The sequence below is a fragment of the Pirellulaceae bacterium genome, assembly GCA_019636385.1.
In the GTDB taxonomy this organism is placed as follows: Bacteria; Planctomycetota; Planctomycetia; order Pirellulales; family Pirellulaceae; genus Aureliella.
Genome location: JAHBXT010000002.1, coordinates 749,731 through 865,073, shown reverse-complemented (window position 1 = coordinate 865,073; position 115,343 = coordinate 749,731). Strand labels below are relative to the sequence as shown.

General features: G+C 54.3%; 85 protein-coding genes (2 of these 85 only partly in view). 54 read left to right on the top strand and 31 right to left on the bottom strand.

All coding sequences use genetic code 11. The features are described from left to right. The 3 genes in view from KF752_08920 to KF752_08910 are tightly spaced (at most 41 nt apart) and all read left to right on the top strand, a layout consistent with a single transcriptional unit that may run on beyond the window. Positions 1-77 carry the 3' end of an HlyD family efflux transporter periplasmic adaptor subunit gene (locus KF752_08920; GenBank protein MBX3421664.1) on the top strand. The gene continues 1,837 nt to the left of window position 1, outside the view, so the window shows 77 of its 1,914 coding nt (coding positions 1,838-1,914); its start codon lies off the left edge, out of view; the stop codon is at positions 75-77. Next, positions 68-1,036: an efflux RND transporter periplasmic adaptor subunit gene (locus KF752_08915; protein ID MBX3421663.1), complete on the top strand. Its 969-nt coding sequence runs from the start codon at positions 68-70 to the stop codon at positions 1,034-1,036. Before KF752_08920 ends, KF752_08915 begins: the two co-directional genes overlap by 10 nt. 41 nt (positions 1,037-1,077) lie before the next feature. Beyond that, a complete protein-coding gene (locus KF752_08910; GenBank protein ID MBX3421662.1) occupies positions 1,078-3,261 on the top strand; it encodes a hypothetical protein in 2,184 nt (727 codons plus the stop codon). Positions 3,262-3,277: 16 nt separating this feature from the next. Here KF752_08910 and tssH read toward each other — a convergent pair whose 3' ends face one another. The 11 genes from tssH to KF752_08855 all read right to left on the bottom strand — a co-directional run bounded on the left by tssH (position 3,278) and on the right by KF752_08855 (position 16,536). Then, complete coding sequence (gene tssH, locus KF752_08905) at positions 3,278-5,959, bottom strand: type VI secretion system ATPase TssH (protein MBX3421661.1); 2,682 nt, start codon at positions 5,957-5,959, stop codon at positions 3,278-3,280. 72 nt (positions 5,960-6,031) lie between these two features. Next, complete coding sequence (gene tssG / locus KF752_08900) at positions 6,032-7,120, bottom strand: type VI secretion system baseplate subunit TssG (GenBank protein MBX3421660.1); 1,089 nt, start codon at positions 7,118-7,120, stop codon at positions 6,032-6,034. Next, entirely contained in the window at positions 7,084-8,925 is a 1,842-nt protein-coding gene (gene tssF, locus KF752_08895; GenBank protein ID MBX3421659.1) for a type VI secretion system baseplate subunit TssF, read from the bottom strand. Before tssF ends, tssG begins: the two co-directional genes overlap by 37 nt. A 3-nt stretch (positions 8,926-8,928) precedes the next feature. Beyond that, positions 8,929-9,408 (bottom strand): type VI secretion system baseplate subunit TssE, encoded by a 480-nt coding sequence (gene tssE, locus KF752_08890; GenBank protein MBX3421658.1) that lies wholly within the window; start codon positions 9,406-9,408, stop codon positions 8,929-8,931. Between the two features lie 6 nt (positions 9,409-9,414). Next, positions 9,415-10,203 (bottom strand): hypothetical protein, encoded by a 789-nt coding sequence (locus KF752_08885; GenBank protein MBX3421657.1) that lies wholly within the window; start codon positions 10,201-10,203, stop codon positions 9,415-9,417. Positions 10,204-10,287: 84 nt separating this feature from the next. Continuing rightward, positions 10,288-11,859 carry a type VI secretion system contractile sheath large subunit gene (gene tssC / locus KF752_08880; GenBank protein MBX3421656.1) on the bottom strand — a complete coding sequence of 524 codons (1,572 nt, stop codon included), beginning with the start codon at positions 11,857-11,859 and terminating at the stop codon, positions 10,288-10,290. Positions 11,860-12,090: 231 nt separating this feature from the next. Next, complete coding sequence (gene tssC, locus KF752_08875) at positions 12,091-13,584, bottom strand: type VI secretion system contractile sheath large subunit (protein MBX3421655.1); 1,494 nt, start codon at positions 13,582-13,584, stop codon at positions 12,091-12,093. A 54-nt stretch (positions 13,585-13,638) separates the two neighbouring features. Continuing rightward, positions 13,639-14,136 carry a type VI secretion system contractile sheath small subunit gene (gene tssB, locus KF752_08870; protein MBX3421654.1) on the bottom strand — a complete coding sequence of 166 codons (498 nt, stop codon included), beginning with the start codon at positions 14,134-14,136 and terminating at the stop codon, positions 13,639-13,641. Positions 14,137-14,256: 120 nt separating this feature from the next. Further along, positions 14,257-15,384 carry a type VI secretion system ImpA family N-terminal domain-containing protein gene (locus KF752_08865; protein MBX3421653.1) on the bottom strand — a complete coding sequence of 376 codons (1,128 nt, stop codon included), beginning with the start codon at positions 15,382-15,384 and terminating at the stop codon, positions 14,257-14,259. A gap of 89 nt (positions 15,385-15,473) precedes the next feature. Beyond that, entirely contained in the window at positions 15,474-16,190 is a 717-nt protein-coding gene (locus KF752_08860; GenBank protein MBX3421652.1) for a sigma-70 family RNA polymerase sigma factor, read from the bottom strand. Beyond that, positions 16,171-16,536: a hypothetical protein gene (locus KF752_08855; protein MBX3421651.1), complete on the bottom strand. Its 366-nt coding sequence runs from the start codon at positions 16,534-16,536 to the stop codon at positions 16,171-16,173. Before KF752_08855 ends, KF752_08860 begins: the two co-directional genes overlap by 20 nt. Before the next feature lie 359 nt (positions 16,537-16,895). Between KF752_08855 and KF752_08850 the strand changes: the two genes are divergently transcribed. Continuing rightward, positions 16,896-17,723: a glycerophosphodiester phosphodiesterase family protein gene (locus KF752_08850; GenBank protein ID MBX3421650.1), complete on the top strand. Its 828-nt coding sequence runs from the start codon at positions 16,896-16,898 to the stop codon at positions 17,721-17,723. 886 nt (positions 17,724-18,609) lie between these two features. Here the strand turns inward: KF752_08850 and KF752_08845 are convergent. From KF752_08845 to KF752_08835, 3 genes are all read right to left on the bottom strand, one after another. After that, positions 18,610-19,011, bottom strand: a complete 402-nt coding sequence (locus KF752_08845) for a hypothetical protein (protein ID MBX3421649.1) — start codon at positions 19,009-19,011, stop codon at positions 18,610-18,612. Positions 19,012-19,100: 89 nt separating this feature from the next. Next, on the bottom strand, positions 19,101-19,685 hold the full coding sequence (locus KF752_08840; GenBank protein MBX3421648.1) for an HNH endonuclease: 585 nt from the start codon (positions 19,683-19,685) through the stop codon (positions 19,101-19,103). Further along, positions 19,672-20,520 carry a site-specific DNA-methyltransferase gene (locus tag KF752_08835; protein MBX3421647.1) on the bottom strand — a complete coding sequence of 283 codons (849 nt, stop codon included), beginning with the start codon at positions 20,518-20,520 and terminating at the stop codon, positions 19,672-19,674. The genes KF752_08840 and KF752_08835 overlap by 14 nt, the downstream gene beginning before the upstream one ends. 548 nt (positions 20,521-21,068) lie before the next feature. Between KF752_08835 and KF752_08830 the strand changes: the two genes are divergently transcribed. Together KF752_08830 and KF752_08825 are read left to right on the top strand one after the other, a co-directional pair. Then, positions 21,069-22,514, top strand: a complete 1,446-nt coding sequence (locus KF752_08830; protein ID MBX3421646.1) for a GntP family permease — start codon at positions 21,069-21,071, stop codon at positions 22,512-22,514. A gap of 32 nt (positions 22,515-22,546) precedes the next feature. Beyond that, positions 22,547-23,020: a hypothetical protein gene (locus KF752_08825; protein ID MBX3421645.1), complete on the top strand. Its 474-nt coding sequence runs from the start codon at positions 22,547-22,549 to the stop codon at positions 23,018-23,020. Between the two features lie 78 nt (positions 23,021-23,098). Here KF752_08825 and KF752_08820 read toward each other — a convergent pair whose 3' ends face one another. The 4 genes from KF752_08820 to floA all read right to left on the bottom strand — a co-directional run bounded on the left by KF752_08820 (position 23,099) and on the right by floA (position 27,407). Further along, positions 23,099-24,313, bottom strand: coding sequence for a hypothetical protein (locus KF752_08820; protein MBX3421644.1), 1,215 nt, complete (start codon positions 24,311-24,313; stop codon positions 23,099-23,101). Continuing rightward, complete coding sequence (locus tag KF752_08815; GenBank protein MBX3421643.1) at positions 24,306-25,664, bottom strand: flavin monoamine oxidase family protein; 1,359 nt, start codon at positions 25,662-25,664, stop codon at positions 24,306-24,308. The genes KF752_08820 and KF752_08815 overlap by 8 nt, the downstream gene beginning before the upstream one ends. Positions 25,665-25,688: 24 nt before the next feature. After that, on the bottom strand, positions 25,689-26,219 hold the full coding sequence (locus KF752_08810; GenBank protein ID MBX3421642.1) for a hypothetical protein: 531 nt from the start codon (positions 26,217-26,219) through the stop codon (positions 25,689-25,691). A gap of 78 nt (positions 26,220-26,297) precedes the next feature. Further along, positions 26,298-27,407: a flotillin-like protein FloA gene (floA, locus tag KF752_08805; GenBank protein MBX3421641.1), complete on the bottom strand. Its 1,110-nt coding sequence runs from the start codon at positions 27,405-27,407 to the stop codon at positions 26,298-26,300. Positions 27,408-28,020: 613 nt separating this feature from the next. On the opposite strand from floA, the gene glmS reads away from it, so the two are divergent. From glmS to dgt, 7 genes are all read left to right on the top strand, one after another. Continuing rightward, the gene (glmS, locus tag KF752_08800; GenBank protein ID MBX3421640.1) at positions 28,021-29,883 is read left to right on the top strand and encodes a glutamine--fructose-6-phosphate transaminase (isomerizing); all 1,863 of its coding nucleotides are present in this window, start codon (positions 28,021-28,023) and stop codon (positions 29,881-29,883) included. Positions 29,884-29,948: 65 nt separating this feature from the next. Next, positions 29,949-30,167 (top strand): hypothetical protein, encoded by a 219-nt coding sequence (locus KF752_08795; GenBank protein MBX3421639.1) that lies wholly within the window; start codon positions 29,949-29,951, stop codon positions 30,165-30,167. A gap of 484 nt (positions 30,168-30,651) precedes the next feature. Next, entirely contained in the window at positions 30,652-32,088 is a 1,437-nt protein-coding gene (locus tag KF752_08790; protein ID MBX3421638.1) for an NAD(P)/FAD-dependent oxidoreductase, read from the top strand. A 74-nt stretch (positions 32,089-32,162) separates the two neighbouring features. Further along, a complete protein-coding gene (locus tag KF752_08785; protein ID MBX3421637.1) occupies positions 32,163-32,603 on the top strand; it encodes a beta-hydroxyacyl-ACP dehydratase in 441 nt (146 codons plus the stop codon). A gap of 77 nt (positions 32,604-32,680) precedes the next feature. Next, the gene (locus tag KF752_08780) at positions 32,681-33,517 is read left to right on the top strand and encodes an SDR family oxidoreductase (GenBank protein ID MBX3421636.1); all 837 of its coding nucleotides are present in this window, start codon (positions 32,681-32,683) and stop codon (positions 33,515-33,517) included. Between the two features lie 221 nt (positions 33,518-33,738). Beyond that, positions 33,739-34,878, top strand: coding sequence for an N-acetyltransferase (locus KF752_08775; protein MBX3421635.1), 1,140 nt, complete (start codon positions 33,739-33,741; stop codon positions 34,876-34,878). A 556-nt stretch (positions 34,879-35,434) separates the two neighbouring features. Next, positions 35,435-36,619 (top strand): dNTP triphosphohydrolase, encoded by a 1,185-nt coding sequence (dgt, locus tag KF752_08770; GenBank protein ID MBX3421634.1) that lies wholly within the window; start codon positions 35,435-35,437, stop codon positions 36,617-36,619. Positions 36,620-36,814: 195 nt separating this feature from the next. Here dgt and KF752_08765 read toward each other — a convergent pair whose 3' ends face one another. Beyond that, on the bottom strand, positions 36,815-37,747 hold the full coding sequence (locus KF752_08765; GenBank protein MBX3421633.1) for a hypothetical protein: 933 nt from the start codon (positions 37,745-37,747) through the stop codon (positions 36,815-36,817). Between the two features lie 245 nt (positions 37,748-37,992). On the opposite strand from KF752_08765, the gene pilM reads away from it, so the two are divergent. From pilM to KF752_08710, 11 genes are all read left to right on the top strand, one after another. Then, positions 37,993-40,314, top strand: coding sequence for a type IV pilus assembly protein PilM (gene pilM / locus KF752_08760; protein ID MBX3421632.1), 2,322 nt, complete (start codon positions 37,993-37,995; stop codon positions 40,312-40,314). Between the two features lie 43 nt (positions 40,315-40,357). Then, positions 40,358-42,115 (top strand): hypothetical protein, encoded by a 1,758-nt coding sequence (locus KF752_08755; protein ID MBX3421631.1) that lies wholly within the window; start codon positions 40,358-40,360, stop codon positions 42,113-42,115. A 25-nt stretch (positions 42,116-42,140) separates the two neighbouring features. Then, positions 42,141-44,375, top strand: a complete 2,235-nt coding sequence (locus KF752_08750) for a hypothetical protein (protein ID MBX3421630.1) — start codon at positions 42,141-42,143, stop codon at positions 44,373-44,375. Between the two features lie 197 nt (positions 44,376-44,572). Continuing rightward, positions 44,573-45,052 carry a tRNA (cytidine(34)-2'-O)-methyltransferase gene (locus KF752_08745; GenBank protein MBX3421629.1) on the top strand — a complete coding sequence of 160 codons (480 nt, stop codon included), beginning with the start codon at positions 44,573-44,575 and terminating at the stop codon, positions 45,050-45,052. Between the two features lie 204 nt (positions 45,053-45,256). Further along, complete coding sequence (locus tag KF752_08740; protein MBX3421628.1) at positions 45,257-46,027, top strand: SDR family oxidoreductase; 771 nt, start codon at positions 45,257-45,259, stop codon at positions 46,025-46,027. Continuing rightward, entirely contained in the window at positions 46,024-48,246 is a 2,223-nt protein-coding gene (locus tag KF752_08735) for a tetratricopeptide repeat protein (GenBank protein ID MBX3421627.1), read from the top strand. Before KF752_08740 ends, KF752_08735 begins: the two co-directional genes overlap by 4 nt. Positions 48,247-48,517: 271 nt before the next feature. Continuing rightward, on the top strand, positions 48,518-51,583 hold the full coding sequence (locus tag KF752_08730) for a VWA domain-containing protein (protein ID MBX3421626.1): 3,066 nt from the start codon (positions 48,518-48,520) through the stop codon (positions 51,581-51,583). A 67-nt stretch (positions 51,584-51,650) separates the two neighbouring features. After that, positions 51,651-52,658 (top strand): MoxR family ATPase, encoded by a 1,008-nt coding sequence (locus KF752_08725; GenBank protein MBX3421625.1) that lies wholly within the window; start codon positions 51,651-51,653, stop codon positions 52,656-52,658. A gap of 87 nt (positions 52,659-52,745) precedes the next feature. Beyond that, on the top strand, positions 52,746-54,242 hold the full coding sequence (locus KF752_08720) for a bifunctional folylpolyglutamate synthase/dihydrofolate synthase (GenBank protein ID MBX3421624.1): 1,497 nt from the start codon (positions 52,746-52,748) through the stop codon (positions 54,240-54,242). A 255-nt stretch (positions 54,243-54,497) separates the two neighbouring features. Then, complete coding sequence (locus KF752_08715; GenBank protein MBX3421623.1) at positions 54,498-56,906, top strand: PSD1 domain-containing protein; 2,409 nt, start codon at positions 54,498-54,500, stop codon at positions 56,904-56,906. Between the two features lie 47 nt (positions 56,907-56,953). Continuing rightward, the gene (locus KF752_08710) at positions 56,954-58,432 is read left to right on the top strand and encodes a DUF1501 domain-containing protein (GenBank protein MBX3421622.1); all 1,479 of its coding nucleotides are present in this window, start codon (positions 56,954-56,956) and stop codon (positions 58,430-58,432) included. Between the two features lie 274 nt (positions 58,433-58,706). Here the strand turns inward: KF752_08710 and KF752_08705 are convergent, their stop codons facing one another. Continuing rightward, positions 58,707-61,631 (bottom strand): c-type cytochrome, encoded by a 2,925-nt coding sequence (locus KF752_08705; protein MBX3421621.1) that lies wholly within the window; start codon positions 61,629-61,631, stop codon positions 58,707-58,709. A 781-nt stretch (positions 61,632-62,412) separates the two neighbouring features. On the opposite strand from KF752_08705, the gene KF752_08700 reads away from it, so the two are divergent. Next, positions 62,413-64,458 carry a DUF2339 domain-containing protein gene (locus KF752_08700; GenBank protein MBX3421620.1) on the top strand — a complete coding sequence of 682 codons (2,046 nt, stop codon included), beginning with the start codon at positions 62,413-62,415 and terminating at the stop codon, positions 64,456-64,458. A 22-nt stretch (positions 64,459-64,480) separates the two neighbouring features. Further along, the gene (locus KF752_08695; GenBank protein ID MBX3421619.1) at positions 64,481-65,896 is read left to right on the top strand and encodes a DUF3999 family protein; all 1,416 of its coding nucleotides are present in this window, start codon (positions 64,481-64,483) and stop codon (positions 65,894-65,896) included. A 208-nt stretch (positions 65,897-66,104) separates the two neighbouring features. Here KF752_08695 and KF752_08690 read toward each other — a convergent pair whose 3' ends face one another. Beyond that, a complete protein-coding gene (locus tag KF752_08690) occupies positions 66,105-66,452 on the bottom strand; it encodes a four helix bundle protein (GenBank protein ID MBX3421618.1) in 348 nt (115 codons plus the stop codon). Between the two features lie 637 nt (positions 66,453-67,089). Here KF752_08690 and ltrA point away from each other — a divergent pair. The 11 genes from ltrA (at position 67,090) to KF752_08635 (ending at position 81,455) form a co-directional block, all read left to right on the top strand. After that, the gene (gene ltrA / locus KF752_08685; protein MBX3421617.1) at positions 67,090-68,523 is read left to right on the top strand and encodes a group II intron reverse transcriptase/maturase; all 1,434 of its coding nucleotides are present in this window, start codon (positions 67,090-67,092) and stop codon (positions 68,521-68,523) included. Between the two features lie 187 nt (positions 68,524-68,710). Continuing rightward, a complete protein-coding gene (locus KF752_08680; GenBank protein MBX3421616.1) occupies positions 68,711-69,214 on the top strand; it encodes a hypothetical protein in 504 nt (167 codons plus the stop codon). Between the two features lie 24 nt (positions 69,215-69,238). Next, a complete protein-coding gene (locus tag KF752_08675) occupies positions 69,239-69,658 on the top strand; it encodes a hypothetical protein (GenBank protein ID MBX3421615.1) in 420 nt (139 codons plus the stop codon). A 385-nt stretch (positions 69,659-70,043) separates the two neighbouring features. Continuing rightward, positions 70,044-70,916 (top strand): integron integrase, encoded by an 873-nt coding sequence (locus KF752_08670; protein MBX3421614.1) that lies wholly within the window; start codon positions 70,044-70,046, stop codon positions 70,914-70,916. A 169-nt stretch (positions 70,917-71,085) separates the two neighbouring features. Beyond that, positions 71,086-71,241, top strand: coding sequence for a hypothetical protein (locus tag KF752_08665; protein ID MBX3421613.1), 156 nt, complete (start codon positions 71,086-71,088; stop codon positions 71,239-71,241). 259 nt (positions 71,242-71,500) lie between these two features. Further along, positions 71,501-73,042, top strand: a complete 1,542-nt coding sequence (locus KF752_08660; GenBank protein ID MBX3421612.1) for a hypothetical protein — start codon at positions 71,501-71,503, stop codon at positions 73,040-73,042. Between the two features lie 380 nt (positions 73,043-73,422). Beyond that, the gene (locus KF752_08655; GenBank protein MBX3421611.1) at positions 73,423-75,687 is read left to right on the top strand and encodes a YXWGXW repeat-containing protein; all 2,265 of its coding nucleotides are present in this window, start codon (positions 73,423-73,425) and stop codon (positions 75,685-75,687) included. A 370-nt stretch (positions 75,688-76,057) separates the two neighbouring features. Further along, positions 76,058-77,569 carry an SLC13/DASS family transporter gene (locus KF752_08650; GenBank protein MBX3421610.1) on the top strand — a complete coding sequence of 504 codons (1,512 nt, stop codon included), beginning with the start codon at positions 76,058-76,060 and terminating at the stop codon, positions 77,567-77,569. Between the two features lie 144 nt (positions 77,570-77,713). Further along, complete coding sequence (locus KF752_08645; GenBank protein MBX3421609.1) at positions 77,714-78,400, top strand: class II aldolase/adducin family protein; 687 nt, start codon at positions 77,714-77,716, stop codon at positions 78,398-78,400. Continuing rightward, on the top strand, positions 78,400-79,860 hold the full coding sequence (locus tag KF752_08640; GenBank protein ID MBX3421608.1) for an aminotransferase class III-fold pyridoxal phosphate-dependent enzyme: 1,461 nt from the start codon (positions 78,400-78,402) through the stop codon (positions 79,858-79,860). Before KF752_08645 ends, KF752_08640 begins: the two co-directional genes overlap by 1 nt. Beyond that, positions 79,857-81,455: an FGGY-family carbohydrate kinase gene (locus KF752_08635; protein MBX3421607.1), complete on the top strand. Its 1,599-nt coding sequence runs from the start codon at positions 79,857-79,859 to the stop codon at positions 81,453-81,455. The genes KF752_08640 and KF752_08635 overlap by 4 nt, the downstream gene beginning before the upstream one ends. Before the next feature lie 44 nt (positions 81,456-81,499). Here the strand turns inward: KF752_08635 and KF752_08630 are convergent, their stop codons facing one another. The 8 genes from KF752_08630 to KF752_08595 form a co-directional block, all read right to left on the bottom strand. Then, on the bottom strand, positions 81,500-83,065 hold the full coding sequence (locus KF752_08630) for a sodium:solute symporter family protein (protein ID MBX3421606.1): 1,566 nt from the start codon (positions 83,063-83,065) through the stop codon (positions 81,500-81,502). A 108-nt stretch (positions 83,066-83,173) separates the two neighbouring features. After that, on the bottom strand, positions 83,174-83,401 hold the full coding sequence (locus KF752_08625; GenBank protein MBX3421605.1) for a DUF3311 domain-containing protein: 228 nt from the start codon (positions 83,399-83,401) through the stop codon (positions 83,174-83,176). A gap of 135 nt (positions 83,402-83,536) precedes the next feature. Then, positions 83,537-84,244, bottom strand: a complete 708-nt coding sequence (locus KF752_08620) for a hypothetical protein (GenBank protein ID MBX3421604.1) — start codon at positions 84,242-84,244, stop codon at positions 83,537-83,539. 210 nt (positions 84,245-84,454) lie between these two features. Continuing rightward, entirely contained in the window at positions 84,455-84,616 is a 162-nt protein-coding gene (locus KF752_08615; GenBank protein MBX3421603.1) for a hypothetical protein, read from the bottom strand. Between the two features lie 212 nt (positions 84,617-84,828). Then, a complete protein-coding gene (locus tag KF752_08610; GenBank protein MBX3421602.1) occupies positions 84,829-87,003 on the bottom strand; it encodes a penicillin acylase family protein in 2,175 nt (724 codons plus the stop codon). Between the two features lie 64 nt (positions 87,004-87,067). After that, positions 87,068-87,805 carry a bifunctional demethylmenaquinone methyltransferase/2-methoxy-6-polyprenyl-1,4-benzoquinol methylase UbiE gene (ubiE, locus tag KF752_08605; protein MBX3421601.1) on the bottom strand — a complete coding sequence of 246 codons (738 nt, stop codon included), beginning with the start codon at positions 87,803-87,805 and terminating at the stop codon, positions 87,068-87,070. Between the two features lie 52 nt (positions 87,806-87,857). After that, entirely contained in the window at positions 87,858-88,445 is a 588-nt protein-coding gene (locus KF752_08600) for an LUD domain-containing protein (protein MBX3421600.1), read from the bottom strand. A gap of 28 nt (positions 88,446-88,473) precedes the next feature. Then, positions 88,474-89,511, bottom strand: coding sequence for a bile acid:sodium symporter family protein (locus tag KF752_08595; protein MBX3421599.1), 1,038 nt, complete (start codon positions 89,509-89,511; stop codon positions 88,474-88,476). A 201-nt stretch (positions 89,512-89,712) separates the two neighbouring features. On the opposite strand from KF752_08595, the gene KF752_08590 reads away from it, so the two are divergent. Both KF752_08590 and KF752_08585 read left to right on the top strand, forming a co-directional pair. Beyond that, positions 89,713-91,866: a serine/threonine protein kinase gene (locus KF752_08590; protein ID MBX3421598.1), complete on the top strand. Its 2,154-nt coding sequence runs from the start codon at positions 89,713-89,715 to the stop codon at positions 91,864-91,866. A 186-nt stretch (positions 91,867-92,052) separates the two neighbouring features. After that, positions 92,053-92,925, top strand: a complete 873-nt coding sequence (locus KF752_08585; GenBank protein ID MBX3421597.1) for a DUF1570 domain-containing protein — start codon at positions 92,053-92,055, stop codon at positions 92,923-92,925. A gap of 24 nt (positions 92,926-92,949) precedes the next feature. On the opposite strand, the gene KF752_08580 is transcribed toward KF752_08585, so the two are convergent. Then, positions 92,950-94,086, bottom strand: coding sequence for a Sua5/YciO/YrdC/YwlC family protein (locus tag KF752_08580; protein ID MBX3421596.1), 1,137 nt, complete (start codon positions 94,084-94,086; stop codon positions 92,950-92,952). 245 nt (positions 94,087-94,331) lie between these two features. Here KF752_08580 and KF752_08575 point away from each other — a divergent pair, with 245 nt between their 5' ends. From KF752_08575 to KF752_08555, 5 genes are all read left to right on the top strand, one after another. Then, entirely contained in the window at positions 94,332-95,324 is a 993-nt protein-coding gene (locus KF752_08575; GenBank protein ID MBX3421595.1) for a hypothetical protein, read from the top strand. Between the two features lie 290 nt (positions 95,325-95,614). Beyond that, a complete protein-coding gene (locus tag KF752_08570) occupies positions 95,615-96,172 on the top strand; it encodes a hypothetical protein (GenBank protein ID MBX3421594.1) in 558 nt (185 codons plus the stop codon). Positions 96,173-96,211: 39 nt separating this feature from the next. Further along, complete coding sequence (locus KF752_08565) at positions 96,212-96,997, top strand: Nif3-like dinuclear metal center hexameric protein (protein ID MBX3421593.1); 786 nt, start codon at positions 96,212-96,214, stop codon at positions 96,995-96,997. A gap of 123 nt (positions 96,998-97,120) precedes the next feature. Further along, on the top strand, positions 97,121-97,870 hold the full coding sequence (locus tag KF752_08560) for a glycosyltransferase family 2 protein (protein ID MBX3421592.1): 750 nt from the start codon (positions 97,121-97,123) through the stop codon (positions 97,868-97,870). Further along, on the top strand, positions 97,867-99,507 hold the full coding sequence (locus KF752_08555; protein MBX3421591.1) for a hypothetical protein: 1,641 nt from the start codon (positions 97,867-97,869) through the stop codon (positions 99,505-99,507). Before KF752_08560 ends, KF752_08555 begins: the two co-directional genes overlap by 4 nt. Positions 99,508-99,574: 67 nt before the next feature. On the opposite strand, the gene KF752_08550 is transcribed toward KF752_08555, so the two are convergent. Then, the gene (locus tag KF752_08550; GenBank protein ID MBX3421590.1) at positions 99,575-100,036 is read right to left on the bottom strand and encodes a RidA family protein; all 462 of its coding nucleotides are present in this window, start codon (positions 100,034-100,036) and stop codon (positions 99,575-99,577) included. Between the two features lie 268 nt (positions 100,037-100,304). Between KF752_08550 and KF752_08545 the strand changes: the two genes are divergently transcribed. The 10 genes from KF752_08545 to KF752_08500 form a co-directional block, all read left to right on the top strand. Then, on the top strand, positions 100,305-101,114 hold the full coding sequence (locus tag KF752_08545; protein ID MBX3421589.1) for an SDR family oxidoreductase: 810 nt from the start codon (positions 100,305-100,307) through the stop codon (positions 101,112-101,114). 196 nt (positions 101,115-101,310) lie between these two features. Then, on the top strand, positions 101,311-102,390 hold the full coding sequence (locus tag KF752_08540) for a sugar kinase (protein MBX3421588.1): 1,080 nt from the start codon (positions 101,311-101,313) through the stop codon (positions 102,388-102,390). Between the two features lie 258 nt (positions 102,391-102,648). Continuing rightward, the gene (locus tag KF752_08535) at positions 102,649-102,999 is read left to right on the top strand and encodes a hypothetical protein (GenBank protein MBX3421587.1); all 351 of its coding nucleotides are present in this window, start codon (positions 102,649-102,651) and stop codon (positions 102,997-102,999) included. Between the two features lie 96 nt (positions 103,000-103,095). Further along, positions 103,096-103,911, top strand: coding sequence for a pyrroline-5-carboxylate reductase (gene proC / locus KF752_08530; GenBank protein ID MBX3421586.1), 816 nt, complete (start codon positions 103,096-103,098; stop codon positions 103,909-103,911). Positions 103,912-103,939: 28 nt separating this feature from the next. Then, positions 103,940-104,935 (top strand): hypothetical protein, encoded by a 996-nt coding sequence (locus tag KF752_08525; GenBank protein ID MBX3421585.1) that lies wholly within the window; start codon positions 103,940-103,942, stop codon positions 104,933-104,935. Positions 104,936-105,285: 350 nt separating this feature from the next. After that, positions 105,286-107,259 (top strand): hypothetical protein, encoded by a 1,974-nt coding sequence (locus KF752_08520; protein ID MBX3421584.1) that lies wholly within the window; start codon positions 105,286-105,288, stop codon positions 107,257-107,259. A gap of 67 nt (positions 107,260-107,326) precedes the next feature. Next, entirely contained in the window at positions 107,327-109,396 is a 2,070-nt protein-coding gene (locus KF752_08515) for a hypothetical protein (GenBank protein ID MBX3421583.1), read from the top strand. Between the two features lie 133 nt (positions 109,397-109,529). Then, complete coding sequence (locus KF752_08510) at positions 109,530-111,587, top strand: hypothetical protein (protein ID MBX3421582.1); 2,058 nt, start codon at positions 109,530-109,532, stop codon at positions 111,585-111,587. Positions 111,588-111,896: 309 nt separating this feature from the next. Further along, a complete protein-coding gene (locus tag KF752_08505) occupies positions 111,897-113,852 on the top strand; it encodes a tetratricopeptide repeat protein (protein MBX3421581.1) in 1,956 nt (651 codons plus the stop codon). 207 nt (positions 113,853-114,059) lie between these two features. After that, positions 114,060-115,343 carry the 5' portion of a hypothetical protein gene (locus KF752_08500; protein ID MBX3421580.1) on the top strand. It continues 507 nt past the right edge of the window, so only the first 1,284 of its 1,791 coding nucleotides appear in the window; its start codon is at positions 114,060-114,062; the stop codon falls past the right edge of the window.

Genomic DNA, 115,343 nt, shown 5'->3' with positions numbered 1-115,343 from the left:
CGTGTGGCCAGCGACAAACATGGTTTGTACTTTCCAGACCTTTGGTGGAGGCGATTCAAAGAAAACTATGGTTCTAGTACCAAACGCCCTCAAACTGAGCATCACCTGCTATTTTCAGCCTGGCTGGCTGCGATTTCTTGTCAGCTCGCTAGTGTGCAGCGCAACTTGGCTATGGCTTGTCGGGCCGAGTCGTGGAGAGCAGACTGCCGATTTGTCAGCGCAGTTTGACTTGCCGGGTGCCACGACGGTCGAGAACGCACTGCTGAAGTCCAAGGATCCTACTCGAGTTTGCTCTGAAGCCAGCGGAATAGTGCAGATGGTCGCGGTGCGCGAAGGAGAGCATGTTACCGTCGGCCAGAATGTGGCTATGATCGACGACAAGCTGGCCAAACGACAATTGGCCCAAGCCATAATCATTGCCAGCGTAGCTCGAATCAAATTCGAAAGCGAAATTGATGCGCAACTGGCCGAAAACCGCTCCCGCGTTGCCAAGAACGAGCTTGACCGGGCCATCGCCGCCAATGCGAAAATACGTGATGCATATCCACTGAAGGAAATCGATCGCTTAAACCTGGTATTTGAAACCACTCAGCTCGAAATTCAACGCGCTGTACATGATCGAAAGCTCAGCGAATTGGAATTCCAAAAAGCCCTGAATGAACAAGCCAACGCAGAAGAACTTGTTGCGCGTCACCGAGTCACGGCACCGGCCGGCGGAGTGGTCATTTCGGTCGGTAAACGACCAGGAGAGTGGGTCGAGTCAGGTGCCGAATTATGTCAAGTTATGCAGTTAGATCACCTGATTGTCGAGGGGTTTGTGCAAGCGGCTACGCCGTCTAAGCTGGTTGGCCGCCAAGCGGTCGTCGGAGTGCGACTGGGTGAGCAAGAACTGTTCATACCCGCGCACGTGACGTGTGCATTTCCTGAAGTCAATCCACTTACCAACCACATGAGAATCCAACTGGAAATTGTAAACCTTGAAGGCGCGCTCGTTCCAGGTTTGAGAGTACGCGCTGCACTTGTTCCTGTGCCATGACACCGCCAGCAGCCATCCGTTCAGCTCAATTAGAGATTGTGATGAAGCTGAGACCCGACTTGGAATGGTCCGAGTACGGCCGCGTTTGTAAAACACGCTGGGTTGCCAGGGATCCCGTTTCGCTGGAACACTTCTACTTCAGCGATCTCGAAAAGGCCGTCTTGCAACAGCTCAATGGGGCACGAACTTTGGCAGATGTCTTGGCAAACGGCTTGTCAATGCAGATCAATGCCGAATGGTTACTGTCACTGGTTTCGCGAGTGGCTGCGGCTGGATTGCTGCTGTCTCATCAACCATCCAAATCCGCCAGGTCGTTATGGACTAAGCGGCAACAAGTCGATTCGGGTCGGCTTCTCCAATGGCTCATTAATCCACTGGCAATACGCATCCCGCTGTTTGACCCCACGCGACTCTTGACGGCACTGTCGCCGCTAGCCACTGTCCTATTCAGTAAGACTCTGCTGTTATGCGTTGCCATAGCCAGTCCGCTGTTGATCTTTCTGGTATGGTTACAGTTCTTGCGCCATGACGCTTGGCAGACAATTCAGTTGGCTTTGGCCCAAACGACTGCTGAGCAAGTAGTCACTTGGTTGGCAATCTACGTTTGCCTTAAGTCGATGCACGAATTGGGACATGCACTGGCGTGCAGGAAATGGGGAGCCGAATGCCACGAAATTGGCATTATGTTCTTGGTTCTCATGCCGGTTTTGTATTGTAACACCACGGATAGCTGGAAGATCCCCAGTCATTGGCGCCGCGCAAGCATCGCAGCCGCCGGGGTGTATGTTGAACTATTGATTGCTGTGGGTGCGGCCTGCGTGTGGTTGACTACATTGCCGTCCAGTTGGCTGCATGATATCGCAGCTTACACCATGTTTGTTAGTGCGCTTAGTACCGTAGTGATCAATGCCAATCCTTTATTACGCTATGACGGGTACTATGTATTGAGTGATCTGATTGGGATCCCAAATCTCTCCGAACAAAGTCGCGAGCTATTCCAGCGTCTGACCACCAGCTTTCTGACGGGAAGTCGATTGCAACTTCGTCACACGGATGGCCCCGATTGGTTTTTGTTGATTTACGGGATCGCGTCTCTCCTTTTTAGAACGATGTTGTTGATTACGATACTGGGAATCGTGTGGGTTGGGCTGGACCGCGTCGGCTTGAGACTGGTAGCCATCGGCATTTGCGGTGTGTGCCTCGGACGAATTGCTTTTGGCGGATTTTGGACAGCAGTCCAGCGGGTCAAGCAAATTCAGGGAGTTGGTCGCGTACTGTGGTCGCGGATCGTTGTCATGTTGGGGATGCTGCTAACTGCTAGTTGGCTGGTATTCAGTTTTCAGTGGACCACCTTCGCTACCGCCCGAGCTGTTTCTAGCTTTGCGAATCTTAGTCCACTTTACGCGCAGCAAGCCGGTGAAGTCGTCAGCCTGCAGCAGCCTGGCGTTGACATCGCTCAAGGCCAAGCAGTAATTCGATTGCGATCGCACGAGCTGGAAATGGAGCAATTAGCTGCTGAAGGCAAACAACGGCTCATGGAGCAACGGCTCGCACACTTGCGGTTATCTCAGGCCAACGATGAATCGAGTGTCTTCGAGATGGCCGATGTCATCGAGCAACTGGCTGCCCACGAGGTTCAGACACAACTTCTGAGTCAGCAAGTCGAGTTGCTTACCGTGCGTGCGCCGCAGGCAGGCCATTTTGTTGAAAGCGGCTTGCAAGCGTCGCGGAGCATTACGGAGCCGGTCAATGCTGTGCAGTGGAATCCGCTCCACCGGCCTGCAAACTTGGGAGCGTATGTCGAGCGTGGTAGCCTACTGGGGTGGGTGGCACACTCCGAACAGATGCAACTGACGGCTATAGTGCCGGAACACACCGCGCGCTTGATTCAACCGGGGATGGAAGTTCGTTGCCGCTGGGACTGCGACGTGACGCGACTGCATGAAGGCCAAGTGCGGCAGGTTTCCGTAGAACCGGTGCACGTGACCCCCGAATCACTTGTGGGCGATCGTACGTTTCAGTCAAAACTGGCCACCGGAGGTCGACTAGAACCGAAAGGAAACCAATTCGAGGTGTTGATTGAACTCCGCAGTTGGCCGCCCGGCGTCTCCCATCAGTCGCTGGCCACGGTACACGTCGTCACCGGTCGCGGAACAGTCTGGGACGTAGCTAAGCGCTATTACTCACTGAACATTCGACCTCAATTGGTCAATCGAAATCGCTAGGCGGCTGGCGAGTCAGTTAGCGAAGGGAATAGGTAAAGCCTTGACCATCGGCGTCGACGACGACTTGGCTAAATGGTGTGGAATTGGCCATAAAGGTCAAAAACTCACGCGACAGTTCGGGCAGCAATGTTCGATTGAGGATTTTGTCAACATTGCGCGCACCCGTGTCGACCTCCGTGCACCGCGAGACGATGGAATCCACAACCGCATCGGTATATTCAAGTACGGCCTTGTAGTTTTCGACCACGCGACGCTGCACTTTGCCGAGTTTGAGTCGTATGATTTGCCGCATGATGCCGTCGTCCAGCGGGAAATACGGAATCACCGTCAATCGCCCCAAGAACGCAGGCTTAAATGTTTTTAGCAATTCCTCGTGCAGCGCCTCGGTCAATCCTTCCGCCGAAGGTCGCGTTTCAGGGTCAGAACACAGGCTCATGATTAGATTTGTGCCAGCGTTGGAAGTCATGATAATCAGAGTATTCTTGAAGTCGATGTCGCGCCCTTCGCCATCTTTCATGTGCCCCTTGTCGAACACTTGATAGAAGACGTCTTGAACTCCGGGATGCGCTTTTTCCATTTCATCCAGCAGCAGCACACTGTACGGCTTGCGACGAATTGCCTCCGTTAGAATGCCGCCCTCACCATAGCCCACGTATCCCGGGGGCGACCCCATTAACAGCGATACCTTATGCTCTTCCTTGAATTCCGACATGTTGATGACGGTCACATTTTGCTCGCCACCGTAAAGAAGTTCAGCCAATGTAAGAGCGGTCTCAGTCTTGCCGACACCACTCGTGCCTGCCAGCAGGAACACGCCAATAGGTCGGCTAGGGTCGGTCAGCCGCGCCCGTGATACCTGAATGCTACGTGCGATCTGTGCCAGCGCGTGTGACTGACCTACGACGGATTGCTCCATGGCATTCTGAAGATTCATAACGGTCTTAATCTCGTTGGATATCATCCGTCCCACGGGAATGCCCGTCCAGGCAGCCACTGTAGCGGCGATGGCGGTACCATCGCAATTCGCAAATACCAATGGCGATTCACCTTGGACGGCAACCAGCTCTGCTTGCAGGCGTACTAAATCGTCACGCAGTTCATCCACCGACTGAGCGGCTGGCTCCGCAGCATTGGCCTGTGCAGCTTTGTCCGACTGCTGCGAGACTTCTTGGTTCATCAATTGAGCTGATAGAGAGTTAATCTGGCTGACTAAATTCAGCTCCCGCTGCCAACGCTCGTCCAGTGCCAAACGTTCGCGTTCGACCTCTTCTTGCTGCAGTCTCAGTTCAGCCATGGCTGCCTGGTGATCGGAACCTGTCTGCTGCTCGCGTTCTAGAATTCCGATAGAAGTAGAAACGTGCTGGAGACGCCGATGACAATTCTCGAGCGCGGGAGGGATCGAATTTTGACTCAGGCTAATGCGTGCACAGGTCGTGTCCAACAAACTGATGGCTTTATCGGGCAATTGACGTCCTGAGATATAGCGATTGGATAGTTTGACAGCTTCGGTAACCGCTTCACTTTGGATTCGAATCTTATGGTGCTTCTCCAAAACCGCCACCAATCCTTGCACCATAGCAATTGCGGATGCTTCGTTAGGCTCGGCAACATTCACAACTTGAAACCGTCTAGCTAACGCGGCATCTCGCTCGAAGTACTTTTTGTACTCAGCCCAGGTCGTGGCCGCAATCGTTCGTAGTTCGCCTCGGGCCAAGGCTGGTTTGAGTAGGTTCGCGGCATCGCCCTGTCCGGCCTGCCCACCAGCACCAATTAAGGTGTGGGCTTCGTCAATGAACAGAATAATTGGCGTGGGCGAGGACTTCACTTCCTCAATAACCGACTTAAGCCGATTTTCAAATTCCCCCTTCACGCCCGCACCGGCTTGTAACAAGGCCAAATCCAAGACTCTCAGAGTCACGTTTTGGAGTGCTGGCGGCACTTCGCCTTTGGCGATCTGCAGGGCAAAGCCTTCGGCCACCGCCGTCTTGCCTACTCCAGGTTCGCCAGTCAAGATCGGGTTGTTCTGCCGCCTGCGACACAGCACATCAATGACTTGCCGAATTTCATCATCTCGTCCGAGTACCGGATCGATATGGCCGCGACGCGCACGATCCGTCAGGTCAACGGTGTATTGGTCCAGCGCTGGAGTCTTTGATGGAACGTGCCCCTTGCCGGGGGCACCGGCAGTGGCCGATGGAGCCGTGGTGGCCTGAGCTTCGTCGGAGTCTTGGCAAATCTCATGAAACTCTCGCTTGAGCGACTCATAGGATATTTTTTCCAACTGCGAGGCAACTCCTCCCAATGCAGCCCGATTGAGGCCTTCCATACCCAAGATTGCCAAGACAAGATACCCGCTCCGTACTTGGTGATCGGCGAACTCAATGGAACCGATCAACCACGCATCACGAATCAAATCCACGATGGTGGGACTGAGTGCCGGCGGGCGCCCATTACCGGTCTTAAAGCGATCAATGGCATGTTGCAATTCAGTACGCAGTTGGGAATCATTGATTTCGTAACTGCGACAGATTAATTGCAAATCGGTATTGGCACGATCCAGCAATTTCATCAGCCAATGCTCGACCTCGACATTGTAGTTGGTCAGCGACAGGCACAGTCCGGCAGCAGCTTCTAGCGCCTGCCGACAGTCGGTGTTTAGCTTGGCGGCCAGAGATTTAAGATTCAACACTGCCATCATACGCTCCGTAGTTCTATATAAAGAAAACTATTTGCTAGCGACCTAGACTCGTGATGGGTATTTCAGGAATGATTAGTTGGTAAAGTGCGCGTTGCTTTCGCCAAAGACCGCGTCCGTTTTGTTGGCAGTCGGCGGCCGACTGATCAGCCAAGCGTTCAGACCCAGCCTTGAGTCGGCACCGTTAAGCTTCAATTGTGGCACCTCATCGGCCCTGATTTCCAGTTGAATATCGAAATCCAAACTTACATCGATATACAGTCGAACCATCTGCATGGCCATTGTCAAGTTCTTCGACCCTGGCAGGAAGGCCTGAAAAGTTTGGCGATCCACCGGTCCGATACGGACGCGAAACTTCCGTTGTATTTCCCAAACCCGCTCGCCGAGCACCAGACTCCTACCCAATTGACAATGTTGTCCGGCGGGCAGTGCGCGGTGCGGCATTATCGACCGGCTGTGGGGTGTGTGGCTGAGCCACCTACCCTGCCAGGGCAGAATGCTAACTCGTATTCCAAATACCGATTCCAGCATTCGTGCCAAACTAGATGCATTCTTGGGGCCCTGGCCAAAATATTGACAATACTTGATGACTAGCTCATCGGAGAAACACAATCGCTTTTGCAACTGGGAAAATCCCAAGCCCGCAACCGACAGCAGGACTCGCGTGGTCAACTCGAGGTCCGACTTGGTATGTCGCACGTGCCTGTCGTAGGCGAAAGGTAGTCGATACTTGGTTGATGCGCGATAGAACAGCGACAGGATGCGATGATGAAATAAATCCAGCAGCTCTTTCTCGACGTTGGCTTTTCCACCGCGGTTGATAATGCGCTGATTGTCATGTTGTGGTAATACGCCGCTGGGTCCATACAATCCCATGAAAGTCGTAGTGACCACGGGGCGCTGCGGTGTGACAGCCGCCAATGGCGCCTCTATGCCCGCGACTGCGGCGACTTCTGCAGGCGCAAAGCTACGTCCCAACGAACCTAGAATCCGCAGGCACTCCTGCTCTGGGTGTACCGCATATCCAACAGGTTGGCTGGGATAGCCCTGGTGCGCACGAATGTGCTCGATGATGCGCACCACTTGCACAAACGCAAAGTGATAGGCTTCGGCAGACAACCGGTCGCCTACAGTACGTGCTGAGTTCCGCCGCGGGCTGGCCATTGATGTACATTACCTTGTCTGCGATTGGATACGGCGACCAACCGAACGAAAGAATTGATGCTGCAATATGCCGTCAAAAAATGCTCCAGTACGCTGGCAAACAGGAACAGGTTGCCGGATGTGTACTTGTCTTCGTCGAATTCGATCGTTACTTCTCGACCTCTGCAAATGGCTCCAGAATAATCACCTGGCAGGCGGCCAATACAGGCCCGGCTATGTACCTGACGCAAGCCGGCAATCGAATTGCTGCCTACGGGGTCGACGCCAAAATCATAGAGCGTCAATAGCTCTCGCAAGGCCGCTGCGCTGGAGCTATCGCTACGGCTATCGACCAGCGATAAATAATTCAGTGACAGATGCGACACAACTCGCCATCTCAGACCCGCCGGGAACGCGGGGCGCTGCGGGCTGGTGGGTTTCAGCAGACATTGCACCCGCTCAATGGCGCCTGCACCTTCCAGAAATAGCCTGGGATGATCACCCCCGAACGGCATGCGGGCAGGCAGATTGCGATTGCTGCATAAAGTGTCAATTTCAATGGTCCAGTCGATAGCTTTCAACGGATTGAACTCAGGATCGACGAACGCGATATCAACATCTGTGCCACGCGTCAATTCATCGCCTTCGGACTGGCTGCGTGTGCCGTGCCAATAGGCGGGTCTAGCGGAATCATCATTGGCATGATCTAGCGAATAGAAAGGTTCGAAAACTCGGATGGTACCAGAGTTGGAGCGGCCGCGCACCGATTGAATGCTATAGACCTCGAATGCTTGACGCCGTCGCGCATCGGGATCGACGCGATAGGTGGCGCTGGTATGCGACAAGCGAATCGGCTCCGCTTGCTTCGGAAATAAATTGACGATCGGCGTGCAGCCCAGCTGCAAGCTAGTTTGGTCAATATATCCCTCCAGATCTTTCCAACGACGATTCAGATACAAGTACAACTCCAGGGACGCACCTTGCATGCCGGCCAATGCGCCGTCGAACTGAATATCAAAAAACAAGAATTTTTCACGAAACGCGAAATACTCGGTCAATAGCCGATAACCAAGGAAGGACTGGGTGGGATACTCAATTAATCCCTCGTCCTCTGCAAAGCCGACTGCCCGCAGCGCATCGAGCGGCAACACTTGCACGGCTGGATCTTTGGGAGATCTGGCTATCGCCAGCCCCGTTACGCTTTGAAACAGCAACTCATACAACTGGTAACAAAACGGCGCTGGCAAGTGAATGTAGAACCGCAATGACTGGCAGGAAAATGCAGAAAACGGAATTTCGGAATCTAACGTCTGTAGCCGAATCTTCAACAAACCGTGATGTGGTTCGCTCTGCCCTACCAATGCAGGCGCTTCAAAGGGTACGCCACGTAATGCAATGTCTGTTATTTGAAACGGCCAGCAAGTCACCGGATAGCAACTGCGAAATCTACAAGGCTCGCCATCAATGGGCTCTGTTTCAATATTGGCCTGCGCCGCAACCTGGTAACCCTTTAATTGATCGGCTTGCGACTTGTCCAATCGAAACTGAACAATCGAACACGAGGGAATAAACCGCTGATAATGCGGTACGATGACATCCAACAAACTACTGACGATCTCCGGGAACTCGTCATCCAATTTCAACCGCGTGCGCGCATTTAGGTAGGCAAAAGCTTGAACCAAACGCCCCACATACGGATCATCATGGCCTTCTGAATTCAACTGCAGATGAGCCGCCAACTCTTTGTTAGCCCTGCCAAATTCATCGGCCTGTCGCCGTAAATATTGCAGTTCCTGGTTGTAGTATCGAAGCAGTTCGTCGCTCATAAATTAGTGATTCAAGGCTATGCGAATCTTGTGTGACATGGGATCAATCTGAGAATCAAAAGTCACCTCTGCCGGGTCTGGCGAGGCACGCACTTCAACCTCGATTCGAAAACGCAAATTGCGATCTGCACTGTCCGCTGTATCCTGGAAAACAACCCGCACATCCATGATTCTCCGGTCGTGTAACAGAATCATTTTCTCGACTATCTCGCAGAACAACTGACGATCTCCGGGTGACGACATATTGGCTCCCGTAAAATCAGGAATGCCAAAATTGACCAAAGAATCATCCAGCTCGTCCAATCCTGGAGGCCACTGGGAGACTCGCCACCGCGTATTCAATAAATTCTGCAAGTTGGTGTGGATAGAAGCTACGAATTCATCCAAAGTTTGTCGCCCAGCAAATCGCCCCACTCTGGACAATCCATCCAGGCGATCCAAGAGCGAAGCTCGCAGCGGTTCATCTTCTAGCGGTTTGACCATCCTCGACTAACGCCTAAACTGAAGCTCATTGATTTCCATGATCCCGAGATCTTGATCGCCAATCATGAACATCCGCTGGCCCATTCCGGTAGTCGGCCGACCCGCTTCCTCTAACCAGTTCGTGGTCCTGCCTAAGAGAGCTTGCGGATCTTCCGTCGTCGTATGGATATAGATGGCGGGGACATACACCACGCCATCAGGTCCATCGACCACCTGCATGTGACATTCTCGCCACAACAAATCCCTAGGCCCAGTGGGAGGGCTGAATTGCATCGAGGTAATTCGTGATGTCGGGATCCAGAAATACTTGCCGGTACTGGTCAATACTTCCACAATTCCCAGGCACAGATCGTCGAGGTCTCGAAAACCTTCATACTCTTGACCATTACATGTGCCAATCAACGTTGGAATGCTGTCCTCTACCGCCTGCAAGATTTCCACAGCTCTGGCCGGTTCATTATTGCGGAAGGCAACCAGGGCAGCCAGCGTTTGTCGGCAACAATCACCCGGCTCTCCGACAAATTCAGGCATCCTACCTTGCGACCATACTTCCCGGCGACTGGTCTCGGCTCGAATCAACTGCCGACTTAGCAAAGCATTGACCGAGGACTGAGGTTGCTGGAGAACGATGGATTCTAAGTGCTTGTCAGCGCGATCTAACTGCTGCTCAATACATAACAAATCGGCCAAGGTTTCGCGCGCGCGGTGCTGTGTCGGATGATTGCGGACAACCTCCTGGGCCGATGTGATGGCGGCTGCCAATGCACCTTGATTGAAGAGTTTCAGTGCTTCCATGTTATTTTGTGGGCTTGAGTGAGTTTCAGTTTTGATGGGGAACTGACGGACAATTAATTTGGCGCCACTCAATTCGGTAGCCGATCATAGCGCTGCTGTCGCAACGGCACTGGTCTGCAGTTTAATAGCTGCCGTCAGTCCATCCAATTGGTAATGTGGCAGCAGACGAAAGATCAACTGATAACTACCAGGGCTGGCTGGATTGGGGGCTACTTCGATCTCGGCACTTCTTAGTGGCCGTTTAGCTTTACTTTCAGGTTTGGCATCTTCATTGGGCGTAACGTACTGCTTAATCCACCCGTCCAACTTATCCTGCAAGTCGCTGGCACTCATTCCACCGCCCAATTCGTCTCTGGCCAGCACTTTCAGATAATGTGCAAAGCGGGAAACACACAGGATATAGTGCAACATGCTGGTCAGGCGGGCGTTGCCCGTGGCATACGGGTCGTCATACACTTTGGGTTGCTGGATGGACGGACTGCTAAAAAAGGCGCAGTATTCGGTGTCATGGCATTGGCACAGCGGCAGAAATCCTAACTGCGACAGCTCAGATTCCTGACTGTCGGTGATGATCACATCGGTACTGGAGCGTTTGCCAACCCCTCGCGGATCTGTAGCGTAGTCTGCACGCGGCAAATTGGTTACTAGCCCTCCACCCACGCGATTTCGCTCTGTACCACGAATGTCCGCCAGCCAACTCGTTTCGGCAAAGGCTCGGATCAGCACACAGGCCCAAGCGAACGCAGCGTTGCCCCACAAATAGCGACTACTATCCGGACCGCTCACCTCCTCGGTGAATGAAAATCCGTCTGTCTGCTCCAAAGAATAGGGCACACGCATCAATATTCGCGGCAGCGCCAAGCCCACAAACCGCGCATCTTCCAGCCTTCTCAATGATCGCCACTTGACAAACTCGGCCAAACCAAAGCCATCCTGCAAGTCGCGAATCGATTGCAGATCATGAAAACTGTCGGCACCAAACATGGATGGTGCTGCCGAGCATACAAATGGGCAGAACGCCGCTGCGGCAACTCCCGCGATATGACCTAACACAGCCAGGTCATCGATCGGATGCTCGGCTGTCGGTCGAGGGTGAATCTCGTAATCGCCTACCATAACCGAATAGGGAATTCCTCCTGGAGTTCCAAATTCGTCTTCGTAGACTTTTCGAAACAATTGGCTGCCATCAAACTCGACAGCCTTCTCAAAATCTCGATGCAATTCACTCCAAGACACACTCAGCATCCGCACCAAAATCGTGCTCGGCGACTTTGACCGCTCCGCCCTAGCTGCCTGACACAGCATTTTCAGGCCCCGCCAACTGGCTTCCAAACGTTGAAATCTGGGGTGATGAATCACGGCATTCAGTTGGCTGTTGACCAGTTGATCAATCTGGGCCAGCAAGTAATTGAGTTCGCTACGGATCTCCTTTTTCCAATGGGCGAACCCTTGAGCGCGAATGCTCTGACGAAAGTCGCCAAACAGCATCGTTAGAGCTTGCTCGACAGACAGTCCACCCTGCCGAAAGCCAGCAAACCCCGACATCTCCTCCCGCCCTGCAGACGGGCTATAGGCAGCAACCTCCCACAGAAAGGCATCCAGTACTCCGGGCTCAGAAGAGGTTGGTGACTGCCGAGCTTCCGGTTGATTAACCATGGCAACTAAGTGGTGTTCGAACTCGATGGATCAAAGCTGCCAACATGTAGCACTCCGGATCGCGATTGGAGAGCACCCACGGTGCGCAAGTGCCGACAATTGCCGTGACAAGGAACCGCGCGTGAACGATTTGTTGGCAATCGTGCTACGCTCACCCCCAATACTTTGGGATCAAGCGCCATTGGCAACGCCAAACAAGCCTCAACCAAGCGCCACTGGCACGTGGCCCAATTAGGCCTGTGCTGGCAACCGTGTGACCATTCGCACTGATGCGTTTAATTCTTCTAATTGCAACCACGGCCTCAGGTGAGCCACCACGTTGTAAGCCCCTGGACTTCCCGGCACCGGCTCGACAGAAATGGCTGCCTCGCGTAGCGGTCGTCTGGCTCTAACCTCTTCGTTTGGATTCTCGTCGGCAGCCACGTAATTCATGATCCAGCGTTCGAGCCAAGCCTGAATGTCCTCGGTCTCTTTGAACGAGCCAATTTGGTCGCGGGCCATGACCTTCAGGTAATGCCCAATTCGTGAGGCAGCCATGATGTAGGGCAACCGGGCCATGATGGCTGCGTTCTCGGTGGCCGAATCGTCATCATACTTCTTGGGCTTTTGCACGGTTTGGCCACCAAAGAACACCGAAAAATCCGAGTCTTTGTAGTGGCTCAGTGCCATGAAGCCGACATCGCTCAGTTCCTTTTCGCGACGATCGGTGATAGCCACTTCCGTTGGGCACTTGATATCCATTCCGCCGTCAGGACTCTTGACGATGTGGGTCGGCAGTCCTTCAACTTTGCCCCCGCTATTGGCACCGCGAATGGCCGTACACCAATTAGTATCCTCGAACGCTGCAGTCAATCTTACTCCCAACACGTAGGCTGTGTTCATCCAGCAGTAGTTGTCGTGAGAAACCGCAATCGACTCCCCCTTCTTACCCAGCGGCACCTCTTCATAATTAAATTCGTCGATCGGCTTAGTATTGGATCCGTACGGCAGGCGGGCCAATGTGCGCGGCATCGCCATCGTGACAAACCGCGAGTCCTCTAGTTCACGAAACGCCTTCCACTTGACGTACTCGGTCGTATCGAAATTGCTTTTAATGTCCCGGATGCTTGGCAGTTGCTCCCACGAATCCAATCCAAACAAACGTGGCGACGGCGAAGTAATAAAAGGACACAAGGAGGCTGCACAGATGGAGGCCATTCCGCCCAGCACCTCCAAATCCCCGGGCGTCTTATGGTCGAACTGGTAGTCGCCAATCAACGCTCCATAGGGCAATCCGCCAGGCATTCCGAATTCATTCTCATAGATCGCTGACCAAATTCGGCTCTGGTCAAATTCCGGTGCCTTCTCCAGCTCTCGGCCTAAATCCTTCTTCGAACAATTGAGTACCCGAATCTTGATCATCTCTCCCGTATTGGATTCATGTACCAGATGATGCAATCCGCGCCACGAGCCCTCAAGCGTCTGAAATTTCTCGTGATGCATTACGGCAGCCAGTTGGCGGGAGATCACTTCGTCAATTCCCGCAATTGCATTCTTGATGCTATTGAGCACGTTCTTATCATAGGAGACGGTGCCAGCATTGGCCTCTTTGACCAGTGAACGAATCAGCGCCTCAGCCTCCGGCCGTTCGGTCTGCTTGGTTGCCTCTAGGACCTCGTCAAGAAAGTTTCGCGATTCGGCCGCTGCCTGGACTGCTTCGCTTTGGGCCTGCTTCTTTTCTGCCACGTCTCTGACTCCTCGTTCCTGTCCTAATGGAAATCAACCTGTAACCAACTCGACTCACTCACCTAACTCTGCCGACAGCTTCTTCAGCTTGTCGTGATCCTTGAGCACTTCTTCTAACAAATCCTCTAGGTCTTCGCTGCGTCCCACTTTGGCCGCCAGGTTCTTCAGTTGCTCTCGAGTGTTCAACAAGTTCTTTAGAGGTTCGATCTGCCGGGCAATCGCTGCTGGTTCGAAGTCATCCATCGACTCAAATTTCAAACCGACTCGCAACTCCTTGCCCTCTTCCTCCGTCATCAGGTTAGGCACGCTGATCTCCAAACCAACATTCAACTGCTTGAAGACTTCATTGAAGTTGTCTCGATCCACCTGCACGAATTTTCGCTTCGATAATGGCTCCAGTTTTTTCGTGGGGTCGCCAGAAAAATCTCCCATCACTCCGACGACGAACGGCAACTCCTTCTTCTCTTGCCCGAACCCCGTTTCGACTTCGGTCATGATATGAACTCGGGGCTTGCGACGCGTGACCAACATCTTCTGAGAACTTTTTGCCATCTTGCACCTCTTGATAAGTTGGAGTCTGCGACATTCGGCAGGCCACTGTCGGCAATTGTAATCCACCTGCAAGCCACCTTGCAAGCAACCCCATTTGTACCAGACCGTTGAATCGCAGAATTATTGTTTCTGCTCTTCGACGGACGCGTTGCGAGGCAGCCCAATCCGTTTTTGCACCGCAATCAGGACATCTTCACTTTCAATTAACTCACCCAATAGTTCGTCCAAGGGCATGCGGCCCCAGCGCACAACCTGGCGCAAGGCAAAGTGAATCGGACTATGGGGCTCGCTGTTTTCAAAGAATCGAGCAATCTGCTCAATTTTGGCCAGCGCGGATTCGCGAGTCAGCGTCTGACCCGAACCAACAACAGTCCCTTGGCCGGGCATGGATTCCGACTCAGATTCAGGTGGCGCATCGGGGGCCACTACCCGATATAGCGATTGAAGCGCTTTGCTAACGCCTCTCAACTCCTCTAGAAACTCGCGGCTCTCTGGCCAGGTCGAGTCACCATTTGACTCGGGCTGGCACCGCGACTGGAGTAGCTTGGTTAATTTCTCCGCCGTGGCAATCGTTGTAGACGCCTGCTGACACAATTGGTCGAGAACTGTCGGATCACACACCTTGGCCACATTTTGAATTAGGTCCAATGGCACCTGACCTGATCTGATCCTTCTGTCGCGCTCGGCCTCATCGACAGCTGCCAACTCCAAGGATCGCTTATAATCTCGATACGTATACGTTTCGACAGTCGTGCGTCCCTGTGGCTTGCCAGAAACCAAAACCACATCTCCCAGCAAAACAAGCGATCGCTTGCTGAGCAGTGTACGAACGCCCTTCATGGTATCCAGATGCCCAACATCTTCGCTGGGAGGCGGCAGGAGTTCCTCCCAGTATCGCTCGGCCAGCGCAAGACACAATTCCAGACCAGCATCCAGACCAGCAATTTGGTGCTCGCCCAGCAGCCCGCTGGCCAGCCAACCAGCCACTTGAAAATCTTTGGAGTACGTGAGGTACTGCTGAGCTTTCTCAATCAACCGCTGCCAACTGGGTTTGGGAATGGACCTCCATGGCTGCCCCGCGGCATCCACGCCGCCGTTTCTGTCACAGTCCTCTCGCTCTTTGATCAGTCCAGAGGCTTCCTCAAACAAGTCTTTGATTTCCTGGCGCTCCCGATGGCGAACTGCATCTTCTGGCGATTCGGCACCGCCCAATAGTGATTCAATATTCACTAGATTCGCAGAAGTCATGGAGGCAGCACCTAGAAGTAGATCGGTAGTTCGCGTCAAAGGCGGCTTAGGCAGCGAAGAAGCTTACCCGGCTATAGAGTAATTAAAGATCATGGGCAATCTAGCCGCTGCCCGTCGCTGGTCGCCAATCGCCGAGCAAGTTTTTCAAGGATTTTGGCATGTTTTCGACTGATCCATGATTTGCTTTTACCGAATAATCCCGCTGTTTCTACCAAGCTTTTGTTCTCAAAGTAGGTCTGTCGAATGATCGTTTGCTCGTCAGGCTTCAACTCCCCGATCATATTGCGGAGCATAGCCCGGGTTTCTTCTTCGGCCAGTTCTTCTTCAGGCTGCGGTTCGTCTGCCACGGCGGTGGTTTCCAACGATCGCGAATCGTCCGAGCCGTCACTCAGCAAATGAATCATCGCGATACGCTCCGTGGTCTGCACCAACCAATCGGCATCTTCGGCCAGCGATTGTTGGGCCGAGGCGCGCCATTCTTCCACCTGCTGGTCCAGCATTTCGGCACTTAGCCGCTCGGCTCGAATCCGGGCCTGCAGCGCGCGACTAGTCCAGGACATCTTGGCCAGGCCATCGTAGATGGCTCCGCGAATTCGGTAGTAGGCATACGTCTGAAACGAAACGCTCTTGGAAGGGTCGTACGATTGAGCGGCTTGTACCAGTCCAAGTTGTCCATAGCCTACCAGGTCGTCATACTGTACGCTCTTGGGTAATCCAACATGGATTCGCGTGGCGATCGATCGCACCATTCCTTGCGAATGGTCAATCCAAATTCGCATATCCGCTTCACTGTTGCGACTGTTCATTACCTTTCGCCTTCTTCCACAGATTCGACAACTTGCTCATCGCTTCAGGCGATTCGTAGAGTGCCGCCGCAACATGCTGCAACAATCTCGGAGTAAGGCGTCGTTCTCCGAATTGTCGCGACAGAATCGCTTTCACCACTTCCTTCACCGGATCAATCGAATTGATTTCGTCATATTTCGACTTGCGAGCCACCGAGATAAGCCACTCCAACGATTCAGAATTCTCCCTTCCTCGAGTCTCATTCAAGACGGCTTCCAACAATTCATTCAATTCGCTGCTTAGCGGAACATCAGAGGACTGCGTCTCGGTAATTTTTTGATGTCTGGCCTCTTCATTCCCTGCCACGATATTTTGCCCTCCTGTATGTCCAGTTGCAGAACCGCCACGATCCCACATTGAATGGTAAACAGCTGTACAAATCACGCCGATTCGTACATCCGTCAGCTTGCGGTGGCAGTATAGCATTTCCCAACAGCGATTGCCAACAGTCCCACAATCTAGCCTCTGGCGTTGGCCGAGGTTGCTTATTCAAATGGCCACAAGTACTGCGAGTTGGCCCAGGTCATACGGACACCCTGACCCACCATCCTAAAGATCGAATTTAAAGCGAGTCGATGATTCGCAGCGTTAGCCTTCCTAAGATTCAATGAGCGATACACCAAGCCGGCATTTCGACTAGAATCGCTTCGTGAGGTGCACGTCTGATGAAATGTAGATTTGAGTTTTGGTGTTTTATAACTGCGCTAGTGATGGTCGCCGGTTGGTCGGGGGTATTGCCTGCCGCAGAAACGAACCATCCATGGAAGGCTCCGCGTCAGGGTGACGTGTATGTTATCGCACATCGCGGTGTGCATGTCGGCATTCCGGAAAACACAATTCCCGCCTACGCACGAGCCATCGAGTTGGGCGCGGACTTCGTCGAGATCGACCTGCGTACGACCAGGGATGGCCAGATCGTCAGCATTCACAACCAAACGGTCGACGCCTACACCGATGATGCCCAGGGCAAAGTGTCTGACTTCACGCTAGCCGAACTGAAGGCGATGGATATCGGCAGTCGAGTTGGACCGCAGTGGGCCGATACGCGTATCCCGACACTCGATGAAATCATCGCACTGTGCAAAGGAAAGATCGGACTGTACGTAGACCTCAAGGCGGCATCCGTAGAGGAAGTTGCTACGAAATTGCGCGCTGCAGGGATGACTGGCAACTCAGTCTGGTATGCATGGGTGGGGCAATTGCAGAAACTCAAGGAGACTTGCCCGGAATGTTTGCCGATGCCCGATCCGGGAAATGTGCGGGGACTTCCGCGCCTGATCGAAATGCTACAACCCAAAGTGGTAGCATCCAGCATGAAACATCTTGACCCCATTATGGTAGACTTGTGCCACCAAGCTGGAGCATTGCTATTTGTCGACGACACCGGCCCTAAAGATTGGCAACAAATGCTGGAATGGGGCGTAGATGGCATACAGACGGACGAGCCACAAGAGTTGATTGCGCTCCTGAAGGCACGAGCGACAAACAAGTGAGCAATATCCACTGAAGTATAACAGGGAGCCACCTCAGGCTCGGAGTCGATCTTCACAGCGTACCCTAGCTTTGAGCAGGTGTACGATAAGTTCGACTCCACCCACGCTCGGCAATCCTGACCGATCTATTTTACTTTACTGCACTACTTGGTCCGAGTTGGCTATCATCCGGCGGTGCCGATGATCTTACACCGATAGGATTTTCAGTCGCGGCTGCGTGCTCCAGTCGGACGACTGCTAACTTCAGCCGTAATCATCTGTCTTTTCTCTCCGGCGCCGCAAACTACCGTAGGCGGCACGCGAAGCCCCCAGCAGCTTGCTGTGTCCCCAGGCGACACCCTTGGGGGTTGAGTATCTAATCAAAGTCGGCCTGGAACAAACAATTCACGCCGCTTTGGCGTTAGCAGAGTTGTCCAAGCATGGCCAGCAGACGGCTGCGGCCCAACGGGAAGCCCTCTACTATGTCTTCAGGGCAAACCGTCCCAGTTCGAATACTTCCATGTACTCGAATGCTTCGTTCAAATGTCTGGCATTGGAATCCAAGCCAGCGAATCCCACATCCGACTACGCGCTGATAGCTGGCGAGAGCTATCTGTGCCATCCGGAATCATGGCATTTGCGGACACGCAATCGAATTGTGCATTTGGACATTTGCCCGGGGAAGACTGTAGTCGATGATGCAGGCGTTGTTAAATTCGCCAAATGCATGCAGGCTGCTCACAGATTGAAAGAATTCGACAATTGAGAAGTGGGGATCACGTCAAGTTTAGAAAAGGGCCTCAACCAATTACCTCTGCTACCCACGTGTATATGCGTGAAGTTCCGCCAGCAGATAGCTGTGTCCCCAGAGACGCTCTGCATCTTTGTTAGCAGCTTGCAGTAAAGTCTAGTGCCAGTCGTGCCCGCACCACAAGCATTGTTTCGCAACCGGTGTACGGGCAAGTCGTTTACATTGTGAGCAGCGGTTTTCGATGAGTTCACCGCGCCGTGTTTCCAATACGCGATTCACAGCATTTGCAACTCGATCGTCGTGTGGCGTTTGAAATGCGGATATCAACTCAGCATCGTCCACGTGGCCGTCTCGCTCTTCAAGGAAATCGTGAAGTTTGAGGATCTTTGAGTCTTTGGCATCGCTAACAATCGGTGCGATGTATTCGGTCACGCGCCGTTCCAGTGGAGTCATCAAATGCGGGAAGTGCTGCAAGACGTATGCCCGTAACGCAACATCGTCATCGTAGGTGTCGGCGGTCATTTGTACGCCGCAGAACGATGTTGGGCGAAGTGTCATGATCCGGACTGGTCCTTGTCGGCGAACGACATTGATTCCAGAAACCGCGCGGCCCACGGCTCCGTGTGCATCGCTTTGTTCTGCCTTTCTCACTGGTTGTCGACTGTGTTTTTCGAGCCAAATTTCTTCAGGAGCCAATCGAGCAATGCTCTCTGATCATCAATAGTCGCGCGACGCACTTGAGCCAACAAATGAATCCGATCAGGTTTTGGAAGCCCGGTATTTGCCAATCCTTCGTTGCAGCTCATACATACAGCGCGAAGATTGTTTGGAGAATCATCTCCGCCTTTGGACTTGTCGACAATGTGTCCCATTGTTAACCGAACAGTGCGATTCGGAACGAACGGATCAATGTCTCCCGCAGCAGCTCCGCACATTTGGCAGGTATAACCATTCCTTTCTAAAACCCAAGCGCGGGTTTCTTTGGATATGTTTCTTTTGAAAGCAGGAAGCCGTCTGTCCGTTTCCAAAAGGTATTGATTTGGTTTTAGATCGGCACGGTCTTTGTGTGAAAGTATCTGATAGCCTTCTTCGTTCCGCAGTTCTCGCACTCTACGAGCCCATTCGACAGCGCCGCCGCTTGCGGCTTGGATCTCACGAGATTCGACAACTTTTCCGATTTTGGAAAGAAAGAATTCCAGAATTAGTTGTTTCGATCCCTTACGTCGTGACATCAAAACCTCGATCACGAGCACAATCAGCATAGGATTCGTTGAGTTCAATTAAAACAGCGTGGCGATCCAAATCGTTGGCGACAACACCAGTAGTTCCTGATCCACCGAATGGATCAAGAACCACATCTCCAATGCGCGAACCCAACAGAATACACCGCCGGGCAAGCTCGCGCGGAAATGCGGCAGGATGCCCATGATTGCTTGGGTCTGGCCCAAGTATCCAATAATTTCGCAGATTTGCTCCTGTTTCCTGGCGAACGGCTGTTGAGTCGTAGTAATACGCCGGGGATTTGGCAAAGAGGAAAACCTCTTCTGTTGCATTGGTGGGACGATTCTTGACACTTTCAGGCATTGCAGTTTTTTTGATCCAGGTAATTTTCGATCTGAGAATCCATCCATCGGCCTGAAGAGCAAAGGCAACTCGCCACGGAAGTCCCATTAAGTCCCGATCTTTTAATCCCCAAACTTCTGGCACCTTACAGTTGCGTTTTTGGATCAATTTTTTCGTATTGCCTACGATCGCATTCGGCCCGCATTTTCCAGTTCCTCCGTTGCGAGCATAGCCATCCCCAACATTCAACCAAAGTGTTCCCTCCGGTCGAAGTGTCTCGCGAACAAGCCGAAAAACGTTAACCAGATTTTGTACGTATTGTTCCGGGGACGGCTCGGCCCCGATCTGATTTGGGTGATCATAGTCACGCAGGCCCCAATACGGCGGTGACGTCACACAGCATTGGATTGATTCGTTTTCAATGGAGGGAAGCAGTTGGGCGCAATCCCCGTTTAATATCGTCAATTTTGACTGCTGTCCGAGATTGAGTTTGAGTTGAGCCATGTTCGTGCGTCCTAGCAATGGGAAATATTGAATTCATGGTAGCCAATCAAGCTAGAGTTGCCCAGAATGCCAAAGCAGGACTTAGTGGCAGAACTATTATTAGACAGATGCCATCAATATGTGTGTCTGGGTTTAACATCTGCGTCGCGAATTTTAATGTACCCGGTGCTCGAGTCAATTAGCGCTCTGGCTCAAGCCTGGACAGGTGTAAAGCACAGACTGGAGGCGTGTTAGTCAGGTGGGTATTAGACAGTGTGTGGTGTCGATGGGTAACGCGTGGAGTGGTGGCTCTATCTATGCAATTGGGGCGTCTCTGTAAAAGGTCGTTTTGGCGTATGGATTGTCCCCTTGCGGGCTGCCGCGTAGTTATCGCAGTCAGCGGCCTGCGCGGGTCACAGAATAAGGTGGTCAAACTGTAGGATTCGGCAGAGCACGAACTTCTTTACAAATTCAAGGCCAATCGCACGTTTGGCTTGCGGCCTGCCAAGTCTCGGCTAACATCAGTGCGGCAAGCTCGTCGACCCAAACCCTATTTTTAAGGAAGCGAAATGGCCGCTACTGGAGTGCTACTGGGACTGGCGGTTTTGGTACTGATGGCGGTGCGAGGAATCAATGTTCTGGTCGCCGCACTGCTGGGCGCTGCCTTGGTGGCTGTCACGAACGACAAATTGTTCGCCGATCTGTTTAACAAGAGTATCGCTGCTGCACCTGCGAATGAATTGTTTCAGTCCATCAGCAAGTCGCTGGTCGATGCGTTGACCAAAGACTTTGTGGGCAGCATGATGGGCTTTGCTGGCCAGTTCATTCTGGTGTTTTTGATGGGCGCCATCTTCGGGCGTGTGATGGGCGAAAGCAAAGCGGCTGCGTCCGTGGCCTATTCGCTAAGCCGCTGGTTGGGTGCCGAGCGAGTGATGTACATCTTGACGCTGGCCTGCGTGTTGTTGACCTACGGCGGCGTCAACGTGTTCATTGTGATCTTCACGATATTTCCACTGGGCCTTAGTTTGATGCAGCACGCTAATTTGCCCAAGCGTCTACTGGTTGGCCCCATTACGTTAGGTTCCGGCACGTTTACGATGACCGCTCTGCCCGGTTCGCCGTCGGTTCAGAATATCATCGCCGCTCAAGGCCTGCAGACTCCGGTAACCTCGGCTCCAATCATTGGTCTGCTGGCAGCGCTGCTAATGTTTGCCATGGGCATGTATTACTTGGAACGCCAGCGGAGGCTGGCCAAGCAGCGCGGCGAAGAATTTAGACCCGGCCTGACCGATGTGATTCCTGAGCAATCGACACAACCTGGCCAGATGCCTCACCCCCTGGTCTCGCTGATTCCAATCGTCGTAGTGCTGCTGACGATTATGATCCCGGTGTGGACGATCGCTGTGGGCTATGGTGGAGGGGTTAAGCCAGAGGACCTGCCAGGCGTCTTAGCGTTCAGCAAAACCCAGCCGGTGCTGTGGATTTGTCTGGCGATGGTCGTTGGTACGTTGCTGGGAATCGCCCTTTTTTGGAAGCATCTTTCCGTTCCCTGGGCGGTTATCAGTCGCGGGGCAGAAGGTGCAATTTTGCCGCTAATCAATACGGGGGCGGTCATTGGATTTGGCGGCGTTGTCAAGAACACTCAGGCGTTTAGCTGGTTTTCCGGCCTCATGATCGACTCGACCTTGCCGCCGCTGTTATCGGCATCATTGTCGATTAATATTATGGCGGGCATCGTCGGCTCGGCGTCAGGCGGCTTGGGGATTTTCATGCAAACCTTGGGCCAGCGCTACATTGAAGCTGGTGTTAATCCAGAAACGCTGCATCGCATCGTGACCATTGGTAGTGGCGGCCTAGATAGCTTGCCGCATTCAGGTGCCGTGATATCGTTTTTGACGGTACTGGGGCTGACGCATCGCGAAGCTTACAAAGACATCGCTGTGGTTAGCGTCCTGGTGCCGCTGATTGCACTGGGAATCATCCTGGCAGGCCTGGCCATGATGGGAATTCGATAACAGATCGCCGTTCATGTACTCTTCGTTCGTCTATGCGTAAGCCTACAAAATTTGAACCTTCACAGCAGTACCTGTTCGCTCTGTTAGCGTTGGAGCGAGAGGTCGTCACGCCCGAGGATTTGCGAGCAGCGGTTCGCGAGTATCGTAGCGGCAGTGTGAGCTGCCTGATAACGCGCTTGGTTGATAGTCAGGCCGTCGCGGCTGGCCCAGCCGAGAGTATCTTGATGGAAGTCATTCAAAAGCCGCGACCTACTCAGTTTGTCAGCCCCAGTTTAGCCCCGCCCGCCCCGCTACCGGTCACGCCAGTGATTCCCACGAGGTCTGGCAAAGATCGCGCGTATGATGACATTAGCGACAAGCTGGTGATCGACAGCTTGCCGCTGCATCAGCGCTTAGACGTTGCGCTGATGAATAGCACCTTTGGATATGTCGGCCTGAAGCATGTGATATATACGCTACTTGTACTGTCGCTGGTCGGGTTGATCTGGTTTTTGTTCTTTTTGTAGATTGCAACCATCTGTAGCCAGTCGACAGGGGGGCGAGTTATTTGTGAGAAGCTCGCGTTTTGGCGTAGATGATTACGGTCAGTCATCGCGACTTGGCAGGCGACTACCGGCTGCCGCTTCGCGGTCCACCGCCAGCCAACGACGCTGCAGCCAGCGTGGGCGCGTGTCAGGCTGCAAATTCATGTGGTGGCCATCTAGGCGCTGGAGCCACCGGTCAAGCCAGTCATCTGCCGCCTGCCAGTGAATGTCCTGCTCAGTGGGATTCTCCAGTGCAGCCTGCTCAATCTGATTACGCTCGGCACGCATTTGGGTGGTAGCTGGCAAGTTGCGTAGGGCAGCACGATGCAGGCGTTCAAACTTCCACCACAGGCTGCTGGCATCCGGCATGCCTTCGGGTGTGCCCAATTCTCGTGGACGATCAAGACTGATCGGGCGAAACATGCTCAGGCACGGAGCGCTGGTCCCGGTAGCCCAATGCTGCGCGGCATGGGGGGTTAAGATCGAAATCCAGGAGGCCACTGTCTGCGTGCCGGCCAACCAACCACCCCAATGCGCGCAGGGTGCCGATAGTGCGCCGTTGAGCCGCCGATAGTGTGGTCCTGAAGAATCAGCACCGTGATCGCGGAGAGCAGCAGCCAAATCGCCAGGCCCCACTGCTGTTGCTCCCAGTGCTTCCATCCTTTCGCGCCGCACTACGCATTGTGCGACTGTCGAGCGCAACCGGTCTGAGCGCTCGACAAGCTCGGGCAATGTCAAACCATTGGAGATTGCGCGCACGCCACTGCGCACCCATTGAACGGCCACATCGCGTCCGGCTGTCTCCAACACCGCTGCCTGCCTGCCATCGGCAATCAGAAAGCTGTTGTGATAGCGAAATCCGGGATGCGAATACCCGCAGCGACCGCCCTGACCATGCGCGGCAATCAGTTGGCCGATCACATCCACAGCTTGCTGGACCGATGAGGCACGCTCCAGTGCCAGCCGGACCAAATCCATGCCCGTCAGTCCAGTTTCATCAATCTTTGCTGTGGTAAACACGGCCTCGTTACCGATCACTAAGCCAGCCGAATTCGTGCCCATCTCGGCGCCCCACATCCAAAACGGACGGGACAGCAGAACAGCCTGTGTTTGACGGACTTGTGGAATCGCAATCCATGTGCATCGCAACACTGAGTCGGAAGAATACTCCGCTGCGGGCATCCACTGCAAGCGTTGTGCTTCGTTGGGATCACGATCGCTGTTCTTGGCAAAGCCGACCCGATCAGGCCAGACGACAACCAAAGTATCACACACGCTGGATCTCCTGAGCGGCGCGAATGCCAGAGCGTATGGCCCCTTCAATGTAACCACACCACTGAGTGGCAGTTTCTGTACCAGCCCAGTGGATGCGCCCATGGGGGGGGCGGGCCGCCGAGGCAACGGTGGTAGTCACTCCGGGACCGGCCACACCGGCGTAACAGCCTCGCGACCAGGTTTCCTGAGTCCAATCGTGGTCCACATAGTCGATTGGTCTCGCAGCCTCTGGACCAAACAGCCGCGCGAAGGCCTCGATCATCGCCTGCCGTCGGTCGTCCTGGCTCCGTCCGCTCCACTGCAGTGCGGTGCGGCCTTCGATGAAGCCCAGCAGAATTCCCTGTGAGCTATCGGGAGGTGTTGCATCAAAGGTAACATGTACCGGGGCTTGATCGCTGACCGCCTGACCACACAGACCGCGCTGGCGCCAAAAAGGCCGCTCGTAGATGGCAAATCCCTTAATCACTCGGCCGGGAGTCATCGCCCGACACCACGACAGGCGCGCCGAAGGCATAGCAGGCGTCATTTCAATTTCAGCGGCAACCGCCGGCGGGACCGTGACGATTGAATGTCCAGCGCTGAGAGTCTCGGTATCGGTGAACAACACAACTCCGGTTGCGTCTTGTGTTATCGAGCGCACCGGCACATCCAAGCGGAACTCGATGCCCCGCACTTCCAGCCAGGACCGCCAATCTTCTGCCAAGCGCTGCATGCCGCCGTCCACTCGGTCTTGCTGGGCCCCGCCTGCCGATGAGGTAAGCCGTTCCAATCCTCCGCCCGAACGCAGATAGTACAGGGCATGCAGTAAGCCCACATCATCAGGATGCGCTGCGAACACGGCTTCAATGGCTACCTGCATCAATGCGCGCGCCTGTCGCTGGCGAACGTTCGACCGCAACCAATCGCCAACCGTTCGCTGGTCCAGCGCAGCGGCCCCCTTGGCTGCCCAGGGCTGCTCCAGCGGCACGCGACGGGCCAGCCACTCCAAGCGCTGAAAACCCCACAGCAAATTGGCCAGAGCCAAGGGTGGCAAGTTCATGGGAATTAGACCACGATACGACTTAACTTTGCCAGCTAGTTCGACGACTTGCCTGCCGGCCACATACATCGGCCAGACACGGCGATCAAACCGCTTGGCTAGTGCGTACATGCAATCTTGGCCAGGACCAATCCATTGCCCGCCCAGATCGACCCACAACCCTTGATTGGTCACGGCGGTATGCGTGCGACCGCCGATGCGCGAGCGGGCCTCGATAACCAATGGCCGAATGCCTTGCTTCAAAAGCTGATCGGCAGCCGACAAGCCCGCATAGCCCGCCCCAACAACAATTACCTCGGCTGATTGCGGCATGTGGAAGGCTCGCCAGTACAAGGCTCAGAACTTGCGCTTGAAAATCTCGCTGGCAATGAAGGCTGCCTTCAATGTTTCCGGCTGGCGTAGCATATCGACCAGTGGGTTATGCTCCACGTCACGCCGCTGCACTTGAGACTCCTGATTGGCTGTGCCGCTGGGATGGCCCTTAGAAGCCGCAGCACCGGCGTTTCCCGGCGATGACTGCTTTTCGATGTTGCCAACTTGATGGCCGAACAGTTGCTGAGTGTGCTGCGCCATCCGCTCGTCAGCTTGATCGACTCCAGCGCTAACCGGCGGTTTGCGTTTGCCGCCTTGTTTCGAGCTGCCTTGTTTCGGGCCGCCCTGTTTCGGGCCGCCTTGTTTACGAACAGGCTGCTGGACAACCTCCGCTTCCAACAATTCATCGGCATCTGCGTTGGGTTGAGCCCGAACACGTTCGGCCTGGCGGACCGGTACCTGCCTAGCGACCGGTGCTTGCCGAGCCTGCTGCTCCTGCACACGCTGCTTGAGCCGCTCTGCGGCCTGTTGCAAGAATTTCTCAAGATCGCTCATGATTAATGGGTACCTTTGCTAACGCCGGCGGTTGCGACGGGACCATAAACGTTAGCCTTACAGAGACAACACCGACGCTTAGCCACCAGAGGTACGCAGATTCGGCTTTTGTTGCCCGATTTCGGCGATGCTGGAGCGCATTTTAGTGTCTGCATCAACATTCTTCAGCTTGTAATAATCCAATATATTCAGCGATCCCGTGGCAAATGCTTGTGCGATTGCTTTGGGAACCTCCGCCTCGGACTCGACCAACTTCGCTCGGCTCTCTTCAATCTTAGCGACCATCTCTTGCTCTGCAGCGACTGCAGCCGCCCGACGGCTTTCGGCGCGAGCCTGAGCGACCCGCATGTCCGCTTCGGCGCGGTCGGCCTGCAAGCGTGCCCCAATGTTCTCGCCTACGTCAATATCGGCGATATCGATCGATACGATTTCAAACGCCGTGTTCGCATCCAGCTTCTTGGACAATACCGCTTTGGAGATCATATCTGGGTTCTCGAGTACCAGTTTATGAACTGCGGCCGAGCCGATTGCGCTGACAATGCCTTCACCGACACGAGCGATAATCGTTTCCTCGGTGGCACCGCCGATCAATTGCGCCAAGTTAGCGCGAACGGTCACGCGGGCCTTGACCTTCAATTGGATTCCATCTTGCGCAACTGCGTCCAACGACGGACGTGACGAGCCGCGCGGTGGGCAGTCAATGACTTTAGGATAAACGCTGGTCTGAACAGCTTCCAACACATCCCGGCCGGCCAGGTCGATGGCGGCGGCCTGCGAGAAGCTCATGTTAATCATCTTTGACTTGCGGGCCGCAACCAACGCGCGAATGACCTGGACAACATTACCGCCGGCCAAGTAATGCGCCTCCAATTGACCGCTGGTCAGCTCTTTGTTGGTCAGCCCAGCTTGAACAGCGGTAACCTTGGATCGCACGATAGTCCGCGCATCGACTCGCCGGAAGTACATTCCGATCAAATCTAAAATTCCGATATTTGCTCCAGTGGTGATTGACTGAATCCACAGCCAGAAGAAGTTCATCAGCACCACAAAGATCACCAGCCCAATGACGAAAATCACGCCAGCGGCGATCAGTAAGATAATGTATTTGGCATCGCCCTGGGCAACCAGCGGCGTCAGCTCGATGCCGCCGATTGTGACGAGCTGTCGCAATTGATTTAGGCTATCCATACCAAGCATAGTGTTTCTCCCTGGGGCACTTGGGGAAATAGGGTAACTTTTCTGAGCAATGTTGTACCACAGATTGATCAAGAAAACACCGACGAAGGGGTCAAAATTCAGGAGTTTAGCGGGCGAATGACCAAGGTCAAACGCTGGCCGATGTTGGAATCCGTTGCTGTTAGCACTCCACAGAAAATGAGGGTGAAACTGTTTTAATCTATGACCAGAGGACGCCCGTAGATTGCGAAAGCCGGTGGACATCTGGCGGTGCCGCCTATCTCAAGTTAGGGTTATTCATGAGGAGGCAGCAGCCCGCTAGCTGCCTGTGAGGTCAACACGGGGTACAATTACGACGACTAAATCGAGTACACGCCCTATCTAACGCACCCCTGCGTGGAAAGTTGTGCCAAAAAGCGATGCAATTTTCTTTCAGGCTTGGGCAAGTCGAGCTAGTCTACAAGAATAGAGACCTGTCTCCCGAGTGCTTTTGAATGAGCAGTTGTAACGATTGAAACGGGCGTACCGAGTTCGGACGCTGGCGGTCGGTCGGTGCCTGTTCCATCAGTATCGGAATGTCCAGAGCGGTCGGCTTGGCTTAGGAACAAGTGTGGAGAGCGAGTAGATGTGCGGAATTGTCGGTTATGTCGGCCTCAAGGAAGCCTCCCCGTTTCTAATCCGTGGACTTCGACAGTTAGAGTATCGCGGCTACGACAGCGCCGGCATCGCTACGCTGCGTCCCAGCGAAGCCATAAAGATCGCCAAAGTTGTTGGGCGGGTCAGCCAATTGGGTGAATTGGTTGAACAGCAGGCGCCCAAGGGATCCATTGGTATCGGCCATACTCGCTGGGCTACTCACGGACCGGCCACGCGAGAAAATGCCCACCCGCATCTGGGCGGTTCAGGCCAGATTACATTGGTCCATAACGGCGTGATTGAAAACTACGACTCGCTGAAGTCTGGACTATTGGCCAAAGGATATGAATTCAGATCGCAAACCGACTCGGAAGTGGTCGCGCATCTGGTTGCTGATCGCTTAAAAGAACTATCAGCGTCCGCACCTGAGTTAACGGTCCAACATTGCCTGGAGGCGGTGCAGGATTCAGTGGCTCAATTACGCGGAACGTATGGTTTACTGATTATGTTCCGCGACTTTCCCGATCTGCTGATCGCTGTCCGTTGCGGTAGCCCATTGGTGATTGGTGTTGGCAAACAAGAGCAATTTGTAGCCAGTGATGTCTCGCCACTATCTGGCTACACAGATCGCATAATTTACTTGGCCGACCACCAACTGGCCGTCATTCGTCCAGAGAACATTCAAGTGCTGCATCGCGATCACGGCCGTGTCCGCCCGGAGATTCGTGTGTTGAGTGAACAAGTACAAGAGGCCGGGATGGACGGATTCCCGCATTACATGCTGAAAGAGATTTACGAACAGCCGCATTCGATTCGCAATGCTCTACGCGGCCGCTTGGATAAGGACAACGCAACTGCCCACTTCGGCGGTCTGAACCTGACAACGCAGCAACTGCGCAGTGTTCAGCGGATAATCCTGACGGGATGCGGAACGAGTTGGCATTCAGCCTTGGTCGGTGAATATCTGATTGAAGAACTGGCTCGGCTACCGGTCGAAGTCGAGTATGCCAGCGAACTGCGATATCGCAATCCGCCAACCGATCACAATACGATCGTCTTTGGAATTACCCAGAGTGGCGAAACGGCCGATACACTGGCGGCTCTGCGTGAGATGAAGCGCAAGGGGCATCACACGTTGGCCATTTGCAATGTCATCGGCAGTAGTATAGCGCAAGAAGCCGACGGCGGCGTCTACCTGCACGCCGGTCCGGAGATCGGCGTGGCGTCGACCAAAGCGTTCACTTCTCAATTGACCGTGCTTTCGATGTTGGCTCTGTATTTTGGTCGCTTGCGGCATTTGAGCTTCGAGGCCGGGCAGCGCATCATCACCAAATTGGAGTCGATTCCCCAGCTGGTTGATCAAGCGCTGGAGTGTCATGATGTGATTAAGGAGATCGCCGAAAAATACGCCTATGCCAATAATTTCTTGTACCTTGGGCGTCAATTCAATTTCCCCACTGCTTTGGAGGGGGCGCTTAAACTCAAGGAAATCAGCTACATCCATGCCGAAGGTTATCCAGCGGCCGAAATGAAACACGGCCCCATTGCACTGGTGGACGAAAATACCCCCAGCGTATTCATCGTTCCCCAAGGTTCGGTCTACGAGAAAGTCCTCAGCAACTTGCAAGAGGTCAAAGCCCGTGGCGGCCCGGTAATTGCGCTGGTAGACCACGATGACCCGCAAGTCCGAAAATTGGCTGATTCTGTGGTCTTCATCCCGGAATGTGAGGATTTTCTACAGCCTATTGTGGCTTCCATCCCCTTGCAGTTGCTAGCTTACGAAATCGCACTGCTACGTGGATGTGATGTTGATAAGCCGCGAAACCTTGCAAAAAGCGTAACGGTTGAGTAGAGTACGTTAATCGCGTTTTTTGCTGGTCATTCGGCCATAAGTCTAATCTTGGAGTTTCAGCAGCGATGAGTAACAGTCTTGGCTTAAGCTACAGTGCCCGTAAGGCGTTGTGCGTTCAACTGGGTGAGTCTGCCGGTACCGAAGTTGCCAATTTGGTGCAACGCATGGCGGCTCAAATCGAAGAGCTTAAGCGCAGCAAAGTCAATGTAACTCCGGTAGTGCCGGGGGTTACCAGCCACCCTGAACGGCACCTAGACGCCGTCTGCGACAGCGAATCGTTCTAGCTAAATTGGCAAGTGGCTTCCAACTTTGGTGCAACTGCCGACCGCAAGGTTGCCGCATCACCAACAAGGCGTGACCACTGCGCAGGTGATATCAAGCACGATCGCTGCGGCCACCCGCGGTGTGTGGCTGTCACCGCATCGCTGTGCGCCGAAACGTGGTTGCTACCGGATCGTTTGGCGTCAGCGCTAGCCATTGTTGCTGTAGTGGGAATCGCTCGAATCTGCAACCTTTGGCTGTTCAGCGTTCTAACCTGACTCTCGGAGCCAACACTGGTCGTTCTCCGTCAGTCAAGTCGTACGGCGACGGCATACCCATACCCTGTCAGGCTTGTGCTGCGCATTTTGTGGTTGGCAGGCGGGGGTTTGTGACTTATCTTGGCCGGGTCTGGCGGTTGCTGTGATCGCTGGCGAGCATTTTCCAGGGCCTACCAACGGGCTGCGGGAGCTTCGGAGCATCTTGCTGCCTGAATCTTAACCACGATATATGCCACGAGATTTCTTGAAAGATTGTCAGGACTACTACGATGTGGTGGTGATCGGTTCTGGCTTGGCGGGGCTGACGGCGGCGAATATCCTGGGCCGGGCTGGACATAGCGTGTTGTTGCTGGAACAGCACTACAAACTGGGTGGGCTGGCGACTTGGTTCCGACGGCCCAAAAGCCATATTTTTGATATCTCGCTGCACGGTTTCCCGCATGGGATGGTCAAGAGCTGTCGCCGCTACTGGAACGACGAGATCGCTTCGAAGATTGTGCAGTTGAAGAATATCCGCTTCGACAATCCGATGTTTTCGCTGACCACAACCTTCAATCGCGAAGACTTTACACGACTGTTGACCTCCCAGTTTCAGATTCCGGCACAGCAAGTGCAGGCGTTCTTCGATACGGCTCGCGGAATGAACTTTTACGACGACCAGTCGTTGACAACCGGCCAGTTGTTCGAGCGCTTCTTTCCGGGGCGCGAAGATGTCGTGCGCCTGTTGATGGAGCCGATCACCTATGCCAACGGATCGACGCTGGAAGATCCGGCGATAACCTACGGCATCGTGTTTTCAAATTTTATGGCCAAAGGCGTCTACATCTACGAGGGCGGTACTGACGACTTGATTGGCCAGATGTCGAGCGAGCTGGTGCGAAACGGCGTAGACTGCCGGATCAATTGCGATGTGCGGAAAATCGAAGTGGATCGTCAGGGTGTAAAAGAAGTCATCGTCGGAGAACGCCGCATCCGCTGCGGTGCTGTCGTCAGCAATTCGAACCTGCGGGCGACCATCTTCGACTTGGTAGGCGAAGATAAATTTGACCGAGCTTTCGTCGACCAAGCGCGCGCGGTACGACTGAACAATAGTAGCACTCAGGTTTACATGGCACTCAAGCCGGGCTGCACCATTGAGGAATCTACCGGCGATTTATTATTCAGCTCGACTGCACCGCTGTTTCGCACTGCAGCCCTATTGAGCCGCGACATTACCAGCCGCACGTTCAGTTTTTACTATCCGCGTACTCGACCGGATGGCAAGCAACAATTTGCCGTGGTCAGCAGTACCAATGCGAACTATGCCGACTGGGCCGATCTGTCGGCGGAAGAGTATCAGGCCAGCAAAAGGGATTTAGTGGATACCACTCTGGCGGCGCTGGACCAGTATGTGCCGGGAATCCACGACATGGTCGAACATGCCGAAGCCGCTACCCCAATCACCTTCCAGCACTACACCAAACATCTTCAGGGGGCCAGCTTTGGCACCAAATTCGAAGGACTGGCCGTGAGTCGGTCGTTGCCAGAACAGGTTTCCGGGCTATACCATGCCGGCAGCGTGGGGATCATCATGTCGGGTTGGCTGGGCGCCATCAACTATGGTGTCATCGTGGCCAACGATGTCGATCAATACCTCATGAAACGCGCCAAGTTGTCGGCTGTGTAATACTGGGCAGCTTGTGGCGCATCGCATTCGGATCATCCCTCTCCACGAGCTGCCGCTTCCGGAAATTTCAAGCCATGCATCGTCCATCGCCGAGCCAGTCAATTCTGTCAGCCATACCACATCGTCCGCCGATGTTGTTGTTGGACGAGATTGTGCATCAGGAGCCAGGCAAGATCGTGTGTCGCAAGACGTTCACAGAATCCGAGTTTTTTACGCAGGGGCACTTTCCAGAGTTTCCGCTGGTGCCAGGTGTCATCCTGTGCGAGTGTGCCCTGCAAGCCGGCGCGGTTCTGATTGCTGGCCAAACGCAGATGGACTCGACTAAATTGCCGATTGCCACTCGGATGGACGCCGTCAAATTCAAGCGGATGGTGCGCCCGGGTGACACTGTGGAGATTGAAGTTGTTCTGAACGAAGTCGTATCCCAGGCGTTCTTTCTAACAGGCAAAGTTTCAGTCGCGGGCAAATTGGCCGCCCGCTTGGATTTTGCCTGTTCGAGTACCGAGCCTCAATAGCGCAGCGCACCTTGATTGTTCGCAAGCAATTCAGTGAGGTAGTGGCCTTCACAACCATTGCATGAAGTTTGATAACCATGAACATGAATGAACAATCAGCCCAACCGCTAGGCGGCGACTTTTTGCAGATAGCTGGCAAACGCTATTTGGTTTGTGGCGTTGCCAATAAGAAAAGCGTGGCTTTTCGCGTTGCGCAAACGCTAGAAGAATTTGGAGCCGAGGTGGTTTATTCGGTTCGCAGCACGCAGCGCAAGCAGGAGTTGGAGCGGTTGCTGCCGGGTCGAGCCATCTACGTTTGTGACGTCGAGCATCAAGCGCAGATTGACGAACTGGCGGGACGGCTGTCTCAAGATTTTCAAGGATTTCACGGGCTGCTGCATTCAATCGCTTTTGCCGATTACAGCCAGGGTATCGCTCCCTTTCATGAGACCACGCGCCGCCAGTTTTTGCAGGCCGTGGACATCAGTTGCTTTTCGCTAATCGCCCTAAGTTCGGCGCTGCAGCATCAATTGGAATCCAACGGCAGCGTCGTGACCATCGGTATTTCCACGACACGGATGGCCAGTGAGAGCTACGGATTCATGGCACCAATTAAAGCAGCTCTCGAATCGTCGTTGGCTTTCTTGACTAAATCGTTCAGCCGCTTCAGCCAGGTGCGATTCAATGCGGTAGCCGCAGGGTTGTTAAAGACAAGTGCTTCAGCAGGCATTCCCGGTTACGTCGATTCTTTCTTGTATGCCGAAAGAGTCATCCCGCGGCAATCGGCGGTAACCACTCAGGAGGTCGCCAATACCGCAGCATTTCTACTGAGCCCCCGATCCAGCGGCATCACGGCGCAGTCGATTGTGGTGGATGCGGGAATGAGCATCAACTATTTCGACCGCCAAATTGTCGCTGAGGCAACTGGCGGATGAGCGTTGGCGAATGTGATCTACCCGCTGTATATTGTGTGCCCAGCCTGCAATGCGAGTATCCGCAGACTTGGTGGCTATGTGGCACGCAGCCAGCACAAGCTTGACTATAGCTACCGTGGCCAAGACGGCGGGCGATCTGGAGCTTCACCGTCTGGCGACGGCCGCTACAAAAGAACGCCGTTCAACGAACCATCCGACCTCACACTGATTCAGCAGCCAATATGCCCAATTATGAAGTCGTTACCGTCGGCAAGAATCGGCGTCTGCAAAAGCAATTTATTCAATTGGCGTGGGATCTATACCGCGATGATCCCAACTGGGTACCGCCGCTGCTGCAGACGCTGAAGGAAGGCGTGGGATTTAGCCGTAATCCGTTTTACGATCAGAACCGATGCGAATGCTTTCTGGCTTTGCGCGACGGCCTACCGGTAGGCCGCGTCTGTGCGCTGGTCAATGAAGGGCATAACCTGCGTTTCGAGGAGCGGCGAGGTTTCTTTGGATTCTTTGAGTGCTACGACGATCCGCTCGCGGCCAAGGGACTGATGGATGCGGCGGCTAAGTACCTGGTGGCTCAAGGCATGCTGGACATGCGCGGCCCGGCCAATCCGAGTCTCAACCAAGAGGTGGGTCTGTTGGTTGAAGGCTTCGACACGCCACCAACATTTATGATGACCTACAACCGACCCTATTACGAAAGGCTGTTGACTGGTGTTGGCTTTGAGAAGTGTCAAGATTTGTATTCATTCGACGGTCACATCGATATGATCGCAGACCTGGATCCCAAGCTGAGCTTCGTCATCACTGAAATCAAGCGGCGCTTCAACGTGAACGTACGGCGCATGAACCTTAAACGATTCACGGAAGAGGTCAGTCTGTTCCTGGATATCTACAACCGCTCATTAATCGGCACATGGGGCTTTGTACCGTTGTCAGCAGCCGAAGTCGCCCATCAGGCCAAAGGCCTGAAGCACTTGATTGTCCCTGAACTGACCACGATCATCGAAGTGGACGGCCGTCCGATCGGTGCAGGCTTGGGTCTGATGGACTTTAACCCGCTGATCAAGCAGATCAATGGCCGCTTGTTTCCGTTCGGCTTTTTGAAGCTGATGACTGGCAAGCGAAAACTCAAGCGCGTGCGACTGATGAGCACCAACGTGTTACCCGAGTTTCAGCGCTGGGGATTCGGACTGTTGGCGCTGGAGAGAATGCTACCGGACGCGCGAGCCCTGGGGGTCGAAACTGGCGAGTTCTCGTGGGTCTTGGAGTCCAATCACCTGTCGCGTGGTAGCCTGGAACGCAGTGGCTTGACGCGTGCCAAAACGTACCGCGTCTACGATCGTTCGCTCAGCGACTACCGATAACCCGACACTGCATCCCCAACACTGAGCCAATGGGCTAGGCCCTGAGCGGTACGACAGAAGCTGCGCTGGCCAAGCTCGGTGCACTTGCCACTCTGGGCGAACCTGGCCGAAAGTGGTTATGATGCCAATCATCTTTTACTTGATTCGACTGGTTTTGCTGTCGCCATCAAATTTCACCAGTTCTGTTTGCCGCCCCCTGCCAATCGCGGAAACGGCCACTACCTGACCTTCCGTGGCCCGCGCAGCGAATCGCTATTGGCGGCATTCCAGTCAAGCGGTATGGTTAGAGTCAAGGTAACCGTTCACGCCCCATGGTGGGCCGGCGCGGGGCTAAACCATTTGCATTGAGACAGTCTGCGGTCGAATCGGCAAGATTTAGCGTTGAATTCCCATTTTCATCTTTCTCGCTTGTCCCACCCTAAAAATAGCGTGAACGGTTACGAATCACGGTATCTGCTCACGGGGCTTGTAGGGCATGATACGGTCACGAATTGTCAGAAGCACTAGCGAAAAGCAAAACCACTGTAGCTCTATAGTATTTTGTAGAACCGGTTTGATGACCAACCAAGCACCCATCCAATCCTCACGACCTGCGTCAAGTGCCGTGTCGCCCGACGAAGCGCAGTGGGCTATTCGCGAGCGACAACTCTTAGCGCCTTACGCGATGTTTGCTGGAGCATCGCAGGGGCGTCGCTTTGCAGAACCGCTACATCCTTACCGCAGCCCGTTCCAGCGGGATCGTGATCGCATTTTGCACAGCGCTGCCTTTCGGAGGCTGAGCGGCAAAATGCAGGTGTTTACCGGCGAGATGGGGGACTATCATCGCACGCGACTAACGCATACTCATGAGGTGGCCACGATTGCCCGTACGCTAGGGCGCGTGTTGCGGCTGAACGAAGACTTGATCGAAGCTCTGGCGCTGTTACACGATATTGGACACCCGCCATTTGGTCATAGTGGCGAAGAAGTGTTGCAACAGTGCCTAAGCCAACATGGAGGATTCTCGCATAACCGATTTGCGTTGACCTTAGCCGAGGAATTGGAGACTCGATACACGCCTTACCCAGGATTGAATTTATCACGCGAGATTCTGCTGGGCCAGGATTTTCGGATTACTCACGCTGGCCAGACACCGCTGTTGGAAGTGCAAGTGGTCGATCTGGCCGACAGCATCGCCTACAACGCACACGACGCAGATGATGCGCTGAAGCTGGGCCTGCTGAAGTTTGGGCAGATTCAATCGCTTGACCTAATTCAACGCGCCTGGCGCTGGACCAGCAGTCAGGTCAGCGGTCCTTCCGAGACGGCCTTGAGGCAGATGCTGGTACATCATTTGATCGACGTTCAAGTTGCCGACCTGTTGGAGCAATCGCAATTGCAATTAGCTTCGCTTTCAGACATGGACAGTACCGCCATTCAAGCAGCTGGTATTGAGCTGCAGTTCTCGTCAGACATGCTTGAGCAGCGACGACTGTTTTCGGCCTTCATGTTTTCCAACGTCTATCGACATCCGCAACTGGTTTCCATTCGGCGTCGCGCGGCTCAGAAGGTCGAGGAGCTGTATCAGCGCCTGACCGAGCGACCTGAAATTCTGCCCCCGCGATTTCTGGACCGGGCCCAGCGCGTTGGCATTCACCGGGCTGTCGGCGAATACATTGGTGGCATGACCGACCGATTTTGCGACTCTCAGCACCGTCAGTTAATCGAGCTGGGCGAATCGGCAGCCATCGACTGGTATTAGCATTAGTGGTTGTTCGTTCACTTCTTGTTCGTCCACCGCCAGGAGAGTGAAGTCGTTCCTGACTTAATGTGAACGAGCATGATTTTTGTATCCATGAGTTTCAATACGGCCAGCCAGACCACTCGGTCGATCGAGTGCGGAAACTCTGGCTAATCTGGCTGTACTTAACAATCAAGCCTACCGGAGGACACGAGTCTAAGGTGTTGGCTGTTGTTCTTGAAATTGATTGCCGTCCCACACCAACTGCAGTCGTTTTCCTCGAACGTTGCGACGATAGTCTACAAACTGCGTACCGATAGGTATTCCCAGGCTAGATAGCGAGAAACTGTCGAGCGGCAATTCCGTCAGACTCTCGAAATTCTCAAGCTCAACCTCATGTTGCCGGGCGATGATCTGGTCGGGAGCCGGATCGTGCAGGGCATAACGATGACGCACGACATAGTGCCCCACGAATGGATGGCCCGCATGCTCATCCCACGTCAACCAATGTTCTCGAAAGGCCGCGCTGGCCTGCGGGTGGCGGAGCGCAACTCGCTGCAATCCGTACGGGATAGAAGTCGTAAAGTCGATCTGCCGCAAATAGGTTTGTCGGTCTTCACGCAGCATAAAGCCATTGCGGCCCAAGGGAATCAACCGCAGCGACTTGCGGTCCAACTCCTTCAAGCTAAGCGCGTCGTCCCAATAGCCCAGTAGTGAAGTAAAGGGGAAGCCGGCTGAGCGGAGCACAGCCGATTGCGAGAACTCGAAGAACACGCCGCCACGACACTGCTCGCCAGTGGAGGTGAGCGTATAAATTGTCTCGCCGTCGAACAGCACTACCTCCAACCGCTGAGCCGCTTGCGGGCCACTGGCTGGATCGGCTGCGTGCAACAACTGCAGACAGTATTTTTTACCCTGTTGGTAAACGAGCAGTTCGGCATTCAGGTTGGGTTGCGGCTGTTGCTCGCCGGCCACCTGAATCCAACCGCTTAGTCGTCCTATGGCACGCACTGCGTCTGACCGAGCGTTCAACTGGTCGCGCTGTTGTTGAAGCAACTCCAGCTTCCCGATCGCCGCTGCTGCGGCATCGTGCTGGATAGCCGTTTGAGCCAATACAGGTGAGGAAGCACTGAAAGAAATGGCAATCATAGCCACGAGTCGGAATCGCCTACTGCTGAAAATTCTGCCTTGTTGAAGTCTTGGCCGCCAGGACGCTGCCAGAACCCGAAAAGACGTTAAAATCGGAACTCCCTCGCGCAAGAAATTTGACATGCAGGGGGTAGGCTCGATAAAGTGATATAGGGCGAAGTTCTCTGTCAGCACGCTGCGGGCAGGATCACTATTTTGCTTGAGCTAGTGCAGCTGAGCAACCTTTTCTCGAACAGAATCCAAACATGGCCAAGACCGCTCCTGTATGGGGTATCGAAATTGGGCAAAGTGCCCTTAAGGCGCTGCGCTGCACGCTGGATGGCGACCAGGTAATCGCAGATGCTTTTGATTATATCGAGTATCCCAAATTGTTGTCGCAGCAGGACTCTGAACCGGAGTCCATGATTCACGAGGCGTTGCAGACCTTTGTTGGCCGTAATCAGTTGAAGGGAACGCGTGTCGCGCTGAGTGTCCCTGGGCAGAATGGTCTTGCAAAATTCTTCAAGCCACCGCCGGTCGAGCTGAAGAAGATGTCGGACATTGTCAAATATGAAGCGCGCCAACAGATTCCGTTTGATCTCAAAGACGTCTCTTGGGATTACCAGTTGATGCCGGGGAGCATCGTCGAGAATGGCTTTGCGTTGGAGAGCGAAATCGGGCTATTTGCCATGAAGAGCGATGCCGTCAATCGCGTGTTGCAGCCACTGCAGCGAGCGGACATCGAAGTGGATATTCTACAGTTAGCTCCGCTGAGCATCTACAACGCCATCACCTACGATCGTAAATTGATGGAAGGTGAATCGGGTGCCTTTGATCCTGAACATCCTCCCAAGTCCGTGCTGATTCTGGCGATGGGCACGGATGCGACAGACTTGATCGTGACCAATGGTTACCGCCTATGGCAGCGCAGCGTTCCGCTGGGCGGGAATCATTTTACGCGCCAATTGGTCAAGGATTTGAAACTGACGTTCGCCAAGGCGGAGCATCTGAAGCGCAACGCTCTGGAAGCCGAGGATCCAAAGCTGGTGTTTCAAGCCATGCGACCAGTGTTCAATGATTTGGTCACTGAAGTACAACGCTCGATTGGCTTTTATCGTAGTTTGCACAAGAAAGATGAGGTCGGTTCGATCTTGATGATGGGCAATTCAGTCAAGTTGACTGGTCTGCCGCAATACCTCAGCAAACAGTTGGCGCTGGATGTGGCCGTCATGGACAATTTTCTACGGCTCAGTGGTGACGAAGTGGTCGCTCAGCCGGCGTTCAAGGATCACGCCGTTTCCTTTGCACCGGTTTACGGTTTGTGTTTGCAAGGTTTGGACCGTACTGCACTGTACACCAATCTGATACCACAAGAAATCTTTCAAGAGCGTTTGGTACGGGCCAAGAAGCCGTGGGTGGTCGCCACGGCGGCGTCGTTACTACTGGGAATGACCGCCGCGCTGCTGCCTGCCGGTAATAATTACAAAAAGGTGCATCCTAGCTACTGGGGGGCTGCGGTGGCCAGTTCGGACCAGACGAAGAGCCAAAGTGAAGCGCTGATTGCCGAAGATGATACACAGCTGAAGAAGCTTGAACTGTTGAATCTGATTGGTTCCGAGGTTGGTGGCAATCGCGATCGACGGTTGTTGTGGATGGAGATCTTGAAAGCGCTGGATCAAGCCCTGGATCGTCCGGCCGATTATGACCCTACCAACTTGCCAGATCCGATCAAGGTACCGTTCAACGAACGGGAGACCATTTACCTCACCAAGGTCGATAGCCGGTATTTCACGAATCTGGGACCGTATGAGCTTGGCACGCAGACCATGTATGCCGACGACCAAAGAACGCGTATGGGTTGGCTGGGGCTCCTGAAAGACGAGTCCCCAGCATCACCTGAAATGGAGGGCGCCGACGCTGCTGAAGCCGGCGAATACGGGGCGATGGATGATACGGGCGGATATGATAGTTCAGATGCATTCGCCGCAAGCGGTGAAGATGTAGCCGGCGACGCTGGCTGGGTCTTCGAGGTCACCGGCTACCACTACCACAACGACGACAAGAATGGAAGCAAAGGCTACCGCACAACGGGTGATGAAAAACAGGACTTTGTGCTAAAACGCTTGGTACATCGCTTGGAAACCGGCTCAGCGAAGTTACCTGTAATTAACGATCGTGGTGAAGTCGAGGAAATCGAGTTCACGTTTGCGGAACTAGGCATCAGCCGTCCGTTCATTGTCGGTGATGGCTTTTTCGACCAGAATCATATTATCGCCAATCCAGACTATAAGCCGCCGATGCAGGAAAATGCCGATGGAACTCCGTCCAGTGTGGTTCGGCCTGGGATTTCGCTGGGAAGTCTAGGGAGCAGCAGCTCGAGCAGCTCGACTGGCGCGTTGCAGCGTCCACAAGACCCCAACAATCCAGAGTGGTTTGCGGCTCCTAAGTATTCTTTCCAACTTCAGTTCGTGTGGCGTGAGAAGCCGCTATCAGCACGTCTAGAAGCCAAACGGAAAGCGGCGGAAGAGGCTGCAGCCAAAGAGGCAGCCGAGTCTGCTCAAGAAGGCGACGATCTAGCTGCCAATTGATTTTCTAGAGATTACGCATTCACTCGAACCGCTCAGCATCATTATGGATCAACTCAAGCAAGCCATGGCTCAGGCCATTCGACACCAGTTCTGGATTATCGTGGGTCTAGCCGTGTTGCTAGGTACCGTCGCCTGGTACATGGCTGGCACTAACCTGAACGCGCTGTACAGCGAACAGGAAAGGGTCATTAAGGGCAAGTTCTCCGACATGGAAGGCGTCAATAGCGCGGCCAATACGCATCCAAACGAGGCTTCGCAAATAGAGATGCAGCGTCTGATTGTTTCTATGTCCGATGATGTACAGCAGGCTTGGGAGGAGCAATATCAACGGCAGTCGGAGTATCTGCAGTGGCCAGATATCGGTCTACCTGGGCTAATCACCAAGCTGCAAAAGTATTATCCCGTCGAGTTGAAGCTGACCTTTCCGGCTGAACCCCGAGATATCACGCAAGGTGAGCAGATTGGCTTTGCGAGCTACTTTGACGAGCAGATGCCCAAGCTGGCTAAAATTATTGGGGTCGAGTGGGGAGGCGAGGATACGGGGCTTGGCTCGGGGTCAAGCTTTGGCCCGGGCCCGGGACTGTCAGGCGGAATAGGTTCAGCAAACTACTCTGGCGGTTCCCTGTCCACACTGGGCGGCACCGAATTATCCAGGGACATCGTGCGTTGGCCGAAGGCCAGTCAGGATGAACTACTGAGTTCGCTGCGACTGTGGCCTCAAGGTGCCAAGCCGAGTGTCTATGAGATGATCTACACGCAGGAGAATATTTGGATACTGCAGGGACTGCTGAGTATCATTGCCAAGACAAACATTGTCCCGCAAACCGGTCGTCCGGCGACTGCTAATATTCAGGCGGCCATTAAAGAGATCGAATTCATTCGCATCGGGCGTGACGCCATGGGCGATGCCGGCGATATCACCATGGTCGCGGCCGCCGAAGCGACCAGCGGGATGTCCGACGGCGGCATGGAGGGTGGCATGAGTAGCGGCACGAGCGGTGGTATGGGTGGCCTTCAGGTGGATCAGAGTGCATTAGCTGCAGCCACTGGCTCGGACGTTACAGGAGACGCCCCCGTCGCACGCGATCCGGCGACTCGCCGTTACGTCGATCGCGATTTCAAGCCAATCCTGGGTGAAGACTTGCGAGGCAAATTCACCAGTGAAGAACCAGCCGATGCGTATTTTACGGTTGCCAAGCGAGTCCCCGTGAGAATGCGGCTGACGATCGATCTTTCACGGCTGCAAGATTTCTTAGCCAACTGCGGCAATGAAGGCCTGATGTTTGAAGTCCGGCAGGTCCGTCTGGGCGATACCACAGCCGCCAGCCCGGGTGCCAGCGGCAGCAGTGGCAGAATGAGTATGAGTGGTATGGGCGGTCTGGGCTTGGGGGGCATGGACAGCTCAAGCAGCGGTCGCTTGGGAAGTGGGGATCTAGGCATGAGTTCCGCTAGCTCGATGAGCGGTGGTATGGGAGGCCCTAGCGGATTCGGACAGGGGCCACAGCGCCGCACCAACGACATGAAGCTGGAGGTTTATGGTATCGTCTATTTGTTCTACCCACCCAACATCGATCGGTTAGGCCTCCACAAAGTTGATGAGAGTACACAACTAACCGACACGGTTGGCCAAGTGGCTGAGGAGCAACCACAGCCGGCTCCGGCAGGCCCTGGTGACCAGGCTACAGCTACGGTGGATGATGCCAACGCACCGGCTGCACCGACGGGAGAACAACAACCTGCCCAGCAGCCTGCGTTGGACGAGCCCGCCGACGGCCAACCAACTGAAGCCCCGAATTCCTAAGACAGACGCATTGAAAGTACTACGCATGTTCGGCAAAAAGAAAACCAATGCAGCCCCAGCGGCAGCAGCGCCGTCGGCGAATATCAAGACCAAAGGCAAGGGCAAGTCGTCTAAGGGCAATCGTCGTGTGACCGCCAAGAGCGGCCCTAATTTTCTGCTGGCGCATGCGGAGAAGTTGGTATTGGCGACGATTGTGGGTTTCGTCGGATTCTTAATGTATCGCAGTTTGTCCTTGGAAACTTTGCCGGCCAGTCGCAATCCGGAAACACTCCAGCGCCAATCGCAAGATCTGTTGAACAAGGTCAGTCAAGAGTCGCACTGGGAAGAGATTCTGCCCGAACGCCAGCAATATACTCGCCACCAATTTCATCAGAACGCCAAGGCATCAAGAATTCCAGCTCAGCCGTCACTGTATTCAATTGGAAAACTAGACCCGCCCACTGTGCGCGAGTTGTACGCCAAACGCACCGATCCAGCGATCTTTGCTCCTGAACAATTGCACGTACAAAATGTGTTTGCGGCACTTGCCGTATCCGAACGCGTCAATGATCCGAACGCCAAAACTCCGTTTGACAAGTACGACGATGCCGATCCAATCGGCCGCAAACCAACTCGCGATCGACCAACACGCGACAAGGATGAACAGCCGACTTCAGGTGGTCCGACTAGCATACGAAGACTGCCGCCACGTTACGATTTAGGTGCGCCATTCGGTGGCACGATGGGGGGGGCCGGGGGTTCAATTGATGGTCTGAGTGGTTCCTTGGGCGGTCCCATGCGGGGTTCTGATTTTGATCCGCAGTCAGGAGGTTCGCGTAAACTTGGTCAAAGTTCTGGGCCAAGCTACCGCTTGGCATCGCGACCTGTGATTTTTAATGCGATTACGGCGTTGGTGCCACATCGCAAAATGGCCCAAGAGTATTTCGATGCCTTCGCAAATACCGGCACGTTGCTTTCAGAACGCGACACACCTAGATACCTTAACGTCGAAGTACAGCGAGTCGATGTCACCGGATCACCGTATCTTGAAATCAAAGAGGACCAATGGAAGACTATTCTTACACTTCGGGAAATTGCCAGGCTGCCCTTGGATCTGAATTGGGCTACGCATTGGCCCGAGGAATCACGGTTGACTTCCCCGATGCCTGAAGTCATCGACCCACGTGCTTATATTCCAGATATCACCGCCCCCATTCCACCCATCCTGGTTCGAGATTATCGACAGTTCAGCAAACATCCGAAGATCGACTGGTACTGGAACTCCCAGACTGAGCGGGTGCGCAACCGCATCAAAAAACCCAAGACAACATCGGATGATGAAGAGGTGATCGCGGGTACAGGCCGCACCGGCGGGGCACCGGGAATCGGCGGATCAGCAATGGGAGGGAGTGGCCTGTCCCGTTTGGATAGCCTGCCGATAAATCGACCTCCCGATTTGGGAGATTCCGGAATGGGCGGCATGGGCAATTTTAACATGTCCGGTTCGGCGTCCACAGGAGCTTGGGGTTCCATCGGTGATACGCCGGAACTTGAACCGGAGTACAAGATGGTGCGCGTGTTTGACTTTTTGAAGGCTCAAGATCGGGGCCGCACGTTTCGCTATCGGATGCGGCTGACTATGCGTGATCCGAACTATCCCGAAAATCAGCTGGAAATACCGGCTCCACGTCCTGAAGAACTGGACCATACAGTCTTAGAGCGGGTGCACAAGCTGCAACTGGCTGAAGATAAGGTTGTTGATGAGTCGATAAAGCAGGGTAAGCTGCGTCTGCGAACCCGACTCTTGACGGACTGGAGTCAACCCAGCGATCCTGTAGTTGTTACTCAAACCACGGAGGCGTTTGTAGGTGAACTGGATCCCGCTAAAGGCGCAAAGATTGTTGCCGGGCAGCTTGTCGGCGATCCACCAGGTGCGGTCCTGACTGCGGATATTGAGGGGGCTCAACGGGGCAACGTATTGGGGTCGCCATTGGCACATCGCGATTTCATTGTACCCACCACCAAGGTGATTAAGCGTGTTGAACAATCGGTCTTGCCAGGTCTCGTGCTAGTCGACATGCGCGGCGGTACTCCCCTGGCCGGCGCTCGCAGGGATGATCCACTGACTTCGACCAGCGAGGTGATGATCTTGCGACCAGATGGCAGCGTGCAATTTTCCAATTCGTATGACGATCAGTTGCTATATCGCATGTATACCTATCAAGACGAAAAGGAAGCTGCTAAAACGTCCCCATCGGCGAGCTCTGACTCCGGGCGGTAGGGTAGTCTGATCCGCTGGCGGGTATTGTCGCACCAGACGAGAAGGCGGTCGTGTTTTTTAGTTGTCTCTCAAATTCTTCACCATTGCGCTTAGAGCTGTGACTAATCTGGGTTCAACCCTGCCGCAGCTCCAGCCTGGTGAGGTCTGCGTTTCGCGTGAATGGTTACTGAACCAAATTACTTTGAATTGCAAAGCCGATTAGAGCAGCCGTGCCGGACGCCTTTCCATTTCACGTTGTGCTGTATCAGCCGGAGATTCCGCAAAATACCGGCAATATCGGTCGCACCTGCGTGGCATTGGGTGCCAAGTTGTGGATCGTCCAGCCCACCGGCTTTCGGCTCGATTCAAGGCACTTGCGGCGAGCTGGCTTGGATTATTGGGATCACCTGAGCTGGGAAAGCGTGACTCATTGGGAAGAATTGGTCAGCCGATTGCCGGAGCAGTCGCTGTGGCTGGTCACCAAGTTTGGGCAGACGAGCTGCTTTGATGCTGCTTTTCAGCCTAGTTGTGCACTGGTGATTGGCCGTGAAACGAACGGCTTGCCGGAATCGTTGCGAAAGCAATACTCTGGGCAATGCGTAAACATTCCAATGACAGGCCCGGTGCGCAGTTTGAATCAGGCTTCTGCGGCTGCTATAGTCATGTACCAAGCGGCCCGGCGCATCGGCATCGTATAGACTCATTGTGGTTCACGCCAGACTCTGTTCACCCAGCAAGTCGGTCGGCTTGGGGGCCGACCAATTGCATTTGAATGTTCTTAGTCACTTTCCGCGGCCTATAGCGTTGAATCGCTGGTTATTCACCGGCTCCGCATGCCCGGCCCTTCCAATGATTTTAGACAACAAAGGAATCTCATGAGACTGGATGGTCACACGGCGCTGATTACTGGCGGCACACAAGGAATTGGGGCCGCCATCGCGCTGCGTCTGGCCCAGGCCGGTTGTCACCTGGTTCTACATGGGTTGAAACATGACACTGTAGCAGACCAAACTTTACAAGCCTGCAGACAGCACCAAGTACAAGCTCACTGTGTCGCTGGCGATTTATCCCAACCGGCGCCCGGCGTGGCGGCTATGCTGTTGCAGCAGTTGGACGAGCTGCACAGCGCACCAACCATACTGATCAACAACGCTGGTACCTGTCGCGACGTATCGTTTTTGGATATGGATTGGCAGACCTATCGGTATACTCAAGCACTGAACGTGGAAGCTGGCTATTTTTTAACTCAAGCCATGGCTCGGCGCTGGATTGCTCAGGGAACCGCTGGCCGCGTTCTGTTTACCGGGTCGATCAATGGACAGTTGGCCGAAACGTCGCATACCGCCTACGACATCAGCAAAGGCGCAGTCCAAATGATGGTCCGCACGTTATGTGTCGCGCTGGCCGGGCACCGCATTCGGGTCAACGCTATGGCACCGGGTCTGATTATGACACCCTTGACGGCGACAGCTTTGCAAGGCAACGCACTTGGCTGGATGCAGTTACACACCCCCAATGGTCAAGTGCCCGGACCCGAAGTGTGTGCCGGTGCTGCTCTGTTTCTGGTCAGCGACGAAGCCGAGCACATTCACGGACAGACATTGTTAGTCGATGGTGGCATGAGCGCTTGGCAGCAACCCGATCCGCCTGCCAATTGGACCACCAGCCGATGATGCTCACGTTACTGACGGCACCGCTACTTGCCAAACGCAAGCAGTCTCCGCCACCAACCAGATCCTCCCGGCAGAACAGCTCTCGAAACCCGGCTGCAGCCCAGCCAGCGGCTGCCAGTCTTCCGCCTTCTGTCGCTGACCGCAGCTTCCAGCGGCATGACTTGTGGCACTACGCGGCGATTATGCTGGTTGCGTTGCTGCTGCGCGGAATTCATTTTTTTGAACTGCGAAACGAGTTGCCGTTTGCCACGCTGATTACCGACAGTCGCGTCTATGACAACTGGGCGCAGGACATTGCAGCGGGCAACTGGATGGGGTCTGAAGTCTTTTATCAGTCGCCGCTTTATCCATACGCGATGGCCGCAGTTTATAGTTTGACCGGTTATAATCCGATGCACGTCCGCTGGCTGCAAGCTTTTCTGGGCGCAGCGGCTTGTGGCTTGCTGGCAGTCGCCGGCCACAGCTTTATCGGCCGCCGAGCGGGCTTGGCCGCAGGTTGGATGCTAGCGGTCTATGCTCCAGCAATCTTTTTTGACTCTCTGGTGCAGAAGTCCTCTCTTGACCTATTTTTCTTGACTGCTGCGCTAGCGATTATGGGACAGATGTTGCGAAAGCCGCACTGGCCTTGGACGATTGCGCTCGGAGTTGCGCTGGGGCTGTTGGCACTCAACCGTGAAAATGCTCGATTGCTGCTACCCATAGTAGGCGGATGGCTCTGGATCTACTTTTCAACTGCTTCCTGGCAGCGTCGAGCTGGCTGGCTGGCGGGCATGGCATTTGGCTGCAGCTTGGTTCTGCTGCCCGTGGGCTGGCGCAATTATCGCGTGGGCGGCGAGTTTCTTTTGAGCACCTCACAGTTCGGTCCCAACTTTTTCATCGGCAATCATGCCGGCGCGACGGGATTGTACCAACCTTTAGTTGAAGGTAGAGGCCACACCATTCACGAGCGCGCCGATGCGGTGAGACTGGCTCAGCAGGCACAGGGCCGCAGCCTGACTCCTCGCGAAGTTTCCAACTACTGGCGCAATCGTGCTCTGGAGTTTATCACCGGTGAGCCAGTTCAGTGGTTGCGATTGATGGTATGGAAAAGCTATCTAATAATGCACCGTCAGGAGCTAGTGGATTCCGAAGGTATCGAAGTCTACGCGCGTCACAGTCGGCTGCTACGCGCGTTATCTTGGTTCAACTTTGGTTTGCTTGTACCATTGGCTGTGGTCGGTGCCTACATAACGCGGCACCACTGGCGGCGATTGGGAGTTTTGTATGTTTCCATAGGAATTCTGGCCGCGTCCGTAGCGATCTTCTTTGTTTTTGCGCGTTATCGATATCCGCTAGTACCGATCATGCTACTTCTGGCTGGAGCCGCTGTGGCTGCGCTGCCGCAGATTATTTCTGATGTGCGACACGGGGGGCTGACGCGACGCTGGGCAGCGGTGCTGATTGCAGCCCTGCTGATTGCCGTGCCGCTCAATTGGCCGCTACCACAGTATCGCGACGATGCCATCGCCTATGCGAACTATGGCAAAGAACTGATCGATCAAGGCGACTTAGAGCTGGCTGAAACGGCGCTTCGCCAAGCCATCTTTCTGGAACCGACAGTGGCTGGACCGCAGTACAATCTCGGTCGAGTATTTGACATGCAAGGCAACCCACAGGCTGCGCGACATCAGTATGAGATCGCCGTAGGTCACAATCCCCAGCATGGACGGGCGCATTGGCAATTAGGCCGACACGCTCTAGCAAGCGGTGATATTGCTGAGGCCCTTCAGCGTTTGCGTTTGGCCTCTCAGCTCGCTCCAGAACTGGAAACGATTCACAGCGACTTGGGTGCAGCACTCTTGGCTAGTGGTGCGGTTGACCAAGCGATCGCAGCCTTTCGACGCGCCCTGGAAGTCGATCCCACCTCGGCCAACGCTGCCAACAATCTTGTATGGTTGCTGGCCACATCTCCGGAGCAGCAGCTTCGAAATACAGAAGAAGCTCTCAAATGGGCTAAGCTCTTAGAGTCCACTGGCGAGCCGATGTATCTGGACACGGTTGCCGCAGCCTACGCGCAGGCTGGTCAGTTTGAGCAAGCTGTACAAATCGCTCAGCGTGGCAGCAGTTTGGCCCGCGAGTCGGGTCAAGATGAGCTGGCCAGTCGCTTTCAGGAGCGCTTGCATCTTTATCAGGCCGGACAACCCTATCGCGAACATGCTGCGGTTGTTTCAGAGCGTTAGCTCCGGAACTGTGATCCCTAATGCGACAGCTCTAACAATACTCCCATGCCTAGCGCTGCGTGCTGATAATCGCCGATTGGACTTCGATTACCAGCATGGGATCGAATTCACGATCGCCAACGAAACGGTTCAATCTCAAAACGTGCTCTGCCGGTTGCTATTCCGTGGTCAAATCGTCTATGATAACTCTGCAAATGCCCGGATGGCCGCAGTCAACTCTTATGAGTGCACGGTGCAGCCAGTAGGCTTCTGTGCGGCTAAGCATGAATCTATGCAAGACATTTCGATCACCTTTGACCACCCATGGATGCTACTACTGCTTGGCGCGCTGCCGCTGTTGTGGTGGGTGAGCTTTAGACACTTGGCCGGCTTGGGGAATGGTCGGCGACTGACAGCGTTGCTGCTGCGCAGCACGGTGATATTGCTGATGATTCTGGCTCTGGCAGGCCTCCAGTGGGTGCGCATCAGTCAGAAAGTCTCGGTCATCTACCTGCTGGATCAAAGCGACAGCATTGCTCGTGCCAAACGTGAGTTGATGCTAGATTTGGTGATCAAGTCTGTTAAGCGGCATCGCCAGGCGGAACGCGGCGATCGTTCCGGCCTAATCGTGTTTGGCAGAGAGGCGGCTATCGAATTCCCGCCGTTTGACGATGACCTACCGGCAGTTCGAGGGCTGGAAAGTTACCTTGGCCCTACCGATGCCACCAACCTGGAAGCGGCTCTTAAACTGGCCCAAGCAGCATTTCCAGAGGATACAGCCAAACGAATTGTGATCTTGTCCGACGGCATCGAGACGCTCGGGCAAGCGGGACCCGTAGCCAGTTCCATGGCCCAGTCGGGCATTGGCATCGATATTATTCCTATCGACCTGCTGGCTGGCAGCGAAGTCCTGCTAGAAAAGGTGGACCTACCACAAACTATCCGCCAAGGTCAACCGTTTCAGACTCGAGTGGTGATACAGCGTTATCAGCAAGCGGGCGACCGTCCGGTTAAGGGCCGACTGCGGCTAACTAGAAGTATAGGAGCCTCGGAACAGGTCATTGTCGACGATGCCGTCACGTTGGATAAGGATATCAACGTCTTCCCAATCACGGACACCGTCCAGCAACCTGCCGGATACATCTACCGCGCAGAGTTTATTCCTGACGACCCCAACGACGATGCTTTGCAACAGAATAATCGCATCGAATCGTTTACTTATGTGCGGGGTAGAGGGCGAGTGCTGCTGATTGAAGACTGGCGGAGCCCAGGCGACAATCTTCTGGTCGTGGATGCATTGCGGCGTGGTGAGATTGAAGTCGATGTGCTGCCCAGCAATCAATTGTTTACGTCGCTGTCGGAACTGCAAGCATACGATTGTGTGATCCTGGCTGGAGTCCCTCGCAGCAGTGGAGACGCGGCTGAAGATATTGCCAGTTTCAGCGATCTACAACTCGACATGCTAGTTGCCAATACCGAGCAGTTTGGTAGCGGCCTGATCATGAGTGGTGGACCCGATGGACTGGGAGCCGGTGGCTGGACAAACACCGTTATCGAAAAGGCGATGCCTGTCGATTTTCAGGTTAAGAATACCAAGGTGGAGGCTGTGGGCGCGTTGGCAATTATTTTACACGCCAGCGAAATTGCTCGAGGTAATTACTGGCAGAAGCGAATTGCCGAAGAATCGCTGAAGGTCTTAGGTCCTATGGACTATTGCGGGATCCTGCAATACAGCCAGTTGGGAAATGTATGGTTGTGGGGTGACAAGCACGGTATGTTGCGAGTCGGCCCCAATCGCGATGGCATGTTGAAGCGCATTCGCGGAGTTTCGCCTGAGGACATGCCCGATTTCCAACCCTCGATGCAGATGGCTCTCAGCTCACTGACGACCACGCCTGCATCGATCAAGCACATGATTATCATCAGCGACGGCGATCCAGCTCCGCCCGCCCGTGGACTGGTAGGACAGTTCAGCCAGGAAAGCATTAAAATCTCTACAGTTGCCGTTGGTGCGCATGGTCCTGCCGGTCACCAGACGTTGCAGGACATTGCCAATCAGACGGGTGGCAACTATTACCAAGCGGCCAATCCTGCGGCACTTCCCAAAATCTTTCAGCGCGAGGCGATGCGAGTCTCGCGACCGTTAATACGGGAGCCTGAAGGCGGAGTTCTGCCGCAAATCGCCTATCCGCATGAACTGCTGACTGGTTTGCCACGCCAGTTGCCGCGCATCAAGGGCTATGTCTTGACGACCGTCAAGGACAGTGGCTTGGTCGAGCAGATCCTGACCACTGGCGACTCCGAGATGGAGACTGAGAATCAGACGCTGTTGGCAACATGGACCTATGGTTCTGGGCGGTCGGCGGTCGTTACCAGCGATATGGGGCGCCGGTGGATGACAGGCTGGGCTGAGTGGGGCGGTCACGATCAATTCTGGCAACAACTGGTGCGCTGGACCATGCGCCCGACGCAAACCGACGCCAAGTTCAGCATCGCCACCAACACCGGAGACGGCCGCGTACAGGTCGTGGTCAATGCGTTGGATAGCCAGGACCAGTTCTTAAACTTTCTTGAAATGCAAGCCGTCGCAGTTGGCCCAGATCTCAAACCAATTTCTGTCTCGATGCGTCAAGCTGCACCGGGGCGCTACATAGGCAACTTTGAAGCTGATAATGCCGGCAGCTATTTGATTAACGTCATTCCCGGTGCGGGTCATCCACCCTTGACCGCCGGCGCGACAGTGCCTTACTCGGACGAATATCGCCTTCGGCAGACAAATCTGGCATTGCTGCAGCAACTCTCAGGATTGACTCCCAGGGGCGGGCAGCCCGGTCAATTGTCTGCCCCGCTGGACGCAGCCAATGTGGATAGTCTGCTGGACTTAGATGCTTATCGCGGCGGATTGGCGAAAGCCATGAGTATGCAAGATATCTGGCCGTGGTGTGTACTGCTGAGCGTTGTGTGTCTATTGGGCGATATCTTTGTTAGACGTGTGGCCGTGGACTACGCGCTTGCTCTGAAATGGATTTATGCGCGATTCTTTGGCAAGACCGTAAGCCCGCAGGATGCTCAGCGGCAGTTGCGCCTGGATCGGCTGCGTGAACGCAAGACTGAGGTAACTGCCACAACAACTGCAGACCATTCTGCGGCGCGCTTCGAAGGAATGGCTAATTCTGAGGCTGCCGCTCATAGCTTACCGGCTGTGGATTCCACAGTTGCCTTAACTGACCTAAACCCGGCGGCGGCAAAACAGCAGGCCAATAGCTTGTCGGCTGATGACGCCCAAGAGGGTTATACATCACGACTTTTAGCGGCCAAGAAAGCCGCTCAAAAGAAGAATCCAGGTGACACCCGGTAACCACGAAGTGGCCGCTGTGTTATTCTGATGGCCTTTTCCACCCCCTCCTAAATGTCAAACATCAACTATGACCAACGAGGCTCAGCAAGTCCAGCAACAGGCTCAGGAGTTCCGACAGCGCTATCAAGCGGTGCGTGACGAGATTGGCAAGACGATCGTGGGCCACGACGAGATCGTTCACGGTGTGTTGACCAGCATGTTTGTAGGCGGACACTGCTTACTGGAAGGCGTGCCCGGACTTGGCAAGACGATGCTGATTCGTACCCTGGCCGAGGCCCTAAGCTTGCAATTCAATCGTGTGCAGTTCACTCCCGACCTGATGCCCGCCGACATTTTGGGCACCAACATGATCGTCGAAAACGAGCGCGGAGCCAAATCGTTCCAATTCCAGCGCGGTCCCATCTTTACCCAGATTTGCCTGGCAGACGAAATCAATCGCGCTACACCCAAGACGCAGTCTGCACTGTTGGAAACGATGCAAGAGGGCACTGTTACCGTTGGCGGGGTACGCTACGAACTTGAGCAGCCTTTCTTCGTACTGGCGACGCAGAATCCTATCGAACAAGAAGGGACCTACCCGCTACCTGAAGCCCAATTGGACCGCTTTCTGTTCAAGCTGGTCGTGGGTTATAGTTCGCGAGATCAGCTGAACACCATCGTCGATCGCACGACGCGCGGAACCAAGATTCAAACACACAAAGTCATGGATGGTCCAGAGATCAAGCGTTGGCAAGCGTTAGTGCGCGAGGTAATCCTGGCACCGCACGTACAGGATTACATTGTACGATTGATCTTGGCGACGCACCCCCAAGGCGATTTTGCTCAACCGATTACGAACCAGTATATTCGCTGGGGTAGTAGCCCGCGCGGCGCGCAAACGCTGGCCTTGGCCGCAAAAGTTCGCGCATTGTTAGACGGCCGCTTCAATGTCAGTTTCGAGGATATTCGCCGTGTGTTTCTACCCAGCCTGCGCCATCGCGTGCTGTTGAATTTCGAGGCCCAAGCCGAAGGCATCGAAGCGGATCAGATTCTACTGGAAATCCTCGACAAGGTGTCGGAAAAGTCGGAGTCATAACCCGGCTTCCGAGTTGCCTCGTATAATCGCGCGGGTATCCCTGAGCACCGCAGCCGATATCCTCCACCACGTTGTCCCACTGTTGTCATGACCAATCGTTCTGCCCGACACGTTCCACAAGACTACGCAGCTGCGCTTTGCATGCTTTACGAGCGCATTAATTACGAGAAGCAAAACCATGCAGCGCCGTACACAAGTCAGCACTATCGGCTGGATCGTATGCGCGAATTGCTCGCCTGCCTGGGACACCCCGATCGTCAATATCCGATCATTCACATCGCGGGAACCAAAGGCAAAGGAACCACGGCCACGCTGCTACACGACGCGCTGTCAACTGCGGGATGGCGCGTCGGCCTGTATACTTCGCCGCATTTAGTCAGGCTTGAGGAACGGTTTCGCGTGAACGGTAATCAGTGTAGCCCTGAAGAGCTGGTTGGGCTGACCGGACAGGTGATCGACGCGGCGCACCAGTTAGAAAATGCTGGCTGGGAGCGGCCGACATTCTTCGAACTGACGACGGCCATGGGAATGCTGTACTTTGCTCAACAGCAAGTCAATTGCACGGTGCTGGAAGTCGGCTTGGGTGGACGCTTAGACAGCACCAACGTTTGTCAGCCAATTCTTTCAGTTATCACGTCCATTAGCTTAGACCACCAGACACAATTGGGAGAAACCATATCTCAAATTGCTGGCGAGAAGGCAGGCATCATTAAGCCGCGCGTTCCCGTGATTTCAACAGCCCGACATCCCGATGCACGACAAATAATCGAACGCGTGGCGGCGGCGCATGAGAGTCCGTTGATGCTGCTCGAACGCGACTTTAGCGTCCACTGGCAAGCCACTTCATTCATGCCCCCAACCTCGATGGAAAATTCGTCGGGTCCTGTGGCTGAGGTCGTTTATCGAACATTGACGGAGGGGCGATCCTCGCCACTGGCAAATACCAAGTGGCGCACACGAATGCTGGGGCGGCATCAGGCCGACAACCTAGCCGGGGCAATCACAGCACTTGACTGGATGTTATCTGACGCCGGCTATCACTTCGAATTCGATGCCTTACGAAGCGGAATTGCATCTTCACATGCCCCAGCGCGCCTGCAGATTGTCGGCCGGAGTCCACTGCGATTGATCGACACAGCTCATAATCCCGTTTCCATAGCGGCTGCCCTTCAAGCACTGGATGATCACTTTCCCAATCAACCTCGCACCATTGTTTTTGCATGCAGTCGCGACAAAGATTATCGCGATATGTTGAGGCAGATACTTCCCAATTGCCAACGCTTGATTTGCACGCGTTTCTTGGAGAATCCTCGAGCTGTCTCCCCCGAGCAATTGCGCCAGATCGCTGCTGAATTTTACGATCAAGCCACTAACAATTCAGTGAACAAAGACCAGCGCAGGCCGACTATCGAACAAGCCGATAATCCGTGTGCTGCCTGGCGACGGGCTCTTCAGACCGCTGGCCAGAACGGTCTCATCATCGCCATGGGCTCATTTTTCTTGGCTGCCGAATTGATGGCCCAGCCGCTGCAGGGCGACTCCACGGAATGCAATATGCTGCATTCCCAGCCCCAGGGTATGTGAATGGGGCAAATTCGATACTAAACTTAGTGCGTAACGCTGATCGCAGCTTTGGTTCCAATGTGCCCCATGTCGCGTCACGCACTCTCGCCTATGGTGCTCCGGGCGGACCTATCGTCAGATAGAACTTGGTGGATCGGGCAGAGCGCATTGCAGTATCGACGGACTCTACACTTGCCTCCAGCACGCATCCCACAATCGGCTTTCCTCCAATGCCTTTCGATGCCGAAGGCGTCGAACGGCCTCCGTCTTGCACGGATGCCATGCCGGGCAGAAATCGTCGCACTGATCGTTGCGACTTTGTTGTCTTGGGATGTATCGGCACTCGAACCGCTTCCCAAGCCGCTGGAAGTGATTGAACAACATTGTCTACGATGTCATAACTCACTCGATCGGGCCGGCGGTCTGTCACTGGCCAGCGAAGAGGATTGGTTAGTTGGCGGCGACAGCAGTTCAGGACCAGCCACTCTACGCGAGCGTGCGTTGGAAATGTTATCGATGGTCGTCTCTGACAATGGTCCCCCCGCCATGCCTAAGGAATCGCCACCGCTGCCAGCTAACGATTTGGCTACATTGGTGGCGTGGCTTAAATCCGATACACACTGGCCAGACTCACTTCAGCTTTCGCCACCACGAACAGTAGATTCGCAGTGGTGGTCTCTGCTGCCTCTGGAACGCTCCATGCCTCCTGTACCTGCAACGGCAATAGCCGAAACTCATGCCGAGAATCCTATCGACTTGTACTTGCTTGAGAAACTGCGAAGTGCCGGTCTAGGTTTTTCTCCACCCGCCGAGCGTCGCACGCTGGCTCGCCGGCTGTATTTCGATTTGGTTGGATTACCTCCCTCACCCGAACAAATCGACGCGTTTGTGTATGATGTCGATCCGCTGGCCTACGAGAAATTGGTAGATGAATTATTGCTCTCGCCGCGCTACGGGGAACGGTGGGCGCGTCATTGGTTAGATGTCGTACATTATGCGGATACTCACGGCTATGACAAAGACCAACCTCGTCCCAACGCCTGGCCCTATCGCGATTACGTAATCCGTGCACTCAATGACGATACGCCGTGGAGCCAGTTTGTTTGTGAACAACTAGCGGCAGACGTGATTGATCCTGACAATATGCAGGCGATTGATGCGCTCGGCTTTTTGGCGGCCGGACCATGGGACTTGGTGGGCCATGCAGAAGTGCCCGAGTCCAAGATTGATGGCCAAATCGCCCGACATCTCGATCGCGATGATATGGTACGAACCGTCATGCAGTCGTTCATCAGTCTGACCGTCGGCTGCGCTCAATGCCACGACCACAAATTCGATCCCATTTCACAACATGAATACTATCAATTGCAATCTGTGGTGGCCGCCCTGGATCGCGCCGACAAAGCCTACTACGACGACCCTGAGTTGACTCGCCAGCGACAACAACTGATCGAACAACAACAGGCGTTGCTACAACAAATTGCAGCCCTCAAGGAATCTCCGCCGCCTGACGGGACCTCGGACAGTGACAGTTCGAGTCAAGCTGATTTGAAACAGGCCCAACGGAATCTGAATTCGATCAACGCGAGAATTGCCAAACTGCCGGCTCCCAAGTTGGTCTATGCTGGTACTGTGCATTATGGCTCGGGCAGTTTCGCCGGCACGGGAGCCTCGGCTGGACGTCCGAGAACAATTTACCTGCTACATCGCGGCGACGTGACCAAACGCGGCGACGCTGTCCAGCCCGCAGCTCTATCGCTAATCCACGGTCTCAGCGGCGAGCTATCTTTGGCACCGGATCATTCCGAAGGTCAGCGACGAGCTGCGTTGGCTGGCTGGGTGACCGACCCGAACTGTTCGCTTACTTGGCGAAGCGTGGTCAATCGAGTCTGGCAGTATCACTTCGGACAGGGCTTGGTCGATACACCAAATGATTTCGGAAGCATGGGTGGCTTGCCAAGTCATCCCGAACTGCTGGATTGGCTGGCCATCGAATTTCGCGATGGAAATCAATCACTCAAATGGCTGCATCGACTGATTGTGACTAGCCGCGCATACAAACAATCTTCGTCTCCAGAGCATCAACTGCCTCAGGTCGTGCGAGCCCAGCAGGTTGACGCTAACAATCGGCTCTTGTGGCGTGCTAACCGACGGCAATTGGAAGCAGAGGCGGTTCGGGATAGCATTTTGTCGGTCAGCGACCATTTAGATTTTACCTCTGGCGGCCCCGGGTTTAGGGAATTCGTGTTAGAAAAACCAGAGCACTCACCGCACTACCGTTACGACTTGCTGGATGTCATGGATCCTGCCACGCATCGCCGCACGATTTACCGCTTCACCGTTCGCTCGCAATTGGAACCATTTACTACTGCGTTGGACTGCGCCGATCCCTCCCAGCAAGTAGCCGTTCGCAACGCTAGCCAATCGCCTGCGCAGGCGCTATCGTTGCTCAACAGTGCACTGGTATTGGCAATGAGCCAACAGTTTTCTCAGAAGTTAAGTCAATCCCACTCCCCAGCCGGTGATAAAACCTCTTCCGTAGTTGAACGCGGATTCCTGGAGGCACTTGGTCGTCCGCCAGACGTTGAAGAATTGAGGCAATTGACCGACTTTGCCAATGAGTATGGGATGGAGCACTTGTGCCGAGTGCTATTTAACCTTAGCGAATTTGTCTTCGTGGATTGATTTTCCTGTAACGCGTCCAACTTGGTCTAAGTCCGATGTCCCCCTTGATGCCCAATCGCCGCCAGCTCCTGTCGCAAGTGGGCGATGGATTTGGAATATGCGCACTGGCTGCCCTGCTTGGAGAGGAAGGACGTTCCGCCTCTCCCGACCCCAGGGCGACAGGGTCGGACGATGCGAACAAGACATCAAGACTACAGTTTCCTCCCAAGGCGAGGCGAGTCGTTCAGTTATTTATGGCGGGTGCCGCCAGCCATATTGACCTATTCGATTTCAAGCCCGAATTGATCCGCCGCCACGGACAACCCGCCGATTACGGTGAGCCCATCGAGGCCTTTCAGGACGGACTGGGCCCATGGAAGAAGCCGATCTGGCCATTTAAACCCTACGGTCAATGCGGCAAACAGCTCAGCGACGTGGTTGCCGATCTAGGTGACTGTGTCGATGACATGGCTTTCATCCACAATATGGTTGGACGCTCTGGTGTGCATAGTACGGCCACGCTATTGCAATCGACCGGCTTTAGCCTGCCGGGATTTCCAGGCATGGGCTGCTGGGTGAGTTATGGTCTTGGCAGTGAAAGCCAGAACTTGCCCGCCTTCGTCGTACTGCCAGATCACCGAGGACTAGCATCCAATGGCGTCAAAAACTGGGATGCTGCATTCCTGCCGGGCCAGCACTCTGGCACGTGCATCTACCCCAATCGCAACCCGCCAATCGAAGCGCTGTGGCCTAACCCAACTTACGACTTTCTCAATCACGCCAGCGAGCAAGCCACGCAAGCATTGCTTTCAAAGCTTAATCGAGACCTTGCCCGTCAGCATCCGCTCGACACTCGACTGGAAGCCCGTATTCGCAACTATGAACTCGCTGCCAGAATGCAGTTGGCAGCACCTGAAGCGCTCGAGCTAACCCATGAACCGAAGTACATCATGGACTTATACGGAATTCAGCCACCAGGGACGACATGGCCTACTGAAATTAATGCTCCAGAGGAAACCGATCACTTCGGTCGCAAATGCCTAGTTGCGCGACGACTGCTTGAACGCGGAGTGCGATTCGTTCAGGTTTGGTCTGGCAATGACAATGGATTTCCTCGACGCAATTGGGACTCTCACGAAAACGTCGCTCGCGATCACGAACCGCTGGCGCGAGGAATGGCCCGCGGAGCGGCCGCGCTGATCAAAGATTTGAAACAGCGCGGGATGCTGGAAGATACGATCGTGTTTTGGACTACCGAGTTTGGTCGCCTGCCGTCCAGCCAAGGAGGCGACGGACGCGATCACAATCCATTTGCATTCACAAACTGGCTGTGCGGCGGTGGTGTCCAAGGCGGCATCTCGTACGGCCCCAGCGATCAGTGGGGCTACAAACCACTTCAGCGCGATCGACCGACTCAAGTTTACGATGTCCATGCGACGATCCTGCAACTTATGGGCATCGACCATCGACAGCTGACCGTGCGGCACAACGGCGTCGATCGCCGACTGACCGACGTACATGGTCAGGTGATTCTTGATTTGCTCTAGCGCACTTCTGTGGTAAATGTGTCCCATAATTCTATCCAGGGCACCACCGCCACCTGGAGCCTCTTGGGGCGGATTGCGGTAGAGCAATTCTGCTGCCCTGAGCTCGACCAGAAAGAGCTGGGCTAACGCCAATCCCTGTAGCACAGCCGAGACGCCATTCACGGATGATGTGGCTCGGAATTTATTTACTACTCAAGTAGACAATGAAGTGCAGCGCTGTCTGAGAATCTCGTGAGTTGCTGTTGGAATCTGAAAGTAGTTAGGTCAATCCGTGCTATTCCGGCATCGAGACTTGGTTGGTCGACATCAAATAGCCGATCAGGTCTCGAATCTGGTCAGGCGAATAGTCTTGCAAAATCCCATCGGGCATCAGAGATGTATTGGATGGTGTCAGCGATTCAACGTTCTGTCGATCCAGAGTCACCGCTTCGTTAGCTGTCTGCAACGTTAGCGTGCGTTCGGTGGAGGCCACAATCACTCCGTTGATAACCCGTCCATCCTCCGTCAGGGCAATAACCATGCGAAAGCCTGCGCCGACACTCGCACTGGGATCAACGATATTCTCAAGCAAGTAGTCGAGATTTCTGCGGTGAGAGCCGGTCAAATCTGGTCCGATCTTAACTCCCACGCCGTACAACACATGACAACTGGCGCAGGATTTCTGAAACAGCGCGCGACCAGCTGAAAGATCACTGCTGGCCAGGACTTCGCTAGTCAACATCGACTTAAGGTCTTCAATCTGCTGTTTCTTGTCTTCTGCAGTATTGCGAACATCTCCCCACAGCTCGATCAACTCTTGAGTAATCGTGTCATCATCAAACGATCGTATCTGTCGAGCGTGAAAGGCAGAGATTTCATGGACTGCAATCGTCTGATTGCGCACTGCTTGCAACAACTCCTTCGCAGTTGTAGGTCGCGAAGCCAGTGTATGAATCACTTCCGCTCGCTCGGCGGGTGTCAACCCCCTGAGTCGCCCTAACAATTCTTTCGATGTGCCCGGATGATCGTACAGCGCTAATCCTCGAATCGCCTCACCTACCAAGGCTCGGTCTCCAAGCAATCGTATTAGAGTCGTAGCAAACTCGGGTGGGCGACTGTTGAGCAGTGATCGCAATGCTTGCCGCCGAACCTCGGCCTCCACATGGCCATCTTCCACGATTCGAGTCAATTCTTCTAAAGCTCGACCATCGCCGAAAACCAGCCGCAACGCTTGCAGATCACGCTGAAGTTCGTTCGAATCCGCTTGGACGAAGTGTTTTTCAAACGCAGCCCAATTGGCTGGCGGAGTAGCCTTGTGCCAGCCGTTGAGCGCCTTGGCCATGCCATGTAGCACCGACGGTCGCGCACTAAAAGACTTTTCTTGCGCGGCTGACAATAGACCAGCTAGCAGTTCTGGCCGCGAGTCAATTTCCAGTGTCAATCGCCGCGCAATATTCTCAGTCAGCAGTGGGATCTGGGATTGCCTGGCTAATTCAATTGCCTCAGCCGGTTGTGCCAGCATGATCGGTTCCACACCGAACCACAGCATCGACGGAAACATTCGATCTGCAGCGAACTCTGAGCGCGAAGCTAGAGGTTTGGCAATCTGCCAACACAAATTGGCCGGTAATCGTTGCAGTGCCGAAGCCAAATAGAGCTGCACTAACCCTGAGCGATCATGGTGGGCCATTTTGACCAGAAGCGACTTGGCCTGATGAGTAAGCGTGCATTGACTGGGCGTTTGTTGATCAACTAGCAATCTCAGTGCGGCAACTCGCAGTTGCTCGTGTTCGCTCGCAATAAATGAAGTCAGCCAGGACTCATCTGCGGCACCGACTCCGTAGCAGGTTTCCAGCAAACGAATCTTGGTAGCCAAATCCGTTGATTGGTTCATCGCACCATCGATTTGTGCGCGCACCGCTGTGATTTCCAACTGCGATTTTCCAGAGCTGTATCGTTCGCTCAGAAGCCTTCTAGCAGTTCTTGCCCACCAGGCGTTGGCGTGGGATTGCAGCTCCAACAACTGTCTATCCGATTTGCTTGATAAATTGAGCGAAACAATTGGCCGGGGGCGCCCGTAGGTAAGTTTGTAGATGCGACCACTGGTGCGATGAACTCCGTCATGATCATGGCACTCGCCCGTATCACTCCAATCGGCAATGAAGACGCCACCATCAGGACCAGTGATCAGGTCCATGCCTCGAAACCATGCATCTTGCCAAAAGCAAATGTCTGGAGCTCGTTTGCCAACATAGCCAGCTGACTGCCGCTCCACCGAGTTGCTATTCATTCTGGAGCCATGCAGATTCAGGGTGAATAATCGGTGGCGATATTCGCTTGGCCAGTTGTCTCCCTGGTAGATCATTAAGCCAATATGCGCATGCCCACCGCCAGCTTCACTTGTCGCATCGGACAGTCCCTTTTGCACTGCGTGCCAAACTTCGCCGGTGTCCCAGTGAACATGGTCGGCGGTCTGTTCAATCAGCTGATAGGCATGGGGGTTCAAATCGACTCCGTACATTCTCTGCACGTGTGCGCCAGGAACCACATGCCACAAATGCCCTATGACGGTGTTGATCACAAACATGTGGCCATATTGATCGAAATCGAATCCCCACGAGTTGGTCATTCCATGCATGACCGTTTCAATGCGCTCCGAGGCGGGATGATATCGCCATACGCCAGTATTAATTCTAATACGCTGGGAATCTCCGGCACCTGGCCTACCTATATTGCTCGTGGCTTGAATGCCGTGTCGAGCATACAGCCAACCGTCACTACCCCACTTCAATCCGTTGGCTGGTGTATGCCCCACCGCGTCGTCATCGATGCCATCTAATTTGATTCGCGGTGGACCATCCATGATATCATCTCGATTTTCATCGGGCAGGAACAAGAGGTACGGAAGACTGATCGCCCAGACTCCACCGTTGCCGACTTCGATACTGGTCAGCTTGCGCGCGTCATCCCAAAAGACCGTTCTCTTGTCATGCCTCCCATCGCCATTGATGTCTTCCAAAATGACAATTCGATCACGCTGCTGGTCGTCAAACCCGCCTACAGCAGCTCCTGACCAACTGTAATTCTCCGCTACCCACAACCTTCCACGCTCATCGGTAGTGATGGCGATAGGATTTTGAACGTCGGGTTCAGCCGCAAACACTGAAAGCTCAAAACCCGGTGGCAGCTTTGTCGTTGTGACGACCTGTTCCGGTGCCATTGGACTGTCGGTTGACTTCTCAGAGTTTATCAGGGCAGGAAACTGGTTATCTGCAAGTAGCGGAGTCCCCGCAAAAGTGACAACCAGCAGAGTAAGGCGCAGCAAGTAGCGACAAATTGGCAGCACGCATCAAGTCCTTAGTTTAGGCTTTAGAGAATTCGAGCGAATATCGTATATGGACGCTACTGCACATGCGGACTCGTTTTATTGAAATCACGAAACATGGTTGGCTGCAGAATGATTTAAGACCCTACTTTTTTCAAATTTTGCCGACTTATCGTCCATCGATTGGCTACCCAGCACCTGTTGGCGTTTAGCCATTTGGAGCTGGCCCCAAAACTAGGTTGAACAATCAGGGGCAATGCACTCGCGAATGGGTTGGATCACGTCCATATTCGCAGTTTGCCCAAACGGGCCACGCTCTGCTCTTTGGTGACGCTGGTGGCCGTGAGTGGCTCCTGCTCGGTCGGCAGAGACATGTCCACCATCGACTTGTACCACTATAAGTTCTGTTAGCTGCTCTGTCCAAACGTCTACCACCGTCACAATTGGCATTCACCCCTGGAATTGCCAATTCCCTAACTGCCTGACACCTGGATCTGAACCGTGGCTTAGTAGCCATTCATGAGGCCGAGCATTCTAAACCGAGGAGTCCATGGGCGCTACCATCTCCAATAAATGACCGTCATCTGCTATACTCGTTCCCAGCCAATCGAAGAGATGACTGGCGGTTCTGTAGCCGCGTATTCTTGTGGCTGGATCGATCCATGGATAGTCTCTGATGAGAGTTGAAGATGTTCTGATTATTGTGCTGGTGGCCGGTGCGATTTTAATTCTGCCGGTGGCTACGATCACAATGTCTATTATTGCATTTGCAAGGACTCGTAAATTAAGCGATATAACCAGTCGACTGGATCACATCGAACGTCGACTCAGTGAACTGGCCCGTGACCAGGCCTCTGCACAGTCATTAGTAAGCCCAGAGACTGTCAGCCAATCGCAGCCACCACTCCCCCACAGCCACGGCGCGGATTCCGGAACAGGCTCGGATACCAACATCGTAGCGGGGAGCCATTCGGTCGGTATCTCGCAGGCAGCATCCGTAGGAAGTCAGTCAGATGAAACCGACAGCGCGTTGGTGACCGCAGAATTGGCACCAGCGCCACCTCCGGTGGCTCCACAGAGCTGGCGGCCTGATTCTGAGCGCCCCTCTGACTCTGTCACACCTCTACCTCAATTCACTAGCGATGCAGCGCACGACCGTTCAACCCCGGTGGGCTGGGAGACTTTCATTGGCCAGAAGGCATTTGGCTGGGTGGCGGCTGTTCTGTTTCTATTCTCGGCTACATTTTTTCTACGATACTCCTATCAGAATAATTGGATTGGTCCGGCTGGTAGAGTGGCCATTGGCGAGCTGTTCGGTGCGGGTCTAGTCGTTTTTGGTTGTCGTTATTGGTTGGCCGAGTGGCGACGATTTGCGTCCATGCTGTTGTCCACCGGTATCGTGGTCATCTACCTGGCGACCTATTCTGCGTTTGGTCTTTATCAGTTACTTTCGCAACAGCACGCTGGAATATTCTTAGTCATCTTGGTTATCGAATCGATGTTGGCGGCTGTTTTTTGCCGGTCAGCACTGATTGGCCTGATCGCTGTTGTGGGTGGTCTAGCAACACCTCTGCTAATGCATTCGGATCGCGACCTTTATTCATCGCTGTTCCTGTATTTGTTAACACTGAATCTTGGAGTCCTCGCCGCCTCGATTATGCAGCGCTGGAGGGCCGTCGCGTCAGTGGCTTTTGTGGGAACGCATCTCATTTACATGGCTTGGTATGCGGGGAATTACCATCCTGAGAAACTCGCCTGGGCGCTAGGTTTCCAGTTGCTACTATTCACGATGTATCTTGCCTACAGTCTGATAATTGCTCGATATGTCGAACGCTCGGCGGATTACGAAGAGCTGGTTCGATTGGTAGTCAACGCTGTGCTTGGCTTTGCGGCCATACGGAATTTGACTCTGGAGGACTGGAGCCTGTGGATCGGAACCATTGCATTAATCTTTGCCACCATTTATGCCTTGGTGGCACGCCTAGTGCTGGCGTGGAGGCCAACCGATCACCGATTGGTGATGACAGCGCTGGCAATTTCAATTGGATTCATTGCTTGGACCATTCCCGTGCAAGCGGACGCGCGCTGGATTGCCCTGGGGTGGACAATGATGGCGGTGGCACTGTGGCTGTTTGGGCTTCGAACCTCCTCGTCATTACTCAAAATCATGGCTACCGCCCTGGCTGGATTGGCCTTGGTGCGGTTGATCGGTTTTGATTTGGCAGTCTATGTTCGCAATCCGTTTATTCCCATCTTTAATCGTGAAGCGCTGCCGTCACTGGCAGTGGCCGGACTGCTTCTGACAGCTGTCTGGAAGGCCGACAGTTACCTGCCTAGGCTCTCGTCGATCGAGCACTGGGGGATCGGCATCACCGGACTGTGTGGAATTACCCTGGTTTGGCTAGTATTGTCGCTGGATTGTCATGGCTATTTTGTCTCTCGCTCATTTGAGAGTGGTAACCTTGATCTTTGGAGGTGGCGGGCTCAGTTGGCGTTGACCGTCTTTTGGGTAATATTCGCTTCTGCCTTGCTGCTGCTGGGATTCTACCTCAACCGCTCGCGCTTACGCTGGTTTGCGATGGCCCTATACGGCCTAACAGTGTTGAAGCTGTTCGTCGTTGACATGGCCAACGTGCAACAAATTTATCGGATTGTAGCGTTCTTTATTCTGGCCGTCGTATTGGGGCTTGTGGCACGCGGATATCAGCGTTTCAAACAATAGGCGTCCTGGAAGAGGTTGTAATATGTTTCCGTTAAGACTGTCTCTCGTGAAGTTCACGATGGCCCTTGTCTGCTTTGTGCCGGCGCGTCCCGTCTTGTCCCAAGGAGATGTCCCAGCTTCAGATGCTGACCAACAGGTAAACGTGCAACAAACTGTGGAGTTGCCACAAGAAAATCCTGCCGATTGGCAGTATCAAGCGACTCTTTCGCTACCAGACCAAGACGTAGCCGCGCCCACCGACTTGACCATAGCTACCGACTTAGTTGATCTATTTGTTCCTGCAGAAGTTCTTGGCCATGCACGCCACGATTTGTCGGACCTACGACTGGAGGCAACCAATGGTAGCCCTATCCCCTTTGCTGTCAGGACCTTGTCAGCCAAAACCGTGATCAATGACCTTACTTCAACAACATTCAATCGAGCGCAATCCGATAGCGGCGATCAGGAGGTTACGCTTGAGTTTACGGGCAACGCGATTACACATAATCAAGTGGTGATCGAAGCGTCGGGTAAGGAATTTCGCCGGGTGGTCGTGGTGGAGGGTAGTGATGACGGCCAAGACTGGAAAAGGCTAGTGCAAGGATTTATCTTGAAGCTGTCGGACGAAAATCACACGCTTACTCGAAGTACGCTACGGTACCAAGACAGTCGGCACCGGTTCCTGAGAGTTCAAGTAGCACCAGATCCACAACTGACTACGTCGGGGACCGGGACAGATCGTTTCGAAATCGACTCGCTTCGAGTTTCGCAGCAACTGGAAATTCCTGCCGTTCGAGTTGTCACCGTTGCGTCGCTCGGTTCTCGTGAGCCGACTCGACAATACGGATCCACAGGTTCACGCTGGATAATCGACTTTGGCTCCGTGATACCTGTCGAAGGTCTACAGATCTCGATTGAGGATCGAGAGTTTGTTCGTGATGTCAGCCTGGAAGCCGAGACGCCCAATATGCTCGGTCAGCCCAGTTTTGATTGGGTGTATCCCAGCCAAGGTGGAACTTGGCAACGGCAAAAGACAGATGCACTAGCCGACCTGGAAATGACCTTCAGCGAAGTGCAAACTCGGCGTCTACGTCTGACCGTAGCCGACTATCGCAACAAGCCACTGAACATAACCGGCGCCAAGGGGATCATTTCCGCGCGACAGATCGTGTTTCAGCGCCCGCATCCTACAATGTTTCCATTGAAGCTACGCTTTGGCAACCCGGATGCCGAGAGCCCGAACTACGATTTTGCCCGCAATCTTGCACCAGTCTTACCGACCACGCCAATTCGAGCAGTCCTGGGACCGCTGGAACCAAACCCCGACTACCTTGCTCCACCGCAGCCGTTTACGGAGCGTTATCCGTGGTTTATCTATCTGACCTTGGGAACTGTTTGCCTAGTGTTGGGAGCCGTAGTCTGGAATCTGTCACAGGTTACGATGGCTCGTTTGGCTTAAAGCCAATGCGAATACAGTACTTGGCGTTATCTTCGGTTGGCAATCGTTGAACGTTCGGTTGGCCGTCGCGCTCGTCAGTAAAGGGCTGTGGAAGCTGAAGTGCAGCAACGTCACGGCTTGATATTCGAACTAATGCTTCGCGAGCCGCCAGTCCAGGGTTTCGTTCTTCGGTGCCGGCCCACTCCTCGAATCGAACGGTCTCCGTTGGTTAGATCAACCGGGTGAGCAATAATACGATTCGTTTCAAGTTGGATTTTCCTCGACAATTCGATTCATCGTCAAGTGCAACACAAACCCGCAGGACATCATGCATCGCGGCACATTCCAGAGCCGACCCGCGAGCGATTTCAAGGCATCGGTACTTGTACTTGAGACCTTGTTTCCCGTGGCCTTCGTCAATATTCAGTGGAATAGACTGCACCGCACGCAGCCGTTGATCACGAGCTTGACGATTCGTCCCGCCGAGCAATTTACCGATTTGATACGAGAATGCCACATACGCGATCGACAGTCGATAAACGTCCAGTCGTTCATGATTGAACGTCGGCTCTGCCATCACGTTCCTTTCGAGTACGAGTACCGTTGCACTGAGTACGAGTACCGTTGCACTGAGTACGAGTACGACTTTTCTGAAGAACGACAATGTCGACCGGGCCGCGACGAGTCAACCTCACCACACCGCAGGACCTAATCGCGGCTCCGGTCCAACTTTTTGATACGCCCGTCATGGGCATAAGTTTATGGGGTGGAATGCATATTGGATCAGTCCCCTGTGCGAGACTGGGAGTCTCAAGGAGATCAGTATAGCGAATGAAAGCTCCGATTGGCAAAGCACTAGGCGAAAGCAACTGCGTCGGTGCGACCCGGTGTGGGAAGGAAGCTGGAGCCAAACCTGCGAGGCTACGAACAGAAACATCCTACGAGGCCGGATTGGTCGGGCGAGTGAGCCAAACATCACCAAGCCGTTCCCAGTCGATTGATCAGGTAAAGGGTGAGCCTGTGCAGCGAAAACTTATGTTCTTATCGGGGGAGACCTGCCAAGCGGCCTGCGAGCCGCCGTATGCTCCAACAAGTAAGCATCCTCGGCTGAAAGGTTGGAACAGGCTGAAGAGATTCAGTTCGGGCAAGGCAGGAGTCAACAGAGGTCGTAGTACCGAACTTCGAATGCCAATCGAAACGGGAAGGGCCAAACAATGAAGTACAAGGAAGAGCCATCAGGCAACTTGTCGCGAGGGAATCCCCGCACGATAGGAGCTCCGAATTTACCGGACTCTGCAACCGAGCGGACCACAGATTCACCAGTCCGACCGGATGATGCCGCGACGGCGTCGCTTGAGAAACCAGCCTTGAGTTTATTTCCAATGTCTCTGATTGAGGCGTTAGTCGAACCCTCCAACATCGAAACCGCTTGGAAGAACGTGAAAGCCAACCGTGAAGCCCCCGGGCCCGACGGGATTACGATCGCGGAATTCCCAGAATGGTTTCGCCCTCGTTGGGAAACGATCCGACAACAATTGCTCGATGGCACCTATCGCCCGCAAGCCGTGCGACGAGTGGCTATCGACAAACCCGATGGCAGCGGTCAGCGTTTGCTCGGCATACCAAACGTAGTGGAACGTCTGATCCAACAAGCCATCGTTCAAGTCTTGACACCCATCTTCGATCCGAGTTTCTCGGAATCGAGCTTCGGATTCCGCCCCAAACGCTCGGCTCACGGAGCGGCCAAGAAGGTCCGCAGCATCATCCGGCGTGGCTATCGCTACTCGGCTGATCTTGATCTTTCCAAATTTTTCGACCGAGTGCAGCATGACGTTCTCATGGTGCGAGTGGCCCGAAAGGTGAAGGACAATCGACTGCTGCGTCTGATTGGCAACTGCCTGCGAGCTGGCGTGATGGTGGAAGGGGTACTGCAAGCGACCGATGAAGGAACTCCGCAAGGAGGTCCAGCCTCTCCGCTACTTGCCAACACCCTGCTGGATGACCTGGACAAGGAATTGGAGAAACGAGGACTGCCGTTTGTGCGCTACGCCGACGATTTTGCGATCTTCGCCAAATCGGAGCGAGCCGCCGGACGGATCATGCAATCGGTCACGCGATACCTCACCGAAGAATTACGATTGGTCGTCAACCAAGCTAAGAGTCGGATCGTATCCTGCGACCAGTTCGAGTACCTCGGGTTCTCGTTCAAGGGCAACAGGGGAACGATTCAAGTCTCTGAGAAGTCGACCCAGAAATTCAAGCACCGCATTCGTGAGCTGACCGGTCGAAGTCGAGGCATCTCGATGGACTACCGACTCAGTCTGCTGCGAAGCTACGTGCGTGGCTGGATGGGCTACTTCGGCTTGGCAGCACAGTTGAAACTGTTCGACCGGTTAGACCAGTGGCTTCGTCGCCGCATTCGCATGTGCTACTGGAAACAGTGGCGCAGACCGAAGCGTCGCCGCGAAATGCTGATTGAGTCAGGCGTGCCAACTCGTCAAGCCATTCGCCATGCGCGAAGTCGTAAAGGCCCTTGGCATATGGCCAAAACCATAGCCAGTGGAGTCGGTATGACGGGCGCTTGGCTAACCGAACAGGGGTTACTCAGCCTCAAGACTCTCTGGGCCTCGCTTGCCCGTATTCGTTGAACCGCCCGGTGCGGACCCGCATGCCGCGGTGGTGTGGGGAGGGTGTCCCGAAAGGGACGCCCTTACCCGATTTATGTCGCGATTTGTGCGCCAGTCCGGGTGATCGGGAATGGGATACAATAGCGAACCAATCTACAATTTGTTTGTCATTGTTGCATAGCACCTGGGGCTTGAGGAAGAGGATTCCGTGGACAAATCAGAGGAACGCAAAGTCGCCGAAATGGTATTCGGTGGCAAGCCGCATATCGTGATTCAGGAGTCCGAACGGCCTGACTTCATTTGCAAAGTATCAGACAAACTGGAATTTGGTATCGAGGTAACCGATTTCTATCTTTCTGAGAGCGTTGCACGATTGCGGCTCATCCCCAATTACGCAAAGGATTTGTTAACGAACAAGGTCTATCGACACAAAGACGATAAACAACGCATTCGTGTTGAAAAAGTTATTTATCGAAGCGGGACAACCGGTGAAGAGCGTGAAATAGAGGCAGTTATTGGCGAGGAGCATTCGATTGATTTGGCTGTGTCTCGTCTTAAATCTGCGATAGAGTCAAAAATTGGTAAGTCAGCACGCTATTCGACAGACATCGTCGATCTCATTATTCGAGATGTAGATTCCATCGCTGGGTTTGAGAATCTTGAGAAGTTGATTCGTGCAGTGCGTCGAACGGAAGCAATCGAGCCGATTTAAAATGCAAGTTTCCGTGAAATTTACTTGATTACGACACAGGATGCGGAATGGGTTTGTGTTCCGCTAAGGGCTAACCTTTTCGTCGCCGAGATATTGAAATTTCAAAAATTGTTCAAAGAACACCATGGAAATAACGTCAAAGCAATCACGATTGGTGAGTATCTAGTCGAGTTGGCGAGACATCTAGTGTCGGCATGTGGCCGGGTCGAGTACGAAGTCTCGAAGAACAAGCAGCCACGGCTGGTCTTTGGAAGCGTTGCAGTTGGCTACGGAGAAAAGCAGGGACTTGAAATTTTTGATATTTCAATTGACGACACAATCAAACGCGAAGCGGTCGATTTTGTTGGCGAAGGCGACGTTGACCTACACAGACTCGTACGTGCAGAAATTGACGAGATGTTTGCGTGTGCGCCAATTTTGTTTACGGTGACAAAAGAGGTATGATTGTCGAAGCGTGAAGCGACATAACTATTATTAGACAGATGCCCACAATATCAGTGTCTGGGTTTGACATCTGCGATTCAGATTTTAGAACGACGGTTTTCTGTGTCAATCAAGAGCATTACGCGGTGGTAGGCCGGTGCAATATACAGATTGGCGGGATGTTAGGCAGACGAGTATTATACAGGTGGGTGTTAGGCAGAGTGCTGACTCGATGAAACAAGAGCAGAGTGGTGGCCCGAAGCTGTTGAGCACCGTACGTGGTAAGATGCGCATGTTGCATCTGGCAAAGCGGACCGAAGAGGCTTATGTCTTTTAGATTTCGGATGTCATTCGGTACTCTCGCGATCAGGCTGGTCAGTGGGTACACCCAGTCGATTTGGACGATGTGCAGATCGAATCTTACTTGACACACCTGGCAGTCGATCGGCGAGTGGCCGCTAGCACGCAAAATCAGGCCTTGTCGGCTCTGCTGTTTTTATACACCAAAGTACTTGAGAAGCCGTTTCGAGTAGATGCGGTGCGGGCCAGGCGGCCTGAAAAGCTGCCGTCGGTGTTAACGCCCGGCGAAATTCGTTTGATCTTTGATCATCTGCCGCCCAACGGCCCAATCTTGCTGATCTGTCGTCTCAGGTCCGGTGCGGGCTTGCGACTTATGGAGGCCTGCCGCCTGCGCGTAAAGGATATCGACTTGGCTCGCAAGCAGATCGTGGTTCGTGAGGGCAAGGGCAGCAAGGATCGCTATGTGCCCTTGCCGCACACATTGGTGGTTGAGCTACAAGGGCAGTTGAGGAAGGTCGAGAGACTGCATCATCAAGATTTGCAGGAGGGGGCGGGCTGGGCTTGGTTGCCTTACGCTCTGTCAGTCAAGCATCCTCTGGCCGGTCGCCAGTTGCAGTGGCAGTATCTGTTTCCGGCTCGCGAAACCAGTCGCGATAGCCATCCGCGCGAGGGGCGAGAAAAGTCGCCTGACGAATTGGCCGTGGTACGGGCTGATCGCGAGCAGGTTCGTCGGCATCATATCCACCAAACTACGGTGCAGCAGGGTTTCGCTCGCGCCGTACGCGATTCAAAGATTACCAAGCGGGCGACCTGTCACACACTGCGTCATAGCTTTGCGACACATTTGCTGGAGGCGGGCCAAGACATTCGGACTATTCAGGAACTGCTGGGTCATGCCGATGTGAAGACGACAATGATCTACACGCATGTCACGACGGTCGGAGCTTGCGGTGTGCGGAGTCCGCTGGACTCACTGTAGTCGTCTCCCATGCTGACACAGTTGCCAAGTCGTGTGATGAGCTGGTAGGTGCGTCTAACTGGGTATCAGCAGCATAACAGCTTTGGCCATGAGTCTGACAAGCTGAAGCAGATTCCCTTGAAGTTGCGTGGCATTTTCTAATCGATGCGTCAGACGGTTAGAATCAGCTGTGTTAGTCTGCGTAGCCTGTGTGGGCTTGAATCCGATTCGCCCTGCACTGGCTCAGACGCTGGAGGCCTGCGATTTCACGTCCAGCCACACACGCCTGCATGTGCTTGAGCCAACGCCAGTAGATGCGGCCTATTCATTCGGAGCTTGTCTGTAGTGATCGCGGCCATGTGCATCTAACGGCCGCCGAGTACCTCGAGCGATTGGACTGGACGTCACGTCCGGTGATATCTGGAGTGACTGAGGCTCAGTCCACACTAGACGAGTGCTTGATCCGATCTCGGGCGGCGTTAGAGTTATAGGTGGGTAAGACAATCGTTTTCGATCGTGCCGTCTCGGACGCTTCCGGTGGAGTTACCGAAGTAGTTCTTTTATTTCACGAGCGCTAGTCAACAAACCTCTAGGAGAGCCCTGCCATGCCCAGTCGACTCAATCGTCGTTTATTTCTCGGCAGCACGGCCACCGCTGCGGTCGGCTATTCGGAACTGGCCGCGCTAGGGGCGGCGCCAATATTGGCCGAGCTAGCGCCGCTGGACCGGACAGAGCTGCAGACCGATGCTAGGTTTGTTCAGTTTCGTCCGGAGATCGAGCCGCTAGTGCGTCTGATCGAGACAACTCCTCGAGAACGACTGCTGGAAGAGATCGGTGGTCGGGTTCGCAATGGTTTGAACTACCAGCATCTGTTGACGGCACTGTTTCTGGCTGGCATTCGCAACGTGCAGCCGCGGCCTGCGGTAGGCTTTAAATTCCATGCCGTGCTGGTCGTCAACTCCGCGCATTTAGCCAGTCTGGCATCACCACCGGCCGATCGATGGCTGCCCATCTTCTGGTCGTTGGACGAATTTAAAAAATCGCAAGCCCGCGACGAGGTGGAAGGTGACTGGACGATGCCGGCTGTCGACGAGCCACGGGTGCCGACCGCGCGACACACCGAGTCGGTCTTTGCGCAGGCCATGGAGCAGTGGGATGAACCGGCCGCTGATACTGCGGCCACCGGTGTAGCTCGCCATCTGGGTGCCAATCGAGCACTTGACCTGTTCGCTCGTTATGTAGCCCGCGACTTTCGCAGCATTGGCCATAAGGCGATCTACCTGGCAAACAGTTGGCGGACGTTACAGACGATCGGTTGGCAGCATGCCGAGCCGGTGTTGCGTTCGTTGGCCTATGCCACACTGAACCATGTGGGCGAACCGAATCCGGCTACGTCGGACCTGGAGCCGGATCGCTCGTGGCGAGATAATCAGCGGTTGGCGGAGACGATCCGCCCGGATTGGAACGGTGGCAGCGTGGATGCCGCCGCCACTGGCCAGTTGCTGGATGCTCTGCGTGTGGGCTCAGCCCAGGAAGCAGCTCAGTTGTCTGTCGATCTGCTCAATCGTCAGATCAGCCCACAGTCGATCTTCGATGCGCTGCATACCGGGGCAGCAGAATTGCTGATGCGGCAAAACGGAATCGTGGCGTTGCACGCGGCCACAACCACCAATGCAATGCGGTTTCTGTTCGATCACGTGGGGGACGACCACACGCGTCGACTGCTACTGTTGCAAGCGGCGGCCTTCTTGCCCCAGTTCCGAGAGGCCATGCGGAAGCGGGGTGAGGTTGCCGACCTGCAGATCGGCCAGGCGCTGGTCTCGACAGACGACGCTAGTGGTCATGCTGACTTGCCCGCGATTCTGTCCTCGATTCGGCGCGAGCCTTCGGTGGCGGCCAAACGAACCGCAGGCTGGTTGGCTGCCGGCAACGATCCTCAGCAACTGCTCGATGCTACACGTCGCTTGATTTTTCTGAAGGGCAATGATTCGCACGACTACAAGTTCAGCTCTGCGGTACTCGAGGATTTCAGTCTGGTCAGTCCAGCGTGGCGCAACCAGTTTTTGGCAGCCAGCACCTACAGCCTGCGGGGTAGTCAAGAACCGGATAACGGGTTGATCGAACGCATCCGGACCTCGCTGACGTAGACAATTACACAGTCAAGGATAGACAGGTTAACTGGCGTCTCAGCTTTCCTAATCGTGTCACCTCGCCTGCTTGAAAAGCCTTTCCCAGCTCGATTATTCCGACACCAGCGGTCGTGTAACTGACACGTTGTGATGTCAATGTGACCTCGACGGGACGTTACAAGGCTTGCGGCTATAACGATGCATGTGCTGGCGACATCGAACTAGGCGGCCCATTGACAAGGGTTTTAAGAAATCAGGATAGAGCGACGAGTGGATCAGCTTTTTGCGAGCGTTTGGAACGTCGACTGCACACAGTTATCTCGGCGGTGTCTCGAGCGTGACTCAGCCAGCATTGCGCACCTGTCAACCGACAGAACTTGAGTAAGGGGAACTTGGCAATGAACGCACTTTATCGCAACCGGATCAGCATCGGTAGTCCTTTCATACTCGGTTTGTTGATACTGGGTATTGGCCAGAGCCGCGGCAACCAGGAGCTGTCCGCGACTGCCGCAGAGGTGGTCGCTACTGGGACGCCCACTTTGGCGCCACCGCAACCCGGCGAAGCGGTGCCCCCACGTCCCGAATCGGTGTTGAACGAAACCGCCAGCGAGTTCGAAGAACTGTTGCGAGGTCCGCTGCATGAAGCATTTGCCGAGCAGTACAGTCCGCAACCGGTCGAAGGTGTCATCGCCGATCGTCAGCCTCCACCGTTGGTACCTGAGATGCCTCCGGAGATTCGTCCGGATGGGAAGAACGTGGAGTGGCTGCCTGGCTACTGGTTTTGGGATGATGAACGCGACGACTTTATCTGGATCAGTGGCACATGGCGAGCCATCCCGCCCGGCGTGCGGTGGATGCCCGGCTACTGGGTCGATCTGGGTGACGGACGCCATCAATGGGTCGCAGGTACCTGGGTCGGATCGGGGCAGCGTGAGTTGGAGTACATCGCCCAAGTGCCACCTGAGACACTGGATTTTGGACCGGTGGGTGAGGCTCAATCGGCCAATCATTTCTGGGTGCCGGGATGCTGGCAGTGGAATAATACCAACTATGTGTGGCGTCCCGGCTATTGGTCCGTCGGCTACGCTAACTGGGTATGGGTACCTGCACGTTATTTGTGGACACCGCGCGGGTACGTCCACTGCGCCGGCTATTGGGACTATCCGTTTGATGCTCGCGGCACTCTCTTTGCCCCGATTTGGTTTAATCAACCCATCTATGCAGCGCCCGGCTTCTTTTTCCATCCACGAGCCGCGTTGTTGTCCACGGTACTGCGAACGCATTTGTGGGTTAGGCCCGGATTCCGACACTACTACTTTGGCGACTTCTATGCGCTCAACTATCGTCAGCAAGGCATCTATCCTTGGTTTGGTTATCACACCGGTTTGAACCTGGTGGGTGGTCGGCGGGGCTACGATCCGTTATTTGAGCACTACAGCCGTTTCCAGGGCGGCGGAACGCCGTCGGTAATACAAATGAACAATCAGTTCAATCTGTTTGTCAATCAACCGAATCTGCGCCCTCCCAGAACCTTTCACGAGCAGGTTTCTTGGCGAGCCACGTCCGGTGGGTCAAATAACTCCGGTAGGCAAAGTATCGGGGATGCGGTATCGGCACGCAGTGCTGAGCAATTGGCAGCACCGATCAGCGAACTCGCGCGGCGCGACGCCTCGCGCTATCGAGCGCTGCCAGGCGATCAACTATCTCAGTCGCGTCAGCGGTCCGAACAATTTCCCGAGTTGGCATTAATGCGCCGTAACCTGGAGTCCGCCAAGCCAAATTCCAGCCAAAGTGTCGAGTCGCTACCGCTTCCCACTAGCTCCCGATCACGATCCACCAGGGGGCCACTAGCCGAGTCTGCATCCAGCGGTGTATCACCTGCCAGTGGACAAAGGTTGCAGGCCAATGCTGCCAGTGCGGCTCGACATGCGCTTCAGAATCCGCTGCAGAATCCGCTGCAGTCGGATTTGATCTCGCCATCTCGGCCGAGAGGCACGCGGTCGGCCTTGTCGCAGACCGAGCGAGCCACCGAGCAACCGGAATCGCAATTGGGTAATACCGGTCGCTTGCCGGCAAGCGGACTGTCGCCGCGTAATCTTGGATCCAATTTACCATCGAGCGTACCACGATCGACCTTCAAGTTACCCATTGGCTCCAATTCAGAGTCGAGCAACGAAGCTCCGTGGCGATCACTACCCAGCACACTAGAACGTCAACAGCGCTCTGCCTTCGGCGGTCCTACTGGCGCAGGGCGATCATCGCAATCAAGTATCGACCAATCATCCAGCGGCGCATCGCAACCTCGGTTGCTGCCTAGCATATCGGGTCGTCCATCGCGATCCTCTATGAGTGCTCCTAGCGGCGCGCGGCTGTTGACACCGGGATCGACTCAATCGTCCGGTGGTACATCGCAGCTGCGGTCTATGCCAAGCGCGTCAGGCGGCCCGCCGCAATCGTTCTTCGGTGGCCCACGAAGCTCGTCGGGGCCGTCGAACTTGAGTTCCCCTTCACTAAGATCCTCGGGAGTGGGTGGTAACGGTTTATCGCCTTCTTCACGTTCATCGCTGGGTGGGGCGTCCAGCCTGCGCGGCCCGTCTGGACCGCGTGGTTCGTCAGGGTCCGCTGGCCAATCCTCATCCGGTTCATCACGTTCGCGGCGGTAGACTCGGTTGATCAGCCGCTGCAACTCAGTCGAGCGGCGCCATCATACCTTGAAATGCACGCTCGCCTGGCATGTTCGATTCACCGCACCTACCGGGCTGCCAAAGCTTCACCACAGATCGTTGCTTGGCGCTACAAATTCCGACCGGTAGCAGTTTACAACGACACACACCGTCCGCTTACCGCGTGCATCGCCCGTAAGAAACGCAAGTCGTCTCCAAACGCCTCCTCACAGTTCCGGCCTGTGCCGTGCAGGCAAATCCTTGGTTTAGGATCGTGAGTTGGCGAGTCTCGAACGAATGCAGTCGTGGAGCGAGTGCACTTACGATAGGATAATATGCAAACTTTTATAACGAGAAGAGGCGAACTGTGGTGGGACGTTGGAACTTTTCTGGCTTCGTTCGACCCGGCGCAGGGCGGCGAATTGGATTGTGGTTGGGGCCGCTGCTTTTCTCGTGGTTGGCGTATGCACAGCCCTTACCACTGGCCGCCGGCGGTAATCATGTCGTGGCTGTGGCGGCCTGGATGTTGTGTTGGTGGATTTCCGAATCGGTGCCATTGGCCGTTACGGCGCTGTTGCCAATTGTGCTTTTCAGCTTGACGGGAGTGATGACGCTCGACGAGGCACTGCAACCGTACAGTAGTCGCATTGTCTATCTGTTTTTTGGCGGATTTGTACTGGCACTTGGTCTGGAGGCTCACGAGCTGCACAAGCGGATCGCGCTGATAATTATCGGTGCGGTGGGCTTGTCACCGCCGAGGATCGTCTTGGGTTTTTTACTGGCCACCGCAGCACTCAGCATGTGGATTAGCAATACCGCCACGGCTGTGATGATGCTGCCCATGGCGCTGTCGTGTTTGACGCTGTTGAGCGATCAGTCGGTGAACTCCGCTGTGCAGACCCAAGGGAATGAGCGCCTGCACCGAAATTTCTCGATTGCGCTGATTCTGGCTATTGCGTATGGCTCCAGCATTGGAGGCATGGGGACACTAATTGGTACGCCGCCCAATTTGGTGATGCGAGGGTATTTTGAGAACAGCCTGAACACTGAAATTTCGTTCTTTTCGTGGATGGCCTGGACCATCCCGATTGTGCTGTTGATCTTGGGGGCAGCCTATCTTCTGCTGACCTTTGTACTTTTTCCATCTCGTGGATTGTCGCTGAGTGGCGCGCAGGCGATGTTTCATAACCAGCGTGAGCGACTTGGTCCAGTCACAGCGGCACAATGGAGGATGTTGAGCGTCTTCATCACCACCGCTGGTTTGTGGATGTTCAGCGGTTGGATCAAGCCCTTGCTGCCAACGTTGCCGCTGACCGGTCAGCCCATTCCGCTGAGCGACGAGATCATCGCTATTACCGCAGCTATCGCCCTGTTTGTTGTTCCGGGTGAGCGATCCAAGGGCGGAGCCCTGCTGGACTGGGAAGCGACTCGGCGTCTGCCTTGGGGAATCTTACTATTGTTCGGTGGCGGATTGTCGCTGGCCAGCGGAATGGAGAAGACGGGCGTTATTCTGACGCTCAGCGAAGTCATCCAGAGCGCTGCGTCTGAGCAACCGGTACTGCTGATGGTGTTACTGACCGGGTTATCGCTGCTGCTTACTGAAATGATGAGCAATGTAGCGTTAGTCCAGGTATTTGTTCCGATCGTGTGTGGCCTGGCCATCAGTTTGGGAGTGGATCCGCTGTATTTCGCGATGCCTGCTACCCTGGCCAGTAGCTGCGCGTTCATGTTGCCGATGTCTACGCCACCTAACGCTATTGTTTTTGCGACGGGGCAAGTCACTGTTCGGCAAATGATGTGGGCTGGACTGTGGCTGAATCTGACCTCTCTGGCTATCATTGTGTCCATTTGTTGCCTGCTGTTTTCTGCAGCGGGGCGTTAGCATGAGCGGTGCAATTGTAGCTACTGTCGTTCTGACGGCGCGCGAACTGGGTTTCCACCGTGTGGTGATGGAGGTCTTCGTTAGCCGCAGGCTTGGTGACGGCAGAGACTTGTTTGGGTCTTGTTGGAGTGTAAGACATTAGCAATGGCCGATTATTTGTCTGAAAAAACGCTGATTGTCCGTACGGCGCAGGAACTGGTGGCCAAAGGCTATTTGATGGCTACAGGTGGAAATCTGTCGGTGCGCATCGAGGGACAGCCGCTGTTTGCCATCACGCCGTCTAACTACGACTATATGCTGATGAAGCCCGACGATGTCTGTATTCTGGATTTCGATCTGAATGTCATCGCCGGTGAGCGCAAGCCATCTGTCGAATCTGCGATGCATGGGGCAGTCTATCAAGTCCGTCCCGACGCCAAGGCCATCGTGCATACTCATCAAGTCTTCACTAGCGCCTTGACGCTGATCAAGGCACCGATACCGGCGCTGTTTGACGAACAAGCTCGATATCTTGGGCGCAGCGTCCCAATCATTCCCTACGCACCTTCGGGCACGGGATTTCTAAAGCGCACTGTCGCCAAACACGTCAACAATAGCAATAACGCCTTCATGATGCAGAATCATGGAGCACTGGTGCTTGGACACGACATGCAGCGGGCCGTTCACAACTTAGAAATCTTAGAGAAGTGCGCTCAGGCCTATTTGCTGGCGTTGTGCACCGAACGCAAGATCACCAAAATCCCGTTGGTGGTCCGCGAGATCGCCGTGGCCAAGCTGCGCAGCGACCACAAAAAATCATCTCAAGGACTGGCTGTTACCGGAGGAGAATAGTGAATCAACCCATCGCGGCCAAGCCGCAATACGCCATCAGCCGCTATCATGACACGCAGGCGATTTACGCCAAGCTGGAGGCCTTGCTTCGCCAGCCCGTGAGACCGGTACGGCCCGAGAAAATGAAGGAGTTTCTAGGCTTCTTCGATCAGCGCTGCGGAAGATCGAAAGCCTTAACCGACGAGGCCAAAAAGCTGATCCCAGGTGGTGTCCAACATAATTTGGCTTTTAATTATCCATTTCCTATCGCCATCGAGCGCGCCGAAGGTGCCCACCTGTGGGACGTAGACGGCAATCGCTATATCGACTTCCTACAGGCCGGTGGGCCTACGCTGCTGGGTAGCAATTATGCTCCGGTGCGCGACAAGGTGATCGAACTGTTACAGCATTGTGGTCCGGTAACCGGATTGTTTCACGAATACGAGCTGAAGCTGGCACAACTTATCAATCGCTTGATGCCCGGCGTCGAAATGTTTCGCATGTTGGGTTCTGGAACCGAAGCTGCCATGGCGGCGGTGCGTGCCGCGCGAACGCATACCCGCAAGAGACAGGTGATCAAGGTCGGCGGCGCTTATCATGGCTGGAGCGATCAAATGGTCTACGGACTGCGCATTCCAGGCACTCGGCGTCGCGAGGCAACCGGCATTCCGCGTGCGACCACTAAAGCGACTTCAGAGTTCTTTCCAAACAGCATACCAGCGCTGAAGCGGAAGCTGCTTCTCAATCGCCTGCGCGGAGGCACTGCGGCGGTAATTGTCGAACCGCTAGGTCCAGAGTCAGGTACACGACCGGTGCCCTTCGAATTCAATCAACAAGTTCGGGATTTGTGTGACGAGTTTGGGGCTCTGCTGATATTTGACGAAGTGGTAACTGGTTTTCGTTTGGGCTTGGGTGGAGCCCAAGGTTATTTCGGAGTTACTCCTGATTTGACAATTTTTGGCAAGTGCATCACCGGCGGCTATCCGATGGCCGGTGGAGTGGGCGGCAAGGCCGAAGTCATCATGCGTTTTGCGGCTGGGATCGGTGGACTGGGACCTCGCGCGCTGGTTGGCGGAACCTTGACTGCAAACCCACTGTCGTGCGTGGCTGGCTATCACGCATTGTTGGAAATGGAACGCACCGGTGCTGCAGTGATTGCCGGTCGGGCCGGTGATCGACTGACCGCTGGATTACAAACCATCATCGACAAGTATGCGCTGCCGTTCGTGGCCTACAATCAGGGTTCGATCGTGCATCTGGAGACCTCGGGAACCTTGTTGATGGATTTGCGCAATCCACTGCGACTGTTTCGCGAGCTGAAGCCGCGCAAGCACATGATGGAGGAGATGGGGGCCGCCTACATGTCGCAAGGGCTGGTGACGTTGGCCGGTTCGCGCATGTATACGTCGATGGCCGATACCGACGAAGTGATCGACGAAGCTCTGAATCGCTTCGAAATTGTGCTGGCGGCCTGCGCATGAACCCGCACAGCTTGACGCAACACCCGTTGATTCTAGCGATCGACCTGGGGACATCGGGCCTTAAGGCGGCGTTGGTGGGCGTCGACGGTACAGTAGTTGGCTGGGAGAGTCAGCCTGTCAAATTGATTGTCACTCCCAACGGCGGATCCGAGCAATCACCGGCGGATTGGTGGCAAGCCTTTCTCCAGGCCAGCGGACGATTGCTGGACCGTTCGCCTTCGGCACGAGAACGAGTGGTGGCGGTGTGCTGCTCAACCCAAGGGGAAGGTACCATTGCTGTTGATCGCCAGGGGAATGCTCTGGGCAACGCGATTCTGTGGATGGACATGCGCGGAGCCCCCTGCTTGCAGCGGCAGCTTCGCGGTTGGATCAACATCGATGGCGCTAGTGCAATCAAGCTGCTGAACTATGTGCGCTTGACCGGTGGCGCACCGTCGATGACTGGCAAAGACCCGGCTGGACACATGCTGTACATTCGCGATTGTCAGCCGGATATCTATCGGAAAACTCACAAGTTCCTCAACGTGCTGGATTACATGAACCTGCGGCTGACCGGCCAGATGGTTGCCAGCTTTGATTCGATCGTCACATCGTGGGTCACAGATAATCGTCGCGCGGGCCAAGTGCGTTACCACCCCGGGCTGATCGACACGCTAGGTGTGGACCGCGACAAGTTACCCGACTTGGTGCAGTGCACGGATGTCATCGGCCCATTGCGTGGCCAAGTGGCTGAGTCACTGGGACTGAAACCGAGCGTGCAAGTTGTGGCCGGCTCGATCGACAATACGGCGGCCGCTGTCGGTTCGGGGGCGGTACAAGACTATGTGCCGCATCTTTATATTGGCACATCGTCGTGGATTGCCGCGCATGTACCGTTCAAGAAGACCGACTTGACGCACAAGCTGGCGTCGATTCCATGCGCAGTTCCTGAGCGCTATCTGTTGATTGCCCTGCAAGCCACCGCCGGTGGCAATCTGACTTATCTGCGCGACAACATCATTTACCATCACGACGAATTGTTGCAAGAGGCGGATCAACCCGATATTTTCAAAGTGCTGGATCAGATGGCAGGCCGTGTGCCACCAGGGGCCAACGGCGTTCTGTACACGCCATGGGTATGGGGTGAACGAGCCCCCATCGAAGACCGCCATGTGCGGGCCGGGCTGTTCAATTTGTCGCTTCACAATACGCGGGCGGACATCATCCGTTCGGTCCTAGAGGGCGTGGCGATGAATTCGAGATGGCTCTTGAGCCCGGTCGAAAGGTTTTTGAAGCGTCCGGTACCTGCCATTCATCTGGTCGGTGGCGGTGCACAGTCCGATGTGTGGTGCCAAATCTTTGCCGACGTGATGAACATTGAAATTAAACAAGTGACCGATCCGATTGGTGCCAACGCACGTGGTGCAGCGTGGATCGCCGCCGTAGGCTTAGGGCTCACGTCGTTTGCAGAGATTCCAAGGCTGGTTCAATTTCGTCGCCACTATTATCCTGATCCGTCGGTTCGACAATTGTACGACGATCGATTTGAAGCATTTCAATTGACGTACAAGCAACTTAAGAGAGTCTACCAGCGGCTGAACAAGCATCTGGGATGAGCAGCTTCCAGCGCGTTAATCAAGAACCACCGACTGCTGGTGTGTTAGGCTCGGTCTACAAAGAAACGGTCTACGACTGCGGGTTGGGGAGGCTGGGTGAGCAGCGATGCAATGACCAAACTGCTAGCTGAAGCGGCAAAGATATAGGTAACGGGCATCATGCCGCCGACCAGTGATTCGCCCGATCCCGGAGTGGCTATGGCGACATTGCGTGTAAACAGTAGTATCCAGGTAGCGGCGGTGGCGACCACAGCGCTAATCGCTCCAGCCGCTGTAGCTCGTCGCCAATAGATAGCTGCGGCGGCAACGGGAAACAAACCGGAGAACCCAGAGAAACACCAGACACCCAGGTCAAAAACCTCTTTGCGGTCCTTGAACCACACCGACAAGCCATAAGCCAATGCCACGACCAGAAGAATGAAGCTGCGCGCGATCAGAATCTTTTGCTGGTCCGAGAATTTCTTGTTGCTTAGCGGCACGACAATATCGCTGGTAAACATAGTACCTAGGCAGACGAACTGCGAATCGAGACTTGACATAATCGCCGCCAAGACACCGGCAGCCAACAGGCCTGTCAACACCTGCGAACCCACCAGTTCGCGGACCATGGTACCCAAGATCAAATTCGGATTCTGGCCAGGGCCAAGATAGCCTGCGGCCCAGATGCCGATCATGACGCACGGCAACCACAGCAGCAGTATAAAAACTGGATGCGCAACCACGGTCAGTCGAAAACTCTTGGCTGAGCGCGCTGTCAGCCAGTGCTGAAAAATGTGCGGAAACATCGCCACAGAAAGCGGCACTAGGCAGTAAGTCAGAAACTCCAAATGCCCGACGGCACCTTCGCGCACTAGTCGGCGGTGAGCCGTTTCGCTGTCGGCGACCATGCGAGCCGCTTCTGTCATGCCGCCCAGTCGTTGGCTAATGAGATAGAAGGCGACAGCACCGCTAGTCACAAAAATCACAGTTTGGAGTGCGTTAGCCCATACAGCTCCCCGTAAACCACCTGCGAAAACGTAGAACAGTACCACCAGACAGATGATCAATCCGCCCCACGCGGCTGGCACGCTGCCGTTGAGCGGGTGTGGTGAACGCGACCCGTCGGCGAGCTCCAGTTCGGGCATGGGAAACAATTCCGGCAACATGCCTGCCGTCGTGCCCTGTAGAAAATTCCCGGCCGAGATGACCCCCACCAGCAGATAGGGTATAACCAGCAGCACTAAGACAGGGAACAGTGTGTAGGCCAGCAGCGGCGAATCGAATCGCTCGCGGAAATATTGACACTGCGTCACATAGCCAAAACGCTTGCCAATCGCCCACAACGGAACACCAATCAGAAAAAACACGGCGCTGTGAACCAGACCGGACCACGAAGCCATCAAACCATAGACGGCGATTCCCGTTGTATAGGCCTTGCCGGTTGAGCCAACCAGCGCGAAGCCGGTCATGGTTGTGCCAAAAATCGACAGCAGCAACAACACGGGTCCGACATTGCGGCTAATCACAAAAAAATCAGTGCTTGTTCCGCGCGAAAAATATCGACTGGCAATGCCGATTACAATCAGCAAGCCTAGATAAGCGACGATAATCCACAGTGCTGTCAACGGCATAAACGCTGGCCCATTGAAAACATCTTGCAACTTTCTGTGCGTTCAGTTCCCCCCGCGATGGCCCACTAAACTCCACACACAGAATTTAGCGCGAACCGTTACGGCACATTAGGACGACGGTGACTGGTCGGCCTGCCCCGCCCAACTCTCAAGCTGATTGGGCCAACAATACCGCACCGCCAACCACCAGAATGCGCCCGTGACTAAGGAGTACCCGACATGCCAAGCCAGTCCTACCGGCATAACACCCAGCAGCAGCCGATCATCACTCCATAACCAAAAATCGTGATGCAGGACAAACAGTACGATGAGACCTGACCAGAAAGTTGATTTCATTACCCCCCCGTAGCTACGCTCGCCAGAGCGTTATGAATAGCGCAATCCATTTTTCAGATTGCAGCCGCTTCACAAATCACGCAGCAACAGCCTAAGCGGACTGCAGGTTCCAGGCAAGGCGCCAAACTCAGGGAGCTATCGCAGAACTGGCAAGGCAGCCGGAGGCTGTGCAGTCTGAAAGTCGTTGTTGCCGTTTTGAAAATTGGGCAGAGCCGGCAAATTGTTGTTGTACTGACTGGTCTGTTGGGTTGGCTGAGCAACTTGATTTGTGCCTGCCGCTGGTGCCTGCCCGTTAGCCATATCCAGCATCTGCTGAAGATATTGACCATTCTCGAAGTCGATGACCAGCGGCTCTTGATCACCTTGAACGGTAATGGCCATGCCAGCGATCCGCCAGCCAGCGGATTCTTGATACAGTTCGCAGACGATTTCCATCACCAAAGCCGGGTCGGATGCGGTAGCGGGTTCATGCCACAGACACTCGACCAAAGCTGTGGTCTTGTCGGGATATGGATAGCCTACATCACCTATCTCGAAACGCCCTTCGGGCGTTCCCAACGGCTGAACGACATAGGCTGTCTTGGCCAATTCTTCGCGAGCTTTACTGGTTAACATTGAGTTAGCGGTCTGCTCATCACCACGTCGCAGCGAGTCCATAAAGATCCCCACTGTCTGTTGCTGAGGTGTATTTCTCTCTTTGCTAATTCTGGCCTGCGTATCACTAGTCGACTCGTCCGCCCCTTGCGTGCCATCGGCTGGTTTCGAGTCGCCGCCGCAACCGGTCACAACTACCAGCAAAAAAGCCGCGGCAACAGGGCAGAGCGATTGTCGAATCCAATTCATAGCAAATATCCTAAAATCTGGGGCCGTGGATGAAAGCGGCAGAATCGCGCAACGCGACTCTGTGATCTGTGGATTGGAAGAACGCTTGCGTTCTAATATGCGACCTTTACTGGTCACAGCAGATGGCGTCAAGGCGAGTATTCAGTCTAGGCAGACTTACCGCAGCAAGTCTCGTCGGAGGTCTTAACTAATTGTTCGATAGATTACTTGTCAAACTTGAGAGTAGGCGACAATTCCCCGTTCAACAATAAAACTCCCATCGACAGTTCCGCTGGCGGCAGCCAATGTGACATGCCATAACCACAAATGAATGCCAAGTTTAGCATTGCCAACGCGGGCCAGCGGCATCCAGCGGCCTTGAGTCAAGGTCATGGCAGATATCTTGAAATGCAAGGTGTATTTTTCGGCCATAGGCATTCGGCCACAGTCCGCTGCAGCCAATGCCTGCAATCAACAGCTGTAAACAGGACTTCACAGGCCAGCTCCAAAATGGATTGCGCGATCGGCAGTCCATTCATAACAGCGTGGGATCGTTGATCTGCTCAGGAACGCTCAGTTCGAGTATGGCGATAAAGCGCGTAACCTTACTTTCCTGGATGGTAGCTGCGCTGGGCGTTGGCGAGGACGTCTTTCCACTCAAACCACGAGGTTTTCATCTGTCCTTGCGAGAACAGCTGCGCTTGATCGGCAAAATGTTTCGACTCGGGATCGCCGCCGGTCTGGCCAAAGGTGTTGATCGAATTGGCGCGCACAAAGTCTTTGCCGAATTCAATGCAGGCTACATAGGAATGGCCGGCAATGCCGATCTGCTTATTGGAAAGTGGCATGTTGAAATAGCTGGTGTTCAACACCCCGCCCAGTTCTTCCGGAATTCCTGGGCAAGGCAAACTGCCTGGATGGCTGACCAGCGAAATCACATCGGGTAGCGCACTCAGCTCCGGCTTGCGGACCATGCGGAAGACGTTGCCCCATGGAGTCTTCCAGTTTCCGTGCGACTTTTCCAATTTAACCGCAGCGACAGCCAGGGCTTCCAATCGCGCATCAGGATCGGACATGTACTGCGGTAACATTGGCCTTAGCGGCTTGAGCAGCGTGCGACCATACAGCTCCTGATACCAATAGAAGCACAGAGTCGCTTGAGTGGACTGGATTCCGCACACACAGTCCCAATCGGTCAAGTGGTCCAAATAAGGCTGAACGCGGGCCGCCAATTCTGGATTCTTTGATTTCAATACTTGAAATTGACGCTGGTACATGGGCAGGTTGACCAGGGCCCAATAAAGTCGCTGGTCCATGCCAAAGTTGGTAAACTGCTCTAAGGTTACCTCGCGCATGTCGCGGAGCAGCATTCGCGATACCTGCGCACGCGTCGTGTCCAAATCCGCCTCTTCAGCCAAGTAGGCTGGAAAATCCAACTTGCTGGGATTGCCATCGTCTGTTGTTTCAAAGGGCGACTGATTGCAGTTCTGCACGTAGCCGGTGGCAGGATTGATCACGGCCGGCAGTTCAGCCAGCGAATGGTATCCCTTCCAGGTCGCATCAGGGTCGGCAGCATTAACTGGTTTTTTCCAGTCCAGGTTGGGATGACGACGAGGAATAGCGCCGTTGTAGATGTAGGCGATGTTGCCTTCGCGGTCAGCATAGATGCAGTTGAAAATCACCAGATCCAAATGGCTGAGCGCATCCTGCCACTGCTGAAAGCTGGTTGCCTTGAGCATTTTCAGCATTTGCCCGAAACCCACCGCTTCGTCAAAACGAGCGATGCGTACGGCGATTGCCGATTGTGCGTCTTCGCGTTTGCAGACTGGACCAAATTGAGTGTCCAGGAACACAAACTTCTTGTCTTCCATACCTGAAGACGATTGAACGCGAATCACCTCTGTACGTTCAACAGCGGTCTGGTAACCTGCAGCGGTACGGTAGTTCAGTGGATTGGCTGGATCATCGAACGTCAAGCGATAGGCATCAGCGACGTCCGGACGATTGGCGGTATGCCCCCAACCCAGATGTTCGTTTCGGCCTAGACATGGTAGCGGAAAGCCGTAGAAGGCGGCACCGCTGAAGTTCAGTCCTTCGCCACTTTTCAAATGCGCCTCATACCAAGACCCAGGCCCAAACCATGGTTGATGAGGATTGATAAACAGCATCGTCGAGCCGTTTTTTGTCTTGCTGCGATCAATCGCCCAACCGTTGGAAGCTTGAATCCGGGACAGCGCGTACTCTTCGTGTTCCTTCTCCGGCAAATGTGCCTTGGTGAATGTCCAATCCAACAGTGTCTGACGACGGTGAGCCAAGATGTACCAGGGCTCGATTTTTTCCAGCAGGCGTGGTTTGACTTCGGGGTGGGATTGCAGATAGTAGTTGATGCCAGCCGCATAAGCGCTGCAGATACGTTTGTCAGTATCGCCCAGCGAAGGATACTCGGCCTGTGCCAGTTTCGCGATATTGAAGTTACGCGAGAGCATATCCGAGGGCAGCATTTTACTCCCAACCGCTTCTGCGCAGCGCCCCAGAGCCCGCAACAAGTTTTCCTCGACCTGCCAGAAATAGTCTTCAGACTGGCAATAGCCCATCCCAAACACCACCGCCGCATCAGTAGGACCATCAATGTGCGGCACTCCCCATTGGTCGCGGTGAATCGTGACTTGCCTGGCCAACTCGGCAGCATCCAGCGTGTCTTGTGCTCGCATGTCACGGCAGTGACAGAAGCTAACGTACACGCAGAGCATCACCTGACCGATACGCTGGTTGGATATCATGGAACACCTCGGAGCGGGAAATTGGAAGACAACGACAATAACTCCAGTGGACGGCTACCCGACATTATTGCGGTTTATTGCCGATGTAAAGCGTGGCGATGCCGAAGGTCAATGGCCAAAAGCATACTTGTCGCAGACCGCAGGCTTCCAGTCGATCGGCAAGTTGGCGACCGCTGGGAAATTCCAATACGCTTTCGGGTAGGTACTGGTAGGCAGCATGGTTGTTCTTGGCCATCTGCTGGCCGACGCGCGGCAATATGTGCTTGAAATAGAACTGGTACAACTGCTTGAAGCCAACCAGGCTGGGCGTGGAAAACTCCAGAATTGCGACTTGTCCGCCTGGAGCACACACGCGGTACATTTCTTGTATGCCCAGATCGGTATCCTGTACGTTCCGCAAGCCGAAAGCGACAGTGACGGCCTGAAAGTTATTCTCTGGAAACGGCAGCTTCTGCGAATCAGCTTCCATGAATCGAACGGGCCGTTTGTCCTTGCGAGCAAGCCGTTTGCGTTCTGCGACCGCCAACATTTCTAGGCAGAAATCGGTTCCAATCACGTCCACTCGACCGCGAACTTTGTCCGCTAGCATCAGCGCCAGGTCACCAGTACCGGTACAACAGTCCAGGATGGGTCGATCTTGGTCTAACCGCAACTCGCGGACGACTCGCTTGCGCCACCGAATATCGATGCCTAGCGACAACAAGTGGTTCATCAAATCGTAACGCGGCGCGATTTGCGCAAACATTTTGCGAACACGCTGGCCGCTCTTGTCCACAGCGGCGGAGGTTGAAGGTCTATTCATCGAATCGGCTATATCTGTCAAGTCTACACCTGCCTTGAGAGTCGGAGAGCAATTAAATGACAAATACTTGTAACTGCCGGCAACCGTGTGCACCAATTACCAGCGACTGTTCAATGTCTGCTGTCTTACTTGGACCGGCCACAAACAATCCAAAGCCTGGAGAACCGGGTCGGGCCAACTGGTAGGCCTGATGCATGTTATGCACAATATGCTCGGCAGACACAACCAACACCAGAAACTGTGTGATAAACAGGCAAACGCGATGTCGCAGGTCTTGGTCCGTAACCCAGATCGCACCATTCTCTGCCACGCCAAGTTGTCCTGGCAGAATGACGAAATCCAACCGCTCCAGTTCATGCGGCTGATCGACAGAAGCCATGTTCATGTTACCGGAGATTCCCGGGACGCCCGAATAAACCTGCTGTGCAGCTCGGTACTGCTCTTGAGCGTCCAATATCATGCATATCTCAGCAACATTCGCAACTGACTGACATTCTCCACCGGCGGTCCGAACCATCTCCGAAAACTTGGCGACCGGATCGTGGTAGGTAATCCACGGACCATCGATCACATTGGGATAGGCCACCGACGGAGTGATCTGTCTTCGTAGTTGTTGCAGAATAGTATCGCGTGTATTCATAAGTCTGGTTTCCCTATGGGCAGTGACATCATACTCCATCTGCTGAGGTCGGCGAGTCGCTACGGTCCTTTTTCCGCCAGTACGAGGCCAATATGGCTCCAGTCACGCTCATCCACGGCGCGAACACGGCGGGCACGAGCGCAGCGGTCGGGCTTTTCAGGACATTCAAGGCCAGCGCCGTGCCCATGCCACCATTTTGCATGCCCACTTCAATGGAAATCGTACGGCATTCCGATTCGGTCAAACGAAATATGCGTGCTAACCAATATCCCAACAGCAGCCCAACTGCGTTGTGCATGGCGGCGGCCATCAGCACCAGCCATCCGACCTGTAGCAGGTTGTCCCTGGTTTGCGCGACAATAATGCCGATCACGATGCAGATCGCGATCATGGCAATCGAGGACATCCAGCGATTGAGCGTCGCCCCAGGATACTTTAGCCAGTCGAGCAGGCTGCCCAACACCAAGCCAGCGATGGTTGGCACAAACACCATCCAGGCAATTTGTCGAGCCATCTCCAGAAACGGAATTTCCAGGTTTGTCCCAAGCAGCAGGCTGACCGCCAGCGGCGTCATCAATGGGGCCATTAGCGTCGAGCAGGCGGTGAGTGTGACCGACAGAGCAACATCGCCTCTAGCAAGAAAGGTGATTACATTGGATGCCACACCGCCAGGACAACTGCCAATCAGTACGATGCCCAGCGTGAGTTCTGGAGAAACATGGAGCGTGCGCGCCAGTCCCCAACCTACCAACGGCATGATGGTAAATTGCGAACCGAGCCCGATCAGAACCGATGGCCAGCGTGAGCCGACTCGGCAGAAATCTCGCCAACTGAGGGTGGTTCCCATGCCGAACATAATTATCTGAATCAAGGGAAAAACCAGGAAGGCTGCTGGCTTTCCATCGCCACCATCAAAGACACTGGGAAACGTGAGCGCAAGAACAACGGTGGCCAGAACCCACACCGAAAAGGCAAACGGCTGCCACTTTTGCGAGTATTGCAGTCGGCATGCCAGCCAAACCAGGATCAGTATTAACAGGCCGCCAATCAAGGATGACAACTGCATCGAACGGAAGCGCAAGCGTGGGTGTAATTGATGAACAGAATCAACTTGGGTACCTAAGCTCGCCCGCAAAGTGAAGCGACCGCTAACAACTCCACGCTCTGGCGAGCGAAGCTCCTCATTGGCCAATGCAGCTCAAGGTCCGCTTATAGTACAATGGGTTGCAGGGCTGAGCGAGTACGTTGCGATCGGATTTTATGCTCCATGTTGGATATGTTGCCGCAATCACAGAAACCTCTAGATGGCCAACCAGCCAGAGGATTGCATTGGTTGCGCTTGCGGGCGCTGTGGTTGGTACCATTGGGATGGTGCCTGATGCCGTTGGTTGTAGCGTATGGAACGCGGCGAATCGTACATGATTCGGTACGGTCACAGACTAAAGACTCATTGACTGCGATTCTTCAATCCACCAGCACTTCACTGCACGTCTGGTTGAGGGCCCAGAGGGTCATTGCTCAACAAGCCGTCAGTCAGCCGCCAGTACGAGACGCTGTGGCTGCCGTATTGTTGGATTGGAATGCTGACGATCCTGGCGTTGGTGCCGACAGTCGAAGATCGCTGGAACAGGTCCTTGCGCCGATCGTTGAAGCGTTGGGGGCTGATGATTATCTAATGACAGATCGCACCGGGCAGTGCGTCACCGCGTCAAATCCGTCAGCCATAGCATCACGATTTTCGGGGCAGTTCAGCGATTGTTACCAGCGACTACTGAAAGGCCAGACCTTGGTCGTTTCACCGGGCCGGACGGTTAGTCTGGTGGACCCTGCGGATAGTCAGTGTGGATTGAACCCTGCTGCCTGGTTGGTCATGACTGCCGCCAGGGATCATCGAGAGAAGATTCTGGGGGTGATCGTTTTCGCAATACCACCCCAAAAGCTGGAGCGTTTATTAGCTGCAGGACGTAGCGGCCTCTCCGGAGAGACGTACCTGGTAAACGCTCAGGGGCTGATGCTAACGGCCAGCAGGTTCGAGGATCAATTGACAACAGCCGGATTGTTGATGCCCGGTCAATCGTCTCCAGCCAGGCTCCAGGTACGTGATCCGGGATTGGACTTAACCCTCAATCGCAAGACCACCGTCGTGTTGCAAGGTTGTCCGTTGACCGTGGCTGCAGCCAGCCTTGCGGCTGCCTCTGAACGGGGTGATGGAGCGGTGGGCTATCACCTGTCGGCTTATCGCAATTATCGCGGAGTTGCCGTCGTGGGAAGCTGGCAATGGATGCCCGAACAACAATTGGGAATTATCACTGAGTTGGGCTATGACCAAGCCTACGATGCCGCTAGTCGATTGCAAATTGGCATCGGGGCACTCACTGGTGTATTGGGATTGATCAGTGTTGGATTGTGGACCTATACCAATTGGGCGCGCTTGGGCACGCGACGAACTGCCGGCCAGCCAATGAAACTTGAGAAGCTGGGGCAGTACGAATTGCTTGAAAAAATCGGGCAGGGTGGCATGGGGGAAGTCTATCGCGCTCATCATGCCCTGTTGCGTCGGGAGACTGCGGTCAAAATCTGCCGCAACGACAACAACAGTGCGCGCACCACCATTCGCTTTCAACGCGAAGTGCAGGCCGCCAGTCAGCTCAGCAATCCTCACACTGTACGAATCTTTGACTATGGCCAGTCGGATGATGGAACATTCTACTATGCGATGGAGCTGTTGCATGGATTGAATTTGTCAAACTTAGTCCGTCAGTTCGGACCGCTCGGCGATGGCCGCACCATCGTTGTGCTGAAGCAGATTTGCGAGTCATTGGCAGAAGCTCACGGTTTGGGGTTGGTTCATCGCGACATTAAGCCATCCAATGTGATCATCAGTCGGCGTGGAGGTCGGGCGGACTATGTTAAGGTACTGGATTTCGGACTGGTGCGAAGTATCGTCGCCAACGGAGAGGAAACACTGACGATCGATGGCAGCATCGCAGGGACACCGCAGTATATGTCGCCTGAATCCACGCAAAGTCCCGATGAGGTTGATCCACGTAGCGACCTGTACTCTCTAGGGTGCCTGGCCTACTACTTGCTGACCACCCAACCACCATTTACCGGCAACCATCCGCTGGAAGTTTGCCTTAAACATGTTCGCCAACTGCCCGTCTCGCTGGCTGAAGTTGCCAAGCTGCCAGTGGCCGAGTCGCTGGCCGCCATCATCATGAAGTGTCTGGAAAAGTCGCCTGGCAAGCGTCCGCAGTCGGCGTTGGAGCTGCTGGGGGAATTAGAACGCATTACGCCGCAGGCGGAATGGACTCGCAACGACGCGGAACTTTGGTGGCGCGAAAATGCGGCCAGGGCACAAGCGCTGATGGTATCCGGACCCGACACTCAAGTGTCGCTGGGCACTCAGACGCCCACCTAATCCTTGATCAGCACGACAATCGCTCTTTCCCGTTGTGGTTATGTCTTGTAGACTCCAGGCTAATGCAAGCGAGGCAGGCCGGTCCACGGAAAAAGCCGTAAACCGCTCATGGACAGCTGAAATTGCAGGCTAGTTTGTTTGAGGGGAACGCTACGCAGCCCCATTTTCACAAGGAAGCTTACATCCGTGATCTCGCGCACGAGTTGGTCTATAGTCTTTTTGTGGCTGGTCGTGGCTGGTGCTGCGCCGGCACAGGGGTTACTCAAGCCCTGGCCGCATGAGCATGCGATTGACATCTTCCAGGTACACAGCGACTTCCCAATTCCTGTCGAGGCGGAGTTAGGCGAGGTGCTCCAGTATCTGCGCAGTGACATCAGTAGTGTGTTGAGGTTGCCTGAGCAAACTAGCGTGGTGCATGTTGTCCTGTTTCGCGACGTCAAGGAGTATGGCCGCTACATGCAGCACTACTTTCCGTCAGTCGTTCAGCGTAGAGCCATATTCCTCCAAGATCGTGGGCCTGGAATGCTGTTTACGTACTGGCATCCGGAATTGGCGACCGACTTGCGCCACGAAGCTGCGCACGCGATTCTGAACCAAGCCGGAATAGAATTGCCATTGTGGCTGGACGAAGGCTTAGCTGAGTACTTTGAAGTCCCGCGCCATCAACGATACACTGGCAGTGTTTATCTTCGAGAAGTAGCGCAGCGAGCCAGTCGTGGCCTAGTGCCTTCATTGTTACAACTGGAGAAACTGACCAGCATCGCGGAACTCGAGCAGACTCATTATCGCGATAGTTGGGCGTGGATCCATTTTTTGTTGCACCGCAATCAACAGACACGCGGGCTGCTAGCTTCGTATATCATCAAAGCGCGCAGCCGCAGTCCGCAGCCGCTACTATCCCGACAGTTGTCCACAATTTCAGGCGACTTGAGCATGGAATTTCAGCAACACTTCGGCAGTTTAGTCGGTGCCGAAACCGACACTGCGCCGGTACAAACGGTCGGTGTTACAGGCGGTGGAGTGGCTCCTGAGGTAACTAAGGTGCCGTCAAGTCGTTGATTCACATGCCTTTAAGCATCTTGGCTATCTGGCAACTTTCCATTGAGGAAGCAGCGAGGAATCTAGACTGTCTACCCAGCGCTGCACATAGCCGTCAATTTGATCGGCGCAGGCTGCATAGACGGATTCAGAGCCACCAAAAGGATCGCTGACATCCCCCGCACCTCCGCTGACTAGATGAACCTTGGATTCGACTTCAGGCAAGAACTGCAAGACGGCGTCACGATGCGACCGAGTCATCGTCAGAATCAGATCGGCCAAATGCAGTGCATGCTCAGTTACGTTTCGGCTTTGATGATCGGTTAGGTCTAGTCCACGTTTGGCCATGACTGTTTGCGCTTCGGGCGACGCGGCGCCTCCTGGAAATGCGCTGACGCCAGCGCTCGTGACAAAATAGGGGCACAAATTGGCTGAACTGCGTCCGAATCGGCGCGCCAGTTTTTCCCGCATGATCGCTTCGGCCATTGGGCTGCGGCAGGTGTTGCCGGTGCACAATAGCAAGATGACGAACTGTGATGCACGCCCTAAGTGTTCTTCGGACAATGCCCCGGGGCGAACTAGCGAGCACTGGTTGCCTACTACGCGAATCACGCTCGGTACTTCGGGCAGTTGCGCTTGCCGATCTTCAATCACAATTGCAGCGCGGGCCACTTCGGCTGCTTCATTGGCGTGCTGGACCAACTGGCCGTCGCGCGTGATTGGTGCCACAACCAAGGGGCCTGGCATTAGTCGCAGCGCTTGCCGCACCGCATCGTGTTCGGCGGCGCGAAATGCTGCAAAGCCATTGCCGTTGACCAATGACTGAACACTGGCAGACAAGCGGCCGAACAGGCTACGTACATCGCCCACCGGCGACTGAATGACCAGTGGGCCCGGCCACGCACGCTCAGCAATCCTGGCTGCGACGGCCGATAAGTCCGGGGTGAAATCGCGCAGCTCTTCTGCCGAACGCACCAATAGGGCCGTGGGGGGCTGGATGCACTGCAGTTGGTCCAACTCTGCAAAAATCCCACTGGCCTGCGGTGTCAATGCACTGGTCAGGACGTGATAGCCGCTATCTAACGGCAGCACAACCTTGCGCCCCTCCACCAGAGCCTGAACAACGATATGCACCATATCGCGCTTGTCATCGCTGTTTCGCCAGTCCAATATGCTGTGCATGGATGCTCGCTATAGCAGGTAAATCGCCGAGGTTCAACTCTAGGCAGCAGCACCCATCAACGCTGGCTGAATGCTGTCACGAATTCCGTTTCTCGCGGCCGAATTGGCCACCGTTAAGGCGTGTTCAATATACCTCTTCTAGTTAGAATTTGAAGTGATATAGGGTTGTCATCCGGTTACTTAATGGCGCAGTTGCGCATCTAAGCTAAAGCCCATGTCGGTCGTGAGGCCAGGGTCTGAGTGTCGTGAACCGCCTATCCAAAACAAAGCTCGCCAGTGCGCCGCCGATTAAATCGTCGATGGTCACCAGCAGTCGTCGGCATTTTCTTGGCTGGATGGCTAGTGCTGGCCTGGCGGGCTGCGTTCCTCAGTCGGTAGCGCCGCACGAACCCGATTTGGTTTGGGGACGGCTGGGCATTTCCGCAGGGCGATTTCAAAAGGCCCGCGCGATAACACTATCGGCGGCCGGCGAGTTGTACATCGTGGACAAGCTGGGGCGAATCCAGGTCTTCGATTTAGATGGCATCTATCGGCGCGAGTGGAACACGCCACAAATTGCCCAGGGCAAGCCGACTGGGCTAGGATGGTCCCACAACAATCACTTAATGGTGGCTGACACACACTATTTTCGCGTGCTGTTCTACAGCCCTGAAGGCGAACTGAACCAGTCGCGCACAATCGGCGGCCAGAATGGCAATGCACCTGGGCAATTCCAGTTTGTAACGGATGTGGTCCAGGACTTACGCGGCCACATCTTAGTGGGGCAATACGGCCTGGTGGACCGCATACAAGAGTTTGATCCAGCTGGGCAGTTCGTGCGTATGTGGGGCTCGCAGGGTAACTTGCCTGGGCAGTTTTCGCGCCCGCAGTGCCTGGTGATTGACTCGGACGGACTATTGTGGATTGCCGATGCCTGCAATCACCGAATTCAGATTTTCGATCTGTCTCGGCCTGAACCGGAATTGCTCGATATGTGGGGACAAGTGGGTGATCAACCCGGAGAATTGCACACCCCGTACGGGCTGGCATTTGATACTGATGCTACCGTGCTGGTCTGCGAGTACGGAAATCATCGCATTCAGCGCTTTACCAAGTCCGGTCAGCCCTTGGAAATCTGGGGAGGGTACGGCAAAGAGCCCGGAAAGCTGCTGCATCCCTGGGGGCTGGTTGTAGACAATAGTAGACGGATGCATGTGCTGGATACTGAGAACTTTCGGGTGCAGCGGTTCGTTTTGTAGGCGTTCAATTGCCGACCAGCAGGAAGCTGTTTGGTGTTCGACGGCTGAGCCTGTCAGCCAAATATCTATAAATCCTGTGGGTCATACCGGCTGTATGGGCCCAGCGGAATATCTTTCAAGGCTCTTTCGAGATTTGCTGCAGTAAGTTCTTGAGTCCCGGGCTGTTTTCGATAAATTCGGAACGTGGAAACGTTGGCAAGGTCGGGGCCAGAAAACGATCCGGAATGCCTTCCGCGAGGAGGCGATCGTATTCCACGGTAAAATGGACTCAACGCGGTAGTTTCATACCAATGACACATTGGACAGACGAAGTTGAACTTTTGATCCAGAACGCCCGCTTGCGGGACGAGTTGGAGCCGTACATCGACGAATCGGTTTCGTTGGTGCATTTTCGCCAGATGAACCTGCGCGAGGAAAATAGCTTTCTGGAGTCGATGTTGGCGTGGGAGCGAGCACCGGCCATACCGATCAGTCGCTGGTTCGAGCCTGAGCTGAAGCTGCCTTCACCAAGTCAACTAGATGACGACTTGTTGCGCAATTTGTTGCACGACACCATCGATCGATTGTTTTCCGTTCGTATTGTTTTGGAGATGACCGATCATCTGTCAGATCGGGAATTGTACAAGTTGATCTACCGCGATATTTTGCCAGCCTGCGAAAAGAAGATCGACTTGCCAGGCAACTATCTGTGTTGGCGATGCTTAGACGAGGCCGACTCCGAGAATTGGCTGCGATACTACGCCACCGAGACCGAGCGTTTGCAGTATCTGCAACAACAGATGGAACCACTGCCGGAGCCTTCCGAACTGCCTTACCCGCGCAAGCTGCCACGGGCTTCTGAACTATAACGCTTTTTCGGAACTCGGGATGCACCGCACATGACCAGCGTGGGTGACGTATGCCAGTGGATGGCCAGACATGCACCGCTGGCATTAAGCGAAGTATGGGATAACACCGGCCTGTTGCTGGGTGACGAAACGCATGAAGTTCAGCGACTGCAGACGTGCCTCACCCTAACCGACGATAGTGTCGATGAGGCTCTCCAGTGCAACGCTCAGATGGTGATAGTACATCATCCGCTACCGTTCAAGCCGCTAAGTCGCCTGACCACTGGCTCTCACACCGGGAAACTACTTTGGCGTTTGGCAACACATTCGATTTCCGTCTATAGCCCTCACACCGCATGGGATTCTGCAGCCGGTGGTATCAATGCCATGCTGGCCGACATGCTTCAACTGTCTGCCGTTCAGCCCTTAATTCCATCCCCGAAGGAGGACTACCGCGATTGGGGTACAGGCCGCATTGGCCGATTGGCTAGGCCGTTGGCGCTGAGTGAGATTGTTCAGAAGTTGACTCAAATGATTCCGGGCAGTCGCCGACGCGGTGTCGACGCGGGACGTCCAATATCCCAGGTCGCGTTAGCATGCGGCAGCGGAGGCAGCCTACTGGAGCCGGCGGTCGAAGCAGGTTGTGATCTGCTGGTAACTGGCGAAGCGTCATTTCATACTTGCTTGGAAGCTCAGGCTGCCAAAGTGTCCTTGGTGCTGATGGGACACTTTGCCAGCGAGCGCTTCTCGTTGGAAGTTTTGGCACAGCGGCTATCGAGGGACTTTCCGGCAATCGAGGCCTGGGCTAGCCAGCGCGAATCTGATCCCATTCAGGAATTCCAATAGCAACTTGGTTTGCGATCCTGCGCCTGGTGTGATTTCTATTGCTCGGTTATTGATTGACCTGACACCGGCGTAGTTTAGAATGACCTGCATGTATATTCACCTATTTCAATACAGGAGCGGTCGATGCGCCGTTGGTTAGCCGCTTTACCGGTCTACAATGAAGAGCAATACTTGGACGGTGTGCTGGCCGAAGTATTCAAGTATGCCCCCAACGTGCTGGTGGTAGACGATGGCTCTAGCGACGGCACCGCCCAGCGACTGAAAGCTTGGCCTAACGTGCAGGTTGTTCGTCATCCGCACAATCGCGGTTACGGTGCGGCACTCAAGACGGCTTTTCAGTTTGCTATCGAGCAAGACTACGAGTGCCTGGTTACGCTTGATTGTGATGGCCAGCATCAGCCACAACGTATTCCGCGTTTCGTAGCTGCCAGTCAGCATGCAGACATTGTGTCGGGTAGTCGTTATCTGAAACAGTATTCGGGAGACAGTACGCCGCCGTCGGAGCGTTTGTTCATCAATCGCCAAGTAACGCGCGACTTGAATGAGCTCCTGCAGTGTAATTTGACCGACGCTTTTTGCGGTTTCAAAGCTTATCGCGTATCGGCACTCAAACAATTGAAGATCCAAGATGATGGCTACGCGATGCCGCTGGAGGTGTGGGTTCAGGCGGCCATGCTGGGACTGAGCGTCATTGAAGTTCCGGTGCCGCTGATCTATCTAGATTTGAATCGCTCGTTTGGCGGTGCGCTAGACAATGGTCAACAGCGATTGAATTATTACCGCCAGTGCATTCACCAAAGCGTCCAGGCGATGCAGGAACGCGGCTTCGAATTGCCCAAGCCCAGGCGATTGCTGCAGCAGTGCTCGGAATGATTCCTGAGCCTGAAAACGCCAGTTGGGTAGTTCCGCGCGAACACGGCGGTACGTTGGTGAGTCCGCCTGTCGAACAACTGACCGAGATAATACGGAACCAGGCCTACCGCGGGCGTAACTCACCGCCGGAAGTTTATTATTGTGGCCGCTCTCTTGCCGATCTGCGTGGTGCCGCACGAGCCTCCCTGTTGGCGTTGGCACGGGAATATACCGCCAGTTATCTCCCCACACTGGCGACGCTGTCGGAACTGTCCAATCGTCCGATCATCATGAGCGGCCATCAGCCCGAACTGTTTCATTGTGGCGTATGGTTCAAGAATTTTCTGCTTTCTCGGTTAGCTCAAGTCAGTGGCGGAGTCGGGATTCACTTTATCGTCGACAACGACCTGTGTCGCAGCACCGCAATCGCGGTGCCCGTGCAGCAGAGCGGCCAATGGCATATTCAGTCGATTGATTTTGATACCCCTGGCGTTTCTGTGCCGTGGGAGACAAGGCAGCTCGTTGACCAAGCAGTCTGGCGATCGTTCGCGCGTCGGGCGCAAGCGGTGCTGCCACAGATGCCGGAGCCGCCAGTGCTGGAGAGGTTGTGGCGCTATGCTGAAATGCGCGCTGATGCAACCAACCATTTGCCTTGGATGTTGTCCCAAGCCAGACATCAACTTGAGTCTGAATTCGGGCTATCGACACTCGAAGTCCCGCTGAGCCAATTGGCTGACACCCCAGAATTCGCCTACTTTAGTGTCGAGCTGCTGAGCCAACTGTCGCGACTCCACGCCGTTTACAACCGGCAACTTGAACTGTTTCGCGCCGAACATCGCATCCGGAACCGTGCTCAGCCACTACCTGACCTTGAATCTCAGGACGATTGGCTTGAGACGCCGTGGTGGTGTTATTCTACCGCCAGCCCACTGCGCTTGCCGCTCTGGGCGCGGCACACTGCTGCCGGAATCCAGCTAAGCAATCGCGCTGATTGGCAAGCCATGCTCACCGCAACTCCGGGAACCAGCGGTGCTGCCGAGCAATGGCTGGAGATTCAATCGACGGGAGTTAAACTGAGGCCCCGAGCTTTGTTGACCACGATGTTCGTACGAACAATACTGTGTGATTTAATGATCCATGGCATCGGCGGTGCGCGTTACGATCAACTGACCGACGGCATCATCCGAGAGTTGTGGCGCATCGAGGCACCGCCGTTTGCAGTAGCTACCGCCACGTTGCACCTGCCATTTATGCAACCAGACGACTTAATTGATATCGATGCGCTGCTTGCCACACGCCAGAGCCAGTTGCGGATGGCACAGAGCAATCCTGAAGCGGTTCTGACCCACGACGGACTGGGAAACGACAAAGCGCTTCATTCGCAGCTCGAGCGATTACTGCAAGAAAAACGCAATCTTCTAGCCGCCGTCCCTGATAAGGGGCAAAAATGGGAATGGCATCACACGCTCCAGCACATCAATCACCAGTTGAAACAGCTGGCTTTGCCGCACATCGAGCGACTAACGGCCGATATCCAACAGCTTAACCAACAGAAAACACAACAGTCGATTTGCCGGTCACGCGAATTCAGCTTTTGCCTGTTCGACGAACAGACAATTCGGCGATACCTGTTAGTCGACCCAAGAATTGCAACATAACCGGCAGCCACGGATTAGAGTTGTGATGCATGTCTGGCTTTACTTGGCGTTGGCTCATCAGTCCGGTTTAATTAATCTCGAAGATGGCTTCGATTTCGACCGCGATGCCGCCGGGCAGCGCGTTGGTACCTAGAGCGCTGCGCGCGGCGATGCCGAGGTCGGGGCCGAAAACATCGGCAAACAACTGGCTGCAACCGTTAATTACCTGAGGCTGCTGATCGAAGTTGTCGGTGCAGCGTACCAAGCCTAAGACTTTAACCAATCGCACTACCCGGTCCAAGCTGCCGAGATTGCTTTTCAGTGTTGCCAACATCGCCAGTCCGGTTTGGCGAGCTGCAGCCTGGCCTTGTTCGAGCGTCATATCGTCCCCGACCCGGCCGACGATCAATGTGCCGTCTGTCTTGAGCGGACCGTGACCCGACAGGTAGCCCAAATTGCCAACCAAAACCATTGGCCTGTACAGTCCAACGGGCTTTGGCGCAGGAGGGAGTTCCAGTCCAAGTTTGGCAAGACGCTCGTTGGCTGACATCATTCATGCTCCTCTTATATTATTTGGTTTACTTAATGCTGGTCTCTGAGTCTTTCATACAACCCTTGATTGTCTGCAATTCCTGCGTTTCGTGCTAGTCGTGCAGCTCCCCTTGTGAAAACCGGCTTCCCTTGCGATGCTGGAGGGCCCGTTTGTGCATGCGCTGGCTGCGCTGTGGGAACCACACACATGCGCGTAGCAACTCTACTTCCATTTGCTGACTGAATTAACTTCGATGCCCAAGACCGCCACGACTCAAGCCTCCCGGATGGAACAACTATTTTCGCTTGCCGACCAAGTGGCGGTAGTGATGGGTGGCACCGGCGAGTTGGGAGGAGCGATGGCCCAGGCATTGGCAGGTTGCGGGGCTGCGGTCGCCATTGTGGGCCGCAATGCTGAACGCGGCTTGCGACGCGTGGCTGCCATCGAAGCTGAGGGTGGCCAAGCGATGTTCCAGGAGGCAGACGCTCTGGACCTGGATTCGCTGCGAACTGCACTACAATCAATCGAAGCGCAATTCGGAAAAGTCAGCGTGCTCATCAACGCAGCGGGAGGCAATCGCCCGGAGGCAACATTGCCTCCGGGCAGCGATTTCTGTGATCTGCCCATCGCTGCTTGGCGCGGTGTATTTGATCTAAACTTGGTCGGTGGCGTCCTGTTGCCCTGTCAAGTTTTCGGGCGTTCGATGCTGCAGTCCGGTCGCGGAAGTATTATCAACATTGCATCGATGGCTGGAATGATTCCGCTGTCGCGCGTGGTTGCCTATTCGGCGGCCAAAGCCAGCGTGATCAATTTGACACGCTTTTTGGCGCGCGAATGGGCTCAACGCGGCCTGCGCGTCAATGCGTTGAGTCCCGGGTTTTTTCCGGCCGAACAGAATCGAGCCTTGCTGTACCAATCCGACGGAAGTTTGTCGGAGCGCGGGCAGCAGATCATTGGTCACACGCCGATGGCTCGCTTTGGAACTGCGGATGAACTGGCCGGTGCCACGTGTTGGTTAGCCTCAAGTGCCGCCAGCTCGTTCGTCACCGGTCAGAATATAGTGGTGGACGGTGGATTTTCCTCGACGACGATTTGACCCTAATAGTGTGCCGCCTGCTGTACGGTGAGTAGCCATTATCAATAAACCATTTGCTACCGTCGCCATTTGCTGAAACCCTGCTGGCCCACCGCGTGGTCACGCTAGCTCCTAACGGCTGCTCGCCAAAAACGGCTTAGTGTACGAACAACAGCGATTGATTCTGATTTTGAGTTTTGGAAAGTGATTGGCAACGATGGCTGAATTAAATATCAAGAATGGTGCTGAACTGGATTTACTATCCCTGGGGGCGTTGGTTCACCGCTTAGACCCCGGCACAATTCCATTCCGAAAGGCGCGTAGTTTTGAGATTCATGTGTCTGGTGGCGAATACAATGTGGCGGCCAATTTGTCGGATTGTTTTGGCCTGCGGACGGGTATCGCCACGGCCATGGTGAACTATCCTGTCGGCGAGATTGTACAGCGGGCCGTTCGCGAAACGGGGGTTAGGCCGTTCTTCAAATGGTTTGAGCACGATGGTGTGCGCGGACCAAACATCGCGACTGTCTACAGCGATCGCGGCGCAGGGGTGCGCGCTCCGGTTGTATTTTACAATCGTGCCAACGAAGCCGCAGCACAACTCAAACCAGGAGACTTCGACTGGTCGGCCATCTTCTCCGCAGGCGTAAGATGGTTTCATTCGGGAGGTATCTTTGCAGCCTTATCAACGACGACATCTCAGTTGATCGTCCAGGCCATGCAAGCGGCGCGGGCATCGGGTGCAGTCACCTCGTTCGATTTGAATTATCGCGCTAAGCTATGGAAAACGATCGGGGACGAGTCGAAAGGGCAGGAAATGTGCCGACAGATTGCATCTCACTGCGATGTACTGATTGGCAATGAAGAGGACTTGCAAAAAGGCTTAGGTATCGCTGGACAGGATGTGGAATCCAAGTCGGAATTGGATCCCAAGGCGTTCTTTGCCATGATTGACCAAGTGGTCGAGCGTTTTCCAAACGTCAAATTAGTGGCCACAACATTACGGCAGGTCCACTCGACCAACCGTCACGATTGGGCGGCCGTAATGTGGTACGACGGCCAGCGATACATTAGTCCCACTATGAAGCTAGACGTGATCTGTCGCATCGGCGGTGGCGATGGCTTTGCATCGGGCCTGATCTATGGAATGCTGGACGGACGGTCGCCGCAGCAAGCCTTACAGTTGGGTTGGGCTCACGGTGCGCTCATAACAACCTTTGTTGGCGACGTCTCCATGGCCAAGCTAGCCGAAGTTGAGGCCCTAGCTGCTGGTGGTTCAGCCCGTGTCCAGCGCTAGTTCGGGGCGAACGCTTGCATTGAGAACCTGAGGCCTGCGCGACGTAAAGCTGCCGCATTGGCCGTTGGTCTGGCAACAATTCGTGGCCTTTTTGTCGCATTCTCAACTGACAGGGACCGAAGTTGTCCGGCCGGCTGCGATTTAGAGTGCTGTCGAGGGGAAGTGTGCTGAGCTGATTCGAGTGCGTTAGCAGTTTGCATTGGCTGGGACACGAAGCGACGATTTTTCGCTCAGTCACCAATTTCATGGAGGTTTACGATGGCCAAGTTTTATGTTCAAAGTGGCAATTTTCGTACTACATTAACGGCTGCGGATGCGGAGAAGGCAGCACTGTGGGTTGTCCACCAGGCGATGAGGCAAGTCGTACCAGTGTACGACGACAATGAGCTGACTCCCGATGAAAAGGGCCATACGGCTGTGGCGGAAGGCTTGATGGTCTTGGGGAATTCGATCTGTGTTAGCGAATTGGGGTTTGACAGTAGCGCTACTGTGAGCTGGGACACCTTCGAGCTGGTAACGCACTGGCACCAATTGATGTTGGCGCTGGATAGGTTGGCGGACATGGTCTGCGCGTTGCAGCCTTCTGTTCACGAAGAATGCGTCTCGTAGACGGGTGTCGGATACGATACAATGCGCACCACAGTTTGGGCGCAATTCGTCGGTCCACGGCAAGACTCCTTTATTAGGCAGCCAGGGATTTAGCCTATGCACAAGAGAAAAGTGGGGTTTATCGGCGGTGGTCAAATGGCTGCCGCGCTGATTACGGGAGCGCTTGAGCGCGGTTTCCTAGAACCGAGTGACCTGCTGATCGTCGAAAGTGCGCAGCTTCGGCGTGAACAGCTGGGAAGGCTGTTTCCTAAAGTGTCGGTACATGCAGCGGCCACAGCCGCAGCGGAATGTGATCCCGTTGTTGTGGCGGTTAAGCCGGGAGTGCTGCGCGAGATCGGTTCGTCGCTGGGACAGGTCTTACCTGGCAATCGACTTTGGGTTTCGATTGCTGCTGGAGTTAGCATCGCTGAATTGCAAGATATGCTCAATGCGACTCGCGTGATCCGCATCATGCCTAATACCCCGGCACAGGTGGGGGCTGGAGCGGCGGCATTGTCGGCCTGCACGGACGTCGAGGATCGGGACATCGCTTGGGCTCGGCAATTGATGGAATCGGTAGGAACATGCGTAACAGTGCCGGAATGGCAACTGCATGGTGTTACGGGAATTGCCGGGTCCAGCCCGGCCTATGTGTACATTTTTATTGAAGCGCTTGCCGATGCTGGTGTTTCGGCTGGACTGGCACGTGAGGTAGCTCTGCAATTGGCGGCACAGGCCGTCTTGGGTTCGGCCAAGATGGTGCTGGCGACGGGGCAGCATCCTGGGCAGCTAAAAGACCAGGTAACCAGCCCTGGCGGCACCACGATCGCCGCGTTGCGCAAGCTGGAAGCCGCAGGATTGCGGAGTGCGGTTATTGAAGCGGTGGCCGCCTGTGTCGAACGTAGTCGTCAGTTGGAACAGTTTTCCGCTTGATCTTTGCCGCTAACGCCTGGCATTTATTGTGGCTTTGTCGATTCGTAGCTTCCGCAATACCGATTTACGCGGCCTCAGTGAGATATGGAACGCCCACTATGGTCAGTATTCGCAGCATTTGTTTGTTTCGGCCGAACAGTTTGAGCTGTTCGTCACCGCCAAGCCTTACTTTGAAGCTGGTCAATTGCTGCTTGCTTGCCTGCACGACCGGCCGCTTGGGTTCATTCACTTGACCTGTCCTGCCTGGATTTGGCAGTCCGGCGAAGTTCGTAAGCGACTGGATGTTGCTGCAATGTGTGTTCAAGATCATGCTGCGGCAGACGAAGTGGCTCAACTTCTACTGGATGCTGCAAAGAGTCGCTGTGTGGAGCAGCGAATTGAGCGCAGCATATTTCGTCCCGCCGTACCGGAAAGCGCCTTTTATCTGGGGCTGGGACCAGGCGATGGATTGGCAGGTACGCTTTCGTATGAGACGCGGCTCAATGGCTGGTTGGCCGATGCCGGATACCAGCCAATGCAACCTACCTCAGTTTGGGAATTGACGTTGGATGAATTTCGAGCGCCATCCGACCGGTTGCAGATGCAGGTTAGACGAGGCACCTGTGTCCAGCGGCAGTTAGATGAACCCAGGTTGCCGTGGTGGCTATCTTGCGTTTTGGGCCATGCCGAAGTGTCTTCGTTTCAACTGGCCGATCGTGCTACTGGTCGGACGGTACAGGAGCTGTTCATTTGGAGTCTAGCTTCAACTATCAGCGGGAATCGCCCGAAAGTTGCCTGGCTGTGGCCTCCTCCCCCTGAATCTTGGTTAGCTCAGACGGCTGGTGGTGGGTTTGCGGCTGCAGACCAGCATCTTTTCTTATTGGGCGAGACTTTCCGTGAGCTGAACAACGAGAAGTACGATCGTGTGCGGGTTGTTACATCTGCCTTAGACAATCAGCAGCACGCTATTTTACGGAGACTGGGATTTAAAGCGATTGAAGAAGGCATGGTCTTCGAGCTGCCGTTAAATCCGTTAGACGCGTAGAGCTTCCGCAAGCAGCAAGAGGCCTTGGCTTGCTGGCATAATCGTTGCTTTCCGTGTGATGGGCATTGGAAAGCTATTTTCGCTCCAGTTCCGGTTGAGCCGCTCGTACGGGGGGTGGCAGCGTTTCGCAGCGCGGAAATAATAGAGGAGATTCGATGAAGGTGGTTTGTGACCGCCTTCATCGCCTTTACCGTACTAATCTTTGTGGCCTGTCTTTCCGTTACTGGCGACTGCTCATGTCGAATCGTAGGACGCGTCTGCCGACTCTCGACCCCATCGGGTGGTTCTACAGAGTCAACGGATTTTGTCGTAAGTGGAGCAACCGCCTAGTTACTGGTCCACTGAAGCTCATGTTCGGCCTGTCGAGAATTGGTCGGCGACTTTCGCTAAAGATGGCGTTTGTGGGGGCGCTGTGGGATCAGTTCGTGATGGGAACGTTGCGATCCATAAATTTCTGGATAATTTCGATTCCTCGGCGCACGTTTCGCTCGTCTACATATGCGCGTTTAAGTAAGACGCGAGCCGCTCAAGCCTTCACTAAGGCAATGGGTTATGCCTATCGCAGCACGATGGTGGAGCCGATCCGATGGTTTATTCAAATCGCGGGAGCCGTCCACAGCTGGGCGAAGTCGCGGGCGTGGCTGCCGGCCATGGCTTGGTTACTTCCAACGATGGGTCTGCTGGCGTTCACTGTGGCTGTTTGGTCTGGCGACAGAATTGATCGAGTGCTGTTGATTCAACGCTATTTTGCAGTTAGTGAAGAAAGCTTCGACAATTTCGATGCCGCGCTGACCAGAATCAGCAATGGGGATCAAGACTCTCGCACGCCCGCAGCTGTGCTGGAGAAAAAGTCACCGGTGGCGAGTGCGGTTAGCGAGCAAAAAGAGACCGAAGCTCGCTTTCATGAGATGCTATTCCGGCGCATCTACTTGCTAGAACCCAGTGAGCGCGTTCGCTTGATAATTGGACATACATTGCTGCGTCGAGGTGCAATATCTGAAGCGCGTAGTATGCTGGGAAAAATTGCGCCAGACGATCGCATTGGTGATGTGCGAGCCCATTCGATGATAGCTGGTATCTACATGGAGCAATTGCGGACCAATCCAGATTCCCAACTGATCCCGCTGTTTCAGCATCATGCTCAAGCAGGTGCACTTTGGGAATCAGCGCCGATAGCTATCCTTGAGGCTTCAGGTGAGTTGTTGATGAAGGCTGGCCAAGTCGAGCGGGCGCTTAACATTTTTCAGATAGCCGCTCTGCGTGAACCTAGTCTGTACCGGCTATTTGCTAGCCGGGCGCAGGAAGCCGATCAACTTGCCTTGGCCAGTTTTGTTCGAACTATGGGTATTGATCATTTCAGAAAGCATCTAGCGAATCAACCCACCGATCATCAGGCGAAAATTCTATTGATCGAACTCTTGAGCATGGACCAGGAAGGAATAGAGCAGGCTGAGGAATTGTTAAAGGACTTTGCTCCACTTGCCAAACCAGGCACTGTCTACGCGCGCGCAGCGTCAGAAGTTTGTCGGATGCGATATAACTATTTTGGTAGGCATAACCCGGACCGCAAAGCGGGTCTGGCTATTTTGGACCGTGCAATGGGATTAGATCCCACCAATCCTCATGTGGCTCAAGAGATCGCTCAGGTAGTTCAAGATGATGCCAACAATCCAGCGGCATCGGAGGAGCAAAGCCTTGGGGCAATCATGAATAGGGTCTTGGCATCGGGTAAAGCTACTACCGGAACACATGCAATTCTGGCAGAGTACTACTGGAGTAATGACCAGCGAGATAAGGCGCTGATGCACCTGGAGCAGGTCTTTAGAATTGCGCCGACCGCTGTCAAGTATGCCAATATGTTAACTCTTGCATATGGAAGCATGGGGCGTTTGGATAACGCACGAGAGGTTGCCAACCATTCGTTATCTCTGCTTGAGCAGCGAAAATCGCTGCACGAGTCCTTTGTAGACGATTTAGCAGATTCGCTGGGCAAAGTCTATCAAAAGCAGGAAAACCTTCCTGATGCAATTCGCTTGTACAGCGTGACTTTACAACTCAATCCATTTCGTGGCCAGACTCGCCAGCGACTTGTAAAACTGTTGCGCGAGACTGGTGATCAGCAGAGGGCGACTGCCGAAGAGGATGCCGGGAAATTGTTGGAACAAGAAACGCAGCAAAATCAGCGGTTCAATACGTGGTTGTCTGAATTGACCCGCGTATCCACTCCCGCTACTTCCGCAGAGTCTCGCACGCCCCATTCGCCAGCGGTAAGTTCAGGCTATTCTAAGCCAGTATCGAGTGGTTCTCCGCCGGACGAGTCGTGACCGAAGTTTGTCGAATGCAGGTTAAGCTGAAGGCTCGTATTCAGTATTACAAGGTTTGACATTCAAGATGCCCAAGTCCGATCTTCTTGGTAGGCTATTCGCGTCAATCGGCTATTTGCAAACGTTGCGTCGAAAGCTGGCGGCACCCTTTCGTCGCGTTTTCAAACGGACAAGTGCTGGTGTTTTAACTTCGCGTCAACGGTTCGGCCGTAAGTTACCCAATCCGTTGGCTTGGCTGTTTCTGGTTGTCAGTTATCTGTTGGTAGCCATGGGCCAGCGTATTCAGCGGAAGCTGATATTTCTGCGACCGGTCGCCAAGTCAGGTATCTTCCCCATAGCGCAAAAACATTTGCTGGCGCTAGCTGGGCTACCCGCAGCCATGCGGAGGAATCCAGCGCTACGCAAAGCAGGAAAAAATCGCCTCGGACGCCGACTTTTGCGAACTATCTATCACATCTCACTATTGCAACCGGCAAAATGGCTGATTCAATGTGCGGGGGTGATGTTTGGGTGGGCTCGCACCAGGAAATGGAAGCGACTGCTTGTCGCTTCACTTCCAACCAGTTTATTGTTCGTGATGATTGCCACCGTTTGGGGCAGTGGAAAAATCGATCGCAATCAACTGGCCGAAATGTATTTTAAGTTAGGCCAAGAAGAAATCTCGGCGTGGGAACAGGGGTTGCTAGCCAGTGGCGATGTGTCGACCAAGAGGCCGCCGCATGTGGGCACTGGACAGGACGTGTTCGGGGTACCTAAGTTGCCTACAACGCTTTCCAGCTATGCCGAAATGTTGTTTCGTCGTATCGAGTTGCTAAAGCCAACCAGTGAAAATCGGATTATGATTGCTGCGTCGCTGCTGCAGCGCGGTGCTGTGGGCCAGAGCCAGCGAATGCTGCAGTCCATGGCTCCCGCACGACAAGTTGGCAATGCTAAGGCCCACGCCCTGATGGCCATGAGTCTGCTGACCGAGCTTCAGCGCGCGCGCGACATTGAACAGCTACCGGTGTTTATTCATCATGCAACCGCCGCCATGGCTTGGGAGAGTACTCCCATCGAAGTATGGCTGGCGGCTGCCGATCTGTGCTGGCGCGGCAAGGACATTGACCGCGCGCTTTTGTTTTACCGACAAGCCGCCGCGCGTTCCCCGGAGGTGTATCCCGTCTTGGTTCAGCGACTGGCTGCGGCCGGGTACGACGAGTTGTCCGATTCGGTTCGCAGGCAAGCCATTGAGTACTTTCAACAAGTCTTAATCAAGTTGCCGTCGGCCGAGAAGGCTCGTATTCAAATCGCACAGCTTTTGAGCAGCAGCGAAGCCGGACTTAATCAAGCTGAGGCCATACTAAAAGAAGGCCAATCGCTTCGACCTAGCCCAGCACTCACGCGTGCACTTTCGGAAGTTTATCGCATTCGCTTCCTCCTGGTGTCAGCTCGTGACAAGAATCCGTTAACTAGTTTTCGTTATCTGGATCGGGCAATGGTTGTGGACCCGACGAATCCGAGTGTAGCCGAGAGTATCGGCAATCTCATTCAAGTTCAACCTGATGCCGATGCAGAAGAGGCTACTCGCAGGTTGGACGATTTAGTGAGTGTGCTCAATCGCATTTTGGTAACTGGCGGTGCGACGACGGGAACTCACGCTATGTTAGCCACGCTTCATATGCACCAGGATCATGTGACTCAGGCAGTTCCGCACCTAGAGCAGGTCTATCAAGTGGCTCCAGCAGCAATTAAGAATGCGCAGCAATTAATGACCGCCTACGCCAAACTAGAGCGTTTTGAGGATGCTCTGAAAGTGGCTGAGAATTGCCGTGAGATTATCAGGCAGCGTGATCTCATGAATGAAAAACATGTCGATGAACTCCTGGAGACTCAGGCAATGGTCCTTCAGCGACTGAAACGCTACCCCGATGCCATTGGTTCCTACCAATTGGCGTTGGAAGCCAACCCTTCACGAGTGGAAACTAGAATTCTTCTAGCTAAGCTTTACAGAAGGCTGGGTGATGAACAGAATGCGCGCGCCCAGGAGGATGCGGTGGAGTTTCTCAGGGAGTCGTCGGAAGAATTGAAGACGGCTATGGAGTCTTCTGAATTGCTAACCGGTGCGCGCGAAAGCGATAACGCTAAACTTGACCGATAAATGCTCGAATTCTTGATGGACACAGACATCGCCGTGATGAACGCACTACCACGATCGAGCAAAGAATTCAGTCGCTGGGCGGATTGCCGCTCCGCTGTTGAAACTCACGCGGCCCTAGCGGATGGGAACCGTCGTGAGTTCCATTGACCCACTAGGCTGGTTCTATTGGTTCCTGAGTCGCATGCAACGACTCGGGGAATTACTGGCCAGGCCCTTTATGGCGGCCTACGAAATGCTGTTTGTAGGCGGCATGAAATTCGCTTCCGCATTCGTTTCCACTGCTCGTTTCGCGGCACGGATTCGCCAGGCGCTAGTTCTGCAGACGCTGCTCGCAAGCATCTTTGGCTTGTGGAATGTAATCGTCCAAGTATTACAGTTAGCCGGTAAGACGGGCGGTAGGTGGCTCGGGGCAATACACGTCCTGTATCAACATGTGCTGGATGTCCCCAAGAAACATTTTCAGCGAGCTTATCGGTCTCTGAATAAGTCAACTTGGTTCAAACTATTGCTAGGCGGTTGGAATCTATTTGCTCACTTCTTGGTCGTTGAGCCAGCTCGCTGGACCGTCCATATCGCGGAATTGAGTTACCGTTGGGCCAGGTCGCGAAAATGGCGCCAGATCCTGAAGCTGTCTATGCCGACATTTCTCTTGAGTGCGGTTAGTATGCTTGTTTGGTGGGGGAGTATCCTCGATCGTTCCATTCTGGCCAAGCGCTATTTGGATATTGGGACTGCAGAGGCAGTGGCTTCAACAACCGATACGCAAACTTCGGCGGTCCAGTTCAGCAAGTCCTTGACCAATTACGGTGAGCTGGCGTTTCGGCGTATCTGTCAAATATACCCGGGAGATTTTGGTCAAATCGTCGTTAGTGATGCTTTAATACGAAGCGGTGTGGTGGAGGATGCGCAGCGGATTCTATCGCGACTGGCTCCCCGCGATCGAATAGGCAACATCAGAGCACACGCGCTCCTGGCCATGCTTGAAATGAGTGGTCATACTCAAACGCCAGAATCACTTCGCGTTGCCGAGTTTCAACACCACGCGGAAATTGGCATTCGCTGGAGTGAGGCGCCGATATCTTTGCTGCTGACTTTGGCTGAGTTGTACTGGTCAAACCAGAGTTTTACCGCCGCATTGGAGTTATTGGAATACGCTGCGCTTCGCGAACCTAGCGTGTATTGTATGATTGTCCAGCGTGCGAAGTCGATCCATCAGCATGCAGAGGCCGAGAGAGTTCGCAAGAAAGGGGTTGCCGCCTTCAAGAAGCTGCTCGAGTCGCAACCAGCCAACGAATTCGTAGTTGCTCAGTTGGCTGAACTTTTGAGCCACAACGAACGCGAAATTGTTGAGGCGCAGAAGTTACTTGCAGACCGAGTTCGAGTGGCCGCCAGCCCAATTTTGACTCGCGCACTTTCGGATGTATATCTGGCAAAATTCACCGTGCGGATGAATCAAGGTGAAACGTTGCGTGCCGCCTTAAGGTACTTGGATGCCGCCTTAGCTGCTGACCCCAGTAGCTGGCGCGTAGCTGAAAAGTTTATGGAACTTGCACGTATCGGCCTTCAAACGCCTGCTGGTGATGTGCTTGAGTCAAATGACTTAACCGCCGACTTGAATGATATCCTGGCGGATGGCTACTCGGTACTTGGCGCGCACGCCTTGTTGGCCGAGCACCATCTGCTGCAAAACGAAATGCAACAGGTTCAAATGCATTTGGAACAGGTGGTGCAGCGTGTCGCGGGTGCTGCGCGTTACGCCAGTCTGTTAGCCAGGATGTATTTGGAATTACAGGATGCAGAAAGCGCGCGGCGGGTCGCCAACAATGCCCTGATAAAGCTGCAAAACCAACAAGCACTTGCTGAGCGGTATGTCGACGACCTCATGGATTCGTTAGGGATGGCCCACACTCAACTGGGAAATACAGCCGAGGCCGTCAACGCCTACGAGTTGGCGATCCGCACGAATCCAAATCGAGTTGAAACACGAACTCGATTAGCCGAACTATACCGCAGTCTGGGCAACCTGGAACGGGCGAATTCCCTGGAAATGGAGATCGATGCTATGAACCGGCAGGCGAATTCGGAGTCGGTGTTAGGCGATCAAACGCGTGGTATCGCAGCACCCTTCGGAGCATCATCGACACCGGCGAAAAGCAGCACGGGTCACTTCCCGCAACCGCCGTTTCAGTAGCATTTTCCATTGTGATTCCCCTACAGCGGGACGAGCGCCCCCAGCCGTCTCATGAATAGTCTCCAATTTTGCTATAAAGTTTCACTTGGCCGGCCTGGCGAACGAGACTCGCTAAAATCCGCACGATTGTAGTTACCGCCCCCCCAAGTTGTGGAGGGTGCGCTTATTTTGCCAATGTCAATCCAGAGACTGGGCGTCTAACCCAGGTCGGTAGATAATGGTCTAATCCTTTTTGACCTGCCGCGGGTTCAGCAGTGGACGGTTGCCGTCTGGCTCCCCAAGGCGTTTTTAGCGAGAACAGCATTCAATATGCGCCCTTTAGATCCGATTGGAGGATTGTTTGCGATCTTTGGCCGAATTCAGCATTGGGCCAAAAGGCTGGGTAATCGCGTCAGTCGCCTCCAACACTGGCTAATCTCGCTGGTATTCAAGCCGGCGGATCATGTGCTTCATAAGGTCAACTCCACGAAGCCCACAACCAATTCCACCGCCTTCAAGAAGTTGTACGGCTACTTCCTAGTGTTGGCCACGCTTCCCAAGCAGTTGATAGAGCGCCCCAGTTTCAAGAAGATTCGCCGCAGCAAGCTGGCTGTCGACATTGCACGTCACCTGTCAGTAATCTTTCACCTTTCGTTTGTGCATCCTGCCAGGTGGTTGGCCAACATCGCTGGTGCGTTATTAAGCTGGGTGGTATCACGCCGCTGGGGCCGTATCTTTCTTGCCGCTACTCCATCCGTACCTCTAATGCTGGTTGGTGGCCTGGTCTGGTGGGCGAGTACCTTTGACAATGCACGCCTCGCCTACCACTATCTAGATATGGGACGTGCTGAAATTGAGAGCTGGCAAAAGAAACTTGAGAAAAGTGCACAGCAGGTGGCGGCATCGACGGCTTCACCAAATGCGGACGGTGAGCTCACACAATTCGACGGCCAGATCGATTTGGTGGGCGGCCAGGCAACAGTATCCCGGTACTGTGAAATGCTGTTTCATCGCGCCCAGTTGTTGTATCCGCAGAAACATTGCCAGTTTATCGCCGGCATATCGCTGTACGAGCGCGGATTGACCGAACGCGCTAGAAAGCTGCTGCTTAAGATTGCCCCGAATGGCCGACATGGCGATCCCGATGCACATTCGGTGTTAGCGGTCATCTACTGGAATCAGTTTAATAAGACCAAAGATGCTCAGTTCCAGGCGCTATTTGAACATCATGCACAGGGAGCCTTATCTTCGACGTTTACACATCCTAACGTCTTGATGACGTTCTCTTCCTTGCTTTGGCAGCGCCAAGAATATGACCGTGCATTGCAGGTTCATCAGATTGCTGCCGAACGGTTTCCCAATCTAAATGTGGAATTGCAGCGACTAGCCACAATTGTCGGCGATTCACGATTGGCTGCCTCGGCCGGCCAGAAAGCCATGGAATACCTGCAAAAACAGATTTCCTATAGCCCTACGAATTCTCAGCTTCGAGTCCTGCTGGCGCAATCCATGACGAACACGGATCAAGGTATTCAGCAGGCTGAAGCTATACTGATTGAAGGAATGCACCTAAAACCGGACAAGGCATTGACTCGCGAACTGTCCAACATTCAGTGGGTAAAATTCATGAGGCATTTTGCAGCTTCGGAGGGTATATCCGTAGACATGAAACTCATAGACGCGGGACTGCGTTTGGATCCCTCCAATCCCAACTTGATTGACTTAATTGCAAAGATAGGTCAGATTGACGATAGCGAGAGCAACTCACTGATTGAAGAAATGAATCGTATCTTAGCCAGTGGCGAGGCTAATGTTGGCGCGCACGCCGTGCTTGCAGAATACAACACGTATCGCAATCGCCAGGCTCAAGCGAAAATGCATCTAGAGCAGGTCTATCAAAACATCCCCCACTCACCCAGGTACTCCAGCATGTTAGCGCGACTACATGCCAATTCGGGTAACTTGGATATTGCGCTGGAGACGCTTCAGACCTGCCTGAGCATCCTCGATCAAGCGGATGCGCTATCCGATCGTTACGGTGACGAACTGCTGGATACCTTGGGCGACATCTATCAACTGCGCGGCGAGACCAGCCAGGCAATGGCTGCCTATCGACGCTGCATTCAGATTTATCCCAACCATACGGAATCAAATCGCAAACTACACGAGTTGCTTGAAAAACACAGCTCAGACGACAAAAGTTCACATGAAGTGGCCAGCAAGGCCAATGTGTCGGTGACTGGAGGCGCAGCCACAAACCGCGTTAGTAACGCAGCGACCAATTAAGCATCATCAAGTTGAATATACAGACCGGCGTGGTTAGCACTAAAATATCGCCAACCTTGACGCGAGATTGAATTATTTTGCCGCAATTAAATTCTTACGGACTGAGTATGCATGTCGTCTATTGATCCTGTCAATTGGCTTGTGTCAGTGACTGGTTTAGTTGTCGACTGGTTGCTGTCGCGTCCCTGGCTGAGGATTTTGCGAGGGATGGCGCCCTTAATTTTGTTGATGGCCACGCTAGGCTTCATCTGGTATGGAGCTCAGCTGGACCATCGCGTTCTGTCCAACAAATACCTGCGTATGGCTGAGGCTGAGACGGTCAGCTGGCAGCGTAAGCTCAAGGCGACGCGGTCGACGACGGTACAGCCTCGCGGATTACTCAAGGATGACTTAACCGTCTTGAGCGACCAGGAGCGGCCAAACGACCATCGACAGTTCAGCCTTTCGCGTTACGGTGAAATGTTGTATCGACGAGCGGAACTGCTGCGTCCCAATAATGAGCATAAGCTCATGATTGGTGCAACCATGATCGAGCGCGGGGCCGTCACTGACGGTCGTCGGATGTTGCGCGGGATTGCGCCGGATTATCGCCGAGGAGATATGCGCGCTCATTCCGTTTTGGCCAGCAGTATCTTGGAGGAGTTGCGTGAGACTGACGATACTAGTATGGTCGACGAACTGCTGCACCATGCCGACATGGCGGCCGCCTGGCCGTCAGCACCAATAGATGTTTTAGTAGCCGCAAGTAACTTGCATTGGCAGCGCAAGAACCATGAGCGCTCGATCGAAGTCCTGCAATTGGCAAGCAAACGCGCCCCAGATCTCAACACTTTGTTGTACGAACGCGCCCAGGAGGCTGGGTATGGTCGTATCGCCGAAGAGGCGCGAGATGCTGGACTGCGCTACTTGAGTCAATTGCTGGCGCGAGACCCCTCGCGCGATACGGTTCGAGTGGCTATTGTCCGGCTGATAAACACCGATCGTGTGGAGGGTCTGGCACATGCCGAGCAATTGCTGCTGGATGGACTAGCATTAGGACCAAGCAAGTTGATCTCTCGGGCACTATCAGAAATATACCGAATTCGATTCACCCAGATTTGGGAAGAATCCAGGGGAATGAACGCCGACTTCAGTGTCCTGGACACGGCGTTTATGCTTGATCCCTCGAACCCTCTGGTTACCGGGCAGATCGAACGTTTGCGTGAGTATGACTTCCAGGATGGCTCAGCGCTACGAAAGGAGTTAGACCGCATCTTAGCACAGGGAGCCGCCGCAGTTGCCGTACACGCAGTGCTGGCTGAGCATGCGATCAAGGTGGGTGAGAACCAAAGCATACAATTGCATTTGGAGCAGGTTGTGCGGACGGCCCCTACCGCAATTAAGTACGCGCACTTGTTAGTGCAGCATTATCTGCAGAACAGTCAGGCCGACTTAGCCCTAGAAACTGCCCAGCGGTCGGTGGCCGCTCTGGAAAGTGAAGGCCTAATGGGT

Coding starts and splice junctions, on each gene's coding strand:
- KF752_08705 (MBX3421621.1), bottom strand. CDS start 61,631: ATGGCACCGGAACAGGTCGTCACAACGACAAAGCTGCCACCGGGTTTT.
- KF752_08775 (MBX3421635.1), top strand. CDS start 33,739: ATGCCCAATTATGAAGTCGTTACCGTCGGCAAGAATCGGCGTCTGCAA.
- tssF (MBX3421659.1), bottom strand. CDS start 8,925: ATGAGCGACGAACTGCTTCGATACTACAACCAGGAACTGCAATATTTA.
- KF752_08865 (MBX3421653.1), bottom strand. CDS start 15,384: ATGACTTCTGCGAATCTAGTGAATATTGAATCACTATTGGGCGGTGCC.
- KF752_08700 (MBX3421620.1), top strand. CDS start 62,413: ATGAGAGTTGAAGATGTTCTGATTATTGTGCTGGTGGCCGGTGCGATT.
- KF752_08850 (MBX3421650.1), top strand. CDS start 16,896: ATGAAATGTAGATTTGAGTTTTGGTGTTTTATAACTGCGCTAGTGATG.
- KF752_08660 (MBX3421612.1), top strand. CDS start 71,501: ATGCCCAGTCGACTCAATCGTCGTTTATTTCTCGGCAGCACGGCCACC.
- tssE (MBX3421658.1), bottom strand. CDS start 9,408: ATGGTCAAACCGCTAGAAGATGAACCGCTGCGAGCTTCGCTCTTGGAT.
- KF752_08815 (MBX3421643.1), bottom strand. CDS start 25,664: ATGCCGCAATCAGCCGAGGTAATTGTTGTTGGGGCGGGCTATGCGGGC.
- KF752_08540 (MBX3421588.1), top strand. CDS start 101,311: ATGGCTGAATTAAATATCAAGAATGGTGCTGAACTGGATTTACTATCC.
- KF752_08910 (MBX3421662.1), top strand. CDS start 1,078: ATGAAGCTGAGACCCGACTTGGAATGGTCCGAGTACGGCCGCGTTTGT.
- KF752_08750 (MBX3421630.1), top strand. CDS start 42,141: ATGTTCGGCAAAAAGAAAACCAATGCAGCCCCAGCGGCAGCAGCGCCG.
- KF752_08795 (MBX3421639.1), top strand. CDS start 29,949: ATGAGTAACAGTCTTGGCTTAAGCTACAGTGCCCGTAAGGCGTTGTGC.
- proC (MBX3421586.1), top strand. CDS start 103,096: ATGCACAAGAGAAAAGTGGGGTTTATCGGCGGTGGTCAAATGGCTGCC.
- KF752_08860 (MBX3421652.1), bottom strand. CDS start 16,190: ATGAACAGTCGCAACAGTGAAGCGGATATGCGAATTTGGATTGACCAT.
- KF752_08515 (MBX3421583.1), top strand. CDS start 107,327: ATGCCCAAGTCCGATCTTCTTGGTAGGCTATTCGCGTCAATCGGCTAT.
- KF752_08915 (MBX3421663.1), top strand. CDS start 68: ATGGTTCTAGTACCAAACGCCCTCAAACTGAGCATCACCTGCTATTTT.
- ltrA (MBX3421617.1), top strand. CDS start 67,090: ATGAAGTACAAGGAAGAGCCATCAGGCAACTTGTCGCGAGGGAATCCC.
- KF752_08620 (MBX3421604.1), bottom strand. CDS start 84,244: ATGAATTGGATTCGACAATCGCTCTGCCCTGTTGCCGCGGCTTTTTTG.
- glmS (MBX3421640.1), top strand. CDS start 28,021: ATGTGCGGAATTGTCGGTTATGTCGGCCTCAAGGAAGCCTCCCCGTTT.
- KF752_08695 (MBX3421619.1), top strand. CDS start 64,481: ATGTTTCCGTTAAGACTGTCTCTCGTGAAGTTCACGATGGCCCTTGTC.
- tssH (MBX3421661.1), bottom strand. CDS start 5,959: ATGATGGCAGTGTTGAATCTTAAATCTCTGGCCGCCAAGCTAAACACC.
- KF752_08840 (MBX3421648.1), bottom strand. CDS start 19,685: ATGTCACGACGTAAGGGATCGAAACAACTAATTCTGGAATTCTTTCTT.
- KF752_08755 (MBX3421631.1), top strand. CDS start 40,358: ATGGATCAACTCAAGCAAGCCATGGCTCAGGCCATTCGACACCAGTTC.
- KF752_08885 (MBX3421657.1), bottom strand. CDS start 10,203: ATGGAAGCACTGAAACTCTTCAATCAAGGTGCATTGGCAGCCGCCATC.
- ubiE (MBX3421601.1), bottom strand. CDS start 87,805: ATGAATAGACCTTCAACCTCCGCCGCTGTGGACAAGAGCGGCCAGCGT.
- KF752_08555 (MBX3421591.1), top strand. CDS start 97,867: ATGATTCCTGAGCCTGAAAACGCCAGTTGGGTAGTTCCGCGCGAACAC.
- KF752_08845 (MBX3421649.1), bottom strand. CDS start 19,011: ATGACACTTCGCCCAACATCGTTCTGCGGCGTACAAATGACCGCCGAC.
- KF752_08535 (MBX3421587.1), top strand. CDS start 102,649: ATGGCCAAGTTTTATGTTCAAAGTGGCAATTTTCGTACTACATTAACG.
- KF752_08725 (MBX3421625.1), top strand. CDS start 51,651: ATGACCAACGAGGCTCAGCAAGTCCAGCAACAGGCTCAGGAGTTCCGA.
- KF752_08560 (MBX3421592.1), top strand. CDS start 97,121: ATGCGCCGTTGGTTAGCCGCTTTACCGGTCTACAATGAAGAGCAATAC.
- KF752_08625 (MBX3421605.1), bottom strand. CDS start 83,401: ATGAAATCAACTTTCTGGTCAGGTCTCATCGTACTGTTTGTCCTGCAT.
- KF752_08595 (MBX3421599.1), bottom strand. CDS start 89,511: ATGCAGTTGTCATCCTTGATTGGCGGCCTGTTAATACTGATCCTGGTT.
- KF752_08570 (MBX3421594.1), top strand. CDS start 95,615: ATGACACATTGGACAGACGAAGTTGAACTTTTGATCCAGAACGCCCGC.
- KF752_08830 (MBX3421646.1), top strand. CDS start 21,069: ATGGCCGCTACTGGAGTGCTACTGGGACTGGCGGTTTTGGTACTGATG.
- KF752_08690 (MBX3421618.1), bottom strand. CDS start 66,452: ATGGCAGAGCCGACGTTCAATCATGAACGACTGGACGTTTATCGACTG.
- KF752_08710 (MBX3421622.1), top strand. CDS start 56,954: ATGCCCAATCGCCGCCAGCTCCTGTCGCAAGTGGGCGATGGATTTGGA.
- KF752_08765 (MBX3421633.1), bottom strand. CDS start 37,747: ATGATTGCCATTTCTTTCAGTGCTTCCTCACCTGTATTGGCTCAAACG.
- KF752_08780 (MBX3421636.1), top strand. CDS start 32,681: ATGAACATGAATGAACAATCAGCCCAACCGCTAGGCGGCGACTTTTTG.
- KF752_08785 (MBX3421637.1), top strand. CDS start 32,163: ATGCATCGTCCATCGCCGAGCCAGTCAATTCTGTCAGCCATACCACAT.
- floA (MBX3421641.1), bottom strand. CDS start 27,407: ATGGATAGCCTAAATCAATTGCGACAGCTCGTCACAATCGGCGGCATC.
- KF752_08520 (MBX3421584.1), top strand. CDS start 105,286: ATGTTCGGCCTGTCGAGAATTGGTCGGCGACTTTCGCTAAAGATGGCG.
- KF752_08550 (MBX3421590.1), bottom strand. CDS start 100,036: ATGTCAGCCAACGAGCGTCTTGCCAAACTTGGACTGGAACTCCCTCCT.
- KF752_08600 (MBX3421600.1), bottom strand. CDS start 88,445: ATGAATACACGCGATACTATTCTGCAACAACTACGAAGACAGATCACT.
- tssG (MBX3421660.1), bottom strand. CDS start 7,120: ATGGCCAGCCCGCGGCGGAACTCAGCACGTACTGTAGGCGACCGGTTG.
- KF752_08810 (MBX3421642.1), bottom strand. CDS start 26,219: ATGAGCGATCTTGAGAAATTCTTGCAACAGGCCGCAGAGCGGCTCAAG.
- dgt (MBX3421634.1), top strand. CDS start 35,435: ATGACCAACCAAGCACCCATCCAATCCTCACGACCTGCGTCAAGTGCC.
- KF752_08645 (MBX3421609.1), top strand. CDS start 77,714: ATGGCCGATTATTTGTCTGAAAAAACGCTGATTGTCCGTACGGCGCAG.
- KF752_08615 (MBX3421603.1), bottom strand. CDS start 84,616: ATGACCTTGACTCAAGGCCGCTGGATGCCGCTGGCCCGCGTTGGCAAT.
- KF752_08730 (MBX3421626.1), top strand. CDS start 48,518: ATGCAAGACATTTCGATCACCTTTGACCACCCATGGATGCTACTACTG.
- KF752_08735 (MBX3421627.1), top strand. CDS start 46,024: ATGATGCTCACGTTACTGACGGCACCGCTACTTGCCAAACGCAAGCAG.
- tssB (MBX3421654.1), bottom strand. CDS start 14,136: ATGGCAAAAAGTTCTCAGAAGATGTTGGTCACGCGTCGCAAGCCCCGA.
- KF752_08635 (MBX3421607.1), top strand. CDS start 79,857: ATGAACCCGCACAGCTTGACGCAACACCCGTTGATTCTAGCGATCGAC.
- KF752_08655 (MBX3421611.1), top strand. CDS start 73,423: ATGAACGCACTTTATCGCAACCGGATCAGCATCGGTAGTCCTTTCATA.
- KF752_08505 (MBX3421581.1), top strand. CDS start 111,897: ATGCGCCCTTTAGATCCGATTGGAGGATTGTTTGCGATCTTTGGCCGA.
- KF752_08825 (MBX3421645.1), top strand. CDS start 22,547: ATGCGTAAGCCTACAAAATTTGAACCTTCACAGCAGTACCTGTTCGCT.
- KF752_08580 (MBX3421596.1), bottom strand. CDS start 94,086: ATGCACAGCATATTGGACTGGCGAAACAGCGATGACAAGCGCGATATG.
- KF752_08590 (MBX3421598.1), top strand. CDS start 89,713: ATGTTGGATATGTTGCCGCAATCACAGAAACCTCTAGATGGCCAACCA.
- KF752_08790 (MBX3421638.1), top strand. CDS start 30,652: ATGCCACGAGATTTCTTGAAAGATTGTCAGGACTACTACGATGTGGTG.
- KF752_08545 (MBX3421589.1), top strand. CDS start 100,305: ATGGAACAACTATTTTCGCTTGCCGACCAAGTGGCGGTAGTGATGGGT.
- KF752_08630 (MBX3421606.1), bottom strand. CDS start 83,065: ATGCCGTTGACAGCACTGTGGATTATCGTCGCTTATCTAGGCTTGCTG.
- tssC (MBX3421656.1), bottom strand. CDS start 11,859: ATGGTTAATCAACCGGAAGCTCGGCAGTCACCAACCTCTTCTGAGCCC.
- KF752_08610 (MBX3421602.1), bottom strand. CDS start 87,003: ATGATATCCAACCAGCGTATCGGTCAGGTGATGCTCTGCGTGTACGTT.
- pilM (MBX3421632.1), top strand. CDS start 37,993: ATGGCCAAGACCGCTCCTGTATGGGGTATCGAAATTGGGCAAAGTGCC.
- KF752_08720 (MBX3421624.1), top strand. CDS start 52,746: ATGACCAATCGTTCTGCCCGACACGTTCCACAAGACTACGCAGCTGCG.
- KF752_08715 (MBX3421623.1), top strand. CDS start 54,498: ATGCCATGCCGGGCAGAAATCGTCGCACTGATCGTTGCGACTTTGTTG.
- KF752_08835 (MBX3421647.1), bottom strand. CDS start 20,520: ATGGCTCAACTCAAACTCAATCTCGGACAGCAGTCAAAATTGACGATA.